The sequence below is a fragment of the Streptomyces sp. NBC_01460 genome, from assembly GCF_036227405.1.
Lineage (GTDB): Bacteria > Actinomycetota > Actinomycetes > Streptomycetales > Streptomycetaceae > Streptomyces.
The window spans coordinates 4464672-4580014 of record NZ_CP109473.1 but is presented as its reverse complement, the minus strand read 5'-3'; the positions used below and the strand labels follow the sequence as shown (position 1 = coordinate 4580014).

98 protein-coding genes, 2 tRNA genes, 3 rRNA genes and 1 riboswitch (1 of these 104 only partly in view) are annotated in these 115343 nt (G+C 70.7%); of the genes, 54 read left to right on the top strand and 49 right to left on the bottom strand.

Going from position 1 to position 115343, the window contains the following annotated elements; genetic code table 11:
- Positions 1 to 552, top strand: the final stretch of a protein-coding gene (locus OG488_RS20455) for a HAMP domain-containing sensor histidine kinase (protein ID WP_329231210.1). Its footprint begins 873 nt before the window's first position; 552 of the gene's 1425 nt are visible here — the last part of the coding sequence; its start codon lies off the left edge, out of view; the stop codon is at positions 550 to 552.
- A 139-nt stretch (positions 553 to 691) separates the two neighbouring features.
- Here OG488_RS20455 and OG488_RS20450 read toward each other — a convergent pair whose 3' ends face one another.
- From OG488_RS20450 to OG488_RS20440, 3 genes are read right to left on the bottom strand one after another with little or no spacing between them, the layout of a single operon-like run.
- Positions 692 to 904, bottom strand: coding sequence for an imine reductase family protein (locus tag OG488_RS20450; protein WP_329231208.1), 213 nt, complete (start codon positions 902 to 904; stop codon positions 692 to 694).
- 8 nt (positions 905 to 912) lie between these two features.
- Positions 913 to 1107 (bottom strand): DUF397 domain-containing protein, encoded by a 195-nt coding sequence (locus tag OG488_RS20445; protein ID WP_329231207.1) that lies wholly within the window; start codon positions 1105 to 1107, stop codon positions 913 to 915.
- 5 nt (positions 1108 to 1112) lie between these two features.
- Entirely contained in the window at positions 1113 to 1970 is an 858-nt protein-coding gene (locus OG488_RS20440) for a helix-turn-helix domain-containing protein (protein WP_329231205.1), read from the bottom strand.
- Positions 1971 to 2217: 247 nt separating this feature from the next.
- Here OG488_RS20440 and OG488_RS20435 point away from each other — a divergent pair, with 247 nt between their 5' ends.
- Together OG488_RS20435 and OG488_RS20430 are read left to right on the top strand one after the other, a co-directional pair.
- Complete coding sequence (locus OG488_RS20435; protein WP_329231203.1) at positions 2218 to 2679, top strand: ATP-binding protein; 462 nt, start codon at positions 2218 to 2220, stop codon at positions 2677 to 2679.
- Positions 2680 to 2779: 100 nt separating this feature from the next.
- Entirely contained in the window at positions 2780 to 3997 is a 1218-nt protein-coding gene (locus OG488_RS20430; protein WP_329231201.1) for a cell wall protein, read from the top strand.
- Between the two features lie 7 nt (positions 3998 to 4004).
- Here OG488_RS20430 and OG488_RS20425 read toward each other — a convergent pair whose 3' ends face one another.
- The gene (locus OG488_RS20425; protein ID WP_329231200.1) at positions 4005 to 4889 is read right to left on the bottom strand and encodes a phosphatidylinositol-specific phospholipase C; all 885 of its coding nucleotides are present in this window, start codon (positions 4887 to 4889) and stop codon (positions 4005 to 4007) included.
- Between the two features lie 179 nt (positions 4890 to 5068).
- Positions 5069 to 6883, bottom strand: coding sequence for a bifunctional metallophosphatase/5'-nucleotidase (locus OG488_RS20420; RefSeq protein ID WP_329231198.1), 1815 nt, complete (start codon positions 6881 to 6883; stop codon positions 5069 to 5071).
- Between the two features lie 219 nt (positions 6884 to 7102).
- Between OG488_RS20420 and mshD the strand changes: the two genes are divergently transcribed.
- Together mshD and OG488_RS20410 are read left to right on the top strand one after the other, a co-directional pair.
- On the top strand, positions 7103 to 8026 hold the full coding sequence (mshD, locus tag OG488_RS20415; RefSeq protein ID WP_329231197.1) for a mycothiol synthase: 924 nt from the start codon (positions 7103 to 7105) through the stop codon (positions 8024 to 8026).
- Positions 8027 to 8199: 173 nt separating this feature from the next.
- Positions 8200 to 8907: a response regulator transcription factor gene (locus OG488_RS20410; RefSeq protein ID WP_329231195.1), complete on the top strand. Its 708-nt coding sequence runs from the start codon at positions 8200 to 8202 to the stop codon at positions 8905 to 8907.
- On the opposite strand, the gene OG488_RS20405 is transcribed toward OG488_RS20410, so the two are convergent.
- Complete coding sequence (locus OG488_RS20405) at positions 8893 to 10533, bottom strand: sensor histidine kinase (protein WP_329231194.1); 1641 nt, start codon at positions 10531 to 10533, stop codon at positions 8893 to 8895. The genes OG488_RS20410 and OG488_RS20405 overlap by 15 nt on opposite strands.
- 348 nt (positions 10534 to 10881) lie before the next feature.
- Here OG488_RS20405 and OG488_RS20400 point away from each other — a divergent pair, with 348 nt between their 5' ends.
- Positions 10882 to 11241 (top strand): SH3 domain-containing protein, encoded by a 360-nt coding sequence (locus tag OG488_RS20400; RefSeq protein WP_329231193.1) that lies wholly within the window; start codon positions 10882 to 10884, stop codon positions 11239 to 11241.
- 326 nt (positions 11242 to 11567) lie between these two features.
- Here the strand turns inward: OG488_RS20400 and OG488_RS20395 are convergent, their stop codons facing one another.
- From OG488_RS20395 to OG488_RS20380, 4 genes are all read right to left on the bottom strand, one after another.
- The gene (locus tag OG488_RS20395; RefSeq protein ID WP_329238843.1) at positions 11568 to 12749 is read right to left on the bottom strand and encodes an ABC transporter permease; all 1182 of its coding nucleotides are present in this window, start codon (positions 12747 to 12749) and stop codon (positions 11568 to 11570) included.
- A gap of 95 nt (positions 12750 to 12844) precedes the next feature.
- Positions 12845 to 13555, bottom strand: coding sequence for an ABC transporter ATP-binding protein (locus tag OG488_RS20390; protein ID WP_329231191.1), 711 nt, complete (start codon positions 13553 to 13555; stop codon positions 12845 to 12847).
- Positions 13552 to 14823 carry a peptidoglycan-binding domain-containing protein gene (locus OG488_RS20385; protein ID WP_329231190.1) on the bottom strand — a complete coding sequence of 424 codons (1272 nt, stop codon included), beginning with the start codon at positions 14821 to 14823 and terminating at the stop codon, positions 13552 to 13554. The genes OG488_RS20390 and OG488_RS20385 overlap by 4 nt, the downstream gene beginning before the upstream one ends.
- A gap of 2 nt (positions 14824 to 14825) precedes the next feature.
- The gene (locus tag OG488_RS20380) at positions 14826 to 15407 is read right to left on the bottom strand and encodes a hypothetical protein (protein WP_329231188.1); all 582 of its coding nucleotides are present in this window, start codon (positions 15405 to 15407) and stop codon (positions 14826 to 14828) included.
- A gap of 214 nt (positions 15408 to 15621) precedes the next feature.
- On the opposite strand from OG488_RS20380, the gene OG488_RS20375 reads away from it, so the two are divergent.
- From OG488_RS20375 to pstB, 10 genes are all read left to right on the top strand, one after another.
- Positions 15622 to 16032 carry a GntR family transcriptional regulator gene (locus OG488_RS20375; RefSeq protein ID WP_329231187.1) on the top strand — a complete coding sequence of 137 codons (411 nt, stop codon included), beginning with the start codon at positions 15622 to 15624 and terminating at the stop codon, positions 16030 to 16032.
- On the top strand, positions 16029 to 16925 hold the full coding sequence (locus OG488_RS20370) for an ABC transporter ATP-binding protein (protein WP_329231185.1): 897 nt from the start codon (positions 16029 to 16031) through the stop codon (positions 16923 to 16925). The genes OG488_RS20375 and OG488_RS20370 overlap by 4 nt, the downstream gene beginning before the upstream one ends.
- A complete protein-coding gene (locus OG488_RS20365; RefSeq protein WP_329231184.1) occupies positions 16922 to 17908 on the top strand; it encodes a hypothetical protein in 987 nt (328 codons plus the stop codon). The genes OG488_RS20370 and OG488_RS20365 overlap by 4 nt, the downstream gene beginning before the upstream one ends.
- Positions 17909 to 18177: 269 nt before the next feature.
- Positions 18178 to 20424, top strand: a complete 2247-nt coding sequence (locus tag OG488_RS20360) for an RNA degradosome polyphosphate kinase (protein ID WP_329231182.1) — start codon at positions 18178 to 18180, stop codon at positions 20422 to 20424.
- Positions 20411 to 21403 carry a CHAD domain-containing protein gene (locus OG488_RS20355; protein WP_329231180.1) on the top strand — a complete coding sequence of 331 codons (993 nt, stop codon included), beginning with the start codon at positions 20411 to 20413 and terminating at the stop codon, positions 21401 to 21403. The genes OG488_RS20360 and OG488_RS20355 overlap by 14 nt, the downstream gene beginning before the upstream one ends.
- Complete coding sequence (locus OG488_RS20350) at positions 21400 to 21813, top strand: NUDIX hydrolase (RefSeq protein ID WP_329231179.1); 414 nt, start codon at positions 21400 to 21402, stop codon at positions 21811 to 21813. The genes OG488_RS20355 and OG488_RS20350 overlap by 4 nt, the downstream gene beginning before the upstream one ends.
- 324 nt (positions 21814 to 22137) lie before the next feature.
- On the top strand, positions 22138 to 23271 hold the full coding sequence (gene pstS, locus OG488_RS20345; RefSeq protein ID WP_329231178.1) for a phosphate ABC transporter substrate-binding protein PstS: 1134 nt from the start codon (positions 22138 to 22140) through the stop codon (positions 23269 to 23271).
- A gap of 129 nt (positions 23272 to 23400) precedes the next feature.
- Positions 23401 to 24393 (top strand): phosphate ABC transporter permease subunit PstC, encoded by a 993-nt coding sequence (gene pstC / locus OG488_RS20340; RefSeq protein WP_329231176.1) that lies wholly within the window; start codon positions 23401 to 23403, stop codon positions 24391 to 24393.
- Entirely contained in the window at positions 24390 to 25478 is a 1089-nt protein-coding gene (gene pstA / locus OG488_RS20335) for a phosphate ABC transporter permease PstA (RefSeq protein ID WP_329231175.1), read from the top strand. The genes pstC and pstA overlap by 4 nt, the downstream gene beginning before the upstream one ends.
- A 40-nt stretch (positions 25479 to 25518) precedes the next feature.
- Complete coding sequence (gene pstB / locus OG488_RS20330; RefSeq protein WP_329231173.1) at positions 25519 to 26295, top strand: phosphate ABC transporter ATP-binding protein PstB; 777 nt, start codon at positions 25519 to 25521, stop codon at positions 26293 to 26295.
- A gap of 114 nt (positions 26296 to 26409) precedes the next feature.
- Here pstB and OG488_RS20325 read toward each other — a convergent pair whose 3' ends face one another.
- Together OG488_RS20325 and OG488_RS20320 are read right to left on the bottom strand one after the other, a co-directional pair.
- A complete protein-coding gene (locus OG488_RS20325) occupies positions 26410 to 27408 on the bottom strand; it encodes an inorganic phosphate transporter (RefSeq protein ID WP_329231171.1) in 999 nt (332 codons plus the stop codon).
- Positions 27409 to 27413: 5 nt separating this feature from the next.
- Entirely contained in the window at positions 27414 to 28034 is a 621-nt protein-coding gene (locus tag OG488_RS20320) for a DUF47 domain-containing protein (RefSeq protein WP_325751774.1), read from the bottom strand.
- Positions 28035 to 28254: 220 nt separating this feature from the next.
- Between OG488_RS20320 and OG488_RS20315 the strand changes: the two genes are divergently transcribed.
- Entirely contained in the window at positions 28255 to 28602 is a 348-nt protein-coding gene (locus OG488_RS20315) for a metal-sensitive transcriptional regulator (RefSeq protein WP_329231167.1), read from the top strand.
- A gap of 22 nt (positions 28603 to 28624) precedes the next feature.
- Here the strand turns inward: OG488_RS20315 and OG488_RS20310 are convergent, their stop codons facing one another.
- The 9 genes from OG488_RS20310 to OG488_RS20265 form a co-directional block, all read right to left on the bottom strand.
- Positions 28625 to 28834, bottom strand: coding sequence for a hypothetical protein (locus OG488_RS20310; protein ID WP_329231165.1), 210 nt, complete (start codon positions 28832 to 28834; stop codon positions 28625 to 28627).
- 100 nt (positions 28835 to 28934) lie between these two features.
- Positions 28935 to 29822, bottom strand: a complete 888-nt coding sequence (locus OG488_RS20305) for a hypothetical protein (RefSeq protein WP_329231163.1) — start codon at positions 29820 to 29822, stop codon at positions 28935 to 28937.
- Positions 29823 to 30154: 332 nt separating this feature from the next.
- Positions 30155 to 33343 (bottom strand): tetratricopeptide repeat protein, encoded by a 3189-nt coding sequence (locus OG488_RS20295; protein ID WP_329231160.1) that lies wholly within the window; start codon positions 33341 to 33343, stop codon positions 30155 to 30157.
- A gap of 171 nt (positions 33344 to 33514) precedes the next feature.
- Entirely contained in the window at positions 33515 to 34234 is a 720-nt protein-coding gene (locus OG488_RS20290; protein WP_329231158.1) for a phosphatase PAP2 family protein, read from the bottom strand.
- A 301-nt stretch (positions 34235 to 34535) separates the two neighbouring features.
- Positions 34536 to 35525 carry a bifunctional lytic transglycosylase/C40 family peptidase gene (locus OG488_RS20285; RefSeq protein WP_329238840.1) on the bottom strand — a complete coding sequence of 330 codons (990 nt, stop codon included), beginning with the start codon at positions 35523 to 35525 and terminating at the stop codon, positions 34536 to 34538.
- 115 nt (positions 35526 to 35640) lie between these two features.
- Positions 35641 to 36096 (bottom strand): hypothetical protein, encoded by a 456-nt coding sequence (locus OG488_RS20280; protein WP_329238837.1) that lies wholly within the window; start codon positions 36094 to 36096, stop codon positions 35641 to 35643.
- A gap of 101 nt (positions 36097 to 36197) precedes the next feature.
- Positions 36198 to 37970 (bottom strand): alpha/beta hydrolase, encoded by a 1773-nt coding sequence (locus tag OG488_RS20275; protein WP_329231157.1) that lies wholly within the window; start codon positions 37968 to 37970, stop codon positions 36198 to 36200.
- On the bottom strand, positions 37967 to 38356 hold the full coding sequence (locus tag OG488_RS20270; RefSeq protein ID WP_329231155.1) for a hypothetical protein: 390 nt from the start codon (positions 38354 to 38356) through the stop codon (positions 37967 to 37969). The genes OG488_RS20275 and OG488_RS20270 overlap by 4 nt, the downstream gene beginning before the upstream one ends.
- A gap of 165 nt (positions 38357 to 38521) precedes the next feature.
- Positions 38522 to 38890: a nuclear transport factor 2 family protein gene (locus OG488_RS20265; RefSeq protein ID WP_329231154.1), complete on the bottom strand. Its 369-nt coding sequence runs from the start codon at positions 38888 to 38890 to the stop codon at positions 38522 to 38524.
- A gap of 88 nt (positions 38891 to 38978) precedes the next feature.
- Between OG488_RS20265 and OG488_RS20260 the strand changes: the two genes are divergently transcribed.
- Both OG488_RS20260 and OG488_RS20255 read left to right on the top strand, forming a co-directional pair.
- On the top strand, positions 38979 to 39800 hold the full coding sequence (locus OG488_RS20260; RefSeq protein ID WP_329231153.1) for a helix-turn-helix domain-containing protein: 822 nt from the start codon (positions 38979 to 38981) through the stop codon (positions 39798 to 39800).
- Between the two features lie 104 nt (positions 39801 to 39904).
- Entirely contained in the window at positions 39905 to 40531 is a 627-nt protein-coding gene (locus tag OG488_RS20255) for a histidine phosphatase family protein (protein WP_329231151.1), read from the top strand.
- 141 nt (positions 40532 to 40672) lie between these two features.
- Here OG488_RS20255 and OG488_RS20250 read toward each other — a convergent pair whose 3' ends face one another.
- Positions 40673 to 41119 carry an ATP-binding protein gene (locus OG488_RS20250; RefSeq protein WP_329231149.1) on the bottom strand — a complete coding sequence of 149 codons (447 nt, stop codon included), beginning with the start codon at positions 41117 to 41119 and terminating at the stop codon, positions 40673 to 40675.
- Positions 41120 to 41323: 204 nt separating this feature from the next.
- Between OG488_RS20250 and OG488_RS20245 the strand changes: the two genes are divergently transcribed.
- From OG488_RS20245 to OG488_RS20225, 5 genes are all read left to right on the top strand, one after another.
- Positions 41324 to 42169, top strand: coding sequence for a helix-turn-helix domain-containing protein (locus OG488_RS20245; RefSeq protein ID WP_329231148.1), 846 nt, complete (start codon positions 41324 to 41326; stop codon positions 42167 to 42169).
- Positions 42170 to 42179: 10 nt separating this feature from the next.
- The gene (locus OG488_RS20240; protein WP_329231146.1) at positions 42180 to 42368 is read left to right on the top strand and encodes a DUF397 domain-containing protein; all 189 of its coding nucleotides are present in this window, start codon (positions 42180 to 42182) and stop codon (positions 42366 to 42368) included.
- 205 nt (positions 42369 to 42573) lie between these two features.
- The gene (locus OG488_RS20235) at positions 42574 to 42762 is read left to right on the top strand and encodes a DUF397 domain-containing protein (RefSeq protein WP_329231145.1); all 189 of its coding nucleotides are present in this window, start codon (positions 42574 to 42576) and stop codon (positions 42760 to 42762) included.
- Positions 42755 to 42982, top strand: a complete 228-nt coding sequence (locus OG488_RS20230; RefSeq protein ID WP_329231143.1) for a DUF397 domain-containing protein — start codon at positions 42755 to 42757, stop codon at positions 42980 to 42982. Before OG488_RS20235 ends, OG488_RS20230 begins: the two co-directional genes overlap by 8 nt.
- Before the next feature lie 40 nt (positions 42983 to 43022).
- Complete coding sequence (locus OG488_RS20225; protein WP_329231141.1) at positions 43023 to 43424, top strand: VOC family protein; 402 nt, start codon at positions 43023 to 43025, stop codon at positions 43422 to 43424.
- A gap of 122 nt (positions 43425 to 43546) precedes the next feature.
- Here the strand turns inward: OG488_RS20225 and OG488_RS20220 are convergent, their stop codons facing one another.
- Positions 43547 to 43906 carry a hypothetical protein gene (locus tag OG488_RS20220; protein ID WP_329231139.1) on the bottom strand — a complete coding sequence of 120 codons (360 nt, stop codon included), beginning with the start codon at positions 43904 to 43906 and terminating at the stop codon, positions 43547 to 43549.
- Between the two features lie 238 nt (positions 43907 to 44144).
- Positions 44145 to 45446: a phosphopyruvate hydratase gene (gene eno / locus OG488_RS20215; protein ID WP_329231137.1), complete on the bottom strand. Its 1302-nt coding sequence runs from the start codon at positions 45444 to 45446 to the stop codon at positions 44145 to 44147.
- 189 nt (positions 45447 to 45635) lie between these two features.
- Here eno and OG488_RS20210 point away from each other — a divergent pair, with 189 nt between their 5' ends.
- Entirely contained in the window at positions 45636 to 46058 is a 423-nt protein-coding gene (locus tag OG488_RS20210) for a MarR family winged helix-turn-helix transcriptional regulator (RefSeq protein WP_329231135.1), read from the top strand.
- Between the two features lie 44 nt (positions 46059 to 46102).
- On the opposite strand, the gene OG488_RS20205 is transcribed toward OG488_RS20210, so the two are convergent.
- Positions 46103 to 48376 (bottom strand): excinuclease ABC subunit UvrA, encoded by a 2274-nt coding sequence (locus OG488_RS20205; RefSeq protein ID WP_329231133.1) that lies wholly within the window; start codon positions 48374 to 48376, stop codon positions 46103 to 46105.
- Between the two features lie 118 nt (positions 48377 to 48494).
- Between OG488_RS20205 and OG488_RS20200 the strand changes: the two genes are divergently transcribed.
- From OG488_RS20200 to OG488_RS20145, 12 genes are all read left to right on the top strand, one after another.
- Complete coding sequence (locus OG488_RS20200) at positions 48495 to 51077, top strand: polysaccharide lyase family 8 super-sandwich domain-containing protein (protein WP_329231131.1); 2583 nt, start codon at positions 48495 to 48497, stop codon at positions 51075 to 51077.
- Positions 51078 to 51149: 72 nt separating this feature from the next.
- Positions 51150 to 51812, top strand: a complete 663-nt coding sequence (locus OG488_RS20195) for a helix-turn-helix transcriptional regulator (RefSeq protein ID WP_329231130.1) — start codon at positions 51150 to 51152, stop codon at positions 51810 to 51812.
- A gap of 49 nt (positions 51813 to 51861) precedes the next feature.
- Entirely contained in the window at positions 51862 to 52395 is a 534-nt protein-coding gene (locus OG488_RS20190) for a DUF3291 domain-containing protein (protein ID WP_329231128.1), read from the top strand.
- A gap of 119 nt (positions 52396 to 52514) precedes the next feature.
- Positions 52515 to 53051, top strand: coding sequence for a hypothetical protein (locus tag OG488_RS20185; protein ID WP_329231126.1), 537 nt, complete (start codon positions 52515 to 52517; stop codon positions 53049 to 53051).
- A 76-nt stretch (positions 53052 to 53127) separates the two neighbouring features.
- Positions 53128 to 54027, top strand: a complete 900-nt coding sequence (locus OG488_RS20180; RefSeq protein ID WP_329231124.1) for an oxidoreductase — start codon at positions 53128 to 53130, stop codon at positions 54025 to 54027.
- Positions 54024 to 54641 (top strand): DUF402 domain-containing protein, encoded by a 618-nt coding sequence (locus OG488_RS20175; protein ID WP_329231122.1) that lies wholly within the window; start codon positions 54024 to 54026, stop codon positions 54639 to 54641. The genes OG488_RS20180 and OG488_RS20175 overlap by 4 nt, the downstream gene beginning before the upstream one ends.
- Before the next feature lie 370 nt (positions 54642 to 55011).
- A complete protein-coding gene (locus OG488_RS20170) occupies positions 55012 to 55320 on the top strand; it encodes a hypothetical protein (RefSeq protein ID WP_014047394.1) in 309 nt (102 codons plus the stop codon).
- A gap of 186 nt (positions 55321 to 55506) precedes the next feature.
- Positions 55507 to 56376 (top strand): hypothetical protein, encoded by an 870-nt coding sequence (locus tag OG488_RS20165; RefSeq protein ID WP_329231121.1) that lies wholly within the window; start codon positions 55507 to 55509, stop codon positions 56374 to 56376.
- Positions 56366 to 57715, top strand: a complete 1350-nt coding sequence (locus OG488_RS20160; RefSeq protein WP_329231119.1) for a hypothetical protein — start codon at positions 56366 to 56368, stop codon at positions 57713 to 57715. Before OG488_RS20165 ends, OG488_RS20160 begins: the two co-directional genes overlap by 11 nt.
- Positions 57712 to 59262, top strand: a complete 1551-nt coding sequence (locus tag OG488_RS20155) for an SCO6880 family protein (protein WP_329231117.1) — start codon at positions 57712 to 57714, stop codon at positions 59260 to 59262. The genes OG488_RS20160 and OG488_RS20155 overlap by 4 nt, the downstream gene beginning before the upstream one ends.
- Before the next feature lie 18 nt (positions 59263 to 59280).
- Complete coding sequence (locus OG488_RS20150) at positions 59281 to 60699, top strand: ATP-binding protein (protein WP_329231115.1); 1419 nt, start codon at positions 59281 to 59283, stop codon at positions 60697 to 60699.
- Between the two features lies 1 nt (position 60700).
- Positions 60701 to 62254 carry a type IV secretory system conjugative DNA transfer family protein gene (locus tag OG488_RS20145; RefSeq protein ID WP_329231114.1) on the top strand — a complete coding sequence of 518 codons (1554 nt, stop codon included), beginning with the start codon at positions 60701 to 60703 and terminating at the stop codon, positions 62252 to 62254.
- A 32-nt stretch (positions 62255 to 62286) separates the two neighbouring features.
- On the opposite strand, the gene OG488_RS20140 is transcribed toward OG488_RS20145, so the two are convergent.
- Both OG488_RS20140 and OG488_RS20135 read right to left on the bottom strand, forming a co-directional pair.
- Positions 62287 to 62853 (bottom strand): GNAT family N-acetyltransferase, encoded by a 567-nt coding sequence (locus tag OG488_RS20140; protein WP_329231112.1) that lies wholly within the window; start codon positions 62851 to 62853, stop codon positions 62287 to 62289.
- Positions 62781 to 64007: an FAD-dependent monooxygenase gene (locus OG488_RS20135; RefSeq protein ID WP_329231110.1), complete on the bottom strand. Its 1227-nt coding sequence runs from the start codon at positions 64005 to 64007 to the stop codon at positions 62781 to 62783. The genes OG488_RS20140 and OG488_RS20135 overlap by 73 nt, the downstream gene beginning before the upstream one ends.
- Positions 64008 to 64165: 158 nt before the next feature.
- Between OG488_RS20135 and OG488_RS20130 the strand changes: the two genes are divergently transcribed.
- The 5 genes from OG488_RS20130 to OG488_RS20110 all read left to right on the top strand — a co-directional run bounded on the left by OG488_RS20130 (position 64166) and on the right by OG488_RS20110 (position 68929).
- Entirely contained in the window at positions 64166 to 65140 is a 975-nt protein-coding gene (locus OG488_RS20130) for a TetR/AcrR family transcriptional regulator C-terminal domain-containing protein (RefSeq protein ID WP_329231108.1), read from the top strand.
- Between the two features lie 98 nt (positions 65141 to 65238).
- Positions 65239 to 66165, top strand: a complete 927-nt coding sequence (locus OG488_RS20125) for an ATP-binding cassette domain-containing protein (RefSeq protein ID WP_329231106.1) — start codon at positions 65239 to 65241, stop codon at positions 66163 to 66165.
- Entirely contained in the window at positions 66162 to 66950 is a 789-nt protein-coding gene (locus OG488_RS20120) for an ABC transporter permease (protein WP_329231105.1), read from the top strand. The genes OG488_RS20125 and OG488_RS20120 overlap by 4 nt, the downstream gene beginning before the upstream one ends.
- Before the next feature lie 21 nt (positions 66951 to 66971).
- Positions 66972 to 68264 (top strand): sensor histidine kinase, encoded by a 1293-nt coding sequence (locus OG488_RS20115; protein WP_443074230.1) that lies wholly within the window; start codon positions 66972 to 66974, stop codon positions 68262 to 68264.
- Entirely contained in the window at positions 68261 to 68929 is a 669-nt protein-coding gene (locus OG488_RS20110) for a response regulator transcription factor (protein ID WP_329231103.1), read from the top strand. The genes OG488_RS20115 and OG488_RS20110 overlap by 4 nt, the downstream gene beginning before the upstream one ends.
- Before the next feature lie 128 nt (positions 68930 to 69057).
- On the opposite strand, the gene rrf is transcribed toward OG488_RS20110, so the two are convergent.
- The 4 genes from rrf to OG488_RS20090 all read right to left on the bottom strand — a co-directional run bounded on the left by rrf (position 69058) and on the right by OG488_RS20090 (position 75434).
- Positions 69058 to 69174, bottom strand: a 5S ribosomal RNA gene (gene rrf, locus OG488_RS20105).
- A gap of 79 nt (positions 69175 to 69253) precedes the next feature.
- Positions 69254 to 72378 (bottom strand): 23S ribosomal RNA (locus OG488_RS20100).
- Between the two features lie 303 nt (positions 72379 to 72681).
- Positions 72682 to 74207, bottom strand: a 16S ribosomal RNA gene (locus tag OG488_RS20095).
- Together the 16S, 23S and 5S rRNA genes form the textbook arrangement of a ribosomal RNA operon.
- 669 nt (positions 74208 to 74876) lie before the next feature.
- Positions 74877 to 75434: a MarR family winged helix-turn-helix transcriptional regulator gene (locus tag OG488_RS20090; RefSeq protein WP_329231101.1), complete on the bottom strand. Its 558-nt coding sequence runs from the start codon at positions 75432 to 75434 to the stop codon at positions 74877 to 74879.
- Positions 75435 to 75576: 142 nt separating this feature from the next.
- On the opposite strand from OG488_RS20090, the gene OG488_RS20085 reads away from it, so the two are divergent.
- Entirely contained in the window at positions 75577 to 76875 is a 1299-nt protein-coding gene (locus tag OG488_RS20085; protein WP_329238831.1) for an MFS transporter, read from the top strand.
- Between the two features lie 7 nt (positions 76876 to 76882).
- Here OG488_RS20085 and OG488_RS20080 read toward each other — a convergent pair whose 3' ends face one another.
- On the bottom strand, positions 76883 to 78544 hold the full coding sequence (locus OG488_RS20080) for an ATP-binding SpoIIE family protein phosphatase (protein ID WP_329231099.1): 1662 nt from the start codon (positions 78542 to 78544) through the stop codon (positions 76883 to 76885).
- A 328-nt stretch (positions 78545 to 78872) separates the two neighbouring features.
- Entirely contained in the window at positions 78873 to 80306 is a 1434-nt protein-coding gene (locus OG488_RS20075; RefSeq protein WP_329231098.1) for an NAD(P)/FAD-dependent oxidoreductase, read from the bottom strand.
- A gap of 339 nt (positions 80307 to 80645) precedes the next feature.
- On the opposite strand from OG488_RS20075, the gene OG488_RS20070 reads away from it, so the two are divergent.
- Positions 80646 to 81458 (top strand): TetR/AcrR family transcriptional regulator, encoded by an 813-nt coding sequence (locus tag OG488_RS20070; RefSeq protein ID WP_329231096.1) that lies wholly within the window; start codon positions 80646 to 80648, stop codon positions 81456 to 81458.
- A 358-nt stretch (positions 81459 to 81816) separates the two neighbouring features.
- Entirely contained in the window at positions 81817 to 83886 is a 2070-nt protein-coding gene (locus OG488_RS20065) for a sigma-70 family RNA polymerase sigma factor (protein WP_329231095.1), read from the top strand.
- On the opposite strand, the gene OG488_RS20060 is transcribed toward OG488_RS20065, so the two are convergent.
- A complete protein-coding gene (locus OG488_RS20060) occupies positions 83873 to 87103 on the bottom strand; it encodes an ATP-binding protein (protein WP_329231093.1) in 3231 nt (1076 codons plus the stop codon). The two genes, OG488_RS20065 and OG488_RS20060, sit on opposite strands and share 14 nt — an antisense overlap.
- A gap of 103 nt (positions 87104 to 87206) precedes the next feature.
- Positions 87207 to 89324 carry an asparagine synthase-related protein gene (locus OG488_RS20055; RefSeq protein WP_329231091.1) on the bottom strand — a complete coding sequence of 706 codons (2118 nt, stop codon included), beginning with the start codon at positions 89322 to 89324 and terminating at the stop codon, positions 87207 to 87209.
- A 931-nt stretch (positions 89325 to 90255) separates the two neighbouring features.
- Between OG488_RS20055 and OG488_RS20050 the strand changes: the two genes are divergently transcribed.
- The 4 genes from OG488_RS20050 to OG488_RS20035 all read left to right on the top strand — a co-directional run bounded on the left by OG488_RS20050 (position 90256) and on the right by OG488_RS20035 (position 95543).
- The gene (locus tag OG488_RS20050) at positions 90256 to 91764 is read left to right on the top strand and encodes a sporulation protein (protein WP_329231089.1); all 1509 of its coding nucleotides are present in this window, start codon (positions 90256 to 90258) and stop codon (positions 91762 to 91764) included.
- A 147-nt stretch (positions 91765 to 91911) separates the two neighbouring features.
- Complete coding sequence (gene lhgO / locus OG488_RS20045; RefSeq protein WP_329231088.1) at positions 91912 to 93168, top strand: L-2-hydroxyglutarate oxidase; 1257 nt, start codon at positions 91912 to 91914, stop codon at positions 93166 to 93168.
- Positions 93161 to 94039, top strand: a complete 879-nt coding sequence (gene trmB, locus OG488_RS20040) for a tRNA (guanosine(46)-N7)-methyltransferase TrmB (protein ID WP_329231086.1) — start codon at positions 93161 to 93163, stop codon at positions 94037 to 94039. The genes lhgO and trmB overlap by 8 nt, the downstream gene beginning before the upstream one ends.
- Positions 94040 to 94109: 70 nt before the next feature.
- Positions 94110 to 95543 carry a PrsW family intramembrane metalloprotease gene (locus OG488_RS20035; RefSeq protein ID WP_329231084.1) on the top strand — a complete coding sequence of 478 codons (1434 nt, stop codon included), beginning with the start codon at positions 94110 to 94112 and terminating at the stop codon, positions 95541 to 95543.
- A 156-nt stretch (positions 95544 to 95699) separates the two neighbouring features.
- Here OG488_RS20035 and OG488_RS20030 read toward each other — a convergent pair whose 3' ends face one another.
- The 5 genes from OG488_RS20030 to OG488_RS20010 form a co-directional block, all read right to left on the bottom strand.
- Positions 95700 to 96644 carry an aldo/keto reductase gene (locus OG488_RS20030; RefSeq protein WP_329231083.1) on the bottom strand — a complete coding sequence of 315 codons (945 nt, stop codon included), beginning with the start codon at positions 96642 to 96644 and terminating at the stop codon, positions 95700 to 95702.
- Between the two features lie 190 nt (positions 96645 to 96834).
- Entirely contained in the window at positions 96835 to 97875 is a 1041-nt protein-coding gene (locus tag OG488_RS20025; RefSeq protein WP_329231082.1) for a M23 family metallopeptidase, read from the bottom strand.
- An 11-nt stretch (positions 97876 to 97886) separates the two neighbouring features.
- Positions 97887 to 98039, bottom strand: a riboswitch (cyclic di-AMP (ydaO/yuaA leader).
- Between the two features lie 233 nt (positions 98040 to 98272).
- Complete coding sequence (locus tag OG488_RS20020; protein ID WP_406463569.1) at positions 98273 to 99460, bottom strand: PP2C family protein-serine/threonine phosphatase; 1188 nt, start codon at positions 99458 to 99460, stop codon at positions 98273 to 98275.
- Between the two features lie 106 nt (positions 99461 to 99566).
- Positions 99567 to 100313, bottom strand: coding sequence for a MerR family transcriptional regulator (locus OG488_RS20015; RefSeq protein WP_329231079.1), 747 nt, complete (start codon positions 100311 to 100313; stop codon positions 99567 to 99569).
- 115 nt (positions 100314 to 100428) lie between these two features.
- Positions 100429 to 100502 (bottom strand) — tRNA-Met (locus tag OG488_RS20010).
- A gap of 201 nt (positions 100503 to 100703) precedes the next feature.
- On the opposite strand from OG488_RS20010, the gene OG488_RS20005 reads away from it, so the two are divergent.
- The 4 genes from OG488_RS20005 to OG488_RS19990 all read left to right on the top strand — a co-directional run bounded on the left by OG488_RS20005 (position 100704) and on the right by OG488_RS19990 (position 103260).
- On the top strand, positions 100704 to 101018 hold the full coding sequence (locus OG488_RS20005) for a hypothetical protein (RefSeq protein ID WP_329231078.1): 315 nt from the start codon (positions 100704 to 100706) through the stop codon (positions 101016 to 101018).
- Between the two features lie 211 nt (positions 101019 to 101229).
- The gene (locus OG488_RS20000) at positions 101230 to 102615 is read left to right on the top strand and encodes an FAD-binding oxidoreductase (RefSeq protein WP_329231077.1); all 1386 of its coding nucleotides are present in this window, start codon (positions 101230 to 101232) and stop codon (positions 102613 to 102615) included.
- A gap of 206 nt (positions 102616 to 102821) precedes the next feature.
- A complete protein-coding gene (locus OG488_RS19995; protein WP_329231075.1) occupies positions 102822 to 102980 on the top strand; it encodes a hypothetical protein in 159 nt (52 codons plus the stop codon).
- Positions 102981 to 103038: 58 nt separating this feature from the next.
- Positions 103039 to 103260 carry a hypothetical protein gene (locus OG488_RS19990; protein WP_329231073.1) on the top strand — a complete coding sequence of 74 codons (222 nt, stop codon included), beginning with the start codon at positions 103039 to 103041 and terminating at the stop codon, positions 103258 to 103260.
- A 103-nt stretch (positions 103261 to 103363) separates the two neighbouring features.
- Here the strand turns inward: OG488_RS19990 and OG488_RS19985 are convergent, their stop codons facing one another.
- A complete protein-coding gene (locus tag OG488_RS19985) occupies positions 103364 to 104704 on the bottom strand; it encodes an ABC transporter substrate-binding protein (RefSeq protein WP_329231071.1) in 1341 nt (446 codons plus the stop codon).
- Between the two features lie 437 nt (positions 104705 to 105141).
- Positions 105142 to 106596, bottom strand: coding sequence for an MFS transporter (locus OG488_RS19980; protein ID WP_329231069.1), 1455 nt, complete (start codon positions 106594 to 106596; stop codon positions 105142 to 105144).
- A 164-nt stretch (positions 106597 to 106760) separates the two neighbouring features.
- Here OG488_RS19980 and OG488_RS19975 point away from each other — a divergent pair, with 164 nt between their 5' ends.
- The gene (locus OG488_RS19975; protein ID WP_329231066.1) at positions 106761 to 107216 is read left to right on the top strand and encodes a MarR family winged helix-turn-helix transcriptional regulator; all 456 of its coding nucleotides are present in this window, start codon (positions 106761 to 106763) and stop codon (positions 107214 to 107216) included.
- A gap of 40 nt (positions 107217 to 107256) precedes the next feature.
- On the opposite strand, the gene OG488_RS19970 is transcribed toward OG488_RS19975, so the two are convergent.
- The 7 genes from OG488_RS19970 to OG488_RS19940 form a co-directional block, all read right to left on the bottom strand.
- Entirely contained in the window at positions 107257 to 107862 is a 606-nt protein-coding gene (locus OG488_RS19970) for a maleylpyruvate isomerase family mycothiol-dependent enzyme (protein WP_329238828.1), read from the bottom strand.
- 169 nt (positions 107863 to 108031) lie between these two features.
- Positions 108032 to 109273, bottom strand: coding sequence for a PP2C family protein-serine/threonine phosphatase (locus OG488_RS19965; protein ID WP_329231065.1), 1242 nt, complete (start codon positions 109271 to 109273; stop codon positions 108032 to 108034).
- Positions 109274 to 109295: 22 nt separating this feature from the next.
- Positions 109296 to 110018, bottom strand: a complete 723-nt coding sequence (locus OG488_RS19960; RefSeq protein WP_329231063.1) for a histone protein — start codon at positions 110016 to 110018, stop codon at positions 109296 to 109298.
- A 441-nt stretch (positions 110019 to 110459) separates the two neighbouring features.
- Positions 110460 to 110533 (bottom strand) — tRNA-Lys (locus OG488_RS19955).
- A gap of 91 nt (positions 110534 to 110624) precedes the next feature.
- Complete coding sequence (locus tag OG488_RS19950) at positions 110625 to 112169, bottom strand: amino acid permease (protein ID WP_329231061.1); 1545 nt, start codon at positions 112167 to 112169, stop codon at positions 110625 to 110627.
- A gap of 103 nt (positions 112170 to 112272) precedes the next feature.
- Positions 112273 to 114450: a DEAD/DEAH box helicase gene (locus OG488_RS19945; RefSeq protein ID WP_329231059.1), complete on the bottom strand. Its 2178-nt coding sequence runs from the start codon at positions 114448 to 114450 to the stop codon at positions 112273 to 112275.
- A 239-nt stretch (positions 114451 to 114689) separates the two neighbouring features.
- On the bottom strand, positions 114690 to 115253 hold the full coding sequence (locus OG488_RS19940) for a hypothetical protein (protein WP_329231058.1): 564 nt from the start codon (positions 115251 to 115253) through the stop codon (positions 114690 to 114692).
- Between the last annotated feature and the right edge of the window lie 90 nt (positions 115254 to 115343).

The window sequence follows — 115343 nt, the reverse complement described above, 5'->3', positions numbered from 1 at the left end:
AAGGCCCTGATGTCCTCGGTGAAGGCGCAGATGACGGAGCTGGCCGCCCTGATCGGCGACCTCCAGGAGCTCTCCCGCCCCGACGCCACCCAGCCCGGCCCCCTCCAGGTGGTCGCGCTGCACGACATCACCCGCGCCGCGCTGCAGCGCGCCCGGCTGCGCGGCCCCGAGCTGACCATCACCGCCGAGCTGGCCCCCTGGTACGTACGTGCCGAGCCGGCCGCCCTGGAGCGGGCCGTCGTCAACGTCCTGGACAACGCGGTGAAGTTCAGCCCGGCCGCCGGGACGATCGACGTCACCCTGCACCGCGGCGAGCTGACCGTCCGGGACCACGGCCCCGGTATCCCCGCCGAGGAACTCCCGCACGTCTTCGACCGCTTCTGGCGCTCCCCCTCGGCCCGCCAGCTCCCCGGCTCGGGCCTCGGCCTGTCGATCGTGGCCCGCACGGTCCAGCAGGCGGGCGGCGAGATCGCCCTGCGCCCGGCGGACGGCGGCGGCACGGTGGCGTCGATCCGGCTGCCGGGGGCCCCGACGCCGCCTCCGAGGGTGTGAGGGCGGGCAGCTCAGAGCCGGCGACGGAATTCCGCAGCGAACTGCGGGCCACCGCCAGAGTCACGCCTGTCCAGCAGACCACGCGCATCACGCAGCGCGCAGGTAGCTGCCGACCCGCGACCGCAGGACGGCGGCGCGGTCACGCCTCGGCCTTCGCCGTCAGCCCCACCAGGCTGGAGAGGCCGTCCTCGGCGTGGCCGGCGCCCACGGCGCACCGGAAGAGGCCCACGACCACGGCCGGACGGGCGGTGCCGACGCCCGCGTCGGCATGGGTGTGCAGGATGTGCTCGACGCGCTGACCGACCCCGGTCGGCCGAAGGGGCCGGACACACTCCGCACGGATCGTGGGCACCGCGCGGCTCAGGCCAGGTCGTCGAACTCGCCCTCCTTGGCCCCGCCGAGGAAGGCCCGAAGCTTGGCGCGGCTGGTACGTACGACCACGTCCGGGTTGTCGCTCTCGCGCAGCAGTATCTCGCCGTCGTACTCGGCGAGTTCGAGGCAGTTGTTGCCCTCGGCACCCGATGACTTCGAGGACTTGCGCCACTGGATTTCCATGACTCTCACGCCTTCATGCTCTGGGTGATATCGCGGATGAAGTCCCGCGAGCTCTTCGGATCGAGAGACCGGCTTTCGACCCGGTCCAGCACGGCCCGGTAGTTCACGAGGCGGCTCTCGGCATCGATGAACGCGGGCCCCGTCGCGGTGTCCGTCTGTACGGTGTCGAGCTGCGGGACCGGACCGTAGACATATTGTGTCGAGCTGCCGATCTCCGGGAAACCGCCCGCCGCGAAGGGGATCACCCGGACCGTGACATTGTCGCGCTCCGACTCCGCCAGCAGATGCCCAAGTTGCTTGCGGGCCACACCGGAACCGCCGTATGTCATCCGCAGCGCAGCCTCGTGAATGAGAAACACGCAGGTGGGCGCATCTTCCCTGTCGAGCACATCGCGACGCCGCAACCGGTGGGAAAGCAGGCGACGGAGGCGTTCCGGGCTCAGCGGGGGCACAACCTCGGCGAACACGGCGCGGGCGTACTCCTCGTTCTGCAACAGCCCCGGCATGTACAGGATTTGCGCCGACCGGATCGCTACGGCGTGATGCTCAAGCTCCGCCAGATCGAGTGCTGCGCTGACGAGATCGCCCCTGTAGTCCTCCCACCATCCGTTCACGCGCTCTCCAGCCATCCCGGACAAGGCATCGACGTATGCGGCGTCCGGGCACTCGTAGTGACCGGCCCATGCGCGCACCCGTAGGGCACTCACTCCGAAGCGTCCCGCTTCACTGTTGCTGACAGTGGTGCGGTCCGTGCCCAGTGCGGCAGCCGCCTCGGTGAGGGACAAGCCGGTGCGCTCCCGGAGTCTGCGCAGTTCGGTGCCCACCCGGCGCTGACGCGCAGTGGGCGCCTTCCTCGATGCCATCGGACTCCCCTTTCCTTTCGAGCCTCAGTGTGACCCGTCACCCGACAGGGTTCACTTTGCCCATCACGTTACCCACATAGACCCAACACGTGAGGTAATCAAATCGCGATGCCTCAATCACCGCACCGCAGCCTTGACCTGAAGTGCAGCCGCTCCGAAGCGCCTTGAGAGAGATGCGCCCGCGCGGCCATCACCCCGGTTAACGAGCCGCGCGCCAGTTCGGATCGCATCACGTGGGGAGACCGTCATGACCAGCGCCAAGACCACCGCACCCTCCACCTCACCGCACCGTCGGGACGGCGAGGACTACCGGCTGTCCCTGCCCAACACCGCGCGCTCGGCCGGGATCGCGCGGCACTTCGTCACGTCGCTCCTCACCGGCACCCCGCACAGCGGACTCGTCGAGGATGCCCGGCTGTGCGTCACGGAGGTCGTGGCCAATGCCCACCGCCACACCCGTACGTCACTGATCCGCGTGCATGTCACGATCGGCCCCGAGCAGGTGACCGTGTCCGTCGCCGACGACACCCCCTGGACCGCGCCCGCACCCGGCGGGCCCCGCACCGGCCCCGCGCAGGAGTGCGGGCGGGGGCTGCTCCTCCTGGAAGAGCTCGCCCTGGCGTGGGGGGCGGACGTCTGCGGATGCTGCACCCCCAGCCACAAGGCGGTGTGGTTCACGCTCGCCGCTGACGCGGGGGTCGCCGCGTAGCGCTCGGCTCTCTCGCGCCCGTACGGCGGTGCAGGCCTGACCGCTCGCCGTGATGCACCGGCAGGCCGGCCGAAGGCCCGCCCCACCTCTACGGACCCTGATGCGCCCCACCACCGGCGCGGCTTCGCGCTGCGCTCCCCCGGCATGCCCTGATCCGGCATGGACCCGCATTCCCCGCACCTCGCAGGAGGTCGACGCCACCCCGGCCCGCCGCGCCCGGCCGCGTACGTGGCTGCCTGCCGTGACCTGGCTCGTCGGTGCGGGCCTGCACCCACGCGCCAGCGGAACGACACTCGCCGTGGCCCGGGACCTCGCGCTACGGATGGACTACCGGCTGGGGTTCGTCCTCTACGACCTCGAAGGCACCGCCGTCCGATGCGGGGTGTCGACGGCGACGGTGAAACGCCATGTCCGGGTGCTGCGGGAGCTCGGCGCGCTGGCGTGGCACCGGCACGGCACGAAGAGGAACCTCCGGCTCCCGGGACGCGCGTACACCGCGACGGCGACCATCTACGCGGCCACGATCCCGGCCGTCTACGACGCGGCGATGGGGCACCGGCTCGCGGGCACGGGCTACGGCGCCCAGCTGCGCGGCCTGACGGACGAAGGGCGGACGCGCGCGGTCGGCGCTGTCCGCGCCACCCCACAGCCTGTGGACAAGCGGCACCAGGGCGCGACCCTTCCCACACAGCGTGCACCCCATTCCCTCGGGCCCCACCACGACGTTCCCACCCCTGACCTCGACGGTGGAATGAACTACACCTCGCGGCAGAACCGCAGCACCAAGAGGGACGGAAGCGGCGTCAGAGCGTCACACCGCAGCCCGTGGCAGGTGGCCCACGACATCAGCGTCGCCCGGCAGGTCCGGCCGCTCGTCGGCTGGACCCAGCGGGAGGGTCTCCGCCGACTGGCCTTCGCGCTACGCCCGTTGATCGATCGAGGCCTGGACGCCCACGACATCGCGGCCGAACTCGTCGGCATGGCACTCGGCTGGCGACCCGCGCAGCCGGCCGGGTACATCACCGCCGCCCTCACCCGGGACGGGCGGGCCGGGGCGACCCGCCGGCCGGAGGAGGAGCTCACCGCCGACCCGGCCGCCCACCGGGAGTGGCAGCAGTGGCTGGCCGCCCGCCCGGCCGACACCCCGGCGCGCACGGACGACGACCGCCGCCACGCCCGGCTCTACGCGTGGGACCGGTGGTACGAGGTGGCCGCCCACTACGACGAGGACCCCGACGACGCCCTGGACCTCTACGGAACCCGGCTGTGCGCCTACGCCGTGAAGCGGTCCGCACGCTCGGCCGCATCCCCGGCGTAGTCACGCCTCAACCGGTCGGGTTGTGCCGGATCAGCGACTCCACCAGCCCCGACCGCGTCGCCGGATAGTCCAGCGGGACGATGCCGAGCCCGGTCCAGCCCGCCGCCTCCGTCCCGTCGAGGAACGCGTGCACCTGCGGGTTGAGCCGGTCGGAGTTCCAGCGGGGCGGCAGCAGGGCCGCCGTGCTCACGTAGTTCATGAACAGCTTGCCCGGCTGCTGCGCGGCCTTGCGGAACTGAGCCTCGATCTTCGGGTACTTGGCGATCGGTTCCGCCATGTAGTCGTCCTGGATGTCGAACAGCGCGGAGTCGGCGTACCGGACCCCCGGCAGGCCTCCGTTGTCGGCGAGCAGCACGACCTTGCCCCGGGCCGCGCCCAGGTCCGGGAGCGTGGGGTCGAGACGGAGGAGCGAGCGCCAGCCCTTGCCGTCGAGGTAGAGGTCGAAGATCCGCCGGAACGCGGCGTCGCTCTCCTCGGAGTACTCCTGCTTGACGCGCATCAGGACGGTCTCCGAAGGGTGCCGGGCCAGGAAGTCCCGGCAGGCGACCAGCACGTCGTCGAAGTTCAGGTTCTGGTACGACGCCCCGTGATGGATGGCGTACGCGTCACCGCTGATCCGGCAGCGGATGTCGAGGAAGCGGATGCCGCTGCCGAGCTGCTCGGCGACGGTGGTGTTCTGGCACGCCGTCCAGAGTCCCCCGAAGCGCGCCCCCGAGTTGTGGGTTCCCGGGATCGTCAGACGCCGCAACGGGGTGGAGTCGGCGATGCCGCTCATCCAGTCCTGGGTGCCCACCGCCCTCGCTACGGCCGGCGTCGTACCGATGACGACTCCGGTGGCGGCGGCCAGGGCGCCGGTGAGGAAGCTCCTGCGCGTGGTGGTGTACGGGCTCATGGGGACATGCCTCCGACGGCCGTGGGGGGAGTGGCCTTGGGATTATGACCTGTACTCATCAAGGGCGGAACAGGGCCTCGGCGGCACCCGAACCCCGCCACGCGGTGCGGACCGGCCGCGGGAACGGCAGCGGGGCGGTGAGCCGACCGGCCCACCGCCCCGTGCATCACGCGTACCGCCTACTGCACGATCGTGATCCGGTCCGTGGCCGGCGGGGCCAGCGGCGCGGTGGCCGTGGAGTGCGCCGCCAGGTAGGCGTTGAACAGGTCCAGGTCGGAGGGGCCGACCAGCTTGTTCGTGCCCTGGCCGAGGGCCGCGAAGCCGTCGCCGCCGCCCGCGAGGAACTCGTTCATCGCGACGCGGTAGGTCTTCGCCGGGTCGATCGCCTCGCCGTTGAGCAGGATCGAGGAGCTGACCACACGGTCGGCGCCCGCCTTCGTCATGTCCAGCGTGTAGGTGAGGCCCTTCGAGACCTGGAGGATCTTCGGGGAGGCCGCGTTGGAGCCGCTGACCTGCTGCTGGAGTGCGGCGACCAGCTGCGCGCCGGTCAGGTCGACGACGTTCATCATGTTGGTGAACGGCTGGACGGTGAACGCCTCGCCGTACGTCACCACCCCGTCGCCCTCGCTGCCCGACGCCGTGTACACCAGGTCGGAGCGGATACCGCCGGGGTTCATGAACGCGACGACCGCGCCGCCCTTGTCGGCGGGGGCCAGGCCCTCCAGCTGGGCGTCGGCGATCAGGTTGCCGAGCGGCTTCTCGGGGGCCGTGGAGCCGCGGCCGTTGATGTCGGCGGAGATGAAGCCCTGGGGACGGCCCGCGATGGGGGCGGCGAGCGTGTTCCAGCGGGCGATCAGCGCCGTCATGTCGGTGGCCTTGGCCTGGTCCCGGCTGACGACGTGGTTGGCCGAGGACGGCGACTTCACCGACGTACGCACGATGTCCTTGGTGCGGCGGTCGTAGGTGAGCGTCGTGTCGGTGTAGAGCTTGCCGAACGAGGACGCCGAGGTGACCATGCGCGGCTTGCCCGACGGGTCCGGCACCGTGCACACGTACGCCTGGTGGGTGTGGCCCGTGACCAGCGCGTCGACCTTCGGCGTGATGCCCTTGGCGATGTCGACGATCGGCCCGGAGATCCCGTCACCGGCGCCCGGGCTGTCGCAGTCGTAGTTGTATGAGGAAGAGGCCGGGGCCCCGCCCTCGTGGATCAGGGCGACGATGGACTTGACGCCCTGGCGGTCCAGCTCCTTTGCGTACGTGTTGACCGTCTCGATCTCGTCGTGGAACTTCAGGCCCTTGACGCCGTTGGCCGTGACGATGTTCGGCGTGCCCTCCAGGGTCACCCCGATGAAGCCGATCTTGACGCCGTTCTTCTTCCAGACCGTGTACGGCTTGAGGACCGGCTTGCCGGTCTTCTCGTTCGTCACGTTGGCCGCGAGGTACGGGAAGTCCGCGCCCTGGAACTTCTTGCCCTTCTCGTAGCAGCCCTCGACCGGGTGGCAGCCGCCGTTCTGCAGGCGGGCGAGCTCCGTGGCCCCCTCGTCGAACTCGTGGTTGCCCACGGTCGTCACGTCGAGGTCGAGCCCGTTGAGCGCCTCGATGGTCGGCTCGTCGTGGAACAGCCCCGACAGCAGCGGGCTCGCGCCCACCATGTCGCCGCCGGCCGCCGTGACGGAGTACGGGTGCCCCTTGCGCGCGGTGCGCAGCGAGGTGGCGAGGTACTCGACGCCACCGGCCGGCACCGACTTCACCGTGCCGTCGGCCTGCGTCTCGCTGACGGTCCCGGCGGAGCCGGCCGGCGGCTCCAGGTTGCCGTGCAGGTCGTTGAAGGAGAGGAGCTGCACGTCGACGGTGCGGGACGGGTGGCCGTGACCGTGCCCCCGGTCATGGGCGCCGGCCGGCATCGCGGCGACGAGCGCGCCCACGGTGGTCAGCCCGGCCACGGCGGCGAGCGCCCGCCGGGACGCACGGTTCTTCTGCGGAGTCGCTGACATCGGTCCCCTTGTGAGTGTCTGGATCCTGCGTGCGGCAGCCTAGAGTCAACGCGCGTAGCGCGACAGATGTGCGGGGTTACGAACTGGTTGCCGGACGCTCAGAAAGGGGTCGATCACCCGTAGGGCGTACATATCGAGCAGAAACGTCACCGCACACGGGACGACTGACGCGTGGTCACCACCCCCGGCCCCCCGGCCCCGCCCCGTACGCTCGTACCCATGACGACTGACGCACCCCTCCCCTCCCCCGGGCGCGAGATCGAGACCCTCGACGCGCTCACCCCCGAGCAGGCCGGCGCGGTCCTCGACCTCCTCGGCGAGGCCGCCGGGACCGACGGCCGGCAGGCCGTCTCCGAGCAGGGGCGGCTGCAGTTGAGGGGCGGGCACCGTGAGGGCGTCCGGCATTTCCTGCTCACCGTCGACGGTGTGCTGGCCGGATACGCGCAGCTGGAGGACGCCGACCCCGTCGAGGCCCCCGCCGCCGAGCTGGTCGTGGCCCCCGCCCACCGGGGCCGCGGACACGGCCGCGCCCTCGGTGCCGCGCTCCTGGCCGCGACCGGGAAGCGGCTGCGGGTCTGGGCGCACGGCGGCAAGTCGGCCGCACGGCACCTCGCCCAGGTGCTCGGCCTCTCCCTCTTCCGCGAACTCCGGCAGCTCCGGCGCCCGCTGGACTCCCTCGACATCCCCGAGCCGGCCCTCCCGCCCGGCGTCACCGTCCGCACCTTCGTGCCGGGCCAGGACGACGCGGCCTGGCTCGCCGTCAACAGCGCGGCGTTCGCCCACCACCCCGAGCAGGGCTCCCTCACCCAGCGGGACCTGGACGACCGCAAGGCCGAGCCCTGGTTCGACCCGAAGGGCTTCTTCCTGGCCGAGCGCGACGGCGAGATCATCGGCTTCCACTGGACGAAGGTGCACGCCGAGGACCAGCTCGGCGAGGTCTACGTCGTGGGCATCCTGCCCGACGCCCAGGGCGGCGGCCTCGGCAAGGCGCTCACCGCGACCGGGCTGCGCCACCTGGCCTCCCTGGGGCTCCCCACGGCGATGCTCTACGTGGACGCCGACAACCCCGCGGCCCTGTCGGTGTACGAGCGGATGGGCTTCGCCACCCACGAGGTCGACCTCATGTACCGCACGGAGTCCTGACCGGCACCGTGCCCTCCGTCCGGCGGACCCGCGCGGCGCCCCCACGGGCCCTCCGGGGTGCAAGCCTGCCCCGCCCCGGGTCCGCCCGGAACGGAGGGCACCGGTCCGGTCGAGTTCTCGATGATTTCTGTACTACGGTTCCGGAACCGGCAGGATCTCGTGGGGGGAAATCGTTGAGCGCGCGCATTCTGGTCGCCGAGGACGACGTGAAACAGTCTCGTCTCATTCGGATCTATCTGGAAAGAGAAGGAAACGCGGTGCAGGTCGTGGCCGACGGCCGCGCGGCGCTGGAACAGGCCCGTTCCTCGAAACCGGATCTGATCGTTCTGGATGTGATGCTGCCCTTGGTCGACGGGCTCGACGTGTGCCATATTCTGCGCGCCGAATCGGACGTTCCTATTCTTCTTCTCACGGCCCGCGCGACCGAGGAGGACATGCTCCTCGGCCTCGATGTCGGCGCCGACGACTACATCACCAAGCCGTACAGCCCCCGCGAGCTGACCGCACGGGTACGGGCGCTGCTCCGCCGGTCCGGGAAGGGCACCGGCCCGGTGGAACCCGTGGTGCTGCGGGTCGGCGAGGTGGAGCTGCACACCGAGCGCTTCGAGGTCCGGGTGGCGGACCGGCCGGTGGAGCTGACCGCGAAGGAGTTCTCCATCCTGGAGACCCTGGCCCGTGAACCGGGCCGGGTCTTCACCCGGGCGCAGATCATCGAGCGCGTCTTCGGCTTCGACCGGGACGTGCTGGAGCGGACCGTCGACGCGCACGTGATGAACATGCGGCGGAAGCTGGACACGGTCCCGGGCCGGGCCGGCCACCTGGAAACGGTGTACGGGCGGGGCTACCGCCTCGCGGACGCGCCCGACTCAGCCTCCTCCTGAGCCGCCGTCGCCCGCAGCCCTCGCAAGGGCGACCGTGAAGGTCGTTCCGGTCCCGACCGTGCTGCGCACATCGATCGTCCCCCCGTGGTCGGCGACGATCTGACGGGCGATGGACAGCCCCAGGCCGCTGCCACCGGTGGCCCGGTCCCGCGAGGCGTCGGCCCGCCAGAAGCGGTCGAAGAGGTGCGGCAGGTCCTCCGCCGAGATCCCCGTGCCGGTGTCCCGCACCTCCACGACGGCCCGTTCGCCGTCCGAGGCCAGGGCCAGGGTGACCGTGCCGTCCGGCGCGGTGGCCCGGAGGGCGTTGCCGACCAGGTTGCCGACGACCTGGCGCAGCCGGTCCGGGTCCGCGGTCACGTGGACCGGCCGCGGCGCCTCCAGCGCGAGCGTGATGCTCGCCGTCCGGGCCTGGGCACGGTGGGCCCGGTGGCTGGTCTCCAGCAGCTCGCGCAGGTCGACCTCGACGGGGTGGTACGTGAGCGCGCCGGCCTCCGCGAGGGCGAGGTCCCGCAGGTCGTCCACGATCCGCTGCTGCAGCAGTGCCTCCTCGTGGAGGGAGGCGAGCAGGTCGGGAGTGGGCTCGACGACCCCGTCCCGCAGGGCCTCCAGATAGCCGCGCAGGTTGGCCAGGGGGGTGCGCAGCTCGTGCGCGATGTCGCTGGTGAGGCGGCGCTGGTGCTCCTCGCTCGCCTGGATGGAATCGGCCATGCGGTTGAAGGCGCCGCCGAGCTGCGCGATCTCGTCCCGGCCCGAGGCCGGGACCCGCCGCCCGAGATCGCCCTCGCCCAGCCCCTTCGCCGCGAGCGTCATGGCACGGACGGGGCGCAGCACGGCCCTGCTCAGGAGCAGGCCGCCGAGGATGACGGCGAGGGCCACCCCCGCCGCGACGGCCACGGTGGGGGCGGGGGACAGGGTGGGCGGCGCGTCGTCCCGAACGCCGAGGCGGACCTCCAGGCGCGGCGGGGCGGCGGAACCGACCCGCGCGTCGAACACCCGCTGCAGACACGTGGTGAAGCGCGCCTCTGTCTCGCACGGCCGGATCGCTTCGAGATCCTGCGGAGTCGACGGATCGGCATCTCCGCTCGGGCTCTCGCACTGCGAGGACCCGCGCTCCGTGGTCACCCGGGGGACGCCGAAGCCGTCCGGCAGGGCCACCACCTCCGCCCCGGTACGCGTCAGGCAGGCGGCATAGGCCGTGGCCGCACGGTAGTTGGAGATCGCACCGGCGGCCTGCTTCATCGAGACACGCTTCACCTGCCCCTCGGGGAACCGCAGGTCCGGGCGCGGGTCGACCAGGACGGCGGGCTGACCGCTCAGCGCACGGGGGGCGCGGCCGGCGAGGGCGTCGGAGTCGGCGAGCAGGACATCGGACTCCGTGGCGACCCGGATGCGCTGGCCGGTCTCCTTCGCGAGCGCGGCCACCGTCGGCGCGATTCCGTCCCACGTACCGTGCTCGAAACCGTAGGCCCTGAGGTCTCCGGTGATACGGGAGACCTCCTGCCGGCCCGCCGTGACGGTCTCCTGGACCTGACGGTTCGCCTGGCGCAGGGTCAGCCACGCGGTGGCGGCCGTGGCGGTCATCGCGACCAGCATGAGCAGGCCGAGGACCCGGAGCCGGAAGCTCATCGCGTCCCCTCCCGCTCTGCCCTCGATGCGCGTGCGCTCACCCTGTCTCCTTCGGTCGAACGGCACGGACCACGGGCGCCCGGGCGGCATTTCCATGATCGCGGAATTGCGGGTACCGGTGAATACGGCCACGTATCCACCGGGAAATGGCGGATTTTCGTTCCCGAGATTTCCGGCCCACCATGAACCAGAACCAGTCATTCGCGGGCGGAATTATTTCTTCACATGTTCACGCGGACGATCGTTCTGGTGCCACCGCGTCCCTGCCGACGCAGAGGCCGCTGCTCTCACTCATGTGCCTTCGGGCATTCGTGTGCAGCGCCGAAGAAATGAACTGGGGGATTCAGAATGAAGAAGCTCAAGATAGCGGCGATCGTTCCCGCACTCGCGGCCGTCGCCGTGGCGGTCCCGCTGTCCCTCTCCACCCCGGCCGCCGCCCACGCCGCGTGCGGCAAGTCCGTCGCGGACGCGGACGGCGGCTCCTGGGGCAAGACGGCCAACGGGGCCAACGAGCGCAGCGGCTCCAGCACCGGCTGTGCCGTCAAGGGCGTCGCCTACAACACGCAGGCGCTGGACTACCACTGTTACACCCTCGGCAACGACGGCTACACCTGGACGTTCGTGCGGAACGACGCCACCGGTGTCACCGGCTGGATCCGGGACGACCTGCTGAGCGACGGCGGCAGCTTCGTGAGCTGCGGGATCTAGTACGCCGGAGGCCGAGGCGCGCCAAGTCGACGGGCGCACCTCGACCGACGTGACAGTGGCGCTCGGCGCGCCGAAGTGCGCGTGGACGTACGCGCGGAAGCAGGCGCCGGAGTACGCGCCGAAGTGACGAGGAACCAGGGGCGGCCACGGCCGGGGCCGCCCCTGGGCCGTACCGGAGCATGGGGTGACGGACTCCGCCCCCGCCCCCTGCCGCAATGGGTCTGCCATCCGCTTCCCTTCCCCTCCGGCCGTCCCGGCCGCCGGCTCGACGCCGCCTCCCCGTCCGGGGAGCAGCGCGCTCGGGAGCCCCTCCGCATGTCGGGTGCTCATGTGCCGGCCAGCGCCTCCGTCGGCGACAGCCTGCTCGCCCGGACCGCCGGATACAACCCGGCCACCATGCCGATGACCAGGGTCGAGCCGATGCCCGCCGCGCTCGCCCAGGCGGGGACGACCGTCGGCCAGTCGCGGCTGAGGGCGTACCCCGACGTGATCAGCGTCCCCAGTACCGTTCCGGCGAGACCGCCGATGAGCGACAGCAGCAGCGACTCCATCACGAACTGGGTGCGGATCTGCCCCCTGGTCGCGCCGAGCGCGCGGCGCAGCCCGATCTCCGGCCTCCGCTCCAGGACCGAGATGACCATGGTGTTGCCCACGCCGACCCCGCCGACCAGCAGGGCGACCCCACCGAGACCCAGGAGCAGGCCGGTCAGTGCCGACTCCGTGGCCTCGCGGGCCGCGAGTGCGTCGGAGGGCCGCGAGATCCGCACCTCACCCGGCTTCTCGGGATAGGCCGTGGCCGGGAGCACCCCCCGGACCGCCGCGACCTGGCTGTCCTCGGCCCGGACGTAGACCGTGGACGGATGGCCGTCGAAGCGGAGATAGGTGCGCGCCGCCGGCCAGCCGACCAGAGCCGCGCTGTCGAGCTCGGGCGCGAGTGGCACAGGATCGAGGACGCCGACGAGGGAGAACCAGCGGCCTCCGATCCAGACCCTGGTTCCCGGCGTGTACACGTCCAGCCGCTGGGCGGCCGTGGCTCCGAGTACGACCGCCGGGTACCGCTCCGTGGCGGAATCCAGCCAGCGGCCCCTGCGGACGTGACCGCCGACGGCGGGAAGGAGCTCGGCACCGGCGGCAAGGACGTTCAGGGAGCCGGTGCGGCCGATGGCGATGCGCTCGTTACGGTAGATGTGCGCGCTGGTCACCCCGGTCGCGGCGACCTGCCGCACCGGCGGGATCCGGCGGACCATCGCCACCGCTTCGTACGGCAGTTCGGCCTTCTCGCCCGCGAGGGACTCACCGGGGGCGACCCGCAGGAGGTTGGTACCGAGCGCGTCGAGCCGGCGGTCGACCTCGGCCTGTCCGGAGCCCGAGATGCCGACGACCGCGATCATCGCGGCGACCCCGATCGCGATGCCGAGGGCCGACAGGAAGACGCGTACGGGCCGCGTCCGCAGACCTGTGCCCCCGAGCCGTACGACATCGGCGGGTCCGAGCCGTGCGGGCCGCAGGCGCGACCGCCTGCGGGCACGGCCGGGCGAGGGCCCGGGATGCGGCCGGCGGACCGTGGGCTCCGTCCCCGCCGGGGAGTTCGTCGTGCTGTCCGTCACCGGGGTTCTCCGATCACCGTGCTCCGCGTGATGTCGCTGATCAGCCGCCCGTCGCGCATCTCGATACGGCGGGGGAGCTCGGCCGCGATCTCACGGTCATGGGTGATCACGACGACCGTGGTGCCGGCCGCGTGCAGTTCGCGGAGCAGGTTCAGCACGGCCGCTCCTGACGCGGAGTCGAGATTTCCGGTCGGTTCGTCCGCCAGGAGGACCGCCGGCTCCCCGATGACCGCGCGGGCGACCGCGACCCGCTGCCGCTCGCCGCCGGAGAGCTGGTTCGGCAGATGGTGCACACGGTGGCTGAGCCCGACCCGGGCCAGCGCGGCCGCGGCCCTGGCCCGACGGCGGCGCAGCGGGACCCCGGCGTACAGCAGGCCGTCCCCCACCGCGTCGAGCACCGGGACACCGACCGCCAGATGGAACTGCTGGAAGACGAAACCGATCCGGGTGGCCCGCAGCGCGGAGACCTCGCGGTCGGACAGCTTCGCCACGTCGTGGCCGTCGACCAGGACACGGCCCGAGGACGGCCGGTCCAGGCTGCCCATCAGATTCAGCACGCTGGACTTCCCGGAGCCCGACGGCCCGACCACGGCGATCAGCTCACCGTGCCCGATCCGCAGGCTCACGTCACTCACCGCGGCCACTCCCCCCGGGTACGTCTTGGAGACGGCGTCGAATTCCACGACGGCCGAGGACTCGCCGCTCACTCCGGAATCCTCACCTTCAGTCCCTCGCGGACAGCCGGCCCGCTCACTTCCACGTCGCCGTCCGCGAACAGCCCGGTCCGCACCGCGACGAACGCGCCGTCCGCCGTCTCCAGGCCATGGCCGCCCTCCGCGAGCGCGACCAGGGCGGCGACCGGGACGGTCAGCACGTCCTTCACCTCACGCCCCACGTACTCGACGGTGACAGGGCCGCTCTCCCACTTCCCCACGGCGCCTTGGTCCTTGATGGTGACGGTCACCGGCATGGTTGCCTCGCCCTCGCCCGATCCGCCCTCACCGCCGCCGCCCTCGGGCGCCGTCGCCTGGCGGCCCACCGACGCCACCTCGCCCTTCACCGGGGTCTCGTCGGGCAGCCGGATCGTGACGGCCGCACCCCGTACCGCCCAGGCGGCGTCCGCCGCGGAGGCGTCGACGACGACCTTGCGGGCCGTACCGGTGTACGTGAGAGCGTCCTCGCCGACGGCCGCGCCCAGGCGGACGCCCGGCCGGCCGATCCGTACCTTCCCGGCGGAGTAGATGACGTCCCCGACGCCGACCCTGCCGGTCCGGGGCAGCCCGAGCGACTTCTGCCAGCGTTCGACCGCCCCGGCGGTCCCCGTGGTGAACGTCTCGTCCACGGTGAAGCCGGTGTAGCCGAGTGCCGCGAGATTGGTCTCGAACTGCATCACGTCCATGCCCTTCACCGGCCCGGTGGCGTCGGTCCCGCCTCCCGCCCCTCCGGTGTCCGTGCCCTCCGGTGCCGTCGAGCCGGAGGGCACGGGGCCCTTGCCGTCGGACCGCGGCGCGCCCGACTCCCCGGACTCCCCTGACTCGGCCCCCGAGGCGGACGGGGCCACGGGCAGCCCGAGCTCCCGGTACATGGGCAGCGCCCCGTACAGGAGCACCGTAGGGCGGTCGTCGACGCGCAGAAGGGTCTCGCCGCGCTCCACCGACGCTCCCGACGCGGGCAGCCAGGTCACGGTGCCCGTCGCCTTGACCGGCAGGGGGATCTCGGCGCCGTACCCCAGCTCTCCGTCCACCGAGGTGCGTTCGGTCAGCGTCGCCCGGGTGACCGCGACGGTCGAGCCGGACCTGGGCGGTGCGTCCGCCCCTTCGTCCCCGCCACCTCCGAGCCCCAGAGCACCGACCACGGCGACGGCCGCCACGACGACCAGGGCGGAGACGATCAGCGCCGTGCGCCTCCCCCGTCCGCCGCGCGGCGCGCGGGCCACCCCGGGATCGTCATCGAGGTGCGTCACCGTCTCCGACATGATCAGCCCTTGCCCTTGCCCGGGTTCTCGGGGACTCCGACGATCGGTCCGCAGATACGGGCGGCACGCTTCCCGCCGGCCGAGGTCTGGTCCCACTCGCCCTGCCCGAGACCGTCGGGGCCGGGGTCGGGGAAGTCGGCGGCGCCGTTCTCCCGCATGCACTCGGCGTACTCGCGCTTGACCTTGATCTGCTCGGCGGAGAGCTTGGGCTGATTGCCCTTCTCCACGCTCTCGGGGACAGCGGCCTGGTACTCGGCGCACTTCTCCGTGGCGGTCCTGAACTTCTGGTCCTTCTTCATGGCGCGCGCCTGGTCGCCGCCGCCGAAGTCGATGTTCCCCTTGGCATCCGGGTCCGGCGCGTCGACGCCGTTCTCCCGCAGGCACTTCACGTACGCGCGCTGGGCGGTCACGTACGCCGCCACATCGTCCCCGCCGCTCTGGCCACCCGTCCCCGGGGCCGAGGCCGACGTGTCGCCGCCTCCGGCCGTCGGGACCTCGGCGCCCCCGTCGTCGCCGCCGCAGCCGGTCAGCGTGAAGGCCATGACGGAGGCCGCCGCAGCCAGCACCACCCAGTTCGTCCTCATCGTTCTCCCGCTCGCCCGTCGGGCCCTGCCGCGGAAGCGGTGGGCAGGCCGACCGTAGGACGGAGGTGATGAAGAACCCTTGAAGTTCCTGTCAGCCCGTCATGTGGTCGTGGGGGATCGAGGTCATCGCAACGACCGGGTGAACCAGCCCACTTGACGCGACCCTCCCCTTGCGCCACCCTTTCACTACTCAATTAGTGAAAGGGTGGTGAACATGGCAGAGTCCGCAGCGGTCGAATTCCGCATCGACCGGCGCAGCGGCGTCGCCACCTACCTCCAGATCGTGCAGCAGACCAAGCAGGCGCTCCGCCTCGGTGTGCTGGAGCCGGGCGACCGGCTGCCCACGGCCCGCGAGGTGGTCGAGGCCACGGCCATCAATCCCAACACCGTGCTCAAGGCCTACCGCGAACTGGAACGCGAAGGCCTCGTCGAGGCCCGCCGCGGCCTGGGCACCTTCGTCCGCCGCACCCTCGGCAGCGCGGCGGTCACCACCGACCCGCCGCTGCGCGCCGAGCTCACGGAGTGGACCCGCAGGGCCCGCGCCGCCGGACTGGACAAGGACGACGTGAGCGCGCTCTTCACCGATGTACTGGACAGCACGTTCGAGGGGGACCAGCACGCATGACAGACGCCGTGATCGAGGCGGACGGCCTCGGGATGACCTACGGGCGGAAGCGGGGGTGGGCGCTGCGCTCCTGCTCGTTCCGGCTGCCCGCCGGACGGATATGCGCCCTCGTCGGGCCCAACGGCGCGGGCAAGTCCACGCTGCTCGCCCTGACGGCCGGACTGCTCCGGCCCGCCGAGGGGTCGGTGCGGGTGCTCGGCACCACGCCGGCCGAGGCCCGCCCCCGCGTCGCGTACGTCGCGCAGGACAAGCCGCTGTACCCGCAGCTCACCGTGGCCGACACCCTGTGGGCGGGGGCGCAGCTCAACCCCGCCGGCTGGGACCGCGCGGCCGCCGACCGGATCGCCGGCCCGCTGCCGCAGGACGCGAAGGTACGCACCCTCTCGGGCGGCCAGCGCACCCGGCTCGCCCTGGCGCTCGCGCTCGGCAAGCGGCCCGAACTCATGCTGCTGGACGAGCCGATGGCGGATCTCGACCCGCTCGCCAGGCACCAGCTGATGGGCGTCCTCATGGCCGAGGCCGCCGAACACGGGACCACCATCGTGATGTCCTCGCACATCCTCACCGAGCTGGAGGGCGCCTGCGACTACCTCCTGCTCGTCGACGGTGGCCGGGTGAGGCTCGGCGGCGAGAGCGACGACATCGTCGCCGCGCACGCCGTACTCACCGGCCAGGTCCGCGACCTCGCCCCGCACACGGTCGTCGAATCCCGCACGACGGGACGTCAGATGACCGCGCTGGTACGGAAGGAGGGGCCGGTGGACCAGGCCGCCTGGGACGTCACGGACCCCTCGCTGGAGGAGCTGCTGCTGGCGCACCTGCGCTCACCGGAGGCCCCGCCTCTGCTGACGCCGAGCGCCTCGTACGCCCGCGAGGAGGTGGCGGCGGTATGAGCACGCTCACGCCCGTACGCCCCTCGCTGCGCGGTCCCGCACGGGTCGGGGTGCGGCAGCACCGGTGGACGCTGTGGATCGCAGGTGGGATCGCCCTGGCCGCGGTCATCGGCATGATCGCCCTGGCCCTGCGGTCGTCACACGTCGCCGAGGTGTTCGAGGCGACCGACTGCCGGGTGGACGGCGGCGCAGGCCGCGCATGCGATCAGACGACCCGCAACTACCTGGACAGCATGGTCACGTACCGTCGCATGTTCGACTACGTCGCCTCGGGCCTGACTGTCCTGCCCGTGCTCTTCAGTGCCTTCGTCGCCGGCCCGTTGATCGCCAGGGAGCTGGAGAGCGGCACCTTCAGAATGGCCTGGACCCAGTCGGTGTCGCCCACACGCTGGCTGGTTGCCAAGCTCGCGGTTCCCACCATGCTGCTGCTGGCTGTCACAGCCGTGGTGACAGCCGTGCTCGCCCGGGCCCGGTCCTACGGGGACACCCCCTACCCGGTCCACTGGCACGACGCCTATACCTTCAGTGGTTCGGGAGTCCTCCCCCTCGCCCACGTCATGTTCGGTACGGCCGTCGGAGCGCTCACGGCCCTGCTGATACGCCGCGTCATCCCCGCACTGACCGTTTCGGCGTTCGTCACCGGCGCGGCCGTCACGTTCTTCACCTACTGGCGCGCGGAGCTGTGGCCCTCTCGCACGGTCAGCGGCACAACCCTGAATGCCAAGGAAGGCATGTGGTGGGTGGAGACGGGCCACATCACCGGCGCAGGCGAACGGCTGCCGCAGGACGTGTGCGCGTCGGGCGCTTCCGCGACCGACTACGCCCGGTGCATGGCCGACCACGACGTCACCAGCCACTACCTCGACTACCACCCCGCCTCCCATTTCTGGCCCCTCCAGCTCGTCGAGACGGGCATCCTGCTCGTCCTCGCCGCCGTGGCCCTCGCGGTCGCCTTCCGCGTCCTGCGCCGCCTCCACGGCTGACCGATCGCCCCTGCCCGGGCCACAGGGGAGTCCGGGCAGGGGGTTCACCCACGGTGAGACAGGGACGTCACCGCAGTCACACCGCTTCCTGTACGTCATGTCATCGTTACCGGCCATTCAGACGGGCTTGCGACCCTCACGGGATGCAGCCAGCTCTGCCCGCCCCCCGCAACGGGAGTGGCCCCGGCCCGGGGACCGCTCCGGATTCTTCCGCGATCTTTCTCGGCTCCGACGCGCCTGAGGAGCCGAACGCGCGGAAGAATAGGTCCATGAGCCAGCAGCCCAGCTCCGAGGTCCCGGTCCAGCCCGCCCAGCCGTCGGTCGGCTCCCTCGCCGCCCACCGGCCGCACGCCGTCGCGGGCTCGGTGCCCGCAGGTCTGTCCACAGCCGCCGACCTGGATCCCGACCTGGACAACGACCCGGACGCGTACGAGCCCGAGTCGGACGGCGACGAACTGCCCCAGGGCCGGTTCCTCGACCGGGAGCGCAGCTGGCTCGCGTTCAACGAACGCGTTCTGGAACTGGCCGAGGACCCGGCCACCCCCCTACTCGAACGGGCTAATTTCCTCGCCATCTTCGCGTCGAACCTGGACGAGTTCTTCATGGTCCGGGTCGCCGGCCTCAAGCGCCGTATCGCGACCGGTGTCGCCACCCGGTCCGCCTCCGGGCTGCAGCCCCGCGAAGTCCTCGATCTGATCTGGACCCGCTCCCGCGAGCTCATGGCCCGGCACGCCGCCTGCTACCAGCAGGACGTCGCGCCCGCCCTGTCCGACGAGGGCATCCAGCTGGTCCGCTGGCCCGAGCTGACCGAGAAGGAACAGGCCCGCCTCTTCACCTTCTTCCGGCAGCGGGTCTTCCCCGTGCTGACCCCGCTGGCCGTCGACCCCGCGCACCCGTTCCCGTACATCTCCGGGCTGTCGCTGAACCTCGCGGTCGTCGTGCGCAACCCCGTCAGCGGCCACCGCCACTTCGCCCGCGTCAAGGTCCCGCCGCTGCTCACCCGCTTCCTGGAGGCGTCCCCGCAGCGTTACGTCCCCATAGAGGACATCATCGCGGCACACCTCGAAGAGCTCTTCCCCGGCATGGAGGTCCTCGCCCACCACATGTTCCGGGTCACCAGGAACGAGGACCTGGAGGTCGAGGAGGACGACGCCGAGAACCTCCTCCAGGCCCTGGAGAAGGAGCTCATGCGGCGCCGCTTCGGCCCGCCGGTCCGCCTGGAGGTCGAGGAGTCCATCGACCCGTACGTCCTGGACCTGCTGGTCCGCGAGCTGAAGATCTCCGAGACCGAGCTCTACCCGCTGCCGGGCCCGCTCGACCTCACCGGGCTCTTCGGCATCGCCTCGCTGGACCGGCCCGAGCTGAAGTACCCCAAGTTCATCGCCGGCACCCACCGTGACCTCGCCGAGGTCGAGTCCGCCTCCGCGCCCGACATATTCGCCGCCCTGCGCGAGCGCGACGTGCTGCTGCACCACCCGTACGACTCCTTCTCGACCTCCGTCCAGGCCTTCCTGGAGCAGGCGGCGGGCGACCCGGACGTCCTCGCCATCAAGCAGACCCTGTACCGGACGTCGGGCGACTCGCCGATAGTGGACGCCCTGATCGACGCGGCCGAATCCGGCAAGCAGGTCCTCGTCCTCGTCGAGATCAAGGCACGCTTCGACGAGCAGGCCAACATCAAGTGGGCCCGCAAGCTGGAGGAGTCCGGCTGCCACGTCGTCTACGGCCTCGTCGGCCTCAAGACGCACTGCAAGCTGTCGCTCGTGGTCCGCCAGGAGGGCGACACGCTGCGCCGCTACTCCCACGTCGGCACCGGCAACTACCACCCCAAGACGGCACGGCTCTACGAGGACCTCGGCCTGCTGACCGCCGACCCGCAGGTCGGCGCGGACCTCTCCGACCTCTTCAACCGGCTCTCCGGCTACTCCCGCCGCGAGACCTACCGCCGGCTGCTGGTCGCCCCGAAGTCCCTGCGCGACGGACTGATCGCCCGCATCAACAAGGAGATCACCCACCACCGCGCGGGCCGCCCCGCCTACGTCCGCATCAAGGTCAACTCGATGGTCGACGAAGCGGTCATCGACGCCTGCTACCGGGCCGGGCAGGCCGGTGTGCCCATCGACATCTGGGTGCGCGGCATCTGCGCGATCCGCCCCGGCGTCAGCGGCCTCTCCGAGAACGTCCGGGTCCGCTCGATACTGGGCCGCTTCCTCGAACACTCGCGGGTCTTCGCCTTCGGCAACGGCGGCGAGCCCGAAGTGTGGTTCGGCAGCGCCGACATGATGCACCGCAACCTCGACCGCCGGATCGAAGCACTGGTCCGCGTCACCGACCCCGCGCATCGCGCCGCCCTCAGCAGGCTCCTGGAAACAGGGATGTCCGACACCACCTCCTCCTGGCACCTGGGCCCCGACGGAAACTGGACCCGGCACTCCACGGACGCGGACGGGCAGCCGCTGAGGCACGTACAAGAGATGCTCATTGACGCCCGGAGGCGCCGGCGTGCGACGCCCTGACCACCAGACGACGACCCTCTCCGCGGAAGCGGTCCTCGCGCCCTACCTGCGCGAACAGGCCGCCTGCTTCCTGAGGGGCCTGCGGACGCACCGCGAGCACAGCGCCTCCGCGGACTCCGGCACGCAGACCGCCGACGAGGCCGCCCGCGCGCTCCGCCACGCGGCCCGCAGGATCAGCGGCACGCTGCACACCTTCCGGGGAGCGCTCGAACCCGCCTGGGCCGACCAGCTCCGCACCGAGCTGGCCTGGCTCTCCGGGACCCTGGCCCGCGAGCACGCCTACGCCACCCGGCTCGGGCGGCTGCTGGAGGCCCTGCACCAGCTCTCCGGCGCCTCGCTCCCGCAGGCACGCCCCGCCCCGGGAGAGGTCCGGACCGAGAGCGACAAGGAGCGGGCGGCACTCGGCGTCGGCGCGGCCCGGGCCGGGGCCCTCCTGGAGCGCCGGCTGACCCTCGCCCGGACCCGGGCCCACTCGGCGGCGCTCCAGGCACTGGGCTCCTCCCGCTTCCACGCCGTCGCCGACGCCGTCGCCCTGCTCGCCTCGGAGGTCCCCCTGTCCCCCGCGGCCGCGGAGCCCGCGGAAAGGGTCCTGCACGCCCCGGCGGAGCTGGCCGGGCAGCGGATGCTGGACGCGGTGGCCGCGCTCCCGCCCGACGAGGCGATGGAGCCGTACAACGAGGCCCACGACGCCCTCTGGCACCAGGCCCGCCTCCTGCTCCGGCTGCACCGGTACGCCCACGAGACGCTGCGGGGCGCCCCCGATCCGGCCCTGGCCGGGCCGCGGCACGCGCTGGACCTGCACCGCGACGCGGCGGAGGCCGCCGCGGCGGCGGCCTCGGCGGCCCGCACGCCGCGCATCGCCCCGGCGACGGCGTACGCCCTCGGGGTGCTCCACGCCGACCAGCGCCACGAGGTCGAGGCGGCGCGCGGCGTGTTCCGGGAGACCTGGCCGTACGCGGCGGCCGTGACCGCGCCATGAGCGACCTCGTGCTCGCGGCGGGCTGCGTGCTCTGGCGCCGCTCCCCGGACGGCGCCGGTCCGGAGATCTGCCTGGTCCACCGGCCCCGTTACGACGACTGGTCCTTTCCCAAAGGAAAGCTGAAGCGCGGGGAGACGGCGCTGGAGGCCGCCCTGCGCGAGGTCCTGGAGGAGACGGGCCACCGCTGTGTGCCGGGCGCCGCGCTGCCGACGGCCCTGTACATGGCCAACGGGCGGCCCAAAGAGGTCAGCTACTGGGCCGCGGAGGCGGCCGACGGCGCTTTTCAGCCCAACGACGAGGTCGACCGGCTGGCCTGGCTCTCCCCCGAGGAGGCCCGCGCCCGCCTGAGCCGCCCGGGCGACCGCGTCCAGCTGGACGCCTTCCTGCACGGGGCCCGGCCCGGCGTCTGAGGCCCCTGGCCGCACGGGCCCGGCCTGGCGTCCGAGGCCCCCGGCCGTACGGGACCGGCCCGCGATCCTCCATGCCCCGGCGATCCGAGGCCCCGGCGATCCGCCATGCCCCGCGATCCGAGGCACCGGCCCGGCCGCTCTACCAGCGGAACCAGCCCGCCCGGCACGGTTCACCTGCCGTTCACTCTCCCCCGTAGGGCGCTTCACCTGTTCTGCCTAATTTCGGACGTACCAGGTGCACGGCACGACGCCACGCACCACTCCTCATCGCACGCCGCCTCGACCCCACCAGCCGCGGCGGCTCCTGGAAGGAACACCCCGAAAGTGAAGCTTCAGCGCAAGAACCGGCTTCGTGCCACCGCGCTCGGTGCCCTCGCCGTCTCCGGCGCCCTGGTCCTCACGGCGTGCGGTTCGGACGACAACACCGGCACCGACGTGGAGGGCGGCAAGACGACGGCCGCCGCGTCGGACATCGCGTGCGACGGCGCCGAGGGCCAGCTGCGCGCTTCCGGGTCCAGTGCCCAGAAGAACGCGATGGACCTCTGGGTCAAGAACTACATGGCCGCCTGTTCCGGTGTGGAGATCAACTACAGCTCCTCCTCCTCCGGCGAGGGCATCGTCGCGTTCAACCAGGGCACCGTCGGCTTCGCCGGCTCGGACTCCGCCCTGAAGCCCGAAGAGGTCGCCGAGTCGAAGAAGATCTGCAAGACCGGCCAGGGCATCAACCTGCCCATGGTCGGCGGCCCGATCGCGATCGGCTTCCACCTGGAGGGCGTCGACAAGCTCACGCTGGACGCCCCCACGCTCGCCAAGATCTTCGACACCAAGATCAAGAAGTGGAACGACCCGGCGATCGCCAAGCTCAACGACGGCGTCAAGCTGCCGGACAAGGCGATCCAGCCCTTCCACCGCTCCGAGGACTCCGGCACCACGCAGAACCTCGGCAAGTACCTGAACGCCGCGGCCCCGGCCGACTGGAAGTACGAGGCCGAGAAAAAGTGGCCGGCCCCCGGTGGCCAGGCCGCGTCCCAGTCCTCCGGTGTCGCCACCCAGGTGAAGGCCGTCGACGGCGCCATCGGCTACTTCGAGCTCTCCTACGCCGCCTCGCAGGACATCACCACCGTCGACATCGCCACGGGCGGCGCCGCCCCGGTCGAGGCCACCTCGGAGAACGCCTCCAAGGCCATCGCCGCCGCCAAGGTCAAGGGCACCGGCAAGGACCTGGCGCTCGACCTCGACTACACCACCAAGGCCGAGGGCGCCTACCCGATCGTCCTGGTGACCTACGAGGTCGTCTGCGACACCGGCAACAAGGCCGAGACCCTCGGTTCGGTCAAGTCCTTCCTGACCTACACCTCCTCCGCCGAGGGCCAGAAGGTCCTCACCGAGGCCGGCTACGCCCCGATCCCCGAGGCGATCAACGCCAAGGTCCGCGAGACCGTCGCCGGTCTCAAGTAGCCCCACCGCACGACACGCACAGGCGGGCCGGTCCGGCGCACCCCTCCGGACCGGCCCCCACCCGCCCGACCCATCCGGTGCACCGCCGCCAGGGGAGCCAGCCGCTCCCCCACACAGACCGGAAAGACCATGGCTTCCACCACACCGCTCGACATCCCACCGGCTCCGCCGGCCACGCGCGGCCGCCCCAAGGCCACCGGGCGCGCCGGCGACAAGATCTTCCTGGGCCTCTCGCGCGGCTCGGGCATCCTGCTGCTCGTGCTCATGGCGTCGATCGCCGTGTTCCTCAGCTACCGCGCCGTGATCGCGATATCGAAGGACGAGGGCAACTTCCTCACCACCTTCGACTGGAACCCGGCGGGTGACCCGCCGGTCTTCGGCATCGCGGTCCTGCTCTTCGGCACCGTCGTCAGCTCGATCATCGCGATGGTCATCGCGGTTCCGATCGCTGTCGGCATCGCCCTCTTCATCTCGCACTACGCGCCGCGCAAGCTGGCCGCCCCGGTCGCCTACGTGGTCGACCTCCTCGCCGCGGTGCCCAGCATCGTCTACGGCATCTGGGGCGCCCTGGTCCTCGTCCCGTACCTCGAGGGCCTGAACCTCTGGCTCGACCAGTTCTTCGGATGGACCTACCTCTTCGAGAAGACCGAGATCGGCGTCGCCCGCTCGCTCTTCACCGTCGGCGTCCTGCTCGCGATCATGATCCTGCCGATCGTGACCAGCGTCAGCCGCGAGGTCTTCCTCCAGGTCCCGAAGATGAACGAGGAAGCGGCGCTCGCCCTCGGGGCCACCCGCTGGGAGGTCATCCGCCTCTCGGTCCTGCCCTTCGGCCGCTCCGGGATCATCTCGGCCTCGATGCTGGGCCTCGGCCGGGCGCTCGGCGAGACGATGGCCGTCGCCACGGTGCTGTCGCCGAGCTTCCTCATCTCGCTGCACGTGCTCAATCCGGGCGGCGGGACCTTCGCCCAGAACATCGCGGCGAAGTTCGGCGAGGCCGACGCGTTCGGGCGTGACGCCCTGATCGCCTCTGGCCTCGTCCTCTTCGTCCTCACCCTGCTGGTCAACGGCGCGGCCCGGCTCATCATCGCCCGCCGCAAGGAGTACTCGGGGGCCAACGCATGAGCCACGCCACCACCACAGACATCCAGGACAGGCGTCCGCGGACCTCGCCGGAACCCGGCGGGACCGGCCTCAGCAGCCGGAGCCTGCCCCGCTGGGCCCCGCTCGGCTTCGCCGTCGTGGCGGTCGCGCTCGGCGTCGGGATCTCCCTGGCGGCCGGCTGGCAGAGCCGCGTCCAGTGGGGCCTGATCTCCGCCCTGCTCTTCCTGGCCCTCTCGTACGTCGCCACGACCGTGGTCGAGAACCAGCGCCAGGCCAAGGACCGCCTCGCCACCAGCATCGTCTGGGTCTGCTTCCTGGCCGCCGTCGTCCCGCTCGCCTCGCTGCTCTGGACCACGGTCAGCCGCGGCTCCGAGCGCCTCGACGGCTACTTCCTCACGCACTCGATGGCCGGGGTCCTCGGCTCCGAGGACAGCGGCGGTGTCTACCACGCGCTGATCGGCACCCTGGAGCAGGTCGGGATCGCCACCGTGATCTCCGCCCCGCTCGGACTGCTGACCGCCGTCTACCTCGTCGAGTACGGCAAGGGCGCGCTCGCCAAGGCCGTCACCTTCTTCGTCGACGTCATGACGGGCATCCCGTCCATCGTGGCCGGTCTCTTCATCCTGTCGATCATGCTGATCGCGAGCATCGAACCGTCCGGCCTGATGGGCGCGCTCGCCCTGACCATCCTGATGCTCCCGGTCGTGGTCCGTTCCACCGAGGAGATGCTCAAGCTCGTCCCCAACGAGCTCCGCGAGGCCTCCCTCGCGCTCGGCATCCCGAAGTGGCGCACGATCCTGAAGGTGGTCCTGCCCACCGCGATCGGTGGCATCACCACCGGCGTCATGCTCGCCATCGCGCGCATCGCCGGCGAGACCGCACCGATCATCCTGCTGGTCTTCGGCAGCCAGCTGATCAACACGAACCCCTTCGAAGGCGCCCAGTCCTCGCTGCCCTTCTACATCTACGAGCAGTACAAGGTCGGCGAGGCCGCCTCCTACGACCGGGCCTGGGCCGCCGCCCTGGTGCTGATCGCCTTCGTCATGATCCTCAATCTCGTGGCCCGCGGCATCGCCCGCTGGAAGGCCCCGAAGACCGGTCGCTGACGCGGCCATCAGCGACCTCCCGAAAGAAGCAGTGATTCACATGGCCAAGCGCATCGACATCGGCGGCCTCACCGCCTACTACGGCTCCCACAGGGCCATCGAGGACATCTCGATGACCGTGGAACCCCGCTCCGTGACCGCCTTCATCGGCCCGTCCGGCTGCGGCAAGTCCACCTTCCTGCGCACCCTGAACCGCATGCACGAGGTCACCCCCGGCGGCCGCGTCGAGGGCAAGGTGCTGCTGGACGACGAGAACCTGTACGGCTCCGGCGTCGACCCCGTCACCGTGCGCCGCACCGTCGGCATGGTCTTCCAGCGCCCGAACCCCTTCCCGACCATGTCGATCTTCGACAACGTCGCGGCGGGCCTGCGGCTGAACGGCTCGTACCGCAAGAGCCAGCTGTCGGACATCGTCGAGAAGTCCCTCAGGGGCGCCAACCTCTGGAACGAGGTCAAGGACCGCCTGAACAAGCCGGGCTCCGGCCTCTCCGGCGGCCAGCAGCAGCGCCTCTGCATCGCCCGCGCGATCGCGGTCGAGCCGCAGGTGCTGCTCATGGACGAGCCCTGCTCGGCGCTCGACCCGATCTCGACCCTCGCCATCGAGGACCTGATCGGCGAGCTGAAGGAGCGCTTCACGATCGTCATCGTGACGCACAACATGCAGCAGGCGGCGCGCGTCTCGGACCGTACGGCCTTCTTCAACCTCGCGGCGGTGGGCAAGCCCGGCCGGCTGATCGAGATCGACGACACCGAGCGGATCTTCTCCAACCCGTCGGTGCAGGCGACCGAGGACTACATCTCGGGCCGCTTCGGATAACCACAGACGGCCTTGCGGTGCTGCATGGCGGTGCCACCACAAGGCGAAAGGGTCCGCCCCCGCTCTCCACAGCAGGAGAGCGGGGGCGGACCCATGTCGAGGGGGAGCGGACCGTCAGCCGAAGAGCAGCACGACGATGCCGTAGCTCAGCGCGGCCATCAGCGCCGCGGCCGGCATCGTGATGAACCAGCCCAGGATGATGTTCTTGGCGACGCCCCACCGCACGGCGTTCACCCGCTTCGTGGCGCCGACACCCATGATCGCCGAGGTGATCACGTGCGTCGTGGAGATCGGTGCGTGGAAGAGGAACGCCGAACCGAACATGATCGACGCGCCGGTCGTCTCGGCCGCGAAGCCCTGCGGCGGGTCCAGCTCGATGATCTTGCGGCCGAGCGTGCGCATGATGCGCCAGCCGCCCGCGTACGTGCCGAGGGAGAGCATCGCCGCACAGGCGATCTTCACCCACACCGGGATCTCGTCGTTCGGACCCTCGACGTCGGCGATGACCAGGGCCATGACCACGATGCCCATCGTCTTCTGGGCGTCCTGCAGACCGTGGCCGAGCGCCATGCCCGCCGCGGAGACCGTCTGCGCGATACGGAAGCCGCGCTTGGCCTTGTGAGGGTTGGACTTCCTGAATATCCACATGATCGCGACCATCACCAGATAGCCGACGACCAGGCCGATGACCGGCGACAGGAACATCGGGATGACGATCTTCTCGAGCACCCCGTCCCAGTGCACCATCGTCCCGCCGGCCAGCGCCGCGCCGACCATGCCGCCGAACAGGGCGTGCGAGGACGAGGACGGCAGGCCGTAGTACCAGGTGACCAGGTTCCAGATGATCGCGCCGACCAGCGCCGCGAAGAGGATGCCCATCCCCTTCTGGCCCTCGGGCGTGGCGATCAGGCCTTCGCTGACGGTCTTGGCGACCCCCTGGCCCAGGAAGGCGCCCGCGAGGTTCATCACAGCGGCCATCGCCAGAGCCGCACGCGGGGTCAGCGCCCGGGTGGAGACCGAGGTGGCGATGGCGTTCGCCGAGTCGTGGAAGCCGTTCGTATACGTGAAGCCGAGCGCGACACCGATGGTCACGATCAGCGCAAAGGTGTCCACGAGGTTCAGGACTCCTTGACCGCGATGGTCTCCACCGTGTTGGCGACGTGCTCGAACGCGTCAGCCGCCTCTTCCAGCACGTCCACGATCTGCTTCAGCTTCAGCACGTCCATGGCGTCGTACTTGCCGTTGAAGAGCTGGGCCAGCAGCTTGCGGTGGATCTGGTCGGCCTGGTTCTCCAGACGGTTGACCTCGATCCAGTACTCGGTGAGGTTGTCCATGGTCCGCAGACTCGGCATGGCCTCGGCGGTCAGTTCCGCCGCCCTGGCCAGGACCTCGATCTGCTGCTCGACACCCTTCGGGAGCTCCTCGATCTGGTACAGCACGACCAGGTCGACGGCCTCCTCCATGAAGTCCATGATGTCGTCGAGCGACGACGCGAGGTTGTAGATGTCCTCGCGGTCGAACGGCGTGATGAAGGAGGAGTTCAGCTGGTGGAAGATCGCGTGGGTGGCATCGTCCCCCGCGTGCTCCGCTGCCCGCATACGCTCCGCGATCTCGACTCGGGAGGCAGAATCCGCCCCGAGCAGTTCCATGAGGAGCTTCGAGCCCGTGACGATGTTGTCCGCGGAAGCGGAAAACATGTCGTAGAAGCTCGTCTCCCTGGGGGTCAGACGAAAGCGCACGTGGGGTCCTCGGGGTGCTTTGGATTCGGTCAGGCTGATGCTAGGCGCATCATCCGGCCACGGCTAACCGGCGTCATTCAGTGTCGCCCATCGGGCACAGTGATCAGCACGGCCCCCCGGTCACGTTTCGGCTGGATTCGTTACGATATACCCGCCAGGGGTATACAGACGGAACAGAACGGCACGCTCACCGCAGGCCACGAGGACAACGGAGGACCCCATGACCACCACCGAGGCCACCGACGCAGCCGGTCCGGACGCAGTCGTCACCGACCACGACCGCGGTATCCACGGGTATCACCACCAGAAGGACGAGCACCTCAAGCGCCTGCGCCGCATCGAGGGCCAGATCCGCGGTCTCCAGCGGATGGTCGACGAGGACGTCTACTGCATCGACATACTCACGCAGGTGTCGGCCTCCACCAAGGCCCTGCAGTCCTTCGCGCTCCAGCTGCTGGAGGAGCACCTGCGCCACTGTGTCGCGGATGCCGCGCTCAAGGGCGGTGAGGAGATCGACGCGAAGGTCGAGGAGGCCACCAAGGCGATCGCCCGCCTCCTGCGTACGTGACGGCGGCCGGGGAGGGGAGAGGTCATCCCCGGTGGCGGACCTGCCGGGGAATCGTCGGCGCCGGCTCGGCGCGGTCCACCCTGACGTTGAGCACCTCGTCGATCCGGTCGGGACTGAGCCGGTCCTCCAGCGCGTCGGCCGCCGCGATCATGAGCTCGCCGCACAGTTCGATCTCGGCGAGGGCCACACAGTCCTGAGCGTTCGGAGCGCTGAGCGTCACCACCTGCGTCACCTCTCTCTGCTGTCGCCGACCCGCTGGCGCACCGACTCCCTAGCGTAGGGAGCGCGGCACGCACCGCGCATGGCACGGAAGGACCATTTCGGCCCCCTCCCTACGGCGCTTCCGGGCCACTCCGGCCCTGCTGGACCCGGCCCGTGTAGATGTCCGCGTCGGGTGGCAGCTCCACCGCGACCGGCGCCCCGAAGCCGTACAGCAGCATCGTCGACACCACCGCCACCGGCGGGCCCTCGGTCGCGAAGGTGAAGCGGTGACGCACCTTCCGCAGCAGGCCCTCGTCGTCCAGATAGGCGTCGAAGGGCACGGAGTCCGTGCTGAACCCTTTCGCCGCGGCGGTCAGCGCCCCCCGCGAGGACGGCGAGGCCTCCCGCGCCGCCCGGCCCAGGTCCGCCGTCCCCCGGTAGTGCCGGACCGGCACCCCGGCCAGTTCCGTCCGTCCGACGTACGTCACCCTGCCCGCGCCCCGCAGGAGCTCGGCGGCGGCCGTCGGGTCCGTCACACCGCCGGTGACGAGATTGCCGTCCTCCAGGGTCGTCGTGTCGATCCGCACCCACTTGTCGTCCGGCACCCCGGCCCCGCGGTTCTTCATGTACAGCGCCCCGGGGGCCAGCAGCTCCGTGATCGGCCGGTGGTCCTCGGCGCCGGCGGCGTCCTTCGGGAGGAGGACCTTGATCCGGCCCAGCTGCCTGCGGAAGTCGTACGCCCCCTGGCCCCTGATCGTCACCCGGGTCCCGCCCGCCGCGGTCTCCATCGACGTACGCGTCTCGGCGCTGCCGGCGGCGGTCAGCGCCTCGGCCGCCCGCCGGACCACGGAGGCCGGGGAGGCTGCCGGGCCGGCCCGGGAGACCGCGCGCTCGCCCGTCCCGTCGGCACCGGCGCCGCCCGGCCCGGAGCATCCGCTGCCCACCGTCATCACGCCGGCGACGGCCAGGGCACACACAGCCAGTGCCCCGCCTCCGGACCTCTGCTGTCGCACCACCATCGCCTGCCAACCCCCAACGACGTACACCTGGCCGAGCTCCCGCCCGTCCCGCCTAACGACGGCCGGGGCGCCCCGTCACGCCACGGCCCCCCTCACGACAGCCGATCGGCCCACTCGCCGACCGCCGTACGGCGCCCCCGGTACCGTGGACGCGTGCATCAGGACCCCTCGGACTCCCCCGTCCGGAGCCCCTCTCCGGGACACACCACCACGACCGTCGAACGAGGCTCTTTCTGCCTGGCACGCTGCAGCTGCGGCTGGTCGGGCGCCGCCAGACGCTCCCGCGACCGGGCCCGCACCGACGCGCGGGAACACCTCGGGGAGCCGGAGGCCTAGAGCGCCTCCCGCAGGCGCCGCACCACCGTCCCGATGACCTGCCCGGCCTCCGGGAAGACCTCACGGAGGAACGCGAGGTCGTCGAGCGTGTCCCTCAGCTGCCGCTGATCCGGCCCGAGAGCGACCAGCGCGCCGCACCGGGCGGCTGCCCGGTCTCCTTCGAGCAGGGCGCAGTGCAGCACGAGCAGGCCCTGGTGCGCGTCCACGTCCTCACCGCCGTCCGTCGTGCGGGCGGCGGTGAAGATCCGCAGGGCGCGCGCGAAGTACGCCTGCGCGTCCTGGGGGTCACCGGCCGCACGCAGCACGATGCCGTGCAGCATCTGGTTCCAGCCGTCCCCCGGATCGATCCCGTCGGCCCTCGCGCAGTCGGCGAGCGCCTCCTCGTACCTGCCCATGCGCAGGAAGGTCCGGGTACGGCCGTTGAGCGCCCAGTCGGAGGCCGGATCGATCTCGACGGCCCGGGTGAAGTCGGCGAGCGCCTCCTCGTACCGCCCGAGCCTCTCGTACAGCTCGCCACGGTGGGTGGCCGCCACGTCGTACCCGGGCCTGAGACCGAGGGCCCGCGTGTAGTCGGCCAGGGCCTCCTCGTACCGGCCGAGCGCCACCTGCACCTGCGCACGGCCGTCCAAGGGCCACCACGCGGACTCCGGCCGGGTCTCGGCGGCCCGCGTGTAGTCGGCGAGGGCCTCCTCGTACCGTCCCATGGCCTGCTCGACGCGTGCACGGCGCGCGAGCGCCCACGCGTACCGCGGATCGATCTCGACCGCCCGGTCGTAGTCGGCGAGCGCCTCCTCCCGCCGATCCAGGGCCTCGTACACCTGCGCCCGGCTGCCGTACGCCCACGCGTACTGCGGATCGATCTCGACGGCCCGGCTGTAACCGGCGAGCGCCTCCTCGTGCCGGCCCATCCGCTCATGGAGCTCCGCCCGGCTCCCGACGGCCCACTCGTAGAGCGGATCGATGCCGATGGCCCGGTCGTAGTCGGCGAGCGCCTCCTCCCGCCGATCCAGGGCCTCGTACGCCCGCGCCCGGCTGCCGTACGCCCACGCGTACTGCGGATCGATCTCGACGGCCCGGCTGTAACCGGCGAGCGCCTCCTCGTAGCGGCCCATCCGCTCATGGAGCTGGGCCCGGCTCCCGATGGCCCACTCGTAGAGCGGATCGATGCCGATGGCCCGGTCGTAGTCGGCCAAGGCCTCCTCGTACCGCTCCAGAGCCTCGTACACCCGCGCCCGGCTGCCGTACGCCCACGCGTACCGCCGGTCGATCTCGATGGCACGGGCGAAATCCGCGAAGGCCTCTTCGTGGCGCCCCAGGTTCCGGTAGGCGTCGCCCCGGCTGCCGTACGCCAGGACGTACCCCGGGTCGATCTCCACCGCGCGGGTGCACTCGGCGACCGCTTCCTCGTAACGGCCCATCACGCGGTACGTCTCCCCCAGCCCGGCACGGGGGCGCGCCATGTCCGGCGCGAGGGCGACAGCAGCCTCGCAGTCCGCCAGCGCGCTCTCGTTGTCGCCCACGTGCCGGTGCTCCTCGGCCCGGACGGTGTACGCCACAGCCCTCCCCCGGGCGTCGAGTTCGGATGCGTCCAGCAGGAGGGTCAGCACGACCGCCCCCGGCTGCTCCTGTTCCGCCGCGGCCTCCAGGCGGTCACCCCACGAGATGAGGGCCGCGGCATCGGTGTCGCGGCCCGCACCGCCGAGGATCTGCGCCCAGCGGCGCAACGTGGCGATGTCGACACCGACGGCGGAGGCACTCTGGAAGAGCGCGTCGGGAAGGGCCGTTCGCGGATGCGCGCACAGCCGGTGATACGTCTCGTTCAGCCGGTGCTCCCGCCAGGCGGCCTCCTTCCAGAGGTCTTCGGGGTCGGCACCCAGGTCCGCCTCCACCGCGCGCCGCCGCCGCGCGAACAGCTCGGCCAGCCGCGTGTGCGCCTCCTGCCAGCGGACCGGTGACCGGGTCCGCCGGAGGCGCAGCATCGCGGCGCGTACGACGTCGTGGTAGCGGCAGCGGCCCGCCTGGGGAGAGACGAAGGCCAGACCGCGCAGCCACGCGTAGCCCTCGGCTGCCGCCTCCGGGACGACCGCCCGGTAGATGTCCTCGTCGAGCTGCAGCGGGAGTGCACAGGCCATGGCGGCCTCGCGCCGCTCAGGGGCCTGCTCCCACTTGAGGAAGCGCTCGACCGCGGTCTCGGAGGGATCGCCCATGGCCGCGCCCGCGCCCGGATCGCTCCGGGCCAGCATGTCGACGAGCAGCGGCAGCCGGCCCGAAAGGCGGAGCACCAGCTCGATGCCGGGTTCGTCGGTGACGCCGTGGGTGGAGAGGAGGGTGCGGGCCTCCTCCTCGGAGAAGACCTCCAGGCACACCTCGGTGACCTGGCCCAGCCGGTCGCCCCAGACCCGGGTGTCCAGACGCAGCTGCCCGGCCAGCACGATCTGCACGTTGACGGGCAGGCTGCCGTACTCCTCCCCGAAGACGATGGTCCGCAGCCAGTGGTCGAGGACCGGCCCGGTCCTCTCGTAGACGTCGAAGAACAGCACCACCCGCTCGCACCGCTCAGCGACGTCGGCCAGGTCGTCGAGGAAGACAGGGGCGAGACCCACGAGCGGGTTCATCACCAGCTGCACGTCGTCGTGGCTGCGCAGACGCGTGTTGAGCATCGCCCGCACCCGGTCCGCGCCCCGCGCCACCTGCTGCGGGTCGACGGCCCCGGTGAACAGCCCCGCCCCGGGGACCAGCGCTCCCAGCCCGGCCAGGCCCACCTGGGCCGCGACCGTGCTGGACGGCGACGCCACGGCCGCCACCGCTCCCGGCTCACCGCCCTCGGGCTGCGGGGCGGAGGCCGCGCTGTCGGCCTGGTGCCTGCGCTGACGGTAGGTGGACAGCTGCTTGTCGAACTTCCTGAGCGGATGCCCCTGCCGGCCGAGCCGGACGCTGACCGCCTCCATCGCCTCGATCGCGTCGTGCACGTCGTCGTCCACGTACGCGGTGACGACGGAGGCCTGCTCGCGGGCGGTGGCCTCCCACTGCCGCACGAGGGTCGACTTGCCCACGCCCCCGTTGCCGCGCACATGGAAGAGGAACGGGAAGTCCGCCTCCTCGGGATCCCTGGCGAAGGTCTCCCGGAAGACCGCCAGCTCGTTGCGGCGCCCCACGAACCCCGTACGCGCGCGCCGCTGGTTCACTTCCTGCCGTGACGGCCGCCGACCGGCCACATGCACCACCCCCGCGGTCCCCGCACATGATGCCCCGTCACCGGAGAGCCGACGACGGAACGATCGAAACCAGCCAATCCTCGAAACATGCGTGAGGGGAGCCCCGCCGGGGCTCCCCTCACGTCGTACGACCGCTGTGTCTCAGGCGGCGAGGTCCTTCTCTTCGGGCGCGCCGGAACCGCGGCTCGGCTCAGGGATCCCACGCGAGGTGCCCCGTCCGTCGGCGGCCACCGCACCGCCCGAGCGGACGAGCCTGCCGACCACCCCGGCGCGGGCCACGGCCCCCACCAGAGGCGTCAGCATCATCATCGCGAGCGGGGCGAGCAGCAGGGCGACGGCGGTGCCGAGGGCGAAGCCGCCGATCACGTCGGTCGGGTAGTGCACGCCCATGTAGACGCGGCAGAAGCCCTCGAGGAGCGCCAGCGCGATGGCCACCAGGCCGAACTTCCGGTTGGCCACGAAGAGGCCCACCGCGATGGCCATCGCCATCGTCGCGTGGTCGCTCACGAAGGAGAAGTCCGTCTTGCCCTCCACCAGGACCTCGAGCCCCTTGTGGTCGAAGAACGGACGCGGCCTCTCCACGAAGCCCCGGATCGGGATGTTGATGAGCAGGGCGATGCCGGCGGCGAGCGGCGCCCACACGAGCCCGGCGACCGCCGTCACCGAGTCCTCGGTCGTCCCGCGTCGGCGCACGCTCCACCAGCACCACAGGACCGCCAGGACCATGGCGAACATGATCCCGAATTCACCGACGAACTCCATGACCCGGTCGAACCAGGTCGGAGCGGCCTTCGCCAGCCCATTGATGTCGTAGAGCAGGCTGACATCGGGGTTCGACCCATCGAGTGCGAGTCCAGCCATCTGCCGCGGCCCCTTGCCTTGTCTGCTGCCGCGACGCACAACGGCGTGCGTCGCCTTGGTCTGACCCCCGTGGTCGGTGCGGATTCAGTGCCGCGTCACGCCATGATGCCGTCACGCCCGACTGCTCCGGGCAGTCACGCATGGTCATGTGCGCATGCTGTCCCAGTCCAGGGAACGGCCTGCCGGGTGCGTACGTTCCGCTCTCCACCGAATGATCACCATGACGTTATCGAAGAGTGACTCATCGTCGCAGCTCAGGGCCCAGGCTTCACGGAGAGTTCCGGCCACCGCCGACTGTGCGTCAGCTCTCCGGAAGCGCGGTGGGGAGCGCCGCGGCCCCGTCCTTCGTGACCCTTGTCGCACCGAAGTAGTCGGGGGTGTCGATCTTGTCGAACCGGATCACGGCACCGGTGTACGGAGCGTTGATCATGTACCCCCCGCCGACGTAGAGCCCCACGTGGTGGATGGCCCGCGAGTTGTTCAGGTCGTCCGAGAAGAACACCAGGTCGCCCGGGAGGAGCTCTTCCCGGGAGGGGTGCGGCCCGGCGTTGTACTGGTCGTTGGCCACACGCGGCAGCTCGATGTCGACGGTCCGGTACGCCGCCTGCGTCAGCCCGGAACAGTCGAACCGGCCCCCCTGGTCGGCCGTCCCGTTGCCACCCCAGAGATACGGGGTGCCGAGCTTCTTCTGCGCGAAGTAGATCGCCCCGGCCGCCTGCTGCGAGGGCTGCACCCGGCCGACCGGCTTGGCGAAGCTCTTCTCCAGGGAACGGATGATCTTGACGTAGTTCTGGGTCTCACTGATCGCGGGCACCCCGCCCGACTGGATCACCCGGTAGGCGCCCGCGTTGTAGGCGGCGAGCATGTTGTCGGTCGGGTCGCCCGGCACCTTCTTGACGTACCCGGCGAGCTCGCAGTCGTAGGACGCGGCGGACGGAATCGCGTCCGCCGGGTCCCACACGTCCCGGTCGCCGTCGTTGTCGCCGTCGATGCCGTGAGAGGCCCAGGTCCCAGGGATGAACTGTGCGATGCCCTGCGCGGCGGCGTGGCTCTGAGCGCTGGGGTTCCAGCCGCTCTCCTGGTACAACTGCGCGGCCAGGAGCGCGGGGTTGATGGCGGGACAGAGGTTGCCCCACTTCTCCACGAGCGGCTGGTACCGCGCCGGCACCGCCCCCTTGGCCAGCCCGACCGCCCCGCTCGCCCCGGAGATCCCGGCGGCGGCGGAGTACGTACCGACGACGAGCAGGGCGATGAAGCACAGGCCCAGCCCGATCCCACCGCCGACGAACACCCAGTATTTCCGCACCCCCCAACCATCCCCCATTCGGGCGCGGTTCACGACGCGATTCGCTGGTGTGTACGGGTGGATGGGGGCATGAGGGGGCGTCAGGGGCGGCCACGGGGGGTCAGGGGGCGCCGGCCGACCAGAAGGGCGAGCGGATGTTGGGGCGGGGGAGGGGGTACACCCCCTCGTAGGAGGAACCGTTTGGCGGAGTAGTGGGCGAGGCCACCTCGGACTTGTCTACGCAGGGGCTATCAACTTCGAAAAAGGCCTGCCCTTCGCCACCAAAGCTCAAGCTGACACCAAACCCATCCTTGGTCTGGGCATAGATCGCCGGAAAAACCAAGTCCTTGTTGACCGCTTTGATCCGGTAGTCACTATCACGCCAAAAACGTTCAACAACTCCAAGGAAATTCCCCCTCCTGTCAGCAGAAACAACAGTCATGACCGCACGCATTCGGGACACATCGCAGGCACCTTCCCCAGAAGGGCCATGCGCCCACTGCACGGACGGCCTAATCTCCCCCAAGACGGCATCGAGAATGCTATCCGCGCGATCTGCTGCCGCTTGCATGTTCATGTCGTCACGCTCCCCGCCGTTCGCCGCATTTTCCGTCACAGAGCACCCGATCACTGGCCAGCAGACCAACAGGAAGAGCACATTCCGCCAAAGCCTGAAACTCAACGCTGCTCCTCAGTTTTCACTCTGCCGCCCTGCCCCGCGACAACCATCGCAATATTGTCGGCAGACGCACTATCTCTTTCTGGCCCTACATCGAAGTATTGCGAGTGCGCATCAAAGCCGCCGGTAACGAGTGAAGGACCTTGATCCGTACGAAAGCGTCGAGCCCCAAAGGCTTCACTGGCTGGATCCTTTCCAAACCAGAGATCATCGTCACCGCGATCCAAGAGATGCCCGGCCACGAAACCGACCGGGCCCGCGGCAGCGGTCATACTTCCCTGCAACCTAGAAGGCGCCTTAGTTACCAAGTCATTTTCAGCTGCGCCAACAAACACGTTATCCTTACTCACACCCAAATCCTCAGCGCGATCCACCCCCACTCCGGGACTACCAACCAGGACGATGTCGTCAACACCTGCGATTCCACCATCCTGTTGGGTTGCGGCACCGACCGTACGCGACCCGTACGAGTGCCCAATGGCTGTCACATGAGGGTCCTCATTCGCATTTGTAGCCACTAGGCCACCCACGAAAGAACCGAATGCCTTCCCTCCAACTTCGGCCCGTTCATCACCCATAACATCAGCACTGTCAAATCCATCAGGGAATTGTGGCGCATCGTAGCCGAGCCATACCATTGCAGCACTGGAGTGATCATATTTTTGTGCACCCTTAGCCGTATCCCAGGCCCTTTTGATGTCCGCCTCCGCGAACCCCTTGTCCAATGACGTGTTCAGCCCTGGGACATAAGCGGCCACGTTCCTTGAGGTATCCGGGTTACCGAAGGAGACGATCGCCCGGCCGTTCCCTTCGTCCCCAATGCCGAGCAGAAACATGGGGGGCTGCTTCCCAGCCCCCAACTGCCGCTCGATCTCCCGCAAACCCGCCAGCTGCGTGACCGACTTGTCGTCGTCCCGCCCCTCCAGCTTGCCGATGAGCAGCGACAGGTTGTCCCTGTTGGCCGCGTCGCGGACCAGCGCCGGGATGCCGTCCAGGTTCCCGATCTGGTCCGGGTAGACCGCGAGGTACTCCTCGCGCTGTTCCTGGGTCAGCCCCGCCCACCAGTCGCGCCGCTCCACCGGCGACGCGTCGCGCGGGATGGCGTCCTTGAGGTAGGCCCCCGCCGCGTCGCGGACCTCCGCCGCGTCACCCGCCGCGTCCTTCCACGTGGAGGCCGGGACCTTCAGGCCGTCCTCCGCCTTCAGCCGGCGCAGGATCCCCGCGTACCGCCAGTCGATCTCGGCCGCTGCCCGCACTGCTCCCGTCACCCGGTCCGCGATGTCCTGTGCCCTGCCCGCGTGGGGGTTCGGTGCGACCAGGCCGGAGGGCGCCGTCAGCCCCGCTGAGCCGCTCGACGCCGCTGTGCCACCCCGCAGCGGGGCGCCGTCGACCAGGCCCTCGCCCCCTGCCGGGTAGGTCACCGACCCGTCCGCGTGCACCGTGAACTTCAGCGCCGCCGCGTCGTCGAGCGCCTCGCGCAGGGCCCGCTGCTGGGTCCTCATCTCGTGGGCCAGGGAGTTCAGCGTCGTACGGAGGAGCCCGCACTCGGTGTACACGTACTGGAAGTTGCGTCCCAGCTGCCGCAGCCGCCCCACCGCCGCCTGCGCCGCCTCGCCCTCCTGCGTGTCGCGGAGGCCGGTGAGGAGCTGCTGTTCGATGCGGTCCCGCGCCGCGTCGGCACGGTTGCTCGACCTGCCCCACCCGTCGGCCGCGCCTTCCAGCTCGCCGCACTTCAGATCCCGCAACTGCGCCCAGGTCAGCGCCGAACTCATCGCTCGTCACCCGCCCGCGGGACGGCCACCGCGGCGAAGGACGACCTGACGGCCTCGTTCGTGGCGCCCTGAGTCCGCGCGACGTCCCGCAGCTTGGCCGCCAGGCTGCCGCACTCGCCCTGCGCGGCCTGGATCCGGCGTTCCCAGGACTCCCGTACGGCTGCGAGCTCGGCCAAGGCGGTCAGTCGGCCCGCCCCGGCCATCAGCCCTGCATGAGCCAGAGCCAACTCGCCCCTGACCGGACCCAGATGGGCCACCAGCTCCTCCGCGCCCCCGGCGGCCCGCAGCCACGGCCCGTCGCTGTGTTTCAGCCTCGGCCCCCGGCCACCCGCGCTCGGCGGTCCCGCCGGATCATCCGCGACGCCCACCACGGCCACACCGCTCACCCCGTTCCTTGATCACGGAGCGGCACTGTGTCAAAGGCGGCACAGCCGACACGCCGGACGGAACCGTCCAGATGAGTCGGACCCCGGCCACCGCACGGAAGGGCCGGTGCCGACATCACCCGAACGCGCGACGCCCGGACCGCACGCTCCGAGCGGCGCCACGCGTCACAACGTCGCCACCGGGTTCGGGGACTCCGCCGGGATCGGTTCGACAATCTCCCACCGCTCGGCGATCAGGCCGTCCCGGAGACGGAAGACGTCGGCCACCGCGATGTCGAGTGCGCCTCCGGGCAGCCACCGCCGGGAGAACATCGTCACGTAGTCGCCTTCCGCCACGAGACGACGGATGTCGATTCGCAATGCGGACAGGGGCAGCTGTCGCGCCGCCACGATCCAGTCCGCCTTCGTCGTGGTCCGGAACGGCAGCCCGTGGTCCACGTAGTCGTCGCACAGCAGTGGGAAGACGGCATCGAGGTCGCCCTTGCCGTACAGCTCCAGGCAGGTCAGAACCAGGTCCTTGCAGTCAGTGCTCATGCCCGGAAGCGTGGCCGCATGGGCCGGACATGTCGATGAAGTCGGAGTTCATGGCCCCCTTCCGGATGCCACGGCTAGGGTCGGCCGTGTGGAGACCGTGGGCGGCCTTTTGCGTGAGTGGCGGCACAGCAGGCGGCTGAGTCAGCTCGATCTCGCGCTGGCGGCGGGCATCTCCCCGCGATACGTCAGCCTCGTCGAGACGGGCCGCTCCCGGCCGAGCGCCGCCATGGTGCTGCGGCTCGCGGCAGAGCTGGACGTGCCGCTGCGACACCGCAACCGCCTGCTGGTCTCGGCAGGGTTCGCGCCGCGTTACCGCGAGCGTCCACTGGACGGGCCGGACATGTCGGCCGTCCGCGACGCCGTGGCGCGGGTCCTGGGTGCCCATGAGCCCTACCCGGCACTGGTCGTGGACCGGCGCTGGAACATCGTGATGACCAACGCCCCGGCCGGGCACCTCCTCACGCACGTCGATCCCGCTCTGCTCGCCCCGCCGGTCAACATGGTGCGGCTCGGGCTCGATCCGCGCGGGCTCGCCTCCCTCATCGTCAACCTGGACGACGTACGTGCGTTCCTCCGCGCCCGGCTGGCGCGCCAGGTCGCCAGGACCGGCGATCCGGTGGTCGGGGTGCTGTACGACGAGTTCTTCGCGGATCAGGAGCGCGACGGTCCGGTGCCCCGACCGGCGTCGGAGGTGGCGGTTCCGATGATCTTCCGCCTTCCGGAGGGCGAGCTGAGGCTCTTCTCGACCATCACGACGTTCGGAACCCCCGAGGACATCACGCTCGACGAGGTCTCGATCGAGTCCTACTACCCGGCCGACCCCGACAGCGCGGCCCTCCTCCACAGCCTCGCCCAGGCACGACCGGCCTCAGGGCCTGGGCCCGACGGCTTCGTGCCCCGCGTCGACTGACAGCCCGGAACCACCCGCGCGCGATGCACCGTCCACCAGGGCACCAGGACACCCGCAGGAGGCCCGACCGGGCAGCCCCACCCACGCGCAGGAGACGACCACCCATGACCGTGGCCAGCACCCGCTTCCTCTACGTAGCCCGGCACGGCGAGGCGAGCCCGGACGAGACCGAGCTGACGGAGCGGGGCAGGAGGCAGGCAGCCCTGCTCGGCGAGCGGCTACGGGACGTGCCCCTCTCCGCCGTCCATCACGGCCCGCTCCCTCGGGCGGCGGAGACCGCCCGGCTGGTCCACGAGCAGCTCCGGCAGGACGTCCCCCTCCATGTCTCGGAGCCTGCCGGTGACTACGTCCCGTACGTCCCGCGGCAGGAAGAGCTCCCGAAGGATGCGGCCGACCGGCTCCTCGGATTCGTGGAGCAGTTCCCGGAGGCCGAACGCAGCCAGGGCCCCGAACTGGCCGAAGCCGCGCTGGCGCGGTTCACCGGGCCGGTGGAGGGTGCCGAGCCACGCCACGAGCTGGTCGTCACCCATGCGTTCCTGGCCGCCTGGCTGGTACGGGACGCCCTCGACGCTCCCGCCTGGCGCTGGTTGGGCCTCAACCACTCCAACGCGGCGCTGACGGTGATCCGTTACACGCCGGGAAGGCCCGCCGCACTGGCCATGGTCAACGACATGGGCCACCTTCCGGCGGATCTCCAGTGGACCGGCTTCCCTCAGGAGCTCCGCGTCTAAAAGAGGCCGGCCGAGGCGGACGGTTATGCCTCGTGCGGATGGTTTACGGGCCCCTGGTGAAGCCCGCGGGCCCGGCCGGAGTGGCGACGGGAGCAGTCCGTCTGCAGCTTCGAGACCCGGACGCCACCGGCTGACACGGCCCTACCTGATCAGGGGCGGCACGGTGCACTCCACCCAGAGCACCTTGCCGCCCTGGCCCGGCAGCCCACCCCTGATCGGGTACGCACCCCAGCTCTCCGCACACTCCCGTACGAGCTGCAGCCCGCGCCCCCGCTCCGACAGCACGCACGGTGCGTCCACGGTCCCGCCGGCGAACGGATCCGGGATCTCCGGATTGCTGTCCCACACCCCGACCCGCACCCGGTTACGCCCGGCCCCGCGCAGCCGCAGGGAGTACGGGCCCGATGAGTGCCGGTAGGCGTTGGTGACCAGTTCACTGGCCAGCAACTCGGCGGTGTCGATGAGATCCCGCATCCCGTGCACCCGCAGCACGGTCCGCAGAGTCGACCGGGCGATCCCGGGACCACGGGGATCCTGCGGAAGTTGGAGGGTGTACGCCCAGGGCGGCGTTACGGTGGCCAGAGCCATGGAAGTCTCCGTTCACGGAGGAGCGTTGGGGATGTGCGTGTCGCACGGCCCGGTGACGAGGCCGCTCCGTCGAGCGGGGTACTTCCGGGCGGGTGGCCTGGACCCAAGGTAGCCACCAGTGGCTAATGTATTAACCGAAAGCTGGGTAATGAGTGAACTACCACCCATGTGGGTGACAAGGCGGTCAAGGAGGCGAACCGGCCGGTGAGAACCAGCCCCACAGGTCGCCAACTGCGCCTCGGCAGTGAACTGCGCAAGCTCCGGGAACACGCCGGGCTCACCGCGACACAAGCCGGCCAGCTCCTGGGCGTGAAGCAGAACCAGATCAGCAACATGGAAGCCGGTCGCGTAGGCGTGAGCGCCGAGAGGGTCCGCACCCTGGCCGACCACTACGCCTGTGGGAACCACGAGGTCGTCGAGGCGCTCTGCGGCATGACCGCCGACCGCACACGCGGCTGGTGGGAGGAGTACCGGGAGATCCTGCCCGCGCCCCTTCTGGATCTCGCCGAGACCGAGCACCACGCGGAGCGGCTGCGCACCGCAGTCACCGTCCATGTGCCCGGAATCCTCCAGACCCCAGAACACGCCCGCGAGATCTTCCGCCAGGACGTGCCGGAGCTGTCGCCGCCCGAGATCGAACACCGCGTCTCGTTCCGCGTCAAACGGCAGACGGTGCTCTTCCGTGATCCTCCGACCACTCAGCAGGTCGTCATCCACGAGGCCGCGCTGCGCATGCAGTTCGGCGGGGCGCGGGTAGCCCGTCGGCAGCTGGAACACCTCGCGGAGATGAGCGAGCACTCACATGTCCTACTCCAGGTCATCCCGTTCGCGGCCGGAGCCTTTGCCGGGTCGGGACAGTCGATCTACTACGTCCACGGGGCTGTCCCCCAACTCGACAGCGTCAACCTGGACCAGTCGCACGGACCGGTCTTCCTGGACGCGGAAGAGCAACTCCAGAAGTACCGCGTGCTCCTGAGCCGGATCGAGGCCATCGCCCTCGCTCCGGAGCCGTCGCGCGAGTTCATACACACCATCGCCCGCAGTCTGTGAGGGATCCATGATGTCCGCTCCCGCTTGGCAGAAGTCGTCCTACTGCGCTCAGGGGAACTCGTGCGTGCACGTCGCCGCCGACCAGGGCTCGATCGTCCTCACGGAGAGCGGCGACCCCGGCGGCGCGATACTCCGGACCAGCCCGACCGCCCTGGCCGCCCTCATCCGCACCGTCAAGGAGACCCAGGCCCGTGGCTGACCTCCCCGCCGACTACATCCACGGGCCTGTCCCCAACTCGACAGCGTCAACCTGGGCCAGTCTCACGGACCGGGCTCCCTGGACGCGGAAGAGCAACTTCAGAAGTACCGCGTGCTACTGAGCCGGATCGAGGTCATCGCCCTCGCTCCGGAGCAGTCGCGCGAGTTCATACACACCATCGCCCGGAGTCTGTGAGGGATCCATGATGTCCGCACCCGCTTGGCAGAAGTCCTCGCACTGCGCTCAAGGTGAAGCCTGCATACATGTCGCCGCCGACCGGGGGGCGATCGTCCTCACGGAGAGCGGCGACCCCGGCGGCGCGATACTCCGGACCAGCCCGACCGCCCTGGCCGCCCTCATCCGCACCGTCAAGGAGACCCAGGCCCGTGGCTGACCTCCCCGCCGACCTCGTCTGGACCCGGGCCGCTCCCGAGGACGCGGAGGGCCCCGGGCCCTGGATCGAGATCGCGTTCGGACCCGGGGAGCTCGTGCATCTGCGTGAGACCGGCGACCCCACCACGGTGGTGACCACGACCGCAGAGAAGTGGGAGGCGTTCGCCAGGGGAGTCGCGGCCGGCGAGTTCGACCACTTCACCGAAATCCGGTCCACCTGACTGTTCCCAGCACGACCCCTGGGCGAGATCATCTGGAGCTGTGACCGACGAAGCGAACGCGTCCTCATGGCCTCCGGGCATCAGCGCCATCACCCTGTTCGTCGAGGACCTGGACGCCACCAAGGCTTTCTACGGTGAGGTCTTCGGACTGCCCGTGGTTTTCGAGGACAGCAACTCTGCGGTGTTCGGCTTCGGCGACACCGTCATCAATCTGCTGAGGGTCACCGAGGCCCCCGGCCTCATCGCACCCGCACGCGTCGCCGGCCCCGACGTCGGGTCCCGCATGCAGTTCACCCTGCCGGTGGACGACGTGGACGCCATGTGCGAGGAGTTGGCCGCCCGGGGCGTGACGCTGCTGAACGGCCCGATGGACCGGCCGTGGGGCATCCGCACGGCCAGTTTCCGCGACCCCGGCGGCCACATCTGGGAGATCGCCCGGTGACCGCATCGGGGATGCGGAGATACGGGCACTCCTGACCCGAAGCGTGCCTCTTGGACCGGCGCCGGTCGGTCCGAGGACCACGCGCTCGGACGGGCGCGATGCCGACCGCACGGAGACGGCTGTCAGCTGTCGTAGAAGAACAGCTCAAGATCCTCCATGGACCCGGGCCCTGTCAGGAACCCCTCGGCCTGGCCGATCTCGCTCTCCGACGGCACCCGGCTCTCCCGAAGGAGCTCCTTCATCCACGTCTCGCCCTGCTCGCCGATCGCATAGATGCCGGAGAGCAGCTCGGCCATACCCGCAGGTGTAGAAGGACGGCGCCCGACGACAGGCTGGAGTTCCCACCCGCCTGCTCGCGCGGCAAGCCGGAGCACCCCGGCCCAGTTGGCGATCCGCCCGATCCGTACGTGCCACGAGTCCTCGGTGAAGGGCGCCGGCCGGCCGTCGTTCAGGGCGTTGGTCGCGGCCATGATGTCCGCCACCCCTGCCGCTCCACGGGATCACGAACCCAGCTCCCCTCCTGCGCCTCGTCGACGGCGGCCGACCACCACTCCCAGGCGCCGTCCAGCCGGGCCGTGAATGAATCCATCCCGACAGAATCCCAGGCGTGCGGCCGTCAACCGTCAGGCGGGGGCCGATGCCCCTAGAACCGACGGGACGGGGAACACCCGTCCCGGCGCGCCAGGACAGGTGTCCCCGGTGGAGCGACCGCCGCAGCGGTCAGGCGCGGGCGAGCACCGCTCCGCCCGCGTACCGCGCGGACGCGCCCAGCTCCTCCTCGATCCTGATGAGCTGGTTGTACTTCGCGGTGCGGTCGGACCGGGACAGCGAGCCGGTCTTGATCTGACCGCAGCCCGTCGCCACCGCAAGGTCGGCGATGGTGGTGTCCTCGGTCTCGCCGGAGCGGTGCGACATGACGACGGTCCAGCCCGCGCGGTGCGCGGTGGCGACCGTGGCGAGGGCTTCGGTCAGGGTGCCGATCTGGTTGACCTTGACCAGGACCGAGTTGCCGACACCGGTGCGGATGCCCTCGCGCAGCAGCTTCTCGTCGGTGCAGAACACGTCGTCGCCGGTGAGCTGGCAGCGGTCGCCGACACGGGCGGTCAGCTCCCGCCAGCCGTCCAGGTCGTCCTCCGCCATCGGGTCCTCGATGGAGACGATCGGGTACGCGTCGATCAGCTCGGCCAGGTAGTCGGCCTGCTCGGTAGGCGTACGGCGCACGCCCTCCCCGGCGTACACGTACGCACCGTCGTGGAAGAACTCCGACGAGGCGGGGTCCATGACCAGGCCTATGTCCGTGCCGGGCCGGTAACCGGTGCGCTCGACGGCCTTCATGACGAAGTCGAGCGCCTCCTCGGCGGTGCGGAGCGCCGGGGCGAAGCCACCCTCGTCGCCGACGCCCGTCGAGTGCCCGGCGGACAGCAGGTCGCGGCGGAGCGTGTGGAAGATCTCGGAGCCCATACGGACGGCTTCCACGAAGGTCTCCGCACCGATCGGAGCGATCATGAACTCCTGGAAGTCCAGCGGGTTGTCGGCGTGGGCGCCGCCGTTGACGATGTTCATCATCGGCAGCGGAAGAAGGCGCGCGTCGGCGCCGCCGAGGTAGCGGTAGAGCGGCTGGCGGTGGGCCGCCGCAGCGGCCTTCGCGGCAGCGAGGGAGACGCCGAGGAGGGCGTTGGCGCCGAGCCGGGACTTGTCGGTCGTGCCGTCGAGCGCGACGAGCGCGGCATCGAGTCCCGCCTGATCGTCGGCATCACGCCCGACCACCACGGAGGCGATCTCGCCGTTGACGTGGGCGACGGCCCGGTCGACGCCCTTGCCGTGCCAGCGCCCCGCGTCCCCGTCCCGCAGCTCCACGGCCTCCCGCGCTCCGGTGGAGGCACCGGAGGGGACGGCGGCACGGCCGAGGGATCCGTCGGCGAGGAGGACATCGGCCTCGACGGTGGGGTTGCCCCGGCTGTCGAGAACCCTGCGGGCCGTGACGGACTGGATGACGGTGGACTCGACCGACGTGGAAGCCATGGGAGGTCCTTCGCGTTGACGCACGCCGCGGCCCTGCTGCGACAACGCTGGCGCGTGCCGCGACAACGGCGACTCTACAGCAATGCTGTTCAGTTGCGCTGTTCAGTTCGGCTGTTCAGTTGAGCTGTTCAGCTTGGCTGTGCAGATGAGGTGCGCAGCTTCGCTGGGGACCACCGGTTAAAGTTGCCTATGCCCTCCCCGGATCCCGCCGCCGTCGCCACCGAACTGCGTACCGCGATGGGCAAGCTCACGCGGCGCGTGAAGCACGAGGACCGGATCCCGCTCGGCCAGGTCTCCGTGCTCGGCACCCTCGATCGCGACGGGGCCATGACCACCAGCGACCTGGCGGCGGACCAGCGCGTGCGGCCCCAGTCCATGGCCCGCGCGGTCGGGCTGCTCATGGATCAAGGGCTCGTCGTCCGCCGGGCGCACCCCACGGACGGCCGTAAGTCCCTCGTGGAGCTCTCGCCCGCGGGACGGACCGCGCTGGAGGCGGAGCGCGGGCGCAGGGCGGGGTGGCTCGCCCAGGCCATCGAGCTCGAGCTCACCGGCGAGGAGCGTGAGGTGCTGGCACGCAGCGCCGCCCTGATGGACCGGCTCGCCGCGCGCTGACGGAGGTCACCCCTCCACGGCTCCCAGGCCCGGACCCGCCGCCGTCAGCCCCCGACGTACTCCCGCAGATGGCGCGCGGTGAGGGTGCTCCCGTCGGCTATGAGCTCCGCCGGTGTCCCCTCGAAGACCACGCGGCCACCGTCGTGCCCGGCTCCGGGGCCAAGGTCGACGATCCAGTCCGCGTGGGCCATCACCGCCTGGTGGTGCTCGATGACGATCACGGTGTTGCCCGCGTCCACCAGCCGGTCGAGCAGCGCGAGCAGCTGGTCCACGTCGGCCATGTGCAGTCCGGTCGTCGGCTCGTCGAGGACGTAGGTCGCGGCCTTCTCCGCCATGTGGATGGCGAGCTTGAGGCGCTGGCGCTCACCGCCGGACAGGGTGTTCAGCGGCTGGCCGAGCCGGAGGTAGCCGAGCCCGACATCGCGGAGCCGACCGAGAATGGCGCGTGCCTGCCCGGAGGTGAAGAAGTCGTGGGCCTCCGCCACCGACATCCCCAGGACCTCGCTGATGTTCCTGCCGTGCAGGGTGTAGGTGAGCACCTCGGGGGTGAACCGCTTCCCCCGGCACTCCTCGCACACCGAAGCGACGCCGGCCATCATGGCGAGATCGGTGTAGACGAGCCCGAGGCCGTTGCACTTGGGGCAGGCACCCTCCGAATTGGCGCTGAACAGGGCCGCCTTGACGCCGTTGGCCTTGGCGAAGGCCGTGCGGATCGGGTTGAGCAGACCCGTGTACGTCGCCGGGTTCGAGCGGCGCGAACCACGGATCGGCGTCTGGTCGGCGACCACGACCCCCTGCCCCGCCGGCAGGCTGCCGTGGATCAGTGAGCTCTTGCCCGAACCCGCGACACCGGTGACGACGGTGAGGACACCGAGCGGGATGTCGACGCTCACGTCCTGGAGGTTGTGCAGGTCGGCGCCCTCGATGGACAACTGTCCGGAGGGCTTGCGCACCTCGTCCCGCAGCCGTGTGCGGTGTTCGAGGTGGCGCCCGGTGAGCGTCCCGGAGGCGCGCAGCCCGGCGACGTCCCCGCTGAAGCAGATGCGCCCCCCGTCCGTCCCCGCGCCCGGCCCGAGGTCGACGACATGGTCGGCTATGGCGATCACCTCGGGTTTGTGCTCGACGACGAGCACGGTGTTCCCCTTGTCGCGCAGGCGCAGCAGCAGGTCGTTCATCCGCCGGATGTCGTGCGGGTGGAGCCCGATGGTCGGCTCGTCGAAGACGTACGTGACGTCCGTCAGGCTGGATCCGAGGTGCCGCACCATCTTCACCCGCTGCGCCTCACCACCCGAGAGCGTGCCCGCGGGCCGGTCCAGGCTGAGGTAGCCGAGGCCGATCTCGACGAGGGAGTCGAGCAGGTCCCTCAGGCCGGCCAGCAGCGGCGCCACACCCGGGTCGTCGATCCTCCGGACGAACGCGGCGAGGTCGCTGATCTGCATGGCGGAGCACTCCGCGATGTTCACCCCGTCGATCGTCGAGGAGAGCGCGGCCGCCGTCAGCCGGGTCCCCCCGCAGTCGGGACATTCGCGGAAGACCACGGCCCGGTCCACGAAGGCGCGGATGTGGGGCTGCATGGCGTCGCGGTCCTTGCTGAGGATCGTCCGCTGGACCTTCTGCACCAGGCCCTCGTACGTGAGGGTGTTGCTGTCGACCTTCACCTTGGTCTGCGGCTTGTGGAGGAAGTCGGACCACTCCTGCTCCGTGAAGTCCTTGAGCTTCTTGTCCGGGTCGTAGAGACCGGACTTCGCCATGACCTGCCAGTACCAGGAGTCCACCGCGAAGTTGGGCACGGTGATGGCGCCCTCCGTCATCGACTTCTCCCGGTCGACCAACTGGTCGATGTTGATGTCGGAGATCTGGCCGACGCCCTCGCACCGCGGGCACATGCCCTCCGGCAGGTTGAAGCTGAAGGCGCCCGATGTCCCGATGTGCGGGGTCCCGAGCCGTGAGAACACGATCCGGAGCATCGTGTAGGCGTCGGTGGCGGTGCCGACGGTGGACCGGGAGTTGGCCCCCATCCGCTCCTGGTCGACCACGATCGCGGCACTCAGATTGTGCAGCGCGTCCACGTCGGGGCGGCCCAGGCTCGGCATGAACGACTGGACGAAGGCGGTGTACGTCTCGTTGATCAGACGCTGCGACTCGGCCGCGATGGTGCCGAAGACGAGCGAGGACTTACCGGACCCGGACACCCCGGTGAACACCGTCAGCCGGCGCTTCGGGATGTCCAGCGAGACATCGGTGAGGTTGTTCTCGCGCGCGCCCCGGACCTGGATGACATGGTGGCCGTCGGCGGGAGGCGTCGCAGGAGTCGTCATGCGTCGACCGTAATCGAGGCCACTGACAACGCCCCCGGCCGTTGACACCGGCGCCGCCCCGTTGCTTGGCTGGACCGAGGGCAACAAGCGCTTACCCTACGGGCTTTGGAGCGTGCTGGTGGATCTCTCGCGTCGTTCCGCACTGTCCGTGATCCCCGCAGCCGCGCTCTGGGCGATGTCCCAGGGGCTGCGCGCCGAGGCGTCGTCCCGGCAGGGTCAGTCCGCCGCCCCGGGTGCCCCGGCGTCCCCGGACGAGGCCGCGGCGATCCTGCTCCGCAACACGGTCGCGATATTCGCCGGCACCGCCGGATCCAACACCCGCCCCGAGGTGGCCCCGAAGCTCGCCTCGCTGCGGGCGACGGCGGACGCCCGGCTCGCCGCGATGGACGGCGCGGGGACGGACGAGCTCTTCGCGGGCGTCCCCCTCGGCACGAGCGACCCCAACCTGAGCACGTCGTACCAGTACCTCTACGAGACGGCCCTCGCCACCTGCCTCCCCGGCACCGAGGACGCCTCCGCCCCGCGCGACACCACAGCGGTCCGGCGCCGGGTCGTCGACGGCCTGGCCCGCCTCCACGACGGCTGGTTCGGCGACCAGTCGAAGGGCTACTACGGCAACTGGTTCCACTGGGAGATCGGGATCCCGTCCTACGTGACCAAGACCCTGGTCCTCCTCAGGGACGAGGTCGAGGCGTACCGGCCGGACCTCACAGCGGCCTACATCGCCTCCATGGACGCGTACCTCCGCAACGGCAAGGACGGCGACGTCGATCTCGACTCGCGCTTCCACACGGGCGCCAATCTCGCCGACATCACGACGAACCGAATCCTCCAGGGCGCCCTGCTCGGCGACGACACGCGCATCACGAAGGCCCTGGCCGACCAGCTGACCGTCTTCGCGACGGTCGACCCCTACCGGCCGCAGCACGGCGTCACCGACGGCTTCTACGCCGACGGGTCCTTCGTCCAGCACGCCTCCGTCGCGTACACCGGGTCCTACGGCAAGGGGCTTCTCACCCGGATCGTCCAGACCGTCAAGATCCTCGACGGCACCGGCTACGTGCCCGACTCCACCCTCACCGGCGTCGTACAGGGCTGGGTCGCCGACGGCTTCGCCCCGCTGATCCACGAGGGCTGGATGATGGAGGCCGTCAAGGGCCGCGCCGTCTCCCGCCCGGGCACCGGCTACGCGGACGTGACCGCCGTCGTGGAGGCCGTCGTCGACCTCTCCTCGCACACGTCCGGCAGCGACGCCGAAGCCCTGGAGAGCTACGTCAGACACGTCCGGCAGACGTCGAAGGCGGGCGTCGACCCGACGTCCTTCGTCTCCCCCGTGAGCATCGCCCGCTACGCCGACATCGTGAACACCCCCGGGCCCGCCAGGGACCTCGCCGCCGCCTCCTCCCACGCCGCGTTCAACGCCATGGACCGGACCGTCCACCGCAGGCCCGGCTACTCCTTCGCGCTCGCCCGCAGCTCCACGCGCGTCAGCATGTACGAGTACATGAGTGGCGAAAACCTGATGCCGTGGTTCCAGGGCACCGGCGCCCACTACCTCTACCTCTCCGGCGCGGACCAGCGGGAGGCGTTCGGCATCGACTACTTCACCGCCGTCCCGCCCCACCGCCTCGCAGGAGTCACCGCTCCCGTGGAGACGCGCCGCACCGTCCCCGAGCTCTACGGCACCCTCTGGTACGACAACCCCGAACGCGGCTTCACCTCGTCCTCCGAGTCGCAGAACACCTACGTCTACTTCCCCCGCGCCACCCACCCGTTCTCCGGCGGCGTCCGCCTCGGCGCCTACGGGGCCGCCGGTCTCGTCCAGTCCGACGACGCCGCGTACGCAGCCCAGCAGGCCGGCGCGCTGCCCGACGACTTCGTCGCCTACGCCGCTGCGGCGGCCACCAAGTCGTGGTTCATGTTCGACGACGAGATCCTCGTCCTCGCGTCGGGTGTGACCGGCCTGGCCGGCCGCGCGGTGACCACGACGGTCGACAGCCGCATCGCGGGCCCCTCCGCCCCCGTCACCCTCACGGGCGGCCTCCGCGACGGGTCGCCCTGGCGGAGGACCGGGTCCGCCCCTCCGGCCTGGCTGCGGTACGCCGACGACAGCAACCGCACCGCGGTCGGGTACGTCTTCCTGTCCGGCCCACCGCCGGTCGTCACCCTCGACACGGTCACCCGGAGCCGGCGCCTCGTCCGTCTCGCCAACGCGGACACAGCGGTGACCAAGCAGGTCTTCACACTGTCCTACGAGCAGTCCGCCCGTGAACGGCCCGCCTCCATGGCGTACGCCCTCGTCCCGAACGCCTCCGCACGGCAGCTGGCCTCCTACGCCCACGGCCCGCTCTCCGTCCTGTCCCACACGGTCCGCCTCCACGCCGCGGCACACACGCACCTCGGCATCACCGCCGCGAACGCCTTCACCCCGGGGACCCACCGGGCGGGCAGGCTCTCGATCGACGGTCCGGCCTCCGTCCTGCTGCGCCGGAGCGCGAGCGGCACGTACACCGTCGCGGTGTCCGACCCCACGACGGCACGGCGCACCGTCTCGGTCACGCTCCACGGCAGGCCCCTGCGACCCGTGGCGGCCGACGCCGGGGTCCGCGTCCACCCCGTCCCCGGCGGCACCCGCGTCGACGTCACCACCCACCAGGCCTACGGCCGTAGCTTCACGGCGACCCTTGCCGAGGGGTCCTGACGGGGCCGCACGGGTCCCGGACGAACGCCGTCGCCAGAATCACCAATCGTCGCTGGTCATAGAATCGCCCCCATGAACAGCAGTGAGGATTCCGCCCTCGACGCGCTGGGCGTGCTGGGCGATCCGGTGCGGCGCGGACTGTACCGACACGTCACCGGGACACCGGGCGAGGTGGGACGGGACGCGGCGGCCGAGGCGGCCGGGATCTCCCGCTCACTGGCCGCGTTCCACCTGGACAAGCTGGTCGACGCCGGGTTGCTGGAGGTGTCGTTCCGGCGGCTCTCGGGGCGCACCGGCCCGGGGGCGGGACGGCCCTCGAAGCTGTACCGGCGGGCCGAGGGAGAGCACACGGTCTCCGTGCCGCCCCGCTCCTACGACGCGGCGAGCCGGCTCCTCGCCGAGGTGGTCGAGCAGGCCGGGCTCGACGAGGCCCTGCAGGCAGCGGCACGCACGGCCGGAGAGTCCGAGGGCGACGCCTCGGACGGCGGGACCGATCCCGTCGAAGCCCTGCGGGCATGCGGCTACGAGCCGTTCCCGGACGACGGGAAACTGCGCCTGAACAACTGCCCGTTCCATGCGCTGGCCGATCAGTTCCCCGCCCTGATCTGCGGGATGAACCTGGCCAGGATCCAGGGCCTGCTCGCCGGCCTGCCGGATGCCCAGGGATGGAGCGCGGCGATGGATCCGCTTCCCCACGGGTGCTGCGTCGCACTGGAGACGCCGGAGGCTTTGTAAAAATAAAAATCGTTGACTTTAGAGAGTTGGCGCGCGCATGCTTGCCCCCGTGAACGACTTCCACCTCGCCCAGGTCAACGTCGGGCGCATTCTCGCCCCGCTCGACACTCCTCAACTGTCCGATTTCGTCGCGCAGCTCCCGGATATCAACGCCGCGGCCGACCGAGCCCCCGGCTTCGTCTGGCGCATGGTCGACGACGGCGGCGCCGACTCCACGAGCCTCCGCCCCGAGGACGACGACGACATGCTGCTGATCAACTGCTCGGTATGGGAGTCGGTCGAGGCGCTGCAGGACTACACGTACCGCAGCGCACACCTCAAGGTGCTGACGCGCCGCCGGGAATGGTTCGAACGTCTCGCCGAGTTCCACCACGCCATGTGGTGGGTCCCCGCAGGACACCGCCCCGGCGTGGCCGAGGCGATGGACCGCATCGCGCTGATCCGCGCCAAGGGCGAAGGACCCGAGGCCTTCACCTTCCGGGCCCCGCACCCGCCGCCGACCGGCCTGCCGGCAGCGTCGCCGCCGGAGCCCTCCGCAGGAACGGACATCCCGCGCCGGCAGCCCGGCCTTCCGGCGAGCTGAGGAACTCGACCCTCGGGACACCGGCACCCTGACACCCTCAGCGCGTCGCGTCGCGTGTCCTGACGTCACGCGGGTGAGTATGTGCGGACCCAGCCCTCTTCCCGCACCGAGGCGATGCGATGTCCGACCGCGCCGACCATGTCCACCGGAAGGACGCAGCGCCGCGGCCGGCGCCGCGGTACCGACTGCCGGAACAGCCGCTGTTCAGCGTCGTCTACGGCCTGGTGCTGGCCAGCGCCCTGGTGGCCGCGCTGGACCCGGCGGGCGAGGAGGCCGACCCCGGTCCGGACGCACTGTGGGTGGTGCTCACCGCGCTGGCAGCGGGCGCCGCCCACGGGTACGCACACGTCATCGCCCGGCGTGCGTCCGCCGACGGGGCTGCCACCCCGAGCAGGCTGCGGCTGGTGCTGGCCGAGTGGCCCCTGCTGGCCGCCGTGCTGCCCACCGTGGGGATGCTGCTCGCCGCGGCAGCCGGGTGGTGGGCAGAAGCCACGGCTGTGGACACAGCGCTCCTGTTCAACACCGTCGCCCTGTTCGGCTGCGGCACCTGGGCCGCCCGCACCGCCGGACACGGCTGGCCGTCCTCGTGCCGAGCGGGGGGCATGGACATGCTCATCGGCCTGGTCATCGTTGCCGCGGACGCTCTGATCAAGTAGCCGGACCGTCAGTGGGGACATCGTCGAGTACCCAGGAACACAGGCCCGGGACCGCCGCCGATGGAACAATCCGGCAATGACCTCATCACCGGAAACGATCAACGCATCGGCCGCGGGCGTCTGGACGCTCGGCGACCTGACAGTCAACCGGATCGGCTTCGGCTCGATGCGCCTGACGCAGGACGGCGCGGCGTTCGGACGCAGCGACTCCGGCGACCGCGACCGCGCCCTGGCCGTCCTGCGCCGCGCCCTCGAACTCGGCGTGAACCACATCGACACGGCCGCCTTCTACTTCTCGCCGCTGCGCTCGGCCAACGAGCTCATCAACAGCGCACTGGCCCCCTACGCCGACGATCTGGTCATCACCACGAAGGTCGGCCCGGGCCGGGACCCTTCCGGTTCATGGATATGGGCCAGACCGGAGCAACTGCGCGGGCAGGTCGAGGAGAACCTGCGCCAGCTCGGCCGTGACCACATGGACGTGGTGAACCTGCGCATCGCGAGGAGCCACGGAAGCAAGCCGGTGGCCGAGCACTTCGGCGCCCTGGCCGAACTCCGCGAAGCCGGCCTCATCCGCCACCTGGGCATCTCCAACGTGTCACCGGAGCAGCTCGCCGAGGCCCGGGCCATCGCCCCCGTCGTCTGCGTACAGAACGCGTACGGCCTCGGCTCCCCCGCGGAGGACGATGCCTTCGTGCGCTTCTGCGGCGAACAGGGCATCGCCTTCGTCCCCTTCTACGCCATCGCCGGCGAGGGTCGCGAGTCCGGCGCGAGCGGCGTCCAGGACAAGGCGGTGCTCACCGTCGCGCACCACCACGGGGCGACCCCCGCCCAGGTACGACTGGCCTGGACACTCCACCAGGGACCGCACGTCCTGGCCATCCCCGGCACCGGCAACCCGGACCACCTCGCCGAGAACGTGGCCGCCGGCACCCTGCGGCTCAGCGACGAGGACCTGGCCCTCCTCGCGTCATGACCGGGCGGATCCTGCGGTGGAACCTCTTCATCGGCGGCCACCTGAGCTCGTCCGTACCCGTACGCCTGGTCGAACGCACGGACGAGCACCAGGTGCTGTGGCTGGAGGCAGGCACCCCGATGTGGCGTACGGACCTCCCCCGCAGGGCCCACCTCCGGGACATCCCGCCCGAGCACCGGCCGGCCGACGGGTACCCGATGAAGGCCGGCCGGTGGCCCCTGGGCAGCGCGCTCATCCACCAGCCGGCCGGGGCCCGGCACGCGGTCTTCTGGCTCTTCGGGCGGAGGCAGAGATTCAGGGGCTGGTACGTGAACCTGGAGCACCGGACCCACCACCGCGAGCACATCGACGTCTCCGACCACGAGCTCGACCTCACCGTCGCGGCGGACCGCAGCTGGCGATGGAAGGACGAGCGGTCGTTCGCCGAAAAGACCGGTCACCCGGCCTACTGGTCCGCGCGGGAGGCGACCGCGATCCGCGCCGAGGGGGAACGCATGGCCCGCCTCGCCGATTCGGGGTCGTTTCCCTTCGACGGCTCCTGGTGCGACTTCAAGCCACCGTCGCACTGGACCAGACCGCCCCGCGGCCCGGCGCCCCCACGCACAGTGCTCTGAAATGCGACGCCGCGAGCCCTTCCCCGTACAGGTTCTGATGATGCGTCGGCCGGAAGCCACCGGCGCGTACACGGCTCTCGAACAGCGCGTACGAATAACCACCGTCCCGTGAACGCATCGACCGCATCCGGAACCATGGCCACCGTCGTTGCTAGCCGTCACAGTGCGTGATACACAGAGTAACCATGCATATGCAGGCGGATCCCTACACGAGTCGCAGGTCAGGGCGGCTCCTCCGGTCAAACGTGCGAGATTCGGGTAAAGAGACCCCGGAAGGCGTCGTGCGATGCCGGTTTCATCAGCGAAGATAGAGACCGACCCGTGTCGCATGGCGCGGGCTGCGAACTACCCAACAGGGGCGGTGACTTACATGATCCTGGCAGCTGAAAAGGGCGACATCACCACCATCATCGGCGGAATCGCCCCGAACTGGGGGCCGTTCGGGACCCTGGGCAACGAAGCGCGCATCATGATCGAAGTGGTGATGGCGGTCGCCATCCTGCTCTGTCTCGGCATCGCGATCTGGGGTGCGGCGAAACAGCGCATCGGCGCGACGGCGCTGCGCGACACCTTCAGCGCGGAGCAGGGCAAGGGCCTCATCGTGGCGGGGCTGACCGGCGTCTTCATCATCGGATCGCTGGGCACTCTGTTCACCATCGTGTACGGGATGGCCGTCTGACAGCTCGTGAGACCCGGGCCCCGCCCCGGGCTCGTACCCGTCCACCCCCACACCATCCGTCCGTCGTGCCCACCGGCAGAGGTTGCGTCCCCTGATGTCGAGTCACCACACCGCGCCCACGCGGGAACCAGCACCGCTACCGTCGTACTACGCGGAACTGCACACGGCTGAGGGGGCGTACGCGGCATGAGCCAGGGCGACGAGCGCGGCTACGGCGGCAACGAGCCGGGGTCCCACCCGGACGACGCGTACAGCACCCTCGGTGGGACGCGCCAGACACGCACGCGCATGCACAGAAGCGACGACGACGACGGCTACGGCCGCCGGCCCGCCCGGACCTCACGCTCCCTGGTCATGGTGGTGGGCGTGGTGGTCCTCCTGATCGCGGCGATCGCGTTCGCGAACCAGGGCGGCGGCGACACCTCGGGCGACAGCGCCGAGAAGAAGCCGAACACGGCAGGAGCAGGCCCCACGGCCGCGACGGGCACGAAGCCGGTCCAGGGCAAGAACGGCACCATCGCAGCCGGCTTCGCGCACGACGAGCAGGGGGCGCAGAGCGCGGCGGCGAACTACGCGGTGGCGCTGGGGTCCGCGGAGATGTTCGACAGAGATCGTCGCCGGGAGATCACTACCGCCGTATACGCCCCGGATGTTGCCTCGGCACGGCAGGACGACCTCGACAAGGTCTACTCCGGTCAGGAATTTTTGAGCAGCATCGGGCTGAATCCCGACGGCACCGCGCCAGAGGGCCTCGTCTTCATCTCGCGGTCCAACCCGGTCGGAGCCAAAGTCGAGAAATTCGTCGGTGACACAGCGAGCGTCGCAGTCTGGTACTCCACTCTGTTCGGCCTGGCGGGCGAAGGATCCAAGAATCCGGTGTCCGAGAGCTGGTACACAAACACCTTCGAGCTGAGATGGATCGGTGGTGACTGGAAGGTCACCGACTTCACGCAGAAGGACGGTCCCGTACCAGTCGGTCGCGATCAAGCCGCTTCACCTGCCGAGGAGATGGCGGACGCCGTGGAACAGTTCGGAGGGTTCACCTATGCCCGGTAAACGATCCCGCCGAGCAATTCCGCTCACAGCTACGCTGACCAGCCTGCAGGTTGCTGTCGTTCTGTTTGCAGGCCGCGCTGTCGCAGCGCCATCCCCCACGCCCACTCCGTCACCCAGCACCAGCAACAATGCATGCGACCTGATTCGCGGCCCCGCCAAGGACTACTGCGAAGGCAAAGCCGGTGGCTCCGCCCGCAGCACACCCCCCGTCACCGACGACGCCCTCGACCCCCTCACCTCGCTCGCCCGCGGATGCGCAGACGCCGCCGCCTACCTCGTGGGCAAGCTGAGCGAGGCCGTGGAGAGCACCGCGACCGTCGACTTCACCAACTCCACCTTCCGCACCCAGTACGCCGTCGTCTTCGCCGCGTCGACCATCCTCACCCTGGTCCTGTGGCTCTTCGCCGTGGCCAAGCGGGCCATCCGGGGCGTGCCGTTCACCACCGCGATCTCCGAGGCCATCGGCTTCCTCTGGCTCACGGTCCTGGCCTCTGCCTTCACCCCGCTCATCCTGTACGTGGTCGTCTCGGCCACCGACGGCGTCACGGAAGTCATCTCCGCCGCGACCGGCGGGCAGAGCGATGTCTTCTTCGGGTCGTTCGCCGAGGCGCTCAAGAAGGGCAACGACATCGGCGGCGGGCCGATCATGCTGATCGTCGTCTCCCTCGTATCGATCCTCGCCGCCGGGATCCTGTGGCTGGAGCTCGTGATCCGGGCCGCCCTTCTCTATGTGGGCGCCCTGCTCGGTGTCGTCGTGTACTCCGGCCTCGTCGACAAGAACATGTGGGGCCACGTCCGCCGCTGGGCGGGCATCATGATCGCCGTGATCATGGTCAAGCCGGTCATCGTCATCGTGCTCGGGCTCGCCGGGGCGCTCTCGGCGGACGACGGGCCCAACGCCTTCTCCGCCGTCGTCTCCGGCCTCGCCATCATCCTGCTGGCCATCTTCGCCTCGGCGATGATCTACCGCTTCGTCCCCGGCTTCGGCGACGAGATCCAGGGCGCCCGCACCAACCGCAAGGCAGCGACCGACGGCTCCCAGGCAGCCGCGATGATCAGCTCGCCGGCCGCCCTCGTCTCCCAGGGCATCAAGACCCACAGCGGTCGCGGAGGCGGTGAAGGCGGCGGCGGTGGCGGTGCCCGGCCCTCCAACCCGGTCAGCGGCGGTGTCGCCGCACACAGCTCCCGTAATTCGGGCGGCGCTGGCGGCGGCTCCGCCGCGCCCTCGCCCCGCAGCGGGTCCGGACCCACCTCCGGCACCCCCCACGGCAGCCGCTCCCCGCGCGGAGGCGGTTCAGGCAGCACAGGCAGCACGAGCACAGGAGGTGGAGGGCGTTGACGATCCAGTCCCACACGATCGCGCCCCGCCGCACGTATCTCATCGGCCGGGCCCGGCCGAACGCGATCGTCGGCAAGAACCGCGAGACGGGTGAGATCGCGCTGATCATCGCCGGGGCGTTCCTCGGCATGATGAGCGGCCTCCTCGTCCCGGCCCTCTCCCTGCGGATCGTCTCCCTCGTGGGCTTCCCCATGCTCGCGCTGGCCGTCGTGTACGTCCCCTACAAGGGCCGCACCTTCTACAAGTGGTTCGAGATCAACCGCAGCTTCAAGCGGACCCTGCGCCGCGGCACCGCCTACCGCTCCTCCGCGATGGAGGCCGGAGTCAGTGCCGACGGGCGGGAGGTGGAGATCGGGCCGCCGCCCGGCATCGGCAGGATCAGCTGGCTCGCCGCGCCGTTCGGCCCCGACGAGATCGCCGTGCTGCTGCACGCCGACCGCCGTACGGTCACCGCCGCCATCGAGATCGAGGGCCCCGGCGTCGGTCTCCGCGACAGTGAGGACCAGGAGGCCCTGGTCGACCGCTTCGGCACCCTCCTCAAGCACGTCGCCAACGGCGACGGCTTCGTGACGCGCCTCCAGATGCTCGCGCGGACCCTCCCCGCCGACCCCGACGCCCACGCCAAGGACGTCGCCCAGCGCGGCGACAGGACCGCGCCCGGCTGGCTCCAGGACTCGTACGACCAGCTCCAGTCGATGGTCTCCACCTCCAGCGAGCAGCACCGCGCCTACCTCGTCGCGTGCATGCACTACAGCCGCGACCTGGCCGCCGAGGCCAACGCCATGGCCCGTGCCATGCGCCCCCACGGAGGCCGAAAGGTCGACCGTGACTCGGGGCTCGCGGTCGTCATGGCACGCGAGCTGACCGACATCTGCGCCCGGCTCGCCGAGGCCGACATCCGGGTCCGCCAGCCGCTCGGTCAGAGTCGGCTGGCCTCCCTCGTGCACTCGATGTACGACCCCGACCACCCCATCGACCACATCCAGGCGATGACGAAGCGCAACGCCTGGCCGGCCGAACTGGACGCGGTCGAGCCCACGTTCCTGCAGGCCAAGACCCGCGAGTCGACCACGCGCGCGCCTTGGTGCCACTCCACGGCCTGGGTGAAGGAGTGGCCGATGACTCCGGTCGGCGTCAACTTCCTGGCCCCTCTGCTCGTCCACACGCCCGACGTGATCCGTACGGTCGCGGTCTGCATGGACCTCGAACCCACCGAGATCGCCATCGAGCGGATGCTGACGGAGAAGACCAACGACGACGCCGAGGCGAGCCGTCAGGCCAAGATGAACCGCACCGTCGACCCCCGTGACATCGCCGCCCACGGCCGGCTCGACCAGCGGGGTGAAGATCTCGCGAGCGGCGCGGCCGGGGTGAATCTCGTGGGGTACATCACCGTGTCGTCCCGGTCCCCGGAAGCCCTCGCCCGCGACAAGCGGACGATCCGCGCCTCGGCAGGCAAGTCGTACCTGAAGCTGGAGTGGTGCGACCGGGAGCACCACCGGGCCTTTGTGAACACCTTGCCGTTCGCCACCGGCATCCGTCGCTAACGAGAGGGCAGTCACGCCATGCGAGATCCGCTGTCCGCGTTGTCGGATGCCTTCACCGCCTTCCTCTTCGGGAAGGTGGAGACGACCCGGCTGCCGGTCCGTACGTCGACGGGCCAGGCCCAGGCCGTCTACCTGCCGACCGCCGCGCCCGGCCTCGGCGACTCCGGCGTGATCATCGGGCGTGAGGTGTACTCGGGCAAGGGCTACATCTACGACCCGTTCCAGCTGTACGGGCAGCAGCTCCCGGCCCCGCACTGGCTCGTGCTCGGCGAGTCCGGCAACGGCAAGTCGGCGCTCGAGAAGACGTACGTGCTGCGCCAGCTCCGCTTCCGTGACCGCCAGGTCGTCGTCCTGGACGCCCAGGGCGAGGACGGGGTGGGCGAGTGGAACCTCATCGCCGAGGAGCTGGGGATCACCCCGATCCGGCTCGACCCGACGGCCGCGCTGAACGACGGGATCAGGCTCAACCCGCTCGACCCGTCGATCACGACGACGGGGCAGCTCGCCCTGCTCCGCACGATCATCGAGGTCGCCATGGGCCATGGCCTCGACGAGCGGTCCGGCTTCGCTCTCAAGGTCGCCCACGCGTACGTCAGCAACACCCTCACCGACCGGCAGCCGGTCCTGATGGACATCGTGGAGCAGCTGCGCCACCCGAAGCCCGAGTCCGCCGAAGCGATGAACGTCGACATAGACGATGTCCGCGCCTGGGGCCTGGACGTCGCCCTCGTCCTGGACCGGCTCGTCGACGGTGACCTGCGCGGCATGTTCGACGGCCCGACCACGATCGGCATCGACCTCGACGCGCCGCTGATCGTCTTCGACCTCTCGCACATCGACCGCAACTCCATCGCGATGCCCATCCTCATGGCGATCGTCGGGGTGTGGCTGGAACACACCTGGATCAGGCCCGACCGGAAGAAGCGCATCTTCCTGGTCGAGGAGGCCTGGCACATCATCAACTCGCCCTTCGTCGCTCAGCTCTTCCAGCGCCTGCTGAAGTTCGGCCGACGCCTCGGGCTGTCCTTCGTGGCGGTCGTCCACCACCTCAGCGACGTCGTCGACGGAGCCGCGGCGAAGGAAGCGGCGGCCATCCTGAAGATGGCCTCCACCCGCACGATCTACGCCCAGAAGGCGGACGAGGCGAGAGCGACGGGCAAGGTCATCGGTCTGCCCAGGTGGGCGGTCGAGATCATCCCGACGCTGACCCCGGGCATCGCCGTATGGGACGTCAACGGCAACGTGCAGGTCGTCAAGCACCTGATCACGGAGGCGGAACGCCCCCTGGTCTTCACCGACCGCGCGATGACCGAGGGATCCGCGATGGACCTGCTCCCCGAGGACGTACGAGCCGCGGAGCTGGAGGCGGAGCAGCGGGCGGCGCGGATCGAGAACCAGCAACGGCTGAACGAGTCGTCCGAGTCAACGGTGGCCTGACATGGCACGCCCGGCAGCATCCGGTACGGGGCGCGGCGGTGAGGGCCAGGGAGGCATCCCCGACGGCCTGCTGATCGGCCTGCTGGTCCTCCTCTTCGCCCTGATGGCCCTGGCCTGGACGGCCACCGGCCTGGCCGGGCTGTTCGCTCACGGGGGCTGGCCCGACGGCGTCACGTTCATGCGGACCCCGCTGGCCCTGCGCGCCCTGGTCGTCGAGCCGACGGACCTGGCCGGTGCCTGGCCCGACGCCCCGCCCGCCTCCCTCTCCGGATACGGCCTGTTCTGGGGCCTGTTCATCGGCGAGGTGATGGTGCTGCTGGTCCTGGCGGTGTTCACCCTGGGGGTGGTGACACGCTGGCGCCTGGTCCGGAAGCAGAGGGAAGCCGCCCCGCCACCGTACGAGGCCGGCCCTGCCCCCGTGCACGACCGGCCCGTGCCCCACGACGCCGGGCCGGGCCCCACACACCGCAGCCCCGGACCCATCCGCGCCGAGGGCCCCCCGGCGCCTGCGACCCCCGTCGAGGCCGCGCCGCTCGCCGCCTCCCACGTGCCGGAGCCCGCCCTCACCGCCCCCCTCCCGGCGTACGCACCGGAGCCGGCCCCGCTGGTGCCCACGCCCCGCACCCCGCGGATCCTCTACGGCGCCTCCGCGGCCCGCCGCCCCGCCGTCGTCCAGGCCATCCGCGACGCCGAAGGGCCCGCCCTCGTCGTGACGTCGGACCCCACCGTCTGGGCCGAGACGAAGGACGCCCGCAGCAAGCTCGGCCCGGTCCCCGTCTACGACCCGGGCCACCTCTGCGACACCCCGTCCCGTCTCCACTGGTCCCCCACCGCCGGCTGCGAGGACGCCGCCACCGCGGCCTCCCGCGCCGCCGCCCTCCTCACCCCGGTCCGCCCCCTGGCCCGGATCGACGCGGCCGTCGCCGACACCGCGCAGACCCTCCTCCAGTGCTGGCTGCACGCCGCGGCCGTGGACGGCCGCCCCTTCCGGCAGGTCCACCGCTGGGCCTCGGGCGCCGGCGGCCACGAACCGGTGCGCCTGCTCCGCACGCACCCCAAGGCGGCCTCCGGGTTCGCCGGTCTCCTGGAGTCCGCGCTCACCGCCTATCCCGAACGCCGCGAGATGGCCCAGGAACTGACCGTACGGGCCTTCGCGGCCCTCTCCTCGGTCCACGTCCGTGAGGCATGCACACCCAACCGATCCGATGCGCTCGTTCTGGATTCTTTTGTGCGGGAAGGGGGAACGCTCTATGTGGTCGGTGAACCCATCGAGGATCCCCGCCACCACCCCGGTGCGATGCCTCTGCTCACCGCACTCGCCTCACACGTGGTCGAGCACGGCCGCCGCATGGCCGCACGGTCAACCGACGGTCGGCTCGACCCACCAATGACGCTCGTCCTCGACGACGTCGCGGCCGTGGCTCCGCTTCCCCAGCTCCCGGAGCTGCTGTCGACCGGCCAGGACCAGGGGCTTCCCGCCCTGGTCCTGCTCCGCTCCGAGGAACAGGCCCGTGCCCGCTGGCGCGAGCCCCTGTCCGCGCCGGGACCACGCTGACCCTCTGCTCAGCCCTGCCCGGCACCCTCCGCTCAGCCCCTGCCAGGCACCCGCCGGCGGATCTCGAACTCCAGCTCCAGAGCGGTCGGATCGCCTTCCATGGGAAGGGTCCCGCCGGTCGGGAGGAAGCCGATCCGCCGGTAGGAGGCCGCCGCGCGAGCATTGGCCTCGTGGACGTAGAGCCGCACCCTCTCCAGGGGCGGCCCGGACAACGACCAGGCCCAGTCGATCGCCTCTCGGAACAATGCGTCCACGACCCCCCGTCCCCGGTGCTCCGGCCGGACGAACACACCCACCAGGTGCGCCTGGTCGACCTCGGCCGCTTCACCGAAACCGGGCTCGGAGGCCGGGCGTTCGACGAGCACCGACACCGTTCCCGCCCAATGCCCGTCGGACGCCTCCGCGATGAACTGCCGGACGTGCTCACCCGAGGCGGCGCCCGCCGTCCGCTCCTGCCAGAACACGTCGGGCCTGACCCGCGCGTGCTCGTACGTCTCCAGGAACGCGATCGAGGCCACCGGGTCCCTCAGCGCGGCCAGCCGGATCTCCCGTGCCCGCTCCCACTCATCGGCCCGCACCGCACGCACGACATAGTCCATCCGCCGATCGTGCCCTGCCGCCCCGACCCCGGCAAACGAGATACGGCGGCCCGTGAGCCGTCCAGCGAGAGGGCGTTCTTGGCACGCTCGACGGAGCCCTCCCCAGCGGGCCCACCGGGGTTCTCGGTGGCCAGCGACTGGTTCAGGGCGACGAAGGGCCGCATCCGCTCCTCGTAGCGCGTGTAGGCAGCCGTGTGGTCGCCTGGAGCCTGGGCCAGGCAGTCGGCCAGGACGTGGGCGCCCACGAGCGCGAGGCTGGTGCCCTGTCCCGAGAGCGGGGAAGGGCAGTATCCGGCGTCTCCGAGCAGAGCCACCCGGCCCTGCGACCAGCGGTCCATCCGGATCTGCGCCATGGCGTCGCAGTAGAAGTCGGGGGCGTTGCGCGCGGCCTCGGCCAGACGCGGCCCCTCCCACCGCAGCGACGCGAGCCGCTCCGTGATGATGCGGCGGAGGGCGCCGGCGTCACGGGCGAGCGGACCCGACTCGAACCCGAACGCCACCCTCAGCTCCGTGTTGTCGCGGACGGCCATGATGCCGAAGCCGATGTCGCCGTCGCGCAGCCACACCTGCCAGTCCTCCAGCCCGAGGAAGTTGTCCGCGCTGAACACCGACAGGTAGCTGCCGAGATGGTGCGCGAAGCGCTCCTCGGGCCCGAACGCCAGGCGCCGCACCGTCGAGTGCAGGCCGTCCGCCCCGACGACCAGGTCGAAGGTGCGGGACGGCGCATGGCCGAAGTCCACCCGCACACCGGTGCCGTCCTCGTCGAGTGCGGTGATCGTGTCCCCGAAGAGGTACTCCACGTCTCCCCGCGTGCGCTCGAAGACCATCCGCACCAGGTCCTCGCGCAACAGCTCGATGTCGTCGCTGTCCAGCCGGCCGCTGCTGAGAGCCACCTCGGTGGAGCGGTCGATCTCCTTCCCCTCCGGATCCAGGACCGACATGCCGCGCATGCGGGTACGCACCCGCCGCGCCTCCTCGAGCAGGCCCATCCGCTCGATCACGTCGAGCGCGACACCCCGGACGTCCACGGCCTGCCCGCCGGGCCGCACCCCCGGCCCTCGCTCGACGACCGTGACCGCGAAGCCGTGGCGGCGCAGCCAGAAGGCAAGAGCGGGTCCGGCGATACCGCCACCGGAAATGAGAACAGTGCGCATCAGAAGCTCCTCTCGTACGATGTACCCAACTGAACGTACGGCGTACGCGGCCCGTCCTGCACCAGGCGTTTTCCCCTTCTGCTCTAGGACAGTTCACGCGCGGACGGCGTCGTACCCGGTACCGGCTGCACTAGTACAGACAAGAGAGGACGGGTGACGTGACGAACACCACAGGGCGCACGGATGAGCCGCCGTACCTGCGGATCGCGGCGGAGATCCGCCGACGCGTCGAGCAGGGCGAGCTGGCCCCGGGGGACCGCGTCCCCTCGACCCGCGGGATCGCACGGGAGTGGGGTGTCGCCCTCGCCACCGCGACGAAGGCCCTGACGCATCTCCGGCTGGAGGGGATCGTCGAGACGAAACCGCGCGCGGGCACCGTCGTCGCCACGCCCACCACCCCAGCCCGTGGACGACGGTCCGCCCCGTCCACCACCACGTCACCCGCCCCGCCCGCCGAACTCGACCTGTCACTGGACCGGATCGTGCGCACCGCCGTCGCCATCGCCGACACCGAAGGGCTCTCCGCGCTCTCCATGCGCGGGATCGCCGCCCGGCTCGGCGTCGCCGCCATGTCGCCCTACCGGTACGTGACCGGCAAGGACGACCTCATCCTGCTCATGGCGGACGCCGCGTTCGGCGAGCAGCTCTACCCCGCCACGGCTCCGGACGGCTGGCGCGCCCGCCTGGAGCTGGGTGCGCGCACGCTGTGGACCCTGCACAGGCGGCACCCCTGGCTCGCCCAGCTCTCCTCCCTCACCCGCCCCCTGCTCCTCCCCAACCTGATGGTCCACGGCGAATGGTCGCTCAGCGCCCTCGACGGCCACGGCCTCGACACCACCACGCTGTTCGACATCCACGTGCTGCTCTACAGCCACGTACAGGGGCTGGCGGTCCACCTGGAACGGGAGGCACACGCCGCGGCGACCACCGGCCAGGACGAGGACCAGTGGATGGACAGCCGCGGCGACGCCCTCCAGAGGCTGGTCGACTCCGGCCGCTTCCCGACCTTCACGAAGGTGGTCTCCTCCTTCGGCGACGGCTACGACCTCCGCCTCGACACCCTCTTCGAGCTCGGCCTCAAAGCGCTCCTCGACGGCCTGACACCGGTCGTCGAGGGCACGTCCCCCGCATAGCCCGAGCACTCCGCGTCGTACCCCGGTACTACGACGGCCCCCGCGCCGGAGCCCGCGGTCGGACGACCGCCACGCGCCCGCTCCGTAGCGTCGACCGCATGATCAGGGCATACGAACTCACCAAACGCTACGGGGACTCGACCGTCGTCCACGGACTCGACTTCACCGTCCGGCCCGGCACCGTCACCGGCTTCCTCGGCCCCAACGGCGCCGGGAAGTCGACCACCATGCGCATGCTGCTCGGCCTGGACGCCCCCACCCGCGGGCGGTCCACCATCGGCGGCCGCGCCTACACCACCCACCCCGCACCGCTCACCGAGGTCGGCGCCCTCCTGGAGGCACGCTCCGTCCATCCGGGACGCACCGCCTTCAACCACCTCATGGCGCTCGCCCACACCCACGGCATCCCCCGCAACCGCGTCGAGCACGTCCTGGACCTGGCCGGCCTCACCGAGGCGGCCCACCGCAGGATCAAAGGCTTCTCGCTCGGCATGGGACAGCGGCTCGGCATCGCCGCCGCGCTCCTCGGCGACCCGGCGACCCTCGTCCTCGACGAACCGGTCAACGGGCTGGACCCCGAAGGCGTCCTCTGGATCCGCACCCTGCTCACCTCACTCGCGGCGGAGGGCAGGACCGTCCTCGTCTCCTCCCACCTCATGAGCGAAATGGCGCTCACCGCCGACCACCTCGTCGTCATCGGCCGAGGCAGGCTCCTCGCCGACACCACCGTCGCCGAGCTGATCCGCGCCGCGGGCGGAGCCTCCGTCAAGGTCGTCACCCCCCAGGCCGACACCCTGCGCACCCTCCTCAGCGGCCCCGGTGTCCGGATCACGACCGGCACCGCCGGCGAACTCACCGTCCACGGAACGGACGCCGCCCACATCGGCCGCACCGCGGCCGCCCACGCCGTCGCGCTCCACGAACTCACCCCGCAGACCGTCTCCCTGGAACAGGCCTTCATGGACCTCACCCAGGAGTCCGTCGAATACCGGACCGCCAAACCCCTGACCGGAGCCCCCGCATGACCACTGCCACCGCGCCCTCCCCGTACCGCGTCACCACTCGCCGCGTCCTGCGCTCCGAATGGCACAAACTCTGGACCCTGCGCTCCACCTGGATCACACTCCTGTCGGCGTCGGCCGTGGTCCTCGGCGTGGGCCTCCTCATGGGCGCCACCTACACGTCGGACGGCGGAGACTCCGACGTCGACACCGTCGTCCTCGTCCTCTACGGCACGCTGCTCGGCCAGCTGTGCGTCACGGTCCTCGGCATCCTCGTGACCGCAGGCGAGTACTCCACCGGAATGATCCGCGCCTCACTCACCGTCGTACCGCGCAGGCTTCCCGTCCTCGGGGCCAAGGCGGCGGTGTTCGCCGTCGTGGCCTTCGGCTGGATGTTCGCCACCGCGCTGATCACCTTCGTGTCCGCGCAACTGCTCCTCCAGGACACCGACCAGGCCGCCGGACTCACCGACCACGGCGTCCTCGGAGCGATCACGGGCAACGCGGCGGGCATCACCCTGCTCAGCCTCATCGCCCTCGGCCTGGGCGCCGCCCTCCGCTCCGTGCCCGGCAGCATCGGGGCGTACATCGGCTGCGTCCTGATTCTCCCCGAGGTGCTGGGCATGCTTCCGTACGATGCCGTGGACAGCGCCCTGAAGTACTTCCCGACGCAGGCCGCCGGGGCGCTCGGCACGGCGACCCCCATCCCGGGCACCGCGGACACCGGCCCCGCCCTGCTGGCCCTCTGCCTCTGGGCAGCGGTCTCCCTGGGCACGGCGGCGGTACTCCTGCGCCGCCGGGACGCATGACGAAGCAGCGGGAGGAAGCCGGTGACGGACCGACGAAGGGCGGACGGCGTGGATGACGGGTCAGGCCCCCACCCCGCACACGAGCCCACGGACACCGCTCCACCGACCCTGTACATCCAGACCCTCATGGAACGGCTCCGCGCCTTCGACCGCCGCCGGCCGATGCTCTGGGACCTCGCGGTCACCGGCTTCTGGGTCGCCTTCGCGGTGCTCGACTACACCACAGGCGGCTGGCGCACGGTCGCCCGCGACGTGGACGCCCCCGAGCCCCTCGTTCTGCTGATGAGCCTGTGCTTCTCCGTTCCCCTGCTGTGGCGCCGCAGCCACCCGGTCGCGGTCCTCGTCCTGATGGCGCCCGTCTCCCTGGTCAACATCTGGACGGGAGCGGTCGTCCAGGCCGCCTTCCTCCAGCTGATCCCCGCCTACACGATCGGTCTGCGGCTGCCCCTCGGGACCCTGGCCCGGTCAGGGGTGCTGATGTGCCTCCCCGTCGCCGCAGGCGCGATCCGGATACCGGGCACCGCGGACCGGCAACTCGTCTCCTACCTCTGGGGATTCGCCTTCGTCGCGCTGCTCGCTCTCGTCGTACGCACCCGGCGGGAGTACACCGAGGCCCTCGTCGAACGCGCTCACCGCCTCGAGCGCGAACGCGACCAGCAGGCCCAGCTCGCCGCAGCCGCCGAACGCACCCGCATCGCCCGGGAGATGCACGACATCATCGGGCACAACCTCTCCGTCATCACCGGCCTGGCCGACGGCGGAGCGTACGCCGCGGCGAAGAACCCCGAACGCGCGAGCCAGGCGCTCGAAGCCATCGGCACCACCAGCCGCCAGGCTCTGGCGGAGCTACGGCGCGTGCTCGGCGTCCTGAGCGACGCGGCCCCCACCGCCGAACTGTCGCCCCAGCCCTCCCTCGCGGACCTGGACACCCTGCTGAGGGGCGTGCGGGAGGCGGGGCTGCCCGTCCGCCTGACCGTCCGCGGGGAGCCCTCGCCCGACCTCGCCTCACCGGGCCGCCAGCTCGCCGTCTACCGCGTGGTCCAGGAATCCCTCACCAACACCCTCAAGCACGCAGGACCCGACGCCACCGCCGAGGTCGCCCTCACCTGCACACCCACCGGGATCGAGGTGCGGACCACCGATACGGGTGGCCGCACGACGGCTTCGGCGGCCGAGGCACCGGGCACCGGCCGGGGCATCAGCGGAATGCGGGAGCGCGCCTCGCTCTACAACGGCACACTCGAAGCGGGCCCGCTCCCCGCGGGCGGCTGGCAGACACGACTCACCCTTCCCCTGGAGGACGCACTCCCGTGACGACGGTACTCATCGCCGACGACCAGGCCATGCAACGCTTCGGCTTCCGCATGCTCCTGGAGAGCCAGGACGACATGACGGTCGTCGGTGAAGCGGCCGACGGTGCGGAAGCGGTGGCTCTGACGGCCCGCCATCACCCGGACGTGGTCCTGATGGACATCCGGATGCCGGGGCTCGACGGCATCGAAGCGACCCGCCGCATCATCACGTCGGGGGCCCGCACCCGCGTCCTCATCGTGACGACGTTCGACCTCGACGAGTACGCCTACGAGGGCCTGCGCGCCGGAGCGAGCGGCTTCCTCGTCAAGGACGCGCTGCCGGAGGAGCTCCTGTCCGGCATCCGCGCCGTCGCGAGCGGCGACGCGGTCGTCGCCCCGAGCCTCACCCGCAGGCTCCTGGACGCCTACGTCCATCACCTGCCGGCGGCCCCCGGCGACACCCCGGCCACCGGAGATCCACGCATCGCCGCACTCACGGAACGCGAGAGGGAGATCCTCACGGTCATCGGCCAGGGATGGACGAACAACGAGATCGCCACACGTCTGTTCCTCGCCGAATCGACGGTGAAGACGCACGTCACCCGCATCCTCGCCAAGACGGGATCCCGGGACCGCATCCAGGCCGTCATCCTGGCGTACGACACGCGGCTGACAAACCCGCGCTGAGCCGGCCGCGAGAGTGTGGCGGGCACGCTCATACCGAACTGTTCCGACTCCACCCGATTCGGGACAAACGGGCCCGGAACGCAGAAAAGCCCCGTGCCACAAGGGCACGGGGCTTTCCCGGAATAATTGTTCGGCGGCGTCCTACTCTCCCACAGGGTCCCCCCTGCAGTACCATCGGCGCTGAAAGGCTTAGCTTCCGGGTTCGGAATGTAACCGGGCGTTTCCCTAACGCAATGACCACCGAAACACTATGAAATTAACCAACACCGGGCAAAAACACAGCCGTTCGTTATTTCAGAACTAACACAGTGGACGCGAGCAACTGAGGACAAGCCCTCGGCCTATTAGTACCAGTCAGCTCCACCCGTTACCGGGCTTCCACATCTGGCCTATCAACCCAGTCGTCTACTGGGAGCCTTAACCACTCAAGGTGGTGGGAATACTCATCTCGAAGCAGGCTTCCCGCTTAGATGCTTTCAGCGGTTATCCTTTCCGAACGTAGCCAACCAGCCATGCCCTTGGCAGGACAACTGGCACACCAGAGGTTCGTCCGTCCCGGTCCTCTCGTACTAGGGACAGCCCTTCTCAATATTCCTACGCGCACAGCGGATAGGGACCGAACTGTCTCACGACGTTCTAAACCCAGCTCGCGTACCGCTTTAATGGGCGAACAGCCCAACCCTTGGGACCGACTCCAGCCCCAGGATGCGACGAGCCGACATCGAGGTGCCAAACCATCCCGTCGATATGGACTCTTGGGGAAGATCAGCCTGTTATCCCCGGGGTACCTTTTATCCGTTGAGCGACAGCGCTTCCACAAGCCACTGCCGGATCACTAGTCCCGACTTTCGTCCCTGCTCGACCCGTCGGTCTCACAGTCAAGCTCCCTTGTGCACTTACACTCAACACCTGATTGCCAACCAGGCTGAGGGAACCTTTGGGCGCCTCCGTTACTCTTTAGGAGGCAACCGCCCCAGTTAAACTACCCATCAGACACTGTCCCTGATCCGGATCACGGACCCAGGTTAGACATCCAGCACGACCAGAGTGGTATTTCAACGGCGACTCCACAACCACTGGCGTGGCTGCTTCAAAGTCTCCCACCTATCCTACACAAGCCGAACCGAACACCAATATCAAACTATAGTAAAGGTCCCGGGGTCTTTCCGTCCTGCTGCGCGAAACGAGCATCTTTACTCGTAGTGCAATTTCACCGGGCCTATGGTTGAGACAGTCGAGAAGTCGTTACGCCATTCGTGCAGGTCGGAACTTACCCGACAAGGAATTTCGCTACCTTAGGATGGTTATAGTTACCACCGCCGTTTACTGGCGCTTAAGTTCTCAGCTTCGCACACCCGAAAGTGCACTAACCGGTCCCCTTAACGTTCCAGCACCGGGCAGGCGTCAGTCCGTATACATCGCCTTACGGCTTCGCACGGACCTGTGTTTTTAGTAAACAGTCGCTTCTCGCTGGTCTCTGCGGCCACCCCCAGCTCACCGAGTAAATCGGATCACCAGTGATGGCCCCCCTTCTCCCGAAGTTACGGGGGCATTTTGCCGAGTTCCTTAACCATAGTTCACCCGAACGCCTCGGTATTCTCTACCTGACTACCTGAGTCGGTTTAGGGTACGGGCCGCCATGAAACTCGCTAGAGGCTTTTCTCGACAGCATAGGATCATCCACTTCACCACAATCGGCTCGGCATCAGGTCTCAGCCTTAATGTGTGACGGATTTGCCTACCACACGGCCTACACCCTTACCCCGGGACAACCACCGCCCGGGCTGGACTACCTTCCTGCGTCACCCCATCGCTTACCTAGTACAAGTCTGGTTCGTCGGCTCCACCACTACCCTCAACTCCGAAGAGATCGGGCCGGCTTCACGGACTTAGCATCGCCTGATTCAGTATTGGGCGTTTCAAAGCGGGTACCGGAATATCAACCGGTTGTCCATCGACTACGCCTGTCGGCCTCGCCTTAGGTCCCGACTTACCCTGGGCAGATCAGCTTGACCCAGGAACCCTTAGTCAATCGGCGCACACGTTTCTCACGTGTGTATCGCTACTCATGCCTGCATTCTCACTCGTGAACCGTCCACAACTCGCTTCCGCGGCTGCTTCACCCGGCACACGACGCTCCCCTACCCATCCACACAGGCGTTGGCCCTATATGTGTGAATGACACGACTTCGGCGGTACGCTTGAGCCCCGCTACATTGTCGGCGCGGAATCACTTGACCAGTGAGCTATTACGCACTCTTTCAAGGGTGGCTGCTTCTAAGCCAACCTCCTGGTTGTCTCTGCGACTCCACATCCTTTCCCACTTAGCGTACGCTTAGGGGCCTTAGTCGATGCTCTGGGCTGTTTCCCTCTCGACCATGGAGCTTATCCCCCACAGTCTCACTGCCGTGCTCTCACTTACCGGCATTCGGAGTTTGGCTAAGGTCAGTAACCCGGTAGGGCCCATCGCCTATCCAGTGCTCTACCTCCGGCAAGAAACACACGACGCTGCACCTAAATGCATTTCGGGGAGAACCAGCTATCACGGAGTTTGATTGGCCTTTCACCCCTAACCACAGGTCATCCCCCAGGTTTTCAACCCTGGTGGGTTCGGTCCTCCACGAAGTCTTACCTCCGCTTCAACCTGCCCATGGCTAGATCACTCCGCTTCGGGTCTAGAGCGTGCAACTCAATCGCCCTATTCGGACTCGCTTTCGCTACGGCTTCCCCACACGGGTTAACCTCGCTACACACCGCTAACTCGCAGGCTCATTCTTCAAAAGGCACGCAGTCACGACTGCATGTGCAAGCACATACAGCGACGCTCCCACGGCTTGTAGGCACACGGTTTCAGGTACTATTTCACTCCGCTCCCGCGGTACTTTTCACCATTCCCTCACGGTACTATCCGCTATCGGTCACCAGGGAATATTTAGGCTTAGCGGGTGGTCCCGCCAGATTCACACGGGATTTCTCGGGCCCCGTGCTACTTGGGTGGTTCTCAAGCAAGCCGTTGATGTTTCAGCTACGGGGGTCTTACCCTCTACGCCGGACCTTTCGCATGTCCTTCGCCTACACCAACGGTTTCTGACTTGCCGACCAATCGGCAGATTGATCAAGAGAACTCCCACAACCCCGCATGCGCAACCCCTGCCGGGTATCACACGCATACGGTTTGGCCTCATCCAGTTTCGCTCGCCACTACTCCCGGAATCACGGTTGTTTTCTCTTCCTGAGGGTACTGAGATGTTTCACTTCCCCTCGTTCCCTCCACACTGCCTATGTGTTCAGCAGCGGGTGACAGCCCATGACGACTGCCGGGTTTCCCCATTCGGAAACCCCCGGATCAAAGCTTGGTTGACAGCTCCCCGGGGACTATCGTGGCCTCCCACGTCCTTCATCGGTTCCTGGTGCCAAGGCATCCACCGTGCGCCCTTAAAAACTTGGCCACAGATGCTCGCGTCCACTGTGCAGTTCTCAAACAACGACCAGCCACCCATCACCCCGCCCAAACAGGCGAGTTCACTGGGGCCGGCAACCGAAGATCCAGACTCAACGAGCCCGTACCTTCAGATACCCAACAGCGTGCCCGACCCGACCAACCCGATCCTGTTTTCCACGCCGAAGCAGTACTCACAGAACCGTGCTCATCGTGCCGAATAATCAACGTTCCACCCATGAGCAACCACCGTCGAACATTTGCCGACGTAATGGTCTCTGGATTCCCCGAAGGAAACCTAGATGCTCCTTAGAAAGGAGGTGATCCAGCCGCACCTTCCGGTACGGCTACCTTGTTACGACTTCGTCCCAATCGCCAGTCCCACCTTCGACAGCTCCCTCCCACAAGGGGTTGGGCCACCGGCTTCGGGTGTTACCGACTTTCGTGACGTGACGGGCGGTGTGTACAAGGCCCGGGAACGTATTCACCGCAGCAATGCTGATCTGCGATTACTAGCAACTCCGACTTCATGGGGTCGAGTTGCAGACCCCAATCCGAACTGAGACCGGCTTTTTGAGATTCGCTCCGCCTCGCGGCATCGCAGCTCATTGTACCGGCCATTGTAGCACGTGTGCAGCCCAAGACATAAGGGGCATGATGACTTGACGTCGTCCCCACCTTCCTCCGAGTTGACCCCGGCAGTCTCCTGTGAGTCCCCATCACCCCGAAGGGCATGCTGGCAACACAGAACAAGGGTTGCGCTCGTTGCGGGACTTAACCCAACATCTCACGACACGAGCTGACGACAGCCATGCACCACCTGTATACCGACCACAAGGGGGGCACCATCTCTGATGCTTTCCGGTATATGTCAAGCCTTGGTAAGGTTCTTCGCGTTGCGTCGAATTAAGCCACATGCTCCGCTGCTTGTGCGGGCCCCCGTCAATTCCTTTGAGTTTTAGCCTTGCGGCCGTACTCCCCAGGCGGGGAACTTAATGCGTTAGCTGCGGCACCGACGACGTGGAATGTCGCCAACACCTAGTTCCCAACGTTTACGGCGTGGACTACCAGGGTATCTAATCCTGTTCGCTCCCCACGCTTTCGCTCCTCAGCGTCAGTAATGGCCCAGAGATCCGCCTTCGCCACCGGTGTTCCTCCTGATATCTGCGCATTTCACCGCTACACCAGGAATTCCGATCTCCCCTACCACACTCTAGCTAGCCCGTATCGAATGCAGACTCGGGGTTAAGCCCCGAGCTTTCACATCCGACGTGACAAGCCGCCTACGAGCTCTTTACGCCCAATAATTCCGGACAACGCTTGCGCCCTACGTATTACCGCGGCTGCTGGCACGTAGTTAGCCGGCGCTTCTTCTGCAGGTACCGTCACTTTCGCTTCTTCCCTGCTGAAAGAGGTTTACAACCCGAAGGCCGTCATCCCTCACGCGGCGTCGCTGCATCAGGCTTTCGCCCATTGTGCAATATTCCCCACTGCTGCCTCCCGTAGGAGTCTGGGCCGTGTCTCAGTCCCAGTGTGGCCGGTCGCCCTCTCAGGCCGGCTACCCGTCGTCGCCTTGGTAGGCCATTACCCCACCAACAAGCTGATAGGCCGCGGGCTCATCCTTCACCGCCGGAGCTTTTAACCCCGCCCCATGAGGGACAGAGTGTTATCCGGTATTAGACCCCGTTTCCAGGGCTTGTCCCAGAGTGAAGGGCAGATTGCCCACGTGTTACTCACCCGTTCGCCACTAATCCACCCCGAAGGGCTTCATCGTTCGACTTGCATGTGTTAAGCACGCCGCCAGCGTTCGTCCTGAGCCAGGATCAAACTCTCCATGAATGTTTTCCCGTAATCGGGAGAGCACCATAGAAGAGCGGGACGACCGATCCGGAATAGGGATGGTCGTCCACAGCGTCCTCGCTGATGTTGCCTACCCGCCACATGGGCCGGTAGGACTTCAAAGGAACCACCAACCCACCGAAGTGGGCCGGGGTATCAACAAATTTGGCGTTGATTTTTGGCACGCTGTTGAGTTCTCAAGGAACGGACGCTTCCTTCGGTCCCGTTTCACCGGGGCCCTCCGGGCGCTTCCCTTCGTTCTTGCGTTTCCGACTCTATCAGACTCTTTCGTGTCCGATTCCCGGTCGAAGCGGGTTCCTGCTGTTTTGCTTTCCAGTTCTTCGCTTTCGCGTTTCCCTTTCCGGCGAGTCCGACTCTATCAGATCCTTTCGGGCCTGATTCCCAGTCAGCGGGGTTCGTCTTCCCGGCCCTTGGGCCGTTCCGACGCTCAAACTCTATCGGATTCTCCCGGCGACTCATAATCGAGTCCTCGAATTGAATTTCGGCATGCCGAAATTCTCCCCGGTGGGAGATCGTGCTGAGTTTGGTTGCCGCATGCGCGGCGGGATCGGCTGACGCCGGACCGTAGTGGCTCCGGGACAACTCGAAGAACCTTACAGATGCGAGGGAGGCGCGTCAACCCCTCCCCTCGCACCCGCGTCCGGCCCGTCAGCCCAGGTCGGTGAGGCGGCCGCCGGCGTCCGGCTGCTCGTGCTCCACGCGGCGCAGAAGGCGGATCAGGATCTCGCCCAGCGCCCCGCGTTCGCCACCGGAGAGGTCCTGGAGGAGGTCCTCCTCGAAGGTCGTGGCCATCCGCATCGCCTCGAGCCACTTCGTCCGGCCCTCGTCGGTCAGCTCGACGATGACGCGCACCCGGTTGTTCTCGTCCCGGTCCCTGGTGACCAGGCCCTCGCCCGCCATGCGGTCGATGCGGTGGGTCATCGCGGCCGGAGTGAGCCCCAGGCGCTTCGCGAGCTCGCCCGGACCCAGCCGGTACGGCGTGCCGGACAGGACCAGGGTCTTGAGGACCTCCCATTCGGCGTTGCTGATGCCGAGGGCCGCGACCTGTCTGCCGTAAGCGACGTTCATCCTGCGGTTCAGCCGGCCCAGCGCGGAGACGATCTGCTCGACCTGCGGGTCGAGGTCCCGGAACTCGCGCTGGTAGGCCGCGATCTGCTCGTCGAGGCTCGGCTCCTGGAGCTCGGGCTGCTCGGTGGTGTCAGACATGGCGGGCAGTATCGCACGCTCTCCATCGCCTTCGAAGTCCTTCAGGGTGAAGAGTTCAGCTTCTAACTTTAGTGTTAAAGTCTACGGGTCTGTGTTCTTCAAAGTTCTTCATGTCTTGAGGTAGGTGAGTGTGACCAGGGAGATGGGTGCAGCGCTGCGGCGGATCCAGGTGGGGAGCGCGCTGAGCGCGTTCGGCCTCGGGTTCACCGTCCCGTATCTGTACGTCTACGTGGCACAGGTGCGGGATCTCGGTGCCGGTACGGCAGGTGTCGTGCTGGCTGTGTTCGCCATGGCGGCGCTGGCCGTACTGCCGTTCACCGGTCGGGCCATCGACCGGCGCGGGCCTCTGCCCGTGCTGATCGTCGCCGCCGCTGCGGCAGCCGTGGGCGCCTGCGCCCTGGGTGTGTCCGACGGCGTGACCTCGACCGTGCTCTCCGCCGCGGTCCTCGGTGCGGGGACCGCCGTCATGCAGCCGGCGCTCGCGACGATGCTGGTGTGGTGCTCCAGCGCCGCGACGCGCACCCGTGCCTTCGCCATGCAGTTCTTCCTGCAGAATCTCGGGCTCGGCATCGGGGGTCTGGTCGGCGGGCAGCTGGTGGACGTCGACCGTCCGTCGAGCTTCACCCTGCTGTTCCTGATCGAGGCGGCGATGTTCCTGGTGCTCGGCGTGGTCGCGGCCACGGTGCGCATGCCCAGGGTCCCGTCCCTCACGGACGCGGTGCCCGGCGACGGCACGGAGCCCAGGGCCGGACTGCGGGCGCTCCTCTCCCACAAGGCCATGGTCCAGCTGTGCGTGCTCGGCTTCGTGATCTTCTTCGCCTGCTACGGGCAGTTCGAGTCGGGTCTCGCCGCCTACGGCACCGAGTCCGCGGGAATCGATCCGTCCACCCTGGGCATCGCGCTCGCGGCCAACACGGCGGTCATCGTCGCCGCGCAGTTCGTGGTGCTCCGTCTCGTGGAGCGGCGGCGGCGCAGCCGGGTCATCGCCTGGGTCGGTCTCATCTGGGCCTTCGCCTGGATCGTGGCGGGCTACGCGGGCCTCGGGCACGGCAGCCAGACGATGGCGACGGCCGCGATGATCTCGACGTACGCCCTGTTCGGGCTCGGTGAGGCCATGCTGTCGCCGACGGTGGCCCCGCTCGTCGCCGATCTGGCTCCGGAGGCCATGGTCGGTCAGTACAACTCGGCGTTCGCCCTGGTGAAGCAGCTCGCCCTGGCCGTCGGTCCCGCTGTCGGCGGTCCCATGGGGGCGGCGCTGCCCGGGCCGTACATCGTGACGTTCGTACTGTTCTCGCTGGGCATCACCGTGCTGGCGCTGAAGCTGGGCCGTCGGCTCACGCCCGTACAGGACAAGCCGTCCCTCGCGACGGTGCCGTCCCGGGTGGTCGCCGTGTCGATGCCGGAGAGCGAACCCGTCACCGTGCCCGGCGCCCTGCGCTGAGGCGCGGTCAGCCGGGGAGGGCGAATTCGCACCAGACCGCCTTGCCGCCGCCGGGAGTGCGGCGGCTGCCCCAGGACGACGCGATGGTCGCGACGATGGAGATGCCTCGCCCCGCCTCGTCGGCGGGCTCGGCCCGGCGTCGGCGCGGCAGGTGGTCGTCCCCGTCCGTCACCTCGATGATCAGGCGGCGGTCGGTCCGGCGCAGGCCGAGGCGCATGGGCGGGGTGCCGTGCTGGAGGGAGTTGGCCACGAGCTCGCTGGCGGCCAGGACGCCCAGATCGCAGAGCTCCATGGGGAAGCGCCACGACGCCAGGACGCCGGTGGCGAAGGCGCGGGCCCTGGGCGCGGCCTCGATGCCGCCGAGCAGCTCGAGCGAGGCGTTGTGGAAGAGCTCCGCGCTCGATCCCGTACGCGCGGGGTGCTGGACCACCAGGACCGCCACGTCGTCGTCGTGCTCCGCGGTGACGCCCAGGGAGCGGATGAGCCGGTCGCAGACCACCTGGGGCGAACCCTTGGCGCCGGACAGGGCACGCTCCAGGGAGGCGACGCCCTCGTCGATGTCCTCGCTGCGCCGCTCGACCAGGCCGTCCGTGTAGAGCACGGCCGTGGAGCCGGGCGGCAGGGCGATCGTCCCCGATGTGTGGACCCAGCCACCCGTCCCGAGCGGCGGTCCTGTCGGGTCCTCGGCGCGGTGGACCGTGCCGTCCTCGTCGCACACGAGGATCGGGAGGTGTCCGGCGGAGGCGTAGACGAGGTGGCCCTCGTTGGGGTCGTGGACGGCGTAGACGCAGGTGGCGATCTGGCTGGCGTCGATCTCGGCGGCGAGCACGTCGAGGAGCTGGAGCACCTCGTGCGGCGGGAGGTCCAGGCGGGCGTAGGCGCGGACCGCGGTGCGCAGCTGGCCCATGACGGCCGCCGCCCGCACGCCGCGCCCCATCACGTCTCCGATGACGAGTGCGGTGCGGCCGGCGCCCAGCGTGATGACGTCGTACCAGTCGCCGCCCACCGCCGCGTCCGTGCCACCCGGCTGGTAGGTGGCGGCGATACGCAGGTCGTCCGGCTGTTCGAGCTCCTGCGGGAGCAGGGAGCGCTGGAGGGTGACGGCCGTCTCGCGGTGGCGGCGTTCGCTGGTACGGAGCCGCTCGGCGGCCTCGGCGTGGTCGGTGACGTCGGTGGCGTAGACGAGGACCCCCGCCTCACCGTCCGGGCCGTCGGCGGCCACCGGGGTGCACGTCACCGTCCAGGAGTCACCGGCGCGGACCTTGCGGGACTTGACCGTACGGGGGGTACCGCTGCGCAGCACCTGGTCCATGAGGGGCAGCAGGCTGAGCTCGGCGAGCTCGGGCATCGCCTCGGCCGCGGGGGCGCCGCAGGGGCGCGGGCCGAACGCCGACGTGTAGGCGGCGTTGACGTAGGTGATGCGGTGCTCGGGGCCGTGGAGCAGCGCGACGGGGGCGGGCAGCCGGCCGAGGATGTCGCGGGCCGACAGGGCTTCCAGGCCGGGGCCCGCCGTGGCGGGGGGTGCCTGCGGCGTCCCGCCCGGCGGCGTGGCCGCGGGCTTCGGCCGTACGGACTCCGCGCGGGCGGCGGGTACGGAACTGTGGTCGTCCCGCGCGGCGGCGCGACGCTGTGTTCCGGGAAGGCGGGCGCTCCAGCGCGTGAAGTTCACGGAATTTCTGGCCTCGTGTGTCGGTCTGGTCCGCTCGGGCGAGCTTTTTCTGCTGGTCCTGTGGCCGATACCCCGCCGGTCCTCTGTACCGGGTCGGGGTGCCGGGGCCAGGCTTCCGGGAACGCGCGGCCGGGCCGCTCCGTGCGGTCGGCCGTCGCTTCCGGTCACTGTAGGTGACTGCCTGCCGGGTCACTCTGCGCAGGTGTGAGCCCACCTATGGTCACACGCCCAGTGTGACCGACCGTACTGACAGTTGCCGTACGGCGGCGGGTCCGGACGCTGAACTGCGCCCGTTCCCCGGGCGTCGCCGGTGGGGGCGGACGGGGGCTCAGCCGGACGTGTCCGGCGGCCCGTCGTCCTTCGGCGGGGTGGCCTCGGGAGGTCCGGGGTGTGTGTGGCCCCGGGCGGCGAGGGCGAATTCCGCTCGCGGGTGCTCGAGCGACCCGAGGGAGACGATCTCCCGTTTGAAGAGCCCGGCCAGGGTCCACTCGGCAAGGACACGCGCCTTTCGGTTGAACGTGGGCACGCGGCTCAGGTGGTAGACGCGGTGCATGAGCCACGCCGGATACCCCTTGAGCTTGCGCCCGTAGACGTGCGCGACGCCCTTGTGCAGGCCGAGCGAGGCGACGGATCCGGCGTAGGAGTGCCGGTAGTCGCGGGCCGGACGGCCTGCGAGGGTGGCCACGATGTTGTCGGCCAGGACCTTGGCCTGACGCACCGCGTGCTGGGCGTTCGGTGCGGTCTCCGTGCCCGGCTCGGACGAGGTGAGGTCCGGGACGGCTGCCGCGTCACCGGCCGCCCAGGCGTGCGGCACACCGTCGACGGAGAGCGTGGTGGTACAGCGGATCCGGCCGCGCTCCGTGAGCGGCAGGTCGGTGGCGGCGAGGATCGGTGCGGGCTTCACGCCGGCGGTCCACACCAGGGTGCGGGTCGGGAAGCGCGAGCCGTCGCTGAGGACCGCGACCCGGTTCTCGCAGCTCTCCAGCCGGGTGTCGAGCCGTACGTCGATGTTGCGGCCCCGCAACTCCCTGACCGCGTACTTCCCCATCGTCCCGCCGACCTCCGGCAGGATGCGTCCGGTCGCCTCGACCAGGATCCACCGCAGGTCCGACGGCTTGATGTTGTGGTAGTACCGCGAGGTGTAGCGGGCCATGTCCTCCAGCTCCGCGAGCGCCTCCACCCCTGCGTATCCGCCACCGACGAAGACGAAGGTGAGCGCCGCGTCGCGGATGGCCGGGTCCCGCGTGGCGGAGGCGATGTCCATCTGCTCGATCACGTGGTTGCGGAGGCCGATGGCCTCCTCCACGGTCTTGAAGCCGATGCCGAAGTCGGCCAGGCCGGGGACCGGAAGGGTGCGCGACACGGACCCGGGGGCGATGACGAGTTCGTCGTACGGGATCTCGAGCGCACCGGTGCCGTCCTCCCCGGTGGCGAGCGTCGTGACCGTGGCGGTGCGCTTGGCGTGGTCGACGCGCTCCGCCTCGCCGATGACGATCGTGCAGTGCTTCAGGACCCGGCGCAGCGGCACGACGACATGGCGCGGCGAGATCGAGCCCGCGGCGGCCTCGGGCAGGAACGGCTGATAGGTCATGTAGGGCTCCGGCGTGACCACCACGATCTCGGCCTCGCCGCTTCTCAGCCGCTGCCGCAGCTTCCGCTGGAGACGCAGCGCGGTGTACATCCCCACGTAGCCGCCGCCGACGACGAGAATGCGCACACGTGGCCGGTTGTCGGGGGATGTCCCCCGGGTATCTGGTGCCATCACCTTCCCATGACGCAACGGAGTCCGGTGTTTGTCCACAGGCCCGGCAAATTGTGTGACCGGAGCTCTTCGATCATCCGGCGGGCCGTGGCCACCGCGTGATGACGGAGCTGCGCAGGTCAGGTATGGCGGGGAGCCGGGAGCGCAGGGGTCGAATCGTGGTTCAACCGGTCCTTGCTCCGATCGGGGGGCACTCCGTGCGGAACAACCCCCTTCTGAATTGACCCGGGCTCAACTATGTTCGTACCCCGTCGGGGTGTCGGATTCGGACTGAGGTCCACACTCCGGCTGACACGGCGGGGAAGTCTCCGGGGGGAGACGTCATAACCGGGGGAAGTTATGCACATTCAGGATTTGCATGGGCCGAGCGCTGTCACCTCTTCTGTGGAGGGCCCTGGGCGGCTGAGCCCGGTGGGAGCGGTCGGTACGGTCGCGGCAGCCGGAGGCGCGGGCACCACCGCCCGCTCCGCGCCGCTCCGCGTGGACGCACAGCGCAACCTCGAACACGTCCTGCGCGCCGCGCGCGAGGTGTTCGGGGAGCTCGGCTACGGAGCGCCGATGGAGGACGTGGCACGGCGCGCGCGGGTCGGGGTGGGTACGGTCTACCGGCGTTTCCCGAGCAAGGACGTGCTGGTGCGCCGTATAGCCGAGGAGGAGACCGCGCGGCTCACCGATCAGGCGCGCTCGGCCCTCGGCCAGGAGGAGGAGCCGTGGTCGGCGCTCTCCCGTTTCCTGCGGACCTCCGTGGCGTCGGGTGCGGGCCGGCTCCTGCCGCCGCAGGTGCTGCGGGTCGGCGCGGAGCAGGACGAGCAGCCCGCTGCGGCGGGCCCCGGCACGGCCGACGGCGACACGCGCGTCCCGCACCAGCGGCAGAGCGTGGAAGCGTCCGGTCTCCGGGCATCGGGACAGCACCCTGCCCCCGAGGAGGGGCTCGACGACGGTCCGGGCGCTGCCGAGCTGCTCGAGGTGGTGGGCCGGCTGGTGGACCGGGCCCGTGAGTCGGGTGAGCTCCGGGGCGATGTGACGGTGGCCGATGTGCTGCTGGTCATCGCCACGGCCGCACCGGCGCTGCCTGACCCCGCTCACCAGGCCGCCGCCTCGGCCCGACTGCTGGACATCCTTCTCGAAGGCCTGCGCTCCCGTCCCGCGTAGCCGCACGCCCCAGGTGCCGGTCGGCGGACCACTGCCGCCGACCGGACGCCTGTAGGTCGCCCCGGGCCGGTGGTCACCCAACGCGGTCCGTCACCCGACGCGGTCCGTCACCCGACGCGGTCCGTCACCCGACGCGGTTCGTCACCCGGCCCTGCGAGACATACGACGCCGTGGGACGGACAACGCCGTTGCGCCGGAGGGGCGTTGCTCCTTCCCCGACAGGGCGATGTCACGCCCACCGGACGGGGTAAGACACCCCGGACGAGTGGTTGCTGCCGCTCGGGGGCCGTCGCGGTGCGGCTCTGTGGCAACCTTGCCCCCGTATTCGGGTCCGAGGGTGCATACGGGGGCTTCCGCGATGAGCGGTGACGCGCAGCAGGAAGAACCGGCCGACGGTGTCGCCGCCGCGGGCAAGGGCGGCAGGGACACGGGGACGCGGGCCGATGACACGTCCACCGCCCGCATGCCCGAACAGGCGCGCCCCCCAGGGCAGGCGCAGCCGCGCCGGGTGACGCCCGGCCCTGCGGGTCCGGAGGAGCCGGGCGTCTCCGGCGAGGGCGGCACCGTGCTGCCGGGCCCCTGGCCCGCGCCCGCCGACGACGGGGTGCGGCCGGAGCCCGCCCCGGAGACCGGTGAGGCCGCGTACGCGGTCCCCCTGCAGCGGGAGGGGCGTGCGGGGTCGGCCGATCTCGGCCCGTCCGACGCCCAGTTGATCCAGGGCATGCGCGGGGGCGACGACCAGGCGTACGAGGAGCTGTTCCGCCGCCATTCGGGAGCGGTCCGCCGCTACGCCCGTACCTGCTGCCGGGACGCGCACACCGCCGACGACCTGACGGCCGAGGTCTTCGCGCGGACGCTCCAGGCGGTACGCGGCGGGAAGGGTCCGGAGGAAGCGGTCCGGGCCTACCTCATGACGGCGGTCCGGCATGTCGCCGCCGGGTGGACCAGGAGCGCGAAGCGCGAGCATCTCGTCGACGACTTCGCGGCGTTCGCGGCGCAGGCCACGCGCTCCTCGGAGCTGTCCGAGGCGGACACCCTCGATCTCGGCGCCGATGTACTGGCCATGCACGAGGCGGACCGGTCGATGGCCATGCAGGCGTTCCGCAGCCTGCCGGAGCGCTGGCAGGCGGTGTTGTGGCACACCACCGTGGAGGAGGAGTCCCCGAGCGAGGTCGCCCCGCTCTTCGGTCTGACCGCCAACGCCACGGCGGTCCTGGCGGTCCGGGCCCGCGAAGGGCTCAAGCAGGCCTATCTGCAGGCCCATGTGAGCCAGTCTCTGACGTCCGGCGGCGACTGCGCCCAGTACGCCGACCGGCTCGGCGCCCATGCCCGGGGCGGTCTGCGGACCCGGGCCGAACGCGGGCTGCGCAAGCACCTGGACGAGTGCGCGAAGTGCCGGCTCGCCGCCGGTGAGCTCGACCGGGTGAACGCCGGCATCCCGGCCCTGCTCCCGGTCGCCGTCATCGGCTGGTTCGCCGTGGGCTGGTCGGTCAAGGCGGCGGGCGTCGTGGCGGGCGGTGCGGCAGGAGCGGCCGGCGCCGGAGCCGCCGCCGCGGCCACGGGGAGCGCGTCCTCCGGAGGCGGCACGGCGGGCGGGGCCGCGGCGTCGGAGGGGCTCGGCGCTCCGCTGAAGGCCGGGATCGCCGCAGCCGTGGCCGTGGCGGCCGCCGCCGGGCTCGTGTGGGCCCTGGTCGGTGACGACCGGCCGGCGCCGGAGGAGAAGCCGGTGGCCAAGCCTCCGGCCGCGGCGCCCGCCGCCCCCACGCCCACTCCCCCGCCGGAGCCGACGCCTGCCCCGCAGCCGCCGGCCCCGCCCGCACCGCCCGTCTCCGATCCACCGCCCGCCCCGGAGACCACACCCGCCCCGGCACCGACACCCACGCCGTCACCGGAGCCGCCGGTCCCGGACCCCACACCTGAGCCCACCCGGCCGGAGCCCGCACCGACGCCCTCCCCGAAGCAGCCCGCACCACCCGCGCCCCCCGCACCGGAGATCTACCAGGTGAACGAGCTGGACTACTCGGTCACGGGTGATCACACCGGGCCCGAGATCCTGCTCGGCGAGAGCAGGGGGGTCTTCTGGCAGCGCGACGGACTGTCGATCGCCTCCACCACCTACGCCCACGGGGTGACCGCCCCCTCCCGCTCGTCGGTCGCCGTCCAGCTCAACCGCGCGTGCACGCGCTACGAGGCGATGGCCGGGGTCGACGACCTGACACTGGGGCTCGGCGCCGTGCGCTTCTCCGTGTACGACGGTGACGGGGCGCGGCTCTGGCAGTCCCCCGTGGTGCGGGGCGGTGAGCCGGCGGTCCCGGTGAGCGTGGGGATCGAGGGCAGCACGACGATCCGGCTCGTCGTGGAACCCTCGGGCGCCCTCGGCGGGGTCGCCCTCGCCGACTGGGCGGCGTCCAGGATCAGCTGCCGCTGAGCTCCCCGGCCACGCCGGTCAGCAGGCCGAGGACCTCGCCCGGGGTCAGTCCGCGCCCCCGGGCTGTCTCCTTCTCGTACCGAAGGGGTCCCAGCTCCTCGCGCAGCCGTTCCACGACCACGGCGACGTCGGCCTCCTCCACCGCGGAGCGGGGGCCTCTCGCCCGCCAGAGCTCGCAGGCCCCCAGGACACGGGCCGACGTCCCGAACAGGCCCAGCTCCACCAGGACGATCGCGGCGACCTCCGCCAGGTGCGCGGTGAAGACCTCCACGCACCGGGCCTCCACGCCGAGGGCCAGTGCCTCGACCACCCCGCGCAGCCCTTCGGCCGGTCCACCGGACGGTTCGGACACGCTGATGCGGGCCGAGAGCCCCAGGACCGCCGCCGCGAACTGCGGCGGTCGGCTGCCGTAGGGCCGGGCGGACCGCGCGGAGTCGGCGTACCGGCGTGCCCGCGGGATCTCGCCGGCCGTCAGCGCGATCGCGGCGCGGAGGTAGTACACGTAGGCGTGGGCGTCCGGCATGTGATGACGCTCCGCCGCGGCCTCCGCCTCGTCCAGGCCCTTCGTGGCCGCGTCAAGGTCCCCCGCCCGGTAGGAGAGTTCGGCGAGACGTCCGAGGAGGAAGGGCTCCTCCCCGTGGGCGCCGACCTCCCGTGCGAGTCCGAGCGCCTCCTGGTAGGCCGCGCGTGACTCCTCGTACCTCCCACGCGTCATCCCCGCCTCGGCGTCGGCGCTCGCCACCTGGGCGCGGAGATAGCGGTCCCCGACCCGGCGGCTCAGTACGCGCAGCTCGGCGAGGTCCTCGTCGATGCCGACCATGCCGTCGGGGGTGTCCACCATCATGTGGGTCCGGGTCATCAGGGTGACGCCGTACTCCCAGTCGCCGCCGTGCGTCCTGGTGTTGACGACGGCAGCGTCGAAGTGCGCCTGTACATCGGGGATGTCCTCGCGGCGCATGTACGAGGTCATCGGCCAGAGAAGCCCGGGGAAGCGGGCGGATTCGGGGCCGCCCGAACCGAAGGCCCCGGCGACCTTGGTGATCAGGGCCTGGAGCACCTCGTCCTCGTAGACGTTCTCCGTCGGCCGGCTCTCCACGGCGAGGAAGAACCGCAGCATGTGCAGATGCATGCGGGGCCAGTACCGGGGGTCGGCCGGGTCCTGCGGGTCCTCGCCGAGGGCGGCCGTGCGGTCGGCCCAGCCCACACCCTCGATGCGGAAGTTGCGCAGCCACCAGAACCACCCCATGGCGAGCACCAGGCGCAGCGCCGCCCGCTCCGAGGGGCCCGCGACGACCGTGCGGTGCAGGGCCGCGCGGATGTTGTCGAGGTCCGTCTCCAGGCGCCGGATCCACGGCAGTTGTCCGCCGGAGCGCAGGTGCGGATCGGCCTCCTCGGCCAGCGCGGTGAAGTACGCGGTGTGGGCCGCGCAGGTGGCCGCCAGGACGTCCGGGGTCTCGGCGGCCCGCTCGGCGGCGTACTCGTGGATGGTCTCCAGGAGGCGGTAGCGCATCTGCGAGCCGTCGGCGGGGGTCGCGACCACGAGTGACTTGTCGACGAGCGCGCCGAGCAGGTCCGCGGCGTCCGGCCCGGTCACCGCCTCGGCCGCGGTCAGGTCCCAGCCGCCCGCGAAGACGGAGACCTGCCGCAGCACCCTCCGCTCCTGCGGGGACAGCAGGTCCCAGGACCAGTCGACGACCGCCCGGAGCGTCTGCTGGCGGGGCAGGACGGTCCGGCTGCCGCTGGTGAGCAGCCGGAAGCGGTCGTCGAGGCGGTCGGCGATCTGACGCGGGGTGAGCAGCCGGAGCCGGGCGGCGGCCAGCTCGATGGCGAGCGGGAGCCCGTCGAGCCTGCGGCAGATCTCGTCGACGGCCCGCGGGTCGTCGGCCGCGTCCGTCGCCGCGTCGAACTCCGGCCGCACGGCTCGGGCGCGCTCGGCGAACAGCCGGTGCGCGGGGTCCGGCGGCAGCGGGCCGACCGGACGAACGGCCTCGCCGGGCACGCCGAGGGGCTCTCGGCTGGTGGCGAGGATCCGTAGCCGTGGGCAGTGCGTGAGAAGGGTCTCCGCCAGGGCAGCCGCCGCACCGACGACGTGCTCGCAGTTGTCGAGCACCAGGAGGAACGGGCTGTGGCGCGACCGGTGGGAGAGGTGCTCGACCAGCCGCTCCGTCGGGTCCTCGGTCAGGGGGCGCCCGTCGCGCGGGCCGCCCTGGCGGAGGGTCGTCTCGCGGAGGCCCAGGGCGGAGAACACGGCTCCGGGGACGGCGGAGGGGTCGTCGAGGGGGGCGAGTTCGGCGATCCAGGCGTCCAGACCGGCGGCCGACTCCTCCGCCAGCCTGGTCTTGCCGGAGCCGCCGGGGCCCGTGAGGGTGACAAGGCGGGCGCGGTCGAGGTCGGAGCGGATGAGGCGGAGTTCGGGCTCCCGGCCGACGAAGGAGGTGAGCCGGGGGCGGATGTTGCTCTCCGCGGGAGGCACAACGCCCGCGAGCCGCGAGGTGGGCTCCGCGGCGGCGAGGAGTTCCCGGTGGAGGGCGGCGAGCTCCGGCCCCGGATCGGTGCCCAGACCGTCCGCGAGCGCCCGGCGGGCCTCCTCGTACGCGACGAGTGCGTCGGCCTGCCGGCCCTCGGCACGCAGACCGCGCAGCAGTTGGGCGCGCAGCGGCTCGTGGTACGGGTGGGCGGCCGTGAGTTCCCTGAGCTCGGGTACGAGGCCGGCCGTGGCCCCGCGCCTGAGGTCGGCCTCGATGCGCTGCTGGAGCGCGCCCAGCCGGCGGTCCTCGGCCCGGAGGCCGTGCTCACGCCCGGGGAGGTCGGCGAGGGCGGGGCCGCGCCACAGGGCGAGTGCGGTGCGCAGGGTGTGGGCGGCGGCCTCGGGGCTGCCGGATTCGAGCTCGGCGGCGCCTTGCCCGGCGAGCCGTTCGAAGACGTACAGGTCGATGTCGTCGGGCCCGGCGGCGAGGCGGTAGCCGCCCGGACCTCCGACGACCGCGTCCCGGCCGAGCACGCGCCGCAGTCGGCTCACGAGGGCCTGGAGGGCGGCGGGCGCGTCCTGCGGGGAGCCGTCGGTCCATACGTCGTCGATGAGGGCGGCGACCGATGCCGGGCGGCCCGCGCGCAGGGCGAGGGCGGCGAGCAGGGTGCGCAGGCGCGCGCCGCCCACGGGCAGCACGCCGCCGTGCTCGTCTCGCGCCTCGGTGACGCCCAGGATCAGGTACCGCACGGGGCCATTGTGTCGCGGCGGGTGCCCGCCCGTTGCGGGTGCGGCTGACGGCTGACGGCTGACGGCTGACGGCTGACGGCTACGGCTACGGCTACGGCTACGGCTACGGCTGGAGTGTCCGGCGGGCCGGCACCACTCCGCCCGCGACCGCCCGTTGCCTCGGTGCCGCCGTCCCGGTCCAGCAGGTGCCCCGGCGGGTGACCAGGCGCCGGAGCCAGAGTTCCGTGGACGCCAGCTCGGCGAGGCCGTCCAGGGGAAGGGGCTCGCCCTCGGACGCCGCGCGCAGCGCCTTCCGGACGACGCGCGCCTCGACCAGTCCGGCGTCGGCGAGCAGGGGGGCGTCGAACAGCGCGATCAGTTCAGGCAGGGCGGTGCGCAGGCCGATGTGCCCGGCCGCGGTCGAGGTCGCCTGCGACGGGGTGCCCCAGCCGGGCGGAAGGTCGTGGATGCCCGCTCCCGCGAGGACCCGGCGCAGGATCGCGGCGCGGGCCCCCGGCTGGACCCTGAGCGATTCCGGGAGGGCGCGGGCGGCCCGTACGACCTGGTTGTCGAGGAAGGGGGCGTGCAGCCGCTGGCTGCGGATCTCGGCCGCCTGTTCCAGGATCCGCTGGTCGGCCGCGTGCCGGGCCAGCGCCGCGCGGGCGCGGGCCTCTCCCGGGCGCTGGACAGAGGCGGGCCGGATCGCCGCCTCCTGGAGGCGAACCGATACTTCCGCGAGTGCCTCCCCGGTGAGCCAGCGTGCGGCCGGGCCGGGCCGGGACCAGGCGAGGGAGGCGAGCGAGGCGTCGGCCGGGGTGTCGAGGCCGGGAACGTCGCGGTTGGCCTCGGGCAGGAGGGACGCCGCCGTCTCGAGACCGGTGCGGTACGACGTGCGGGCCAGCCGGCGGGCGGCGCGGTACACGGCCAGCGGGACGAACAGGGAGTGCGTGGAGGGACCTTCGGCTCTGGCCAGCGCGGCGACGGGCCGCAGGAGGTGGCGTCTGCGCCGGTCCATGAGGAGGTCGGCGAGGCGGGCGGGGTGCGCGTCCAGGACCTGGCGGGCGCCGTGGCCGACGAAGTGGTCCGCACTGCCCGCGGCCAGCCGGCGGCGGTGGCGTTCGGCGACGACGAGGGAGGGCGCGGGCTCGTCGGTGAGCGGGCCGGACTCCAAGGCCGCGTAGGGCAGGGCCTCCTCGCCGGCCGCGACGACCACGTGGTGCAGGCGGGGATTGGCCGCGATGACCCGGGCGCGCTCCAGCTCGTCCTCGTGGCCGTGGGCGGAGAGGTCGTTGAACGTGACGGCGAGGAGGCGCTCGCCCGCCCCCGTGCCGTGTCCCAGCACGGTGCCCGGCAGCCCGGGCAGTCCCGCGGCCAGCAGGGCGAGGGTGGCGGAGGCGCTGCCGCCGGAGAGGTCCGAGCCGATTCCGGGGACGGGTGCCCCGCGGGCCGCGCGGCGTTCGGCAGGCCCCATGCCGGGCACGGGACCGGGGTCGGGCGGCAGGGTCTCCGGGGCGTGGCGGGGTGCCGTGAGCCGTGCGCGTACGGCTTCGACCAGCGCGTCCCGCACGCCTTCGACCGCGCTCACCGGATCGGCCTGGGGGGCCGCCACGGCGAGGGAGGCCACCGCCTCGTACCCGGTGATCTCGCGTGAGCCCTCGCGGAGGATCAGCGCGTGCCCCGGCGGCACCCGCTTCACCCCGGCGTACGGTGTGCCGTCGCCCAGTGCCTCCGGGGTCTCGGGGCAGGCCAGCAGCGCGGCGAGGTGGCCGATGTCCAGCTGCGCCTCGATGAGGTCCGCGAGCGGGAGGGCCGCGGTGGCGTACGCGGTGCCGTTGGCCCAGGGCGTGGGCGTGTGGAAGACGGGACGGGCGCCGGCGAGGTCTCCGGCGACGGTGACGCGGCGGCCGATCTGGACGACGGCCGTGTAACTGCCCGGCCAGGCGGTGAGATGGCGCAGCGCGCCGCCGCGGGCGGCCAGCAGCCCGACGCGGAGCTGTTCGTCGGTGGCCCCGCAGCAGCCCAGGACGGCGAGGCGGGTGGTGGGCGCTCCCTCGGGGGTCGCCGCCGTGATGACGCGGATCTCGTCGGGGCGCCAGTCGCCCACGGCCCAGAGCGGATCCGGGTCGCCCCACAGCGGCTGGGAGCCCACCGGCTGTACGGTCCGCCCCTCCCCGTGGTGGCCGACCGCGCCCACGGTGCCGAAGCTCGCGGCGATACTGCTCCACCCCACCAACCAACGCATCGCCGCCTCCACAGGCTGTGGACGAACCGGCGTACCAGGACACGGGAACGCCGTTGCGGGACATGCTGCCACGACAACGGCGGCCGGGAGGGGGTACGGGCGGCGCACACCGGATGAGCATGCGCCCCTGGCAAAAGCCTGGCCACGGCTCCGTGGGGCTGTCAGCAACGTAACCGGGTCGTCCGGGAGTTGCGGCAGGACGCCCCCTGAGTGGCCCCCACCCCGGCAGGGGAGCGGACCCGACGCGATCCAGCCATGGTCGGCCCCCGGCAGGATGCCCGGCGAGACCGGCACTATTCGGCCATTCTCCGCTCGCCGGGGAACCGCGCGTTTCGCCGCCGTCCGCTCACCCCGGGGCATGCGCGAGGCACCCGGGCGGACCTCTCTCGGGCCCTCCGCGACATCCGCCGGCACCCCGCCCGGAGGCGGCGGCGTGCGGGCCGGCACATCCCCCCGGTGCGCCGGCCCGCACGTCCGCTTCCTCCGAACCCCGCCCGTGCGGCGCACAGTCCGGGAGGTGTTCTTCACCTCCCGGACCGGTTCGCCGCCCGCGGGGAATGGGGCGGCGGTCTCCCCCAGCCCGCCGTGTCCAGTGCGGCGGGCCGACCCACGCAGGACCCATCGAAGCGCTTGCGCACGTGCCGGACCAGAGCGCACGGCCGGGCGCACGGCCACACACGCGGAGCACGGCTCCCACGCCCCGCTCCGCGCGGACAACTTTCCCGCCATACGGAGGTCTGCCCCTTAACGGTGGGGATGCGGCGAACTACGCTGGGTTTACCGCTGTTCTCAGCAGGGCGGCATATTCCACGGGGCTCGGCCAAATGCGTGTGCGGCCGGAGTGCCCGGGGCCGGACCTGGGGAGAACACGGTACGAATGCCGCGCGCCGCACAGTGACGCGGCGGCCGTCTGCGTGTCGAGGGGTGGCGCATGTCCAGGGAGCAACGCGGGCCGAACGAGAAGCTCGGCACAGTTCTCGCCCTCGCGGGAATCAGCAACGCCGGGCTCGCCCGGCGGGTCAACGACCTCGGAGCGCAGCGCGGTCTGACACTTCGTTACGACAAGACGTCGGTGGCCCGGTGGGTCGCCAAGGGCATGGTGCCGCAGGGTGCCGCGCCCCATCTCATCGCGGCGGCGATAGGGGCCAAACTCGGCCGTCCCGTCCCGCTGCACGAGATCGGGCTCGCCGACGCCGATCCGGCGCCGGAGGTGGGTCTCGCCTTCCCCCGTGACATCGGGGAGGCCGTGCGGTCGGCGACGGATCTGTACCGGCTGGATCTCGCGGGCCGCCGTGGCGGCGGTGGGATCTGGCAGTCGCTGGCGGGTTCCTTCGCGGTGAGCGCCTATGCGACCCCCGCGTCCCGCTGGCTCATAACCCCCGCCGATCCGTCGGTCGCGCGGGACCCCCTCGCCGCCCGGGCGTCGATCCTCGGCACGGAGGGCGCACCCGGGGCACAGGGCGCGATCCCCGTCCAGCCGGGCCCGGACACCCCGGGCGTGGGCCCTGCCGACGGACCGCTGCTGCGCGTCGGACACAGCGACGTGACGAAACTGCGCGAGGCCGCCCAGGACGCGCGCCGCTGGGACTCCAAGTACGGCGGCGGCGACTGGCGCTCCTCCATGGTCCCGGAGTGCTTACGGGTCGACGCCGCTCCGCTCCTCCTGGGCTCGTACAGCGACGAGGTCGGCCGGGCGCTCTTCGGGGCCTCCGCCGAGCTGACCAGGCTCGCCGGCTGGATGGCCTTCGACACCGGCCAGCAGGAGGCCGCCCAGCGCTACTACATCCAGGCGCTGCGCCTCGCCCGGGCCGCCGCCGACGTACCGCTGGGCGGATACGTCCTGGCGTCGATGTCCCTGCAGGCGACCTACCGGGGCTTCGCCGACGAGGGGGTGGACCTCGCGCAGGCCGCGGTCGAACGCAATCGCGGGCTCGCCACCGCACGCACGATGAGCTTCTTCCGGCTGGTGGAGGCGCGAGCCCACGCGAAAGCCGGCGACGCACCCGCCGCGGGGGCCGCGCTCCGGGCCGCCGAGAGCTGGCTGGAGCGCTCCCGGGCCGGCGACGCCGACCCCGCCTGGCTCGGCTTCTACTCGTACGACCGGTTCGCCGCCGACGCCGCCGAGTGCTACCGGGACCTCAAGGCGCCCCGCCAGGTGCGGCGCTTCACCGAGCAGGCCCTGTCGAAACCCACCGACGAGTTCGTCCGCTCCCACGGGCTGCGGCTCGTCGTCTCGGCGGTCGCCGAGCTGGAGTCGGGCAACCTCGACGCGGCCTGCGCGGCCGGGACGCGTGCGGTGGAGGTGGCGGGACGCATCTCCTCGGCGCGCACCACCGAATACGTGCGCGACCTGCTGCACCGCCTGGAGCCCTACGGGGACGAGCCCCGCGTCGCCGAACTCCGGGAACGGGCCCGACCGCTTCTCGTCGCCCCGGCCTGACACCTCCGGGCACGCCCCGGCCCGGCGCCTCCGGTACGCCCCGGTATCGCCCGGTCCGGGGGACGGACGTCCCGCCACGCACGCCCGGACCCTGGTTTGAGCCCGTTGTCAGTGGGTCAGTGCACTATCGGGGTGGGAGGTGGCGTGATGATGACGCACGCGGCGTACGACTGCGACGTGCTGGTGGTCGGTGGCGGGATCGTCGGTCTGTCGACCGCGTACGCGATCACGCGCACCGCGCCCGGCACCCGGGTCGCGGTGCTGGAGAAGGAGTGGGGCCCCGCCCGCCATCAGACCGGGCGGAACAGCGGGGTGATCCACAGCGGCATCTACTACGCGCCGGGCTCGCTCAAGGCGCGTTACGCCGTGCGCGGCGCCGCCGAGCTGGTCGACTTCTGTACGGAGCACGGGATCGCCCACGCGGTGACGGGCAAGCTGATCGTGGCGACCGCCAGCGGTGAGCTGCCCCGGCTGCACGCCCTGGTGCAGCGCGGCCGGGCACACGGCCTGCCCGTCCGGGAGCTCGGTCCCGCCCAGATCTCGGAGTACGAACCCCGGGTCCGCGGCCTCGCCGCGATCCGGGTCGGGACGACGGGGGTGTGCGACTTCGCGGCGGTGGCCGCCCGTCTCGCCGCCGAGGTCGACGCGGCGGGCGGCCGGATCCGTTACGGCGCGGAGGTCGTAGCCGTCGACCGGCGCCCCTGGGGTGTCGCCGTGCGCACGGCCGACGGCCAGGTCGTCCGGGCCCGTGTGCTGGTCAACTGCGCGGGGCTGCACAGCGACCGGGTGGCGCGGCTCGCGGGCGACGACCCGGGGGCGCGCATCGTGCCGTTCCGTGGGGAGTACTACGAGCTGACGAGGCCGGAGCTGGTGCGCGGGCTCGTCTACCCGGTGCCGGACCCGGCGTTCCCGTTCCTCGGTGTCCATCTGACCCGGGGCGTCGACGGCACGGTCCACGTCGGGCCGAACGCCGTGCCCGCCCTCGCCCGCGAGGGGTACGGCCGGACGGTCGTCCACCCGCGTGAGCTGGCCGCCACCCTGGCCTGGCCCGGCTCCTGGCGGATCGCCCGGCGGCACTGGCGGTACGGGGCGGGCGAGGTGCACAGATCGCTGTCGAAGAGCGCGTTCACCCGGGCCGTCCGGCGACTGCTGCCGGAGGTGACGGAGGCGGACCTGCGGCCGTCACCGGCCGGCGTCAGGGCCCAGGCCGTCCTCCGGGACGGCACGCTGGTGGACGACTTCCTGATCCGGGACGCGCCGCACACCGTCCACGTGCTGAACGCCCCGTCGCCCGCGGCGACCGCGTCGCTGCCCATCGGGAGGGAGGTGGCGCGGCGGGCCCTGCTGCGGGCACGCGCGACGGGATGGACACCACCCGCCGTAGAATCGGGTCATTGTGTCTGAGCCTGTGAACCCCACCCCAGAGACGCCCGGCCCCGCCCCGGAGACGGACGCCGTCCTCCCGGAGACCGCGCCCGGCGCCACCCCGGAGACGGACGCGGACGCGGCGGCGCGCCGCGCCGCCTCCTTCGAGCGCCAGCGCAGGCTGCGCCAGGAGCCCCGCTTCCCCGGTGGTCCGGCCGCCGACCCGGCGGGCTCGCACCACGAGCGCCGGATCCGCAGTTTCCAGCCGCGCCGCAGCCGGGTGACCGTCGGCCAGGAGGACGCCCTCCAGCGCCTCTGGCCCACGTGGGGCATGGACATCGACGGCCTCGGCGTCCTCGACCTCCCGACGCTCTTCGACGGCCTCCCGGTGGTCCTGGAGATCGGCTTCGGCATGGGCGAGGCCACGGCGCAGATGGCGGCCGACGACCCGGCCACCGGCATTCTGGCCGTCGACGTGCACACGCCCGGCCAGGGCAATCTGCTGGGCCTCGCCGAACGCGCGGGGCTGTCCAACGTCCGCGTCGCCAACGGTGACGCCATCATCCTGCTCCGCGAGATGCTGGAGCCGGCCGTGCTGGACGGCCTCCGGGTGTACTTCCCCGACCCCTGGCCCAAGAAGCGGCACCACAAGCGGCGGCTGATCCAGCCGGACTTCCTCGACCTCGTGGCGAAGCCGCTGAAGCCGGGCGCGGTCCTCCACTGCGCGACGGACTGGGAGCCGTACGCCGAGCAGATGCTGGACGTCCTGACGGCGCACCCCCTGTTCGAGAACACCCAGGCGGACGGCGGCTACGCGCCCCGGCCCGCGTTCCGGCCGCTGACCCGCTTCGAGGGCCAGGGCCTGGACAAGGGCCACGTCGTGCACGACGTGCTGTTCACCCGTCGCTGATCAGCCACCGTCCGGCTCTCCGGCCACCACCCCGTGGCGAGTTGTCGGTCCCCCTCGTTAGGGTCGTGAGGTGTCCGAGGGGTCCGTGCAGCATCAGCAGCCGGCCGTCCCGGTTCTCGAGGAGCAGCAGCTCGACGAGTTCCTGGGCGCCGTCCCGGAGCGAGGCCAGTGGCGTTACCGGCCCCGCCGCGTCGGCATGGTCTGGCGCAGCAAGGCGTTCCGCGCCGGTGCGGTGATCACGATGCTCGCGCTCTGCGGGCTGGTGATCCTGGCCCTGGTGCGCCGACAGACGGGCACCGAGGGCTTCCTGGTGGGACTGGGGCTGGCCGTCCTGCCCGTGCCGCTGCTGATGGCGGCGTTCCGCTGGCTCGACCGGGTCGAACCGGGGCCGTGGCGGAATCTGCTCTTCGCCTTCGCCTGGGGCGCGTGCGCCGCCGCGCTCGTGGCGATCATCGCCAACTCCTTCGCGACCCAGTGGATAGCGACGGCCACCGCGGATCCGGCGGGCGCCGACACCCTCGGGGCGACGGTGGTCGCCCCGGTGGTCGAGGAGAGCGCCAAGGCCGTCGCGGTCCTGCTGATCTTCCTGTTCCGCAGACGGCAGTTCGGCGGGATCGTCGACGGCATCGTGGTCGCCGGCTTCACGGCGACCGGCTTCGCCTTCACCGAGAACATCCTCTACCTGGGCAACGCCTTCGGCGAGGACCAGCAGCTCGGGACCACCGGCTTCGCCTCCGTGACGGTGGGGACGTTCTTCGTCCGCGTGGTGATGTCGCCGTTCGCGCACCCCTTGTTCACGGTGCTCTCCGGTATCGGCTTCGGCATCGCGGCACTCGGCGGCGCACGTCACCGGGTGCGCCGGGTCGTCCTGCCGCCGGTCGGCCTCGGCCTCGCCATGGGCATGCACGCCCTGTGGAACGGCTCGTCGTCCTTCGGGCCGTACGGCTTCTACCTGGTGTACGGCGCGTTCATGATGCCGTCCCTGGGACTGGTGACCTGGCTGGCGATCTGGTCGCGCCAGCGGGAGCTGCGCACACTCTCCACCGAGCTGCCGGTCTACGCGGCGGCCGGCTGGCTGACCCCGGCCGAGCCCCTCGCGCTGGCCTCCATGCGGGCGCGGGGCGTGGCCCGCGACATGGCCAGGCACTGGAACAGTCACCCGGACCCCGCGCGGGGCCGGGCCGCGGCACGCGCCGTCGCGGAGTACGAGTCGTTCGCGACGTCGCTGGCCATGCTGCGCCGCAGGGCCCGCCACGACGGGGCCGGCCGGGACTTCGCCGTCCGCGAGCAGGAGTTGCTGCACCATCTCTGGCACCGCAGGGACATCGCGGGCCCGGCCCTGACGTACGCCGCGCACGCGACGGGCCGGCTGCGGCGGGCTCACCGGCCGCCCGGGCCGCCGCCGTTCCCCCGTCAGGTCCCTTACGGCAACGGGCCTCCGCAGCAGCTCCCCGCGCCGCACCGTCACTACGGCGGCCACAACCCGTACCTGGAGGATCGCTAGGCCGCCTCCGGACCGGTCGGAGAACCCGGCCGTCCGGCAGTGGACCCGGCGCACTCACTCCCGGGGGAACCCCGCGCACGCACCCTGGGCGGAGATCCCGCCAACTCACCCTCGGCGGTGGGCCCGGCGCGCTCGCCGGGCTCCCGCCCCGTCAGGTCAGGCCGACGCCGAGGTCAGTTCCGCCAGCTCCGCCTCGGTCAGCCGGAGACCGGCCACCGCCACCAGCGCGGGCAGTTGCTCGACCGTACGGGCGGAGGCGATGGGGGCGGCCACGGTCGGCCGGGAGGCCAGCCAGGCCAGGGCGACCGTGGCGATCTCCGCGTCGTGCTCCTGGGCGATCCTGTCGAGCGCCGCGAGGACCGTGCGTCCGCGCTCGGTCTCCAGGTGCTTGCCCGCGCCTTCGGCCCGCGCGCTCTCGACGGAGGCTCCCGGCCGGTACTTGCCGGTGAGGAAGCCGGAGGCGAGCGCGAAGTACGGGACGGCGGCAAGACCGGCACCGGCCGCCGTGTCCTGGAGCGCGCCCTCGTAGGTGTCGCGCGAGACGAGGTTGTAGTGCGGCTGCAGTGCCACGTATCGGGCCAGGCCCTCGCGCTCGGAGAAGTCCAGGGAGGCCCGCAGCCGCGCGGGGCTGATGTTGGAGGCGGCGATCTCCCGCACCGTGCCGGCCTTCACCAGCTGGTCGAGGGCGGTGATGATCTCCTCGACGGGGACGCTCTCGTCGTCGAAGTGCGTGTAGTAGAGGTCGATGTGGTCGGTGCCGAGCCTGCGCAGGGACGCCTCGGCCGCCTCCTTGATCGTGGTGGGCGAGAGCCCCTTGTACGCCGGGTGGGCGCCGACCTTGGTGGCGATGACGACGTCGTCACGGCGGGAGCGGGCCCTGAGCCACTTCCCGATGAGGGTCTCCGACTCACCGCCCTCGTTGCCTGGGATCCAGGCGGAGTAGGAGTCGGCGGTGTCGAGGAAGTTGCCGCCCGCCGCCACATACGCGTCGAGGACGGCGAAGGTCGTGTCCTCGTCGGCCGTCCAGCCGAAGACGTTGCCGCCGAGGGCGAGGGGGAAGACCTGAAGGCCGGAGGAACCGAGCGGGCGCAGAGAAGTCATACCCGGGTACAACCAGCTGACGGAGGCACCTATTCCGATTCGCGGCCCGCACCCCGCGCGGCCCGGGTGGGCCCGGCGCCCCCGTGACAGGCGACGCCGGGCGGACCCGGGCAGACCGACGGCCCTGACGTCGGGGGGTCGTGCGTCAGGGCCGCCGGGGTTCCGGTGCGCCGAGGAGCGGCGCCGGGGATCAGATCGTGAGGCCCTTGCCGCGCAGCCAGCTCATCGGGTCCACACCCGAGCCGTCCGCGGTGTGGATCTCCAGGTGGAGGTGCGGGCCGGTCACGTTGCCGGTGGCGCCGACGCGGCCGATGGTCTCGCCGGTGGTGACCTTCTGTCCGGCGGTGACGTCCATCGAGGACTGGTGGCAGTACCAGACCTCCGTGCCGTCGTCGAGCTCAAGGACCGTGCGGTAGCCGTACGAACCGGACCAGCCCGCCGACTTCACCGTGCCGCTGTGCACGGCCTTGACCGGCGTGCCGGTGGGAGCCGCGAAGTCCAGTCCGGTGTGGTAGCCGGAGGACCACATCGAGCCGGACTGCCCGAAGGTCGAGGTGATCGTGTACGAGGAGGTCGGGACGGCGTAGCTGGCGGCGAGCTTGGCGAGGCGCTCGGCCTCGGCCTTCTTCTTCGCCGCTTCCTCCTCGGCCTTCTTCTCCGCGGCGGCCTCGGCCTCGGCGGCGCTCTGCTGCTTGGCGGCCTGGGTCGCGGCCGCTTCGGCCGCCGCCTGCTCCTGGGCGGCCCTGGCCTCGGCCTCGGCTCCCGCCGACTGCTGCTCGGCCTGCTGGAGGATGCGGGCGCGCAGGGCCTCGCCCGCGTCGGTGGTGCCCTGCTGGGCCTCGGCGGCGGTGATGCCGGCCGTGGTGAGCGGGGAGGACGCGGCGGCCGTCTCGTGCTCCGCGTCGGAGTCGCCGGACATGAAGGCACCGACGCCGGGAAGGGACTTGGCGTCGGGAAGGTTGTCCGCGATGGAATCGGGAAGAGAGATGGAGACCGGCGGCTTGCTCTGCGCGGTGGCCATGCCGCCCGCACCGACGGCCGCGATGACGCCGACGCCGAGGACGGTGGAGCTACGGGCGAGACCGCGCTGCTTGGCTACGCGATGACGGCCGCGTACGGGGCGGATGGACTCCTCGGTGGGGTTCCATTCCTCCCACGTCCTGTCCTCATCACCGAAGCCTCCGGTCCTGAAGGATGACGGGGCCTCGGGGGCAGGCTGATTGGACGCCACGTGGGCGCTCTCCTTTCCTTCCTTCTCGCCTACCGGGTTAGCTGACGGGTTCGGAGCAGGAAGGTCTCCTACGGGCCCCTTCGTCTCTCGCGAGACACAGGTGCCCGATTCACCCCATGTAGGTGGTTCCCCGGTTCCCTTGCGGAATTCGGCGCTGCGCACGGTGCCGTCTCTTGCGACGGCGGGTACAACCGCGCTGCGTTATCGAACGTTAATAGACACCCGGGTCCGATTCCAAGCTGTTCCCACAGATCGTTCACGCCTCCGGCCTGGACTTTCAGGGGTCAAACGGGCGCAAACGGGCGAGTTGAGCACCACTCATCCAGCCAGCAGTTTCTGATGGTGCGTCATATGTTATGCGGAGCGCGGTCCTTCGACTACCGAAAGTCGCGACCGGTCATTCACTGTCCCGCCCCACGATCTTCACCGTCGTCCGTCGCTCCTGCTGCCCGTGCGAAGGCCGGCCGACGGCGAGCAGCGCCATGTCGTCCGTCGACCGGCCACCGGTGTGCAGCCGTACGTCGTCGGTGAGCGCCGACAGCAGCTCCTCGGGCCCCGGGAAGAGCCGGCCGCGCAGCCGGGCCGCCGGGTCGTAGAAGACACCCTGCGCGTCGCGCGCCTCGGAGAGGCCGTCGGTGAACGCCAGGAAGGTCGCCCCGGCCGGCAGCGCCCACTCGTCCGACCGGTCGGGCCACACGTCCAGCCCCATCCCGAGCGGCAGGGCGGGCACGGTCGGGGCCAGCACGTCGAGCGCCCCGTCCGCGTGCAGCACCAGCGGCTCAGGATGGCCGCGGTTGACGACCCGCAGGGTGTCCGAACCGGCCGGGATCTCCGCGAGGACCGCGGTGACGAACCCCTCCATGGAGTCGAGCCCGCCCCGCCGCGAGCCCTCACGGGCCAGCGCCCGCTCCAGTCGCTGGACCACGCCCTCCAGCGACAGCTCCTGCTCGGCGGCCTCCCGGAACGCCCCGATCACCACGGCCACGGCCGCGACGGCGTCCAGCCCCTTGCCCCGCACGTCCCCGACCACCAGCCGGACCCCGAACGGCGTGTCCGCGACGGCGAAGAGGTCGCCGCCGACGAACTCGTCCGCCTGGGCCGCCTCGTACCGCGCCGCGATGTGCAGCCCGCCGATCCGGGCGTCCGGCACCGGGAGCACCGCACGCATCGCCGTCTCGGCGATGACCCTCGCCGAGGCGAGCTGCTCGTTGCCGCGGTGCACGACGCGGTTGATCACGAGGGACAGGGCCACGACGGTGATCAGCGTGAGCAGGTCGGTGACCGGCGTGACCCTGAGGAGCACGCCGTCCGAGAGCCGGATGGCGAGCACGACCAGGACCGCGGCGATCCCGATGCGGACGGTGCTGCTCAGCGAGAAGAACGGGGCGGCGACGAGCGCCGCGGCGGCGAAGAGCGGGACAGCGGTGACCTCGGGCGGCGTGGCGAGGTCGAAGGCCACCCCGGCACAGATCATCAGGGCGGGCAACGCACGCACGAACCGCTGGGAGCGGGCGCTCCCGGGAACGCCCCGTCGGCGTCCGTCCCGCTTCCCCACCTGTGCAACACCCCTGCCCGGTCCACCCACGGCTGCGGACGGTACCGCGCCCCACCCAGGCTGGCCGGAGCCGCGCCGAGCGGCGACTCGTCATCGGCCAAAGGGAGGAGCACGCCGGAGCCCCGTCCTCCGGAGGTCAGTCGGAGAGCCGGCGCTGCGCGTAGATCGTCAGTGCATCCCGTACGAAGACGGCGGTTCCGTCTCCGTGGCGATCGTAGTTCCTCCCGAAGCGGGGATCGGCGACGTACATCTCCCCGAGGCCGGTCACGTACGCGCGCGTGGGCTCCGTGGTCGCCGACAGCCACTCGCAGTGCCGCCGCGCGATGTCCTGCACCTGCTCGCTGTCCGCCGCCAGGCCGGCGGCCCTGGCCTCCCCGTAGTCCCGGGCGATGACCTCGTGCACGCCCTGGAAGCGGGCGCGCTCGTCCTCGGTCAGTCCGCGCCACCACCGGCCGCCGCGCTCGTACGCCTCCCTGCCCCAGCGCTCCGTGACCTCCTGCTCGTACTCCGTGTGATCGAAGCCGTCGAGCACGTCCTCCGCCATGAGTTCCTCCCCTTGTTCGGTCCGGTGGAGAGTGGTCCGCACCGAGGCGATCTGCCGGCCGATGCGCTCCCGCTCCTGCTCCAGCAGGCGCAGATGGGTCCGGAGCGCGGCGGAGGTGTCCCGCTGCCCTTCCAGCACGTCCTTGATCGCGGGCAGGGAGAGCCCCAGCTCCCGCAGCAGCAGGATGCGCTGGAGCCGGACCAGAGCCTCCTGGCCGTAATAGCGGTAACCGTTGGCACCCGTGCGGCTCGGTGCCAGGAGACCGACGTCTCCGTAGTGCCGGAGCGTGCGGCTCGTGGTGCCGGCGCGCCGGGCGATTTCCTGGATGGACCACTCCATGACGGAAACGCTAGATCTTTACGCGGCGTCAAGGTCAAGCCCGGGACCGGCGGCCGGGTGACGGCATACGACAGAGGCCCGGATTCTCGAAAGAATCCGGGCCTCTGTCTTTCAGTAGCGGGGACAGGATTTGAACCTGCGACCTCTGGGTTATGAGCCCAGCGAGCTACCGAGCTGCTCCACCCCGCGTCGTTGTGATTGCAACTCTACGCCATCCGGGACGGTGCTCCGACCACTTTTCGCACCCACTCCCGGGCCGGGATCCTGCCGGCCTCCACGCGGTACGCCAACACGGCCTGTATACGGGGATGTTGCCAGGCGGAGTGGCGTAGGCAAGGGTGTTGCCGCACCCCCCGATCTTGCGTATCGCCTGCTGGAGGGCCTCCCACCATGTCCACACCGCACAGACCTGCCCCGTACCCCTCGGCCGCGCCGTCACCCCTGCGCGTGTCCCTCGTCAGCGGCGTGATCGGCGCCGTCTTCGGTGCGGTGATCAGCGCGGCCGTCAACTACCTGGTCATCGGTGTGCCGGAGAGCGCCTCGGTCAACGCGCTCAACCACGGGATATCGGGCCTGTTCAGCGGATTCGCCGCAGGCTTCATCGGGCTCATGGTGCATCTGCGCGGGAAGCGGGCGGAGCCCGTTCCCTCGGAGTCCGTCCCCCTGGCCCCGGAGGCCGACGCCCCGGCCGTTCGGCAGGGCTGACCCCACGCCGTACCCCGTCCCGGAGCAGCCGGGACGGGGCACCGCGCCCCGCGATTGCGAGGTGTCCGGAGCGGCGGGAGGCTGGAGGGGCAAGCCTTTCGGTGTTCGGTCCCGTCTGCGCGGCATCCACAGGTGCCGGCGTCGGCCCAACCGCCTCACCCGATGTGATGGAGCCAGGGGAGGCCGGGCGCATCCGCGCTAGGAGACGATCATGGACGGCACCCTCCTCGAGACGATGCGGACCTCGCTGCGGGGCCCCGTCATCGGTCCGGACGACCCCGCGTACGGGCAGGCCCGCACGGTCTACAACGCCATGATCGACAAGAAGCCCGCCGCCGTGGTCAGGTGCCACGACACGGCGGACGTCATGGCGGCCGTCGACTTCGTCCGCGAGCACGGCCTGGACGTGGCCGTCCGGGGCGGCGGGCACAGCGGTCCCGGCCTCGGCCTCGCCGACGACGCCGTCACGATCGACCTCTCGCCCATGCGCGGGGTGCGGGTCGACCCCGCCATCCAGACCGCCCAGGCCGACGGAGGGGCGACGCTGGGCGACTTCGACCACGCCACCCACGCCTTCGGCCTCGCCACCCCTGCGGGCATCATGTCCACGACGGGCATCGGCGGGCTCGCCCTCGGCGGCGGTCACGGCTACCTCACCCGCAAGTACGGCCTGACGGCGGACAACCTGGTCTCCGCCGACGTGGTCCTGGCGGACGGCAGCTTCGTCTCCACGAACCCGAGCGAGCACCCCGACCTCTTCTGGGCGCTGCGCGGCGGCGGCGGGAACTTCGGCGTCGTCACGTCCTTCGACTTCGAGCTGCACCCCGTGGACACGGTGGGGGTCGCCATCACCGTGTGGCCGCTGGACCGCTTCAAGGACGTACTGCGCTGGTACCGCGCGTTCCTGCCGCAGGCGCCGGACGACCTGTACGGATTCTTCGCCTCGCTCACCGTGCCCCCGGGACCGCCCTTCCCCGAGGAGATCCACGGGGAGAAGATGTGCGGCGTCATCTGGTCCTCGACGGGAGACCCCGACTCCCTGGACGCGACCCTCGCCGCGGTGAACGAACCGGGGCCGCCCGCGTTCCACTTCACGGCGCCGATGCCCTACCCGGCCCAGCAGTCCATGTTCGACGCGCTGATGCCCGCCGGCCTCCAGTGGTACTGGCGCGGAGACTTCTTCGACCGCGTCACGGACGACGCTGTGGACGTGCACGCCTCCTTCGCCGAGAGGCTCCCCACCGGGCTGTCGACCATGCACCTGTACCCGGTCGACGGGGCCGCGGGGCGGGTCGGACCCGACGACACCGCCTGGGCCTACCGCGACGCGGTCTGGTCGGGCGTCATCGCGGGCATCGACCCCGACCCGGCCAACGCCGAGGCGCTCCGGGAGTGGGCCGTCGCCTACTGGGAGGCACTGCACCCGCACTCGATGGGCGGCGGCTACGTGAACTTCCTCGGCACGGGCGAGTCCCAGGACCGGGTCCGGGCCACCTACCGGGGCCACTACGACCGGCTCGCGGAGGTCAAGGAGGCCTACGACCCGCACAACCTCTTCCACGCAAACCAGAACATCGAGCCCGCCGCGCCGCACTGACCGTCACGCCGGGCGCGCAATTCCGGGGGAAAGCCGTGCCGGGAGGGTTACAGTCTGCATGCACCGCACGATGATCCGGACGCCCCCGGAGCGGCGCGGCACCGGCGGCGGCACCTCGTAGCCCCACCGGTCGGACCAGTCCGGCATTCACCGCAGCGGCTCGGTCACAGGGCTCTCACCGCACACCGACGTACAGGACACCTGAGATGACCGACATGCCTGCCCGCACGACGACGCGGCGCCCCGACAGCACCTCCGCGGCCGCGGCGACCGACACCCGCATCGCCGCCCCCCTGCCCACGCCTCAGTACGCGGGCCTGTTCATCGAGCCCGACCTGCCGCCGCTCACCGACGAACCCGAATGAGCGGTGGGCCGTGACCGGCCCCGAGTGACCGCCGCGGGCGCACGGTCGTTGAACGGCCATGCGCATCCGTATCGGCGTGATCGTCCTCGCGGTGGCCCTGCTGATCGCCGCGTTCCTCTCGAACATCCCCACCGAGGCGGAGACCGAGGCGGCCTGCCGGAGGGCTCTGGACAACCTGTCGACGTGGACCGAGCGGCCGGACATCTGCCAGGACGTGTCCCCCGAGACCTACCGGACGTTCCTCCTGATGTACGAACTGCGGGAGGAGGGCCTGGACTGAGGACGGGGCGGGCCCCCGTGCACCCGGCCCGCCCCGGACCGGCGGTCCGGGGCGGGTGCGTACGTGCATGCGTGCGGGCTCACGGGCGTGCGACCAGGTGCCGTCAGCCCTGCTGTTCCTTCCACTCCGCCTGGGCCTCGTCGAGGTCCTCGGCGAAGGAGTCCAGGAAGTCCTCGGCGCTCGTCTTGCCGAGCAGGACCTTCTGGAAGCCCGACTCGCTGTCGGCCTTGGACAGGGTGTTCCAGTCCGGCAGGTAGTAGGGGAGCTGGACGATCCTGGTGTCCCCGGAGAACAGCGCCTCGGCACCGAGCGCGGTGGTCTCCGCCTTGTCGAGCCAGGGGTCCTCGGCGGCCTCCTTGTTGGCCGGGATGAGGCCCGCGGACTCGCTGAACTTGGAGTTCGAGGCGTGGGAGGCGGCGAACTCGATGAACTTCCAGGCCGCCGCCTTGTTCTCGGACGACTTGAGCAGGCCGAGGCCGGAGACCGGGTTGGAGACCATCACCCGCGTACCGTCGGCCAGTTCGGGCTGCGGGATACCGCGGAACTTCTCGACGCCGAGCGCGCTCACATGGTCCTGGTAGGAGCCCAGGTTGTGGTTGAGCATGGCGATGGAGCCGGAGTCGAACTGGGCGACCATCTTGGTGAAGTCGTTGTTGAGGTCGGCCTCCGGGGTGGCCTTCCTGTACAGGCCGGCGTACTTCTCCAGGGCCGCGACGTTCTTCGGGTCGTTGACCGTCGTCCTCGTCCCGGACTCGTCCCAGAAGGACGTGATGCCCGACTGCCCGTACATCGCGTCCAGGGCCTGGGCGATGGAGCCCGGGCCGCCGCGGATGGTGTAGCCGAAACGATTCTTCTGCTGGTCCGTCAGCTTCGCCGCCGCCTTGTAGAACTCGTCCCAGGTGTCGGGCTCCCCCAGCCCGGCCTTCTCGAACAGGTCCGTGCGGTAGTAGAGGACGCCGTTGGTGGCGGAGATCGGCACCGTGTACGTCTCGTCCCGGCCGGCCGCGCTCTTCACGTTCTCGAGCATCGCCTCGTTGAGCTTGCCCTTGAGCGAGCTGTCCGCGATCCGGTCGTCCAGCGGCTCCAGTGCGTCCTGCGCGGTGATCCCGGCGACCATCGCCGCGCCCACGCCGCCGACGTCCGGCAGACCGCCGCCCTGGATGGCGGTGTCGTACTTGGACTGCGCCTCGGTCGAGGCGATGCCCACGTACTGCACGTCGACGTCCGGGTTCGCCTTCTCGAAGTCGGCGATGATCTCCTTCCAGATCGCCGTACGGACGCCGCCGTTCTCGTCCCAGAACACGATCTTCCCGGTGCCCGAGCCCTCGGCACCCTTCGCACCGGCGATGCCGCTGCCGTCGTCCCCGCAGGCGGTGGCCGTGAGGGCCAGGGCCGAGACCAGGGATATCGCGGCGGCGAGACGGCTGTTGCGGGGCTTGACCATGGTCGGCTCTCTTCTCTGAGTGCTCACCGGCGGGCGCCGGGCAGCGGGGTGCCGCAGCGTGAAGCCGTGCGGGGGCGATGACGTTCGGAGGCGGCGGTGGGGGGCCTTCAGCGTCTCCCTCGGCGCCGGGGGCGGCCGGGGAGAGGACTCGGGGCTGGCTGCATGCGGCGCTCGGCTCTCATATCGCGTCTCATATATGACATACGAAGGACAACGCGAAGAACGTAAGTCGGCCCACTCCCACGGTCAATGCCCGTGCAGCAGAAAGTTCTTGGGCCCGGACACGCCGAAGCGCCCCGGCCGGAAGGCCGGGGCGCCCGGGCGGGGACGCACGAGCGCCCCGGCCGGTCGAACCGGTCGGGGCGCTCGTGTACTTCGTGATCAGGTCGGGGCGCTCGTGCGGGCCGTAACGGCCGAGGCTCTCGTGCAGGCCGTGGTCAGGCCTCGACCACGACCTTGTCCGACGCGGCGGGGCCGGCCTTGTCACCGTCCCCTGCGGGACGGACCAGGCCCGGGATGAACGCGGCGACGGCGGCGGCGACGAGCGCCACTCCGCAGCCGATCGTCAGGCCGACGCGGAAGCCGTCCTCGGAGGCGAGCGAGAAACCGCCGAGGTCGGTGGTCATCTGCGCCAGCACCACACCGATGACGGCGGACCCGATGGTGGTGCCCAGCGAACGCATCAGGGTGTTGAAGCCGTTGGCTGCGGCGGTCTCCGAGAGCGGGACCGAGCTCATGATCAGGGCGGGCATGGCGCCGTAGGCGAGGCCGACGCCGCTGTTGATGACGATACCGACGATCATCAGGCCCCAGGCGGAGCCCATGAGGGCCAGGGAGAGGCCGTAGCCCAGGGAGATCACCAGCGCGCCGAGGACGAGTGCGATCTTGGGGCCGCGCGCGTTGATCAGCTTCCCTCCGAGCGGGGAGACGATCATCATCATCACGCCGCCGGGGGCCATCCACAGACCGGCGGCCAGCATCGACTGCCCGAGGCCGTACCCCGTGGCCTCCGGGAACTGGAGCAGCTGCGGGGCGATGAGCATGAAGGAGTACATGCCGACGCCGACGAGGATCGAGGAGATGTTGGTCAGCAGCACGCGGGGGCGCGCGGTGGTCCGCAGGTCGACCAGCGGGTCACGGGTGCGCAGCTCGTAGAACCCCCAGGTGCCGAGCGCCACGACGGCGACGGCGAACAGGCCGAGCGTGGTGCCCGAACCCCAGCCCCAGTCGGCGCCCTTGGAGATGGCCAGCAGGAGGGACACCAGGCCGATGGCGAGCCCGATCGCGCCGGGCGCGTCGAAGCGCTGCCCCTTGGCGCCGGCCGGAACGTCCGGGATGAAGGACCAGATCAGCACGGCGATCATCAGCGCGAGGGCGGCGGAGCCCCAGAACAGCACGCGCCAGCTCGTGTATTCGGCGACGGCGGCCGAGATCGGCAGGCCGAGGGCGCCACCGATGCCCATGGAGGCGCTGACCAGGGCGATCGAGCCGCTGAGCTTCTCGGCGGGGACCACGTCACGCAGCAGCGCGATGCCCAGCGGGACCATGCCCATGCCCATGCCCTGGAGGCCCCGGCCGATGATCATCGGCACCACGGAGGAGGCCAGGGCGCACACCACGGAGCCGACGACCAGCGGGACCGAGCAGGCCAACAGCATCCGCCGCTTGCCGAGGAGGTCGCCGAGCCGGCCGGTGACCGGCACGCACACACCGGCTACCAGGAGGGTGACGGTGACCACCCATGCCGCGTTGGACGACGAGGTGTCCAGGATCCGCGGCAGCTCGGCTATGAGCGGGGTCACCAGCGTCTGCATGACCGCTGCGACCGTGCCGGCGAGCGCCAGCGTCGTGATCACACCGCTTGCGCGGGCTGGGGGCTGGGGGGCGTCCATATCGGGAGTCCTCGGCTATCTGTCGGTGGCAGACTTGGCATCGTACATGCTTATTGCATCATGCACATCGTGTGCCCCATGCACTCCTTCGTGACCATACGATGAGGTCAGCACGCACGACGAGACACCGGCCTCGCCCGGCAGGAAGCAGGAGGTGCCCGCGCATGAACAGGGCAACGCACGAGGTCGAGTACGAGCAGATGCTCCTCAGCCGCCACGGGCTCCTGAACCAGAGAAAGGGACGCCGCAAGGACGGCCTCCTGGAGCGCAGCGCGTACGTCCTGCTCAGCCGCATCCGCATCCAGGGCCCCATGACCGTCGGTGAGCTCAGCGAGGCCTTCGACCTCGACGTCTCCACCCTCAACCGGCAGACCGCCGCGGTGATGCGCGCCGGCTTCGTGGAGCGCATCCCCGATCCGGACGGGGGCATGGCCCGCAAGTTCCGCATCACCGAGGAGGGCGCCAGGACCCTCGACGCGGAACGCGAGGGCATGGTCACCTCGCTGGAGCGCGTCATGGCCGACTGGCCCGACGAGGACATCTCCGCCTTCGCCGGCTACCTGCGCCGCTTCAACTCGGACATCGAGCGTATCGGCGGCCGTCCCTGGCCGCGGCCCTGAGTCCACCGATGCGGCCGCCCCGCCCGGGGTGGCCGGATCGTCAGAGCGCCGCAGCCAGCACGGCGACCCCCGGCCCGTCGAGGTCGTCCAGTGCCACCCGTCGGCGGGAGACGGTGAGGAGCAGCGAGAGCACCGGCCCGCTCACCTCCGGGCCTTCCCCGATCGAGACCTCTCCGTCGGCGGCCGTCAGCCGGACGCGGGACACGAGCTCCTTGGCCCCGCCGAAGGAGGCAGGAGTCCGGGCCTGCAGCCGCAGGGATCTGACGACGGCCTCGGCCGGGTAGGAGCGGGCGAGCCCCAGCGGCCGGCGGATGTCCTCGCCGTGCACGATCTCCTCGACCAGTCGGCTGTCGAGGGGCGCCGGCGGGGTCGACGTACGGGTCGCGACGCGGCGGAGCCGCTCCAGCGTCTCCGCCGGCGAGGCACCACGTTCGCGCGCGACACCGCGGGCGTTCTGGCGGTCGAAGTCGAACCCCGCCCGGGCGAGACCCACCAGGAAACCCAGGCGTGTCGTCCGCGCCGTGTCCGTCAGGTGGGCGACCACGTCGCGCACCGTCCACCCCTCACAGAGCGACGGCTCCTCCCACTGACGGTCGTCGAGGCCTTCGAGGTCATGGAGGAGCGCCGCGCGCTCCGCGTGGACCATCGGCCAGACATCTCCCACGACTTCCTCCCATGACCGTCCACGGCATCTGTCCGCGACATCTGCCCACGGAGTCCGTGGGGACAGACTCTCCGCGCCCCGGGAACTCATCGGCCCCTGTCGCCGGAAGCCGCCCGCTGCCGGCCACCGGCCGGACCGTCGAGGACCGGCATCAGTACGGCTGCCACCACGTGCGGCCGGCTGAGGCCTGCCCTGTGTCCGCACCGGAGCTGACGTGTCGCTGCGTCTCCCGAGTGCCGTGCCAGTCCAGGCACATCACCGTGGCATCGTCCTCGAGCACGCCCCCCGCGGCCTCCCGGACCGCGGAGGCCAGCGTCAGCACGGTCTCCCGCGGGTGCAGGGTGCGGGTCCGTCTCAGCAGGGCCGGGAGGTCGACGTCCTCCCCATGGTGTTCAAACATGCCGTCCGTGACCATGAGTACGCGGTCACCGGGACGCAGGTCGATGTCCTGGACCCTGTAGTGGTGGGGTGCGACCACGGACAGCCCGAAGGGCTGGTCCACCTCGCAGGGGATCTCCTCGACCGTCCCGTCGCGCAGACGCAGGGGCCATGGGTGACCGGCGTTGACGAGCTGTGCCCGCCCGGTGTGGAGGTCGATGCGCAGCAGTTGCCCGGTGGCGTGACCTCGGCCGTGGTCCAACAGCGCCTGATCGGCCCGGTGGGCCTGCTCGGCCAAGCCGGCCCTGGCACGGCGGGCCCCCCGCAGGGCGTTCACCAGGACGGTGGCGGCGAGAGCCGCGGCGAGATCGTGGCCCATGGGGTCGGTCACCGACAGGTGCAGGGTGTCGCGTTCGAGGGCGTAGTCGAAGGTGTCCCCGCTGAGCTCCTCGGAAGGTTCCAGATTGCCGCACAGGGTGAACTGCGCACCCTCGCACGAGAGTGACTGTGGCAGCAGCTGGTACTGGATCTCCGCCGCGAGAGTGGGGGGCCTCGTACGCTTGCCCCACGTGTAGAGGTCCGTGAAACGCCCGTTGGCGATCACGACGTAGGCCAGGACGTGGGCGGCCTCCGCAACGGCGTTCACCACGGTCTCGTCAGGGTGGCTCGGGAGCGTGACGTCCAGCAGCCCGATCGCATCCCCGCGATTGGTCACCGGGGTGATCACCCTGTGCCCCTGCCCGGTCGCTTCCTGATACGGCCGCTGGGTGCGGATCACCTGTTCGTAGACGCTGCCGAGCAACGGGATGCGCTCCGCTTCACCACCGGTCCCCGGGGCGCCGCCGGTGGACAGTCGTGCCACCGCCTTGCCGGTCAGGTCCACGATCAGGAAGGAGACGTCCGTGGCCCCGAAACGCCGCCGCAGATCCTCCCCGAACACGTCGACGGCATCCGCCGGTGCCGCTGTCTCCGCAGCCGTCAGCAACTCGGGAAGCCCCTTCAGCCAAGATCCCATGGCCACGCCCCCTCGACTCGAGTCACCCTCGGTCCCTACGGCGGGCGGCCCGCGTCCCGCCCCGCCGTGGCGAGTCCTCCTTCTCGGCCGACTCACGTGCCGCCTTACGCGCCATTGCCTTTCTCGCCGGAGGGTTCTTGGGACCTGGCTTCCTCTCCGCAGCCTTTCGTGCCATCGCCCTCTTCGCGGGGGGATTCTTCGGCCCCGGCTTCCTGTCGGTGGGCCTCTCGGGCCTTGTCCGCTTCTTGGAATGACGGGAGGAGGGACGCGACGGCTCCGGCTCTTCTTCTTCCGTGGCCTCGTCGTCAGACGGTTCCTCTTCCTCTTCCTCTTCGTCTTCCCATTCCTCGTCGTACTCCGGCTCTTCTTCCTCGTCCTCGGCGTACTGGTCCTCGCCTTGCTCCTCGGTGTCCTCGTCCTTCGTTTCGTCGTCCGGCGCACCGGTCAGCGAAAGCATCCGCTGCTGAAGGACCTCACTCAAGGACGTGACACCTCGGTTGGTCACCTCGGACAAGGCTCCTCGCCCTGACGTCAGCAGCTCCCCCCGGACCTGCTCGCCGAGCTGGGCGAACTGCGGATTCTCGGAAAGTTTCTTGAATCCTTCGTCGATCAGGCTCTTGGGATCGAGTGATTTACCCGCGGCAAGGGCGAGGACACTCAGGGCGAGCTTCCCCTGTTTCGTCCTGCCGACGACATATCCGGCCGCGAGCGCGGCCACGATCGCGGCCCTGGTGGTGGTGTCCATAGCACTCCGCCTCACACGGTTGCGAGGGGCCACGGCCGGGCATTACACGCTCACACCTGAGAGTTTCACTCGTGTATCCCCCGATCAGTGGCCCTGAGTTCCCATTGTGCGCGCGATGGAGGGGGGCGCCACAGGGAGCCGTCGGACAAACGGCGGAGAAGCCCACAGGAAAGCCGGGGTCGGCCCGCGAAGCATGCCGCACCGGTCGGTTGAGAACTCAGGTCGGTCCGTCGGTCATGGTGGGGATGGTGAGCGTGTGTTGGTGCCGGACGAACCCCACGGAGCAGGAGAGCCGACGGCCATGGGCGGACCGCCGACGGCACGTGCGGTCGGACCGTACGCTCACGCACGAGGGCGCGAACGACAGAGCGCCCCGGCCGGACGAAGCCGGTCGAGGCGCTCAGCAGCAGGTCGGAGGATGTCTCCCCTCCCTGCACCAGGTAGGCCGTGTGGGACTCGAACCCACAACCAACGGATTAAAAGTCCGCTGCTCTGACCAATTGAGCTAACGGCCCCTGCTGGATCACACCCCGAGCATAGCCGCACCGGGCCCGGCAGCCGATCGGGTATCGGGTGCCGGGCCCCGTCGCGCCCGGAGCGGGGCGGTCAGCCGGCGGAATCGTCCGTCGTCGCGGCCTTGTGCGCGGGCTCGGCGGGTTTCAGGAACCAGTGGCGCGCGGAGACCAGCCACCAGACGGCGGCGAAGCCGAGCACCACCAGGACCGCCAGGGGGGCGTAGTTGAAGCTCTCCCAGGTGACCGGCGCGACCTGGGGCAGCATGAAGAGCACCGTGATCACCCCGACCCAGGCCACGGCGACGATGCCGATGGGCCGGGACCAGCGGCCCAGGTGCCACGGGCCCCGGACGAAGTCGTCGCCCCGCAGCAGTCTGAGCAGTGTGGGGATGACGTAGGCGATGTAGAGCCCGATGACGGCGATGGACGTCACGGCGGCGTACGCGGTGACGTTGATCAGATACGGGAGGCCGAGCGCCAGGGCGCCGAGGGCCGCCAGCCAGACCGCCGCGACGGGTGTGCGGGTGCGGGGGCTGACCGTGTGCCAGACGCGGGAGAAGGGCAGCGCCCCGTCGCGCGAGAAGGCGTAGATCATGCGGCTGTTCGCGGTCACGGACGCCATCCCGCAGAAGAGCTGGGCACCGATCACGACGAGCAGCAGGAGCTTGCCGGTGGTGGCGCCGAGCGCGTCCAGGAGGATCTGCGCGGGAGGGGCCCCGGTCGCGGAGTTCAGGGCACCGTCGTAGGACTGGATGGCGAAGGTGAAGCCCAGCAGGAGCACGAAACCGGCGATCCACGACGTCCAGATGGACTGCACGATGCCACGCGGGCCCGCCACGGCCGCGTCGTGGGTCTCCTCCGTCATGTGGGCGGAGGCGTCGTAACCGGTGAAGGTGTACTGCGCCATCAGCAGGCCGATCATGACGACGTAGAAGCCGCTGCCCCAGCCGGTGTTGTTGACGAACTCGGTGAAGACGTACGACGCCGACTGGTGCGAGTCCGGCACGAAGGTCAGCGCCCCCACGATGACGGCCACCCCGACCACGTGCCACCAGACGCTGACGTTGTTGAGGACGGCGACGATGCCGACGCCGAAGGTGTTCAGCAGGCCGTGCAGGATCAGGATCGCCGCGAAGAGCAGGATCGTACGGCCCGGCGTGACCTCGAAGCCGAACTGGAGGTTCAGGTACGCCCCGAGGAAGGACGCGGCGCCGAAGTCGATCCCGGCGGTGACGGCGACCTGGCCGAGCACGTTGAACCAGCCGGCGAACCAGGCCCACGCCGCGGCCGAGCGCGGTGGGGCCAGGCGGTGGGCCCAGAAGTACAGGCCCGCGGACGTCGGGTACGCCGAACAGATCTCGGCCATCGCCAGGCCGACGAACAGCGTCATCAGCCCGACACCGACCCAGCCCCAGGTGATGACGGCGGGACCACCGGTGTTCATGCCGAACAGATACAGCGTCAGGCAGCCGGAGAGCACCGAGATGATCGTGAACGAGACCGCGTAGTTGGAGAAGGCGGACATCCGGCGCGCGAGGACCTGGGTGTAGCCGAGTTCGGCCAGCCGCTCCTCGTCCGTCGTGGGAGCGGGTGCGTCCGGCGGTGGTGCCGCCACAGCGGCTTCGTCGTTTGTCATGCCCCCAGCGATGCCCTCGGGGGCTGCCCGGAAACGCCCCGGGGCCCGTACACCACCGAAGTGTTGTACGGGCCCCGGGGGTTGCTCAGGGGGTCAGCGGGACTCAGCCGTTGCGCTTCCAGCGCGGCTTGTCGTCGCGGCGGCCGAAGGTGCCGGTGCCGGTACCCGTGCCGGTGCCACCGCGGTGGTCGTCACGACGGCCGGTCGGGCGGTCGCCGCCACCGGAGCGGAAGCCGCCCGAGGGGCGGTCGTCACGACGGTCACGGTTGAACGGGCGGTCGCCGCCACCGGAGCGGAAGCCACCGGAGGGACGGTCGTCACGACGGTCGCGGTTGAACGACGGGCGGTCGTTGTCACGACGCTCGAACGGACGGCCACCCCGGTCGTCACGACGGTCGCCGCCACCGGAGCGGAAGCCACCGGACGAACCGCCCGACGGACGGTCGTCACGACGGTCGCGGTTGAACGACGGGCGGTCGTTGTCACGACGCTCGAACGAACGGCCACCCCGGTCGTCACGACGGTCGCCGCCACCGGAGCGGAACCCACCGCCCACCGGACGGTCCTCGCGGCGGTCGTTGCTCCCGCGGAACGACGGACGGTCGCTGCTGCCCCGGTAGCCGTTGCTGCCGGCGGGACGGCCACTGCGCTCGCCGACACGGTCGTTGCCACCGCGGTATCCACCGCGGTCGCCGCCCCGGTCGTCACGACGGCCGTAGTTGCCGCGCTCGTCACGACGGTCCTCGCGGGCCGCCGGCTGCTCCGGCACGGACGCGGCGGCCACCAGGGCGGCCTCCGCCTCGGCGGCGACCTCGGCCACCGCTGCCTCCGGGTCCTCGCCCCGCTCGCGGGCGGCACGGGCGACCAGGCGGTCGGCCTCCTCGCGCAGCTCGACGGCACGGCGCTGGACGCGCTCCAGCTGCTTGGTGAGGTCGGCGGCCTCGCGCTCGGCCTGCTTGGCCGCGTTGTTCGCGGAGTCGGCCTGGACCTCGGTCAGCGAACGGGCACCGGTGATCTCGGCGACCTCGGGCTCGAAGACGCCCGCGCCCTGGACGATGTGACGCGAGGCGTCGACGCCCGCGTCCTCCATGAGGCGGAAGATCTGACGGCGCTGGTGCGGGAGCGCCAGCGAGACGACGACACCGGACTTGCCGGCGCGGGCGGTACGGCCCGAGCGGTGCAGGTAGTCCTTGTGGTCGCCGGCCGGGTCCACGTTCAGCACGAGGTCGATGCCGTCGACGTGGATGCCGCGGGCGGCGACGTCGGTGGCGACGAGGGCGTTGACGAAGCCCTTCTTGAAGTCCTCGAGGACGCGGGTACGGGCACCCTGCGTCATGCCGCCGTGCAGCGCGTCGGCCTTCACACCGGACTCGATGAGCTGCTCGGCGATGCGGTCGGCGCCCAGCTGGGTGCGGACGAAGATGATCGTGCGGCCCTTGCGGGCGGCGATCGCGGCCGTGACGGGCGCCTTGTCCTTCGGCTTCACGACGAGGACGTGGTGCGACATGGTCGAGACGTTGCCCTGGGCGCTGTCGACCTCGTGGGTGACCGGGTTGCTCAGGTAACGCTTGACGAGCGTGCCGATCTCGTTCTCCATGGTGGCGGAGAAGAGCATGCGCTGGCCGCCGCCGGGGATCTGGTCGAGCAGCTCGGTGACCTCGGGCAGGAAGCCCAGGTCCGACATCTGGTCGGCCTCGTCGAGGACCGCGACCTGGACGTTCTCCAGGGAGCAGGCGCCACGGTTGATGATGTCGCGCAGACGGCCCGGGGTGGCGACGAGGACGTCGACACCGCGCTCCAGCGCGTAGATCTGGTTGCCCATCGACGTACCGCCGCAGACGACCTTCATCTTCAGGCCGAGCACGTCGCCGTAGGGCTGCAGCGCGTCCGCGACCTGCATCGCGAGCTCACGGGTCGGCGTGAGGATGATCGCGCGGGGCTTCTTCTTCTCGGTGTGGCCGCCGGACAGCGCGGCCAGGGTCGGCAGACCGAAGGAGAGGGTCTTGCCGGAGCCGGTACGGCCGCGGCCCAGGATGTCCTTGCCGGCCAGGGCGTCCGGGATGGTCGCGGCCTGGATCGGGAAGGGGGCCGTCACACCGTTCTGCGCGAGCTTGCGGACGATGCCCTCGGGCAGGCCCAGGTCGGCGAACGAGATGGTCGGCTCGGCGTCGGCGGCCTCGGTGGAGGTCTCCTCGACTACGGCCTCGGGGGCCTCGGCGACTACGGCCTCGGCGGCCTCGACAACCTCGATGAGCTCGACGTTCTCGGTGCTCTCGGGCATGACGGTGTGGTCAGAACTGGAAATTGACATGCGAAATGCGAAACCTTCCGGAGTCTCGGCACGCGCCCGTAACTCCGTGTTTTCGCAATTTCGACCGCCTCAATGCGGTCCAGCCACGGCAAGGGAGAGTACGCGCCACACGGCGCTCTTCTGTGTCGGCGCCGGGCATAGGATCAAACGATCTACTACCATACGCACCCTCCCCCCCTTCGCGCAAACCGGGCTGGTCCGGAGCGCGCTCACACCGGCGCGACCTGCGGTGACACCCGCGGAGTGGGCCACACCTCGACCCGCCCCGGAGCCCCCATCGCGTCCGTCCGGAACTGCGCGGCCGGCGAGGCCGAGGGCTGCTCCGGCGGGGGCGAGGGCTCGGGCTCCGGCGAGGGCGGAGGCGCCTCCGGAGTGACCGGCGGGGGCGGCGGCTCACCCGGGCCCGGAGCGCTGGGCTCAAGGGTGGGCGGAGGGCCGCCCAGGGTCGGTCGCGGGGTACCCGGCTCCCCGGGCGCGGGCCGGGCGTCCTCGGCACCGGCCGACGGGGCCCGCCCCGAGGCCTTGGCGTCCGGCTTGCGGGAGGAGCCCCGGTCGGACTGCGCCTCGGCGCGGCCGCCGCCGGAACCGGACCGGCCGCTGCCGGAACCGGACACGGTGCCGCCGCCCGGCCGCGCCGAGGCACCCTCCTGGTCCGCGGAACGTGAGGGAGACGGCTTCCCGGCGTCGTCGCCGACGCTCACACAGCCTGTGGACGCGGCGATCGTCAGCGCGGTGACGGCTGCCCAGCGGACGCGGGCGGACAACTGGCGCACGGGGTGGCACCTCCGGGGAGGAGAGACGGGGACGGGAGAGCGATGTGTCCAACTCCCCCGCACCCGCCGGGGACACGCCCCACCACGACA

Excerpts from the sequence above, each read along its gene's own strand:
- OG488_RS20445 (WP_329231207.1), bottom strand. The coding sequence starts at position 1,107 with ATGGAAATCCAGTGGCGCAAGTCCTCGAAGTCATCGGGTGCCGAGGGC.
- OG488_RS20440 (WP_329231205.1), bottom strand. The coding sequence starts at position 1,970 with ATGGCATCGAGGAAGGCGCCCACTGCGCGTCAGCGCCGGGTGGGCACC.
- OG488_RS20435 (WP_329231203.1), top strand. The coding sequence starts at position 2,218 with ATGACCAGCGCCAAGACCACCGCACCCTCCACCTCACCGCACCGTCGG.
- OG488_RS20430 (WP_329231201.1), top strand. The coding sequence starts at position 2,780 with ATGCGCCCCACCACCGGCGCGGCTTCGCGCTGCGCTCCCCCGGCATGC.
- OG488_RS20425 (WP_329231200.1), bottom strand. The coding sequence starts at position 4,889 with ATGAGCCCGTACACCACCACGCGCAGGAGCTTCCTCACCGGCGCCCTG.
- OG488_RS20420 (WP_329231198.1), bottom strand. The coding sequence starts at position 6,883 with ATGTCAGCGACTCCGCAGAAGAACCGTGCGTCCCGGCGGGCGCTCGCC.
- mshD (WP_329231197.1), top strand. The coding sequence starts at position 7,103 with ATGACGACTGACGCACCCCTCCCCTCCCCCGGGCGCGAGATCGAGACC.
- OG488_RS20405 (WP_329231194.1), bottom strand. The coding sequence starts at position 10,533 with ATGAGCTTCCGGCTCCGGGTCCTCGGCCTGCTCATGCTGGTCGCGATG.
- OG488_RS20400 (WP_329231193.1), top strand. The coding sequence starts at position 10,882 with ATGAAGAAGCTCAAGATAGCGGCGATCGTTCCCGCACTCGCGGCCGTC.
- OG488_RS20385 (WP_329231190.1), bottom strand. The coding sequence starts at position 14,823 with ATGTCGGAGACGGTGACGCACCTCGATGACGATCCCGGGGTGGCCCGC.
- OG488_RS20380 (WP_329231188.1), bottom strand. The coding sequence starts at position 15,407 with ATGAGGACGAACTGGGTGGTGCTGGCTGCGGCGGCCTCCGTCATGGCC.
- OG488_RS20375 (WP_329231187.1), top strand. The coding sequence starts at position 15,622 with ATGGCAGAGTCCGCAGCGGTCGAATTCCGCATCGACCGGCGCAGCGGC.
- OG488_RS20370 (WP_329231185.1), top strand. The coding sequence starts at position 16,029 with ATGACAGACGCCGTGATCGAGGCGGACGGCCTCGGGATGACCTACGGG.
- OG488_RS20365 (WP_329231184.1), top strand. The coding sequence starts at position 16,922 with ATGAGCACGCTCACGCCCGTACGCCCCTCGCTGCGCGGTCCCGCACGG.
- OG488_RS20360 (WP_329231182.1), top strand. The coding sequence starts at position 18,178 with ATGAGCCAGCAGCCCAGCTCCGAGGTCCCGGTCCAGCCCGCCCAGCCG.
- OG488_RS20350 (WP_329231179.1), top strand. The coding sequence starts at position 21,400 with ATGAGCGACCTCGTGCTCGCGGCGGGCTGCGTGCTCTGGCGCCGCTCC.
- pstC (WP_329231176.1), top strand. The coding sequence starts at position 23,401 with ATGGCTTCCACCACACCGCTCGACATCCCACCGGCTCCGCCGGCCACG.
- pstA (WP_329231175.1), top strand. The coding sequence starts at position 24,390 with ATGAGCCACGCCACCACCACAGACATCCAGGACAGGCGTCCGCGGACC.
- pstB (WP_329231173.1), top strand. The coding sequence starts at position 25,519 with ATGGCCAAGCGCATCGACATCGGCGGCCTCACCGCCTACTACGGCTCC.
- OG488_RS20315 (WP_329231167.1), top strand. The coding sequence starts at position 28,255 with ATGACCACCACCGAGGCCACCGACGCAGCCGGTCCGGACGCAGTCGTC.
- OG488_RS20305 (WP_329231163.1), bottom strand. The coding sequence starts at position 29,822 with ATGGTGGTGCGACAGCAGAGGTCCGGAGGCGGGGCACTGGCTGTGTGT.
- OG488_RS20290 (WP_329231158.1), bottom strand. The coding sequence starts at position 34,234 with ATGGCTGGACTCGCACTCGATGGGTCGAACCCCGATGTCAGCCTGCTC.
- OG488_RS20280 (WP_329238837.1), bottom strand. The coding sequence starts at position 36,096 with ATGAACATGCAAGCGGCAGCAGATCGCGCGGATAGCATTCTCGATGCC.
- OG488_RS20275 (WP_329231157.1), bottom strand. The coding sequence starts at position 37,970 with ATGAGTTCGGCGCTGACCTGGGCGCAGTTGCGGGATCTGAAGTGCGGC.
- OG488_RS20265 (WP_329231154.1), bottom strand. The coding sequence starts at position 38,890 with ATGAGCACTGACTGCAAGGACCTGGTTCTGACCTGCCTGGAGCTGTAC.
- OG488_RS20255 (WP_329231151.1), top strand. The coding sequence starts at position 39,905 with ATGACCGTGGCCAGCACCCGCTTCCTCTACGTAGCCCGGCACGGCGAG.
- OG488_RS20250 (WP_329231149.1), bottom strand. The coding sequence starts at position 41,119 with ATGGCTCTGGCCACCGTAACGCCGCCCTGGGCGTACACCCTCCAACTT.
- OG488_RS20240 (WP_329231146.1), top strand. The coding sequence starts at position 42,180 with ATGTCCGCTCCCGCTTGGCAGAAGTCGTCCTACTGCGCTCAGGGGAAC.
- OG488_RS20235 (WP_329231145.1), top strand. The coding sequence starts at position 42,574 with ATGTCCGCACCCGCTTGGCAGAAGTCCTCGCACTGCGCTCAAGGTGAA.
- eno (WP_329231137.1), bottom strand. The coding sequence starts at position 45,446 with ATGGCTTCCACGTCGGTCGAGTCCACCGTCATCCAGTCCGTCACGGCC.
- OG488_RS20210 (WP_329231135.1), top strand. The coding sequence starts at position 45,636 with ATGCCCTCCCCGGATCCCGCCGCCGTCGCCACCGAACTGCGTACCGCG.
- OG488_RS20205 (WP_329231133.1), bottom strand. The coding sequence starts at position 48,376 with ATGACGACTCCTGCGACGCCTCCCGCCGACGGCCACCATGTCATCCAG.
- OG488_RS20195 (WP_329231130.1), top strand. The coding sequence starts at position 51,150 with ATGAACAGCAGTGAGGATTCCGCCCTCGACGCGCTGGGCGTGCTGGGC.
- OG488_RS20185 (WP_329231126.1), top strand. The coding sequence starts at position 52,515 with ATGTCCGACCGCGCCGACCATGTCCACCGGAAGGACGCAGCGCCGCGG.
- OG488_RS20180 (WP_329231124.1), top strand. The coding sequence starts at position 53,128 with ATGACCTCATCACCGGAAACGATCAACGCATCGGCCGCGGGCGTCTGG.
- OG488_RS20175 (WP_329231122.1), top strand. The coding sequence starts at position 54,024 with ATGACCGGGCGGATCCTGCGGTGGAACCTCTTCATCGGCGGCCACCTG.
- OG488_RS20170 (WP_014047394.1), top strand. The coding sequence starts at position 55,012 with ATGATCCTGGCAGCTGAAAAGGGCGACATCACCACCATCATCGGCGGA.
- OG488_RS20165 (WP_329231121.1), top strand. The coding sequence starts at position 55,507 with ATGAGCCAGGGCGACGAGCGCGGCTACGGCGGCAACGAGCCGGGGTCC.
- OG488_RS20160 (WP_329231119.1), top strand. The coding sequence starts at position 56,366 with ATGCCCGGTAAACGATCCCGCCGAGCAATTCCGCTCACAGCTACGCTG.
- OG488_RS20150 (WP_329231115.1), top strand. The coding sequence starts at position 59,281 with ATGCGAGATCCGCTGTCCGCGTTGTCGGATGCCTTCACCGCCTTCCTC.
- OG488_RS20145 (WP_329231114.1), top strand. The coding sequence starts at position 60,701 with ATGGCACGCCCGGCAGCATCCGGTACGGGGCGCGGCGGTGAGGGCCAG.
- OG488_RS20140 (WP_329231112.1), bottom strand. The coding sequence starts at position 62,853 with ATGGACTATGTCGTGCGTGCGGTGCGGGCCGATGAGTGGGAGCGGGCA.
- OG488_RS20135 (WP_329231110.1), bottom strand. The coding sequence starts at position 64,007 with ATGCGCACTGTTCTCATTTCCGGTGGCGGTATCGCCGGACCCGCTCTT.
- OG488_RS20125 (WP_329231106.1), top strand. The coding sequence starts at position 65,239 with ATGATCAGGGCATACGAACTCACCAAACGCTACGGGGACTCGACCGTC.
- OG488_RS20120 (WP_329231105.1), top strand. The coding sequence starts at position 66,162 with ATGACCACTGCCACCGCGCCCTCCCCGTACCGCGTCACCACTCGCCGC.
- OG488_RS20090 (WP_329231101.1), bottom strand. The coding sequence starts at position 75,434 with ATGTCTGACACCACCGAGCAGCCCGAGCTCCAGGAGCCGAGCCTCGAC.
- OG488_RS20085 (WP_329238831.1), top strand. The coding sequence starts at position 75,577 with ATGGGTGCAGCGCTGCGGCGGATCCAGGTGGGGAGCGCGCTGAGCGCG.
- OG488_RS20075 (WP_329231098.1), bottom strand. The coding sequence starts at position 80,306 with ATGGCACCAGATACCCGGGGGACATCCCCCGACAACCGGCCACGTGTG.
- OG488_RS20070 (WP_329231096.1), top strand. The coding sequence starts at position 80,646 with ATGCACATTCAGGATTTGCATGGGCCGAGCGCTGTCACCTCTTCTGTG.
- OG488_RS20065 (WP_329231095.1), top strand. The coding sequence starts at position 81,817 with ATGAGCGGTGACGCGCAGCAGGAAGAACCGGCCGACGGTGTCGCCGCC.
- OG488_RS20055 (WP_329231091.1), bottom strand. The coding sequence starts at position 89,324 with ATGCGTTGGTTGGTGGGGTGGAGCAGTATCGCCGCGAGCTTCGGCACC.
- OG488_RS20050 (WP_329231089.1), top strand. The coding sequence starts at position 90,256 with ATGTCCAGGGAGCAACGCGGGCCGAACGAGAAGCTCGGCACAGTTCTC.
- lhgO (WP_329231088.1), top strand. The coding sequence starts at position 91,912 with ATGATGACGCACGCGGCGTACGACTGCGACGTGCTGGTGGTCGGTGGC.
- OG488_RS20030 (WP_329231083.1), bottom strand. The coding sequence starts at position 96,644 with ATGACTTCTCTGCGCCCGCTCGGTTCCTCCGGCCTTCAGGTCTTCCCC.
- OG488_RS20015 (WP_329231079.1), bottom strand. The coding sequence starts at position 100,313 with ATGGAGTGGTCCATCCAGGAAATCGCCCGGCGCGCCGGCACCACGAGC.
- OG488_RS20005 (WP_329231078.1), top strand. The coding sequence starts at position 100,704 with ATGTCCACACCGCACAGACCTGCCCCGTACCCCTCGGCCGCGCCGTCA.
- OG488_RS20000 (WP_329231077.1), top strand. The coding sequence starts at position 101,230 with ATGGACGGCACCCTCCTCGAGACGATGCGGACCTCGCTGCGGGGCCCC.
- OG488_RS19995 (WP_329231075.1), top strand. The coding sequence starts at position 102,822 with ATGACCGACATGCCTGCCCGCACGACGACGCGGCGCCCCGACAGCACC.
- OG488_RS19990 (WP_329231073.1), top strand. The coding sequence starts at position 103,039 with ATGCGCATCCGTATCGGCGTGATCGTCCTCGCGGTGGCCCTGCTGATC.
- OG488_RS19985 (WP_329231071.1), bottom strand. The coding sequence starts at position 104,704 with ATGGTCAAGCCCCGCAACAGCCGTCTCGCCGCCGCGATATCCCTGGTC.
- OG488_RS19980 (WP_329231069.1), bottom strand. The coding sequence starts at position 106,596 with ATGGACGCCCCCCAGCCCCCAGCCCGCGCAAGCGGTGTGATCACGACG.
- OG488_RS19975 (WP_329231066.1), top strand. The coding sequence starts at position 106,761 with ATGAACAGGGCAACGCACGAGGTCGAGTACGAGCAGATGCTCCTCAGC.
- OG488_RS19970 (WP_329238828.1), bottom strand. The coding sequence starts at position 107,862 with ATGGTCCACGCGGAGCGCGCGGCGCTCCTCCATGACCTCGAAGGCCTC.
- OG488_RS19965 (WP_329231065.1), bottom strand. The coding sequence starts at position 109,273 with ATGGGATCTTGGCTGAAGGGGCTTCCCGAGTTGCTGACGGCTGCGGAG.
- OG488_RS19960 (WP_329231063.1), bottom strand. The coding sequence starts at position 110,018 with ATGGACACCACCACCAGGGCCGCGATCGTGGCCGCGCTCGCGGCCGGA.
- OG488_RS19950 (WP_329231061.1), bottom strand. The coding sequence starts at position 112,169 with ATGACAAACGACGAAGCCGCTGTGGCGGCACCACCGCCGGACGCACCC.
- OG488_RS19945 (WP_329231059.1), bottom strand. The coding sequence starts at position 114,450 with ATGCCCGAGAGCACCGAGAACGTCGAGCTCATCGAGGTTGTCGAGGCC.